Source organism: Turicibacter sp. KK003 (assembly GCF_037014675.1).
GTDB classification, from domain to species: domain Bacteria; phylum Bacillota_I; class Bacilli_A; order MOL361; family Turicibacteraceae; genus Turicibacter; species Turicibacter faecis.
Genome location: NZ_CP142738.1, coordinates 2,068,701 through 2,184,043, shown reverse-complemented (window position 1 = coordinate 2,184,043; position 115,343 = coordinate 2,068,701). Strand labels below are relative to the sequence as shown.

General features: G+C 36.3%; 103 protein-coding genes and 1 tRNA gene (2 of these 104 cut by a window edge). 82 read left to right on the top strand and 22 right to left on the bottom strand.

Translation table 11 applies throughout. The annotated features are described in order from the left end of the window. The 12 genes from uvrA to gpmI form a co-directional block, all read left to right on the top strand. Window positions 1-1,526, top strand: the 3' portion of a protein-coding gene (gene uvrA, locus VXM77_RS10605) for an excinuclease ABC subunit UvrA (protein ID WP_262953678.1). The gene continues 1,315 nt to the left of window position 1, outside the view; the window shows 1,526 of its 2,841 coding nt (coding positions 1,316-2,841); its start codon lies off the left edge, out of view; the stop codon is at window positions 1,524-1,526. A 652-nt stretch (window positions 1,527-2,178) separates the two neighbouring features. Further along, complete coding sequence (locus VXM77_RS10600) at window positions 2,179-3,195, top strand: 3D domain-containing protein (RefSeq protein ID WP_237658955.1); 1,017 nt, start codon at window positions 2,179-2,181, stop codon at window positions 3,193-3,195. An 802-nt stretch (window positions 3,196-3,997) separates the two neighbouring features. Continuing rightward, window positions 3,998-4,936, top strand: coding sequence for an HPr(Ser) kinase/phosphatase (hprK, locus tag VXM77_RS10595; RefSeq protein WP_161832325.1), 939 nt, complete (start codon window positions 3,998-4,000; stop codon window positions 4,934-4,936). Between the two features lie 55 nt (window positions 4,937-4,991). Beyond that, the gene (gene lgt / locus VXM77_RS10590) at window positions 4,992-5,843 is read left to right on the top strand and encodes a prolipoprotein diacylglyceryl transferase (RefSeq protein WP_161832326.1); all 852 of its coding nucleotides are present in this window, start codon (window positions 4,992-4,994) and stop codon (window positions 5,841-5,843) included. 50 nt (window positions 5,844-5,893) lie between these two features. After that, a complete protein-coding gene (gene ppaX, locus VXM77_RS10585; protein WP_161832327.1) occupies window positions 5,894-6,541 on the top strand; it encodes a pyrophosphatase PpaX in 648 nt (215 codons plus the stop codon). Between the two features lies 1 nt (window position 6,542). Then, complete coding sequence (gene trxB / locus VXM77_RS10580; protein WP_161832328.1) at window positions 6,543-7,472, top strand: thioredoxin-disulfide reductase; 930 nt, start codon at window positions 6,543-6,545, stop codon at window positions 7,470-7,472. 113 nt (window positions 7,473-7,585) lie between these two features. Beyond that, window positions 7,586-8,916, top strand: a protein-coding gene (locus tag VXM77_RS10575) for an IS3 family transposase (RefSeq protein ID WP_262951243.1) whose coding sequence is annotated in 2 segments (ribosomal slippage) — window positions 7,586-7,967 and window positions 7,967-8,916 — 1,332 coding nt in all. Because the reading frame shifts where the segments join, the coding sequence is not laid out codon by codon here. A 198-nt stretch (window positions 8,917-9,114) separates the two neighbouring features. Further along, a complete protein-coding gene (locus VXM77_RS10570) occupies window positions 9,115-9,591 on the top strand; it encodes an NUDIX domain-containing protein (protein WP_338506321.1) in 477 nt (158 codons plus the stop codon). Window positions 9,592-9,618: 27 nt separating this feature from the next. Further along, on the top strand, window positions 9,619-10,488 hold the full coding sequence (rapZ, locus tag VXM77_RS10565) for an RNase adapter RapZ (RefSeq protein WP_161832330.1): 870 nt from the start codon (window positions 9,619-9,621) through the stop codon (window positions 10,486-10,488). Between the two features lie 11 nt (window positions 10,489-10,499). Continuing rightward, the gene (locus tag VXM77_RS10560) at window positions 10,500-11,480 is read left to right on the top strand and encodes a YvcK family protein (RefSeq protein ID WP_161832331.1); all 981 of its coding nucleotides are present in this window, start codon (window positions 10,500-10,502) and stop codon (window positions 11,478-11,480) included. Window positions 11,481-11,484: 4 nt separating this feature from the next. Beyond that, window positions 11,485-12,444, top strand: a complete 960-nt coding sequence (whiA, locus tag VXM77_RS10555; RefSeq protein WP_161832332.1) for a DNA-binding protein WhiA — start codon at window positions 11,485-11,487, stop codon at window positions 12,442-12,444. 248 nt (window positions 12,445-12,692) lie between these two features. Then, entirely contained in the window at window positions 12,693-14,234 is a 1,542-nt protein-coding gene (gpmI, locus tag VXM77_RS10550) for a 2,3-bisphosphoglycerate-independent phosphoglycerate mutase (RefSeq protein WP_161832333.1), read from the top strand. Window positions 14,235-14,274: 40 nt separating this feature from the next. Here gpmI and VXM77_RS10545 read toward each other — a convergent pair whose 3' ends face one another. Further along, window positions 14,275-15,054, bottom strand: a complete 780-nt coding sequence (locus VXM77_RS10545; protein WP_161832334.1) for a M15 family metallopeptidase — start codon at window positions 15,052-15,054, stop codon at window positions 14,275-14,277. 162 nt (window positions 15,055-15,216) lie between these two features. Here VXM77_RS10545 and VXM77_RS10540 point away from each other — a divergent pair. From VXM77_RS10540 to VXM77_RS10485, 12 genes are all read left to right on the top strand, one after another. Beyond that, window positions 15,217-15,290 (top strand) — tRNA-Thr (locus VXM77_RS10540). A 630-nt stretch (window positions 15,291-15,920) separates the two neighbouring features. Continuing rightward, a complete protein-coding gene (gene eno, locus VXM77_RS10535; RefSeq protein ID WP_161832335.1) occupies window positions 15,921-17,210 on the top strand; it encodes a phosphopyruvate hydratase in 1,290 nt (429 codons plus the stop codon). A gap of 254 nt (window positions 17,211-17,464) precedes the next feature. Then, window positions 17,465-18,568, top strand: a complete 1,104-nt coding sequence (locus VXM77_RS10530; protein ID WP_161831804.1) for an AI-2E family transporter — start codon at window positions 17,465-17,467, stop codon at window positions 18,566-18,568. A 111-nt stretch (window positions 18,569-18,679) separates the two neighbouring features. Beyond that, window positions 18,680-19,651, top strand: coding sequence for a sodium:proton exchanger (locus VXM77_RS10525; protein WP_262953488.1), 972 nt, complete (start codon window positions 18,680-18,682; stop codon window positions 19,649-19,651). Window positions 19,652-19,703: 52 nt separating this feature from the next. Further along, window positions 19,704-19,934, top strand: a complete 231-nt coding sequence (gene secG, locus VXM77_RS10520; RefSeq protein ID WP_161831806.1) for a preprotein translocase subunit SecG — start codon at window positions 19,704-19,706, stop codon at window positions 19,932-19,934. A 317-nt stretch (window positions 19,935-20,251) separates the two neighbouring features. Continuing rightward, window positions 20,252-22,582, top strand: a complete 2,331-nt coding sequence (gene rnr / locus VXM77_RS10515) for a ribonuclease R (RefSeq protein ID WP_161831807.1) — start codon at window positions 20,252-20,254, stop codon at window positions 22,580-22,582. Window positions 22,583-22,615: 33 nt separating this feature from the next. Next, a complete protein-coding gene (locus VXM77_RS10510; RefSeq protein WP_338506317.1) occupies window positions 22,616-24,112 on the top strand; it encodes a CapA family protein in 1,497 nt (498 codons plus the stop codon). A 23-nt stretch (window positions 24,113-24,135) separates the two neighbouring features. Further along, window positions 24,136-24,603, top strand: coding sequence for an SsrA-binding protein SmpB (smpB, locus tag VXM77_RS10505; RefSeq protein ID WP_161831809.1), 468 nt, complete (start codon window positions 24,136-24,138; stop codon window positions 24,601-24,603). Between the two features lie 386 nt (window positions 24,604-24,989). Further along, window positions 24,990-25,391 (top strand): hypothetical protein, encoded by a 402-nt coding sequence (locus tag VXM77_RS10500; protein WP_338506316.1) that lies wholly within the window; start codon window positions 24,990-24,992, stop codon window positions 25,389-25,391. A gap of 434 nt (window positions 25,392-25,825) precedes the next feature. Then, complete coding sequence (locus tag VXM77_RS10495; RefSeq protein ID WP_338506314.1) at window positions 25,826-26,350, top strand: DUF4358 domain-containing protein; 525 nt, start codon at window positions 25,826-25,828, stop codon at window positions 26,348-26,350. A gap of 61 nt (window positions 26,351-26,411) precedes the next feature. Beyond that, complete coding sequence (locus tag VXM77_RS10490) at window positions 26,412-27,824, top strand: MBOAT family O-acyltransferase (RefSeq protein WP_338506312.1); 1,413 nt, start codon at window positions 26,412-26,414, stop codon at window positions 27,822-27,824. Between the two features lie 14 nt (window positions 27,825-27,838). After that, window positions 27,839-28,960 carry a DHHW family protein gene (locus tag VXM77_RS10485; protein WP_338506310.1) on the top strand — a complete coding sequence of 374 codons (1,122 nt, stop codon included), beginning with the start codon at window positions 27,839-27,841 and terminating at the stop codon, window positions 28,958-28,960. A 152-nt stretch (window positions 28,961-29,112) separates the two neighbouring features. Here VXM77_RS10485 and VXM77_RS10480 read toward each other — a convergent pair whose 3' ends face one another. The 3 genes from VXM77_RS10480 to VXM77_RS10470 all read right to left on the bottom strand — a co-directional run bounded on the left by VXM77_RS10480 (window position 29,113) and on the right by VXM77_RS10470 (window position 31,816). Continuing rightward, window positions 29,113-29,934, bottom strand: coding sequence for an ABC transporter permease (locus tag VXM77_RS10480; RefSeq protein ID WP_202618736.1), 822 nt, complete (start codon window positions 29,932-29,934; stop codon window positions 29,113-29,115). Further along, on the bottom strand, window positions 29,915-30,673 hold the full coding sequence (locus VXM77_RS10475) for an ABC transporter ATP-binding protein (RefSeq protein WP_161831815.1): 759 nt from the start codon (window positions 30,671-30,673) through the stop codon (window positions 29,915-29,917). The genes VXM77_RS10480 and VXM77_RS10475 overlap by 20 nt, the downstream gene beginning before the upstream one ends. A gap of 117 nt (window positions 30,674-30,790) precedes the next feature. Then, the gene (locus VXM77_RS10470; protein ID WP_161831816.1) at window positions 30,791-31,816 is read right to left on the bottom strand and encodes an ABC transporter substrate-binding protein; all 1,026 of its coding nucleotides are present in this window, start codon (window positions 31,814-31,816) and stop codon (window positions 30,791-30,793) included. Between the two features lie 322 nt (window positions 31,817-32,138). Here VXM77_RS10470 and VXM77_RS10465 point away from each other — a divergent pair, with 322 nt between their 5' ends. The 10 genes from VXM77_RS10465 (at window position 32,139) to VXM77_RS10420 (ending at window position 40,787) form a co-directional block, all read left to right on the top strand. Next, on the top strand, window positions 32,139-33,179 hold the full coding sequence (locus tag VXM77_RS10465) for an ABC transporter ATP-binding protein (protein WP_161831817.1): 1,041 nt from the start codon (window positions 32,139-32,141) through the stop codon (window positions 33,177-33,179). Between the two features lie 9 nt (window positions 33,180-33,188). Continuing rightward, the gene (locus tag VXM77_RS10460; RefSeq protein WP_161831818.1) at window positions 33,189-34,106 is read left to right on the top strand and encodes a sugar ABC transporter permease; all 918 of its coding nucleotides are present in this window, start codon (window positions 33,189-33,191) and stop codon (window positions 34,104-34,106) included. 18 nt (window positions 34,107-34,124) lie between these two features. Beyond that, complete coding sequence (locus tag VXM77_RS10455; protein ID WP_262950718.1) at window positions 34,125-34,967, top strand: carbohydrate ABC transporter permease; 843 nt, start codon at window positions 34,125-34,127, stop codon at window positions 34,965-34,967. Between the two features lie 95 nt (window positions 34,968-35,062). Beyond that, window positions 35,063-36,379, top strand: a complete 1,317-nt coding sequence (locus VXM77_RS10450; RefSeq protein WP_161831820.1) for an ABC transporter substrate-binding protein — start codon at window positions 35,063-35,065, stop codon at window positions 36,377-36,379. A gap of 62 nt (window positions 36,380-36,441) precedes the next feature. Beyond that, window positions 36,442-37,383, top strand: a complete 942-nt coding sequence (locus VXM77_RS10445) for a bifunctional oligoribonuclease/PAP phosphatase NrnA (RefSeq protein ID WP_338506303.1) — start codon at window positions 36,442-36,444, stop codon at window positions 37,381-37,383. 11 nt (window positions 37,384-37,394) lie between these two features. After that, entirely contained in the window at window positions 37,395-38,111 is a 717-nt protein-coding gene (surE, locus tag VXM77_RS10440; RefSeq protein ID WP_161831822.1) for a 5'/3'-nucleotidase SurE, read from the top strand. A gap of 435 nt (window positions 38,112-38,546) precedes the next feature. Then, complete coding sequence (locus VXM77_RS10435; protein WP_338506301.1) at window positions 38,547-39,065, top strand: helix-turn-helix transcriptional regulator; 519 nt, start codon at window positions 38,547-38,549, stop codon at window positions 39,063-39,065. Between the two features lie 383 nt (window positions 39,066-39,448). Continuing rightward, a complete protein-coding gene (locus tag VXM77_RS10430) occupies window positions 39,449-39,844 on the top strand; it encodes a rhodanese-like domain-containing protein (RefSeq protein ID WP_161831824.1) in 396 nt (131 codons plus the stop codon). A 136-nt stretch (window positions 39,845-39,980) separates the two neighbouring features. After that, entirely contained in the window at window positions 39,981-40,232 is a 252-nt protein-coding gene (locus tag VXM77_RS10425; RefSeq protein ID WP_161831825.1) for a hypothetical protein, read from the top strand. 66 nt (window positions 40,233-40,298) lie between these two features. Then, the gene (locus tag VXM77_RS10420) at window positions 40,299-40,787 is read left to right on the top strand and encodes a hypothetical protein (protein WP_338506298.1); all 489 of its coding nucleotides are present in this window, start codon (window positions 40,299-40,301) and stop codon (window positions 40,785-40,787) included. Between the two features lie 114 nt (window positions 40,788-40,901). Here VXM77_RS10420 and VXM77_RS10415 read toward each other — a convergent pair whose 3' ends face one another. Further along, window positions 40,902-41,549 carry a hemolysin III family protein gene (locus VXM77_RS10415; RefSeq protein WP_338506296.1) on the bottom strand — a complete coding sequence of 216 codons (648 nt, stop codon included), beginning with the start codon at window positions 41,547-41,549 and terminating at the stop codon, window positions 40,902-40,904. A 304-nt stretch (window positions 41,550-41,853) separates the two neighbouring features. On the opposite strand from VXM77_RS10415, the gene VXM77_RS10410 reads away from it, so the two are divergent. Next, the gene (locus VXM77_RS10410) at window positions 41,854-43,251 is read left to right on the top strand and encodes a flotillin family protein (protein WP_161831828.1); all 1,398 of its coding nucleotides are present in this window, start codon (window positions 41,854-41,856) and stop codon (window positions 43,249-43,251) included. Window positions 43,252-43,421: 170 nt separating this feature from the next. Continuing rightward, a complete protein-coding gene (locus VXM77_RS10405; RefSeq protein ID WP_237658915.1) occupies window positions 43,422-44,231 on the top strand; it encodes a M15 family metallopeptidase in 810 nt (269 codons plus the stop codon). Between the two features lie 91 nt (window positions 44,232-44,322). On the opposite strand, the gene VXM77_RS10400 is transcribed toward VXM77_RS10405, so the two are convergent. The 4 genes from VXM77_RS10400 to VXM77_RS10385 form a co-directional block, all read right to left on the bottom strand. Further along, window positions 44,323-44,883, bottom strand: coding sequence for a lipofamily protein (locus VXM77_RS10400; protein ID WP_161831829.1), 561 nt, complete (start codon window positions 44,881-44,883; stop codon window positions 44,323-44,325). Window positions 44,884-45,209: 326 nt separating this feature from the next. Further along, on the bottom strand, window positions 45,210-46,073 hold the full coding sequence (gene fba, locus VXM77_RS10395; RefSeq protein ID WP_161831830.1) for a class II fructose-1,6-bisphosphate aldolase: 864 nt from the start codon (window positions 46,071-46,073) through the stop codon (window positions 45,210-45,212). 202 nt (window positions 46,074-46,275) lie between these two features. Beyond that, window positions 46,276-47,463: an AI-2E family transporter gene (locus VXM77_RS10390; protein WP_161831831.1), complete on the bottom strand. Its 1,188-nt coding sequence runs from the start codon at window positions 47,461-47,463 to the stop codon at window positions 46,276-46,278. Between the two features lie 717 nt (window positions 47,464-48,180). Next, on the bottom strand, window positions 48,181-49,509 hold the full coding sequence (locus tag VXM77_RS10385) for an MATE family efflux transporter (RefSeq protein ID WP_161831832.1): 1,329 nt from the start codon (window positions 49,507-49,509) through the stop codon (window positions 48,181-48,183). A gap of 213 nt (window positions 49,510-49,722) precedes the next feature. On the opposite strand from VXM77_RS10385, the gene VXM77_RS10380 reads away from it, so the two are divergent. From VXM77_RS10380 to VXM77_RS10365, 4 genes are all read left to right on the top strand, one after another. After that, a complete protein-coding gene (locus VXM77_RS10380) occupies window positions 49,723-51,870 on the top strand; it encodes a heavy metal translocating P-type ATPase (protein ID WP_161831833.1) in 2,148 nt (715 codons plus the stop codon). Window positions 51,871-52,116: 246 nt separating this feature from the next. After that, window positions 52,117-52,815, top strand: coding sequence for a response regulator transcription factor (locus tag VXM77_RS10375; RefSeq protein WP_161831834.1), 699 nt, complete (start codon window positions 52,117-52,119; stop codon window positions 52,813-52,815). Next, window positions 52,790-55,159, top strand: coding sequence for a sensor histidine kinase (locus VXM77_RS10370; RefSeq protein WP_161831835.1), 2,370 nt, complete (start codon window positions 52,790-52,792; stop codon window positions 55,157-55,159). Before VXM77_RS10375 ends, VXM77_RS10370 begins: the two co-directional genes overlap by 26 nt. A 335-nt stretch (window positions 55,160-55,494) precedes the next feature. Beyond that, on the top strand, window positions 55,495-56,856 hold the full coding sequence (locus tag VXM77_RS10365; protein ID WP_161831836.1) for an MATE family efflux transporter: 1,362 nt from the start codon (window positions 55,495-55,497) through the stop codon (window positions 56,854-56,856). A 152-nt stretch (window positions 56,857-57,008) separates the two neighbouring features. Here the strand turns inward: VXM77_RS10365 and VXM77_RS10360 are convergent, their stop codons facing one another. The 3 genes from VXM77_RS10360 to VXM77_RS10350 form a co-directional block, all read right to left on the bottom strand. Further along, window positions 57,009-57,443 carry a VanZ family protein gene (locus tag VXM77_RS10360; RefSeq protein WP_161831837.1) on the bottom strand — a complete coding sequence of 145 codons (435 nt, stop codon included), beginning with the start codon at window positions 57,441-57,443 and terminating at the stop codon, window positions 57,009-57,011. Window positions 57,444-57,494: 51 nt separating this feature from the next. Continuing rightward, the gene (locus VXM77_RS10355; protein ID WP_161831838.1) at window positions 57,495-57,902 is read right to left on the bottom strand and encodes a hypothetical protein; all 408 of its coding nucleotides are present in this window, start codon (window positions 57,900-57,902) and stop codon (window positions 57,495-57,497) included. A gap of 645 nt (window positions 57,903-58,547) precedes the next feature. After that, window positions 58,548-59,777 (bottom strand): IS110 family transposase, encoded by a 1,230-nt coding sequence (locus VXM77_RS10350; protein WP_161832790.1) that lies wholly within the window; start codon window positions 59,775-59,777, stop codon window positions 58,548-58,550. Window positions 59,778-60,204: 427 nt separating this feature from the next. On the opposite strand from VXM77_RS10350, the gene VXM77_RS10345 reads away from it, so the two are divergent. The 7 genes from VXM77_RS10345 (at window position 60,205) to VXM77_RS10315 (ending at window position 68,198) form a co-directional block, all read left to right on the top strand. Then, a complete protein-coding gene (locus VXM77_RS10345) occupies window positions 60,205-60,999 on the top strand; it encodes a hypothetical protein (RefSeq protein ID WP_161831839.1) in 795 nt (264 codons plus the stop codon). A gap of 77 nt (window positions 61,000-61,076) precedes the next feature. After that, the gene (locus VXM77_RS10340; protein WP_338506290.1) at window positions 61,077-62,333 is read left to right on the top strand and encodes an MATE family efflux transporter; all 1,257 of its coding nucleotides are present in this window, start codon (window positions 61,077-61,079) and stop codon (window positions 62,331-62,333) included. After that, window positions 62,330-63,118, top strand: a complete 789-nt coding sequence (locus VXM77_RS10335) for a ZIP family metal transporter (RefSeq protein ID WP_161831841.1) — start codon at window positions 62,330-62,332, stop codon at window positions 63,116-63,118. The genes VXM77_RS10340 and VXM77_RS10335 overlap by 4 nt, the downstream gene beginning before the upstream one ends. 111 nt (window positions 63,119-63,229) lie before the next feature. Further along, the gene (locus tag VXM77_RS10330) at window positions 63,230-63,496 is read left to right on the top strand and encodes a metal-sensing transcriptional repressor (RefSeq protein ID WP_161831842.1); all 267 of its coding nucleotides are present in this window, start codon (window positions 63,230-63,232) and stop codon (window positions 63,494-63,496) included. Between the two features lie 48 nt (window positions 63,497-63,544). Continuing rightward, window positions 63,545-65,980 carry a heavy metal translocating P-type ATPase gene (locus VXM77_RS10325; RefSeq protein ID WP_161831843.1) on the top strand — a complete coding sequence of 812 codons (2,436 nt, stop codon included), beginning with the start codon at window positions 63,545-63,547 and terminating at the stop codon, window positions 65,978-65,980. A 395-nt stretch (window positions 65,981-66,375) separates the two neighbouring features. Continuing rightward, window positions 66,376-66,576 (top strand): heavy-metal-associated domain-containing protein, encoded by a 201-nt coding sequence (locus VXM77_RS10320; RefSeq protein ID WP_338506287.1) that lies wholly within the window; start codon window positions 66,376-66,378, stop codon window positions 66,574-66,576. A gap of 455 nt (window positions 66,577-67,031) precedes the next feature. Continuing rightward, a complete protein-coding gene (locus tag VXM77_RS10315) occupies window positions 67,032-68,198 on the top strand; it encodes a hypothetical protein (RefSeq protein ID WP_338506286.1) in 1,167 nt (388 codons plus the stop codon). 66 nt (window positions 68,199-68,264) lie between these two features. Here the strand turns inward: VXM77_RS10315 and VXM77_RS10310 are convergent, their stop codons facing one another. Next, window positions 68,265-68,705 (bottom strand): threonine/serine exporter family protein, encoded by a 441-nt coding sequence (locus VXM77_RS10310; RefSeq protein WP_161831846.1) that lies wholly within the window; start codon window positions 68,703-68,705, stop codon window positions 68,265-68,267. 11 nt (window positions 68,706-68,716) lie between these two features. Further along, window positions 68,717-69,472: a threonine/serine exporter family protein gene (locus VXM77_RS10305; protein ID WP_338506284.1), complete on the bottom strand. Its 756-nt coding sequence runs from the start codon at window positions 69,470-69,472 to the stop codon at window positions 68,717-68,719. A gap of 391 nt (window positions 69,473-69,863) precedes the next feature. Here VXM77_RS10305 and VXM77_RS10300 point away from each other — a divergent pair, with 391 nt between their 5' ends. The 3 genes from VXM77_RS10300 (at window position 69,864) to VXM77_RS10290 (ending at window position 71,607) form a co-directional block, all read left to right on the top strand. Further along, window positions 69,864-70,064, top strand: a complete 201-nt coding sequence (locus tag VXM77_RS10300; RefSeq protein ID WP_161831848.1) for a cold-shock protein — start codon at window positions 69,864-69,866, stop codon at window positions 70,062-70,064. 252 nt (window positions 70,065-70,316) lie between these two features. Further along, window positions 70,317-70,784, top strand: a complete 468-nt coding sequence (locus tag VXM77_RS10295; RefSeq protein WP_317452438.1) for a nucleoside deaminase — start codon at window positions 70,317-70,319, stop codon at window positions 70,782-70,784. Between the two features lie 22 nt (window positions 70,785-70,806). Next, a complete protein-coding gene (locus VXM77_RS10290) occupies window positions 70,807-71,607 on the top strand; it encodes a sugar phosphate isomerase/epimerase (RefSeq protein ID WP_262953482.1) in 801 nt (266 codons plus the stop codon). Window positions 71,608-71,629: 22 nt separating this feature from the next. On the opposite strand, the gene VXM77_RS10285 is transcribed toward VXM77_RS10290, so the two are convergent. Beyond that, window positions 71,630-71,890, bottom strand: a complete 261-nt coding sequence (locus tag VXM77_RS10285; RefSeq protein WP_161831851.1) for a hypothetical protein — start codon at window positions 71,888-71,890, stop codon at window positions 71,630-71,632. Between the two features lie 209 nt (window positions 71,891-72,099). Here VXM77_RS10285 and VXM77_RS10280 point away from each other — a divergent pair, with 209 nt between their 5' ends. The 3 genes from VXM77_RS10280 (at window position 72,100) to VXM77_RS10270 (ending at window position 76,159) form a co-directional block, all read left to right on the top strand. Beyond that, window positions 72,100-72,477: a VOC family protein gene (locus VXM77_RS10280; RefSeq protein WP_161831852.1), complete on the top strand. Its 378-nt coding sequence runs from the start codon at window positions 72,100-72,102 to the stop codon at window positions 72,475-72,477. A gap of 337 nt (window positions 72,478-72,814) precedes the next feature. After that, complete coding sequence (locus VXM77_RS10275) at window positions 72,815-73,402, top strand: hypothetical protein (protein ID WP_161831853.1); 588 nt, start codon at window positions 72,815-72,817, stop codon at window positions 73,400-73,402. 525 nt (window positions 73,403-73,927) lie between these two features. Beyond that, complete coding sequence (locus tag VXM77_RS10270) at window positions 73,928-76,159, top strand: alpha-galactosidase (protein WP_161831898.1); 2,232 nt, start codon at window positions 73,928-73,930, stop codon at window positions 76,157-76,159. 50 nt (window positions 76,160-76,209) lie between these two features. Here the strand turns inward: VXM77_RS10270 and VXM77_RS10265 are convergent, their stop codons facing one another. Then, window positions 76,210-77,091, bottom strand: coding sequence for an AraC family transcriptional regulator (locus VXM77_RS10265; protein WP_161831899.1), 882 nt, complete (start codon window positions 77,089-77,091; stop codon window positions 76,210-76,212). A 150-nt stretch (window positions 77,092-77,241) separates the two neighbouring features. On the opposite strand from VXM77_RS10265, the gene VXM77_RS10260 reads away from it, so the two are divergent. From VXM77_RS10260 to VXM77_RS10240, 5 genes are all read left to right on the top strand, one after another. Beyond that, window positions 77,242-78,567, top strand: a complete 1,326-nt coding sequence (locus VXM77_RS10260) for an FAD-binding oxidoreductase (RefSeq protein WP_338506280.1) — start codon at window positions 77,242-77,244, stop codon at window positions 78,565-78,567. A 90-nt stretch (window positions 78,568-78,657) separates the two neighbouring features. Then, window positions 78,658-80,010 carry an MATE family efflux transporter gene (locus VXM77_RS10255; protein WP_237658920.1) on the top strand — a complete coding sequence of 451 codons (1,353 nt, stop codon included), beginning with the start codon at window positions 78,658-78,660 and terminating at the stop codon, window positions 80,008-80,010. Between the two features lie 236 nt (window positions 80,011-80,246). Beyond that, on the top strand, window positions 80,247-80,627 hold the full coding sequence (locus VXM77_RS10250) for a desulfoferrodoxin family protein (RefSeq protein WP_161831901.1): 381 nt from the start codon (window positions 80,247-80,249) through the stop codon (window positions 80,625-80,627). A gap of 777 nt (window positions 80,628-81,404) precedes the next feature. Next, window positions 81,405-81,875 (top strand): hypothetical protein, encoded by a 471-nt coding sequence (locus VXM77_RS10245; RefSeq protein ID WP_161831902.1) that lies wholly within the window; start codon window positions 81,405-81,407, stop codon window positions 81,873-81,875. A gap of 462 nt (window positions 81,876-82,337) precedes the next feature. After that, entirely contained in the window at window positions 82,338-83,135 is a 798-nt protein-coding gene (locus VXM77_RS10240) for an AAC(3) family N-acetyltransferase (RefSeq protein ID WP_338506277.1), read from the top strand. A gap of 16 nt (window positions 83,136-83,151) precedes the next feature. Here VXM77_RS10240 and VXM77_RS10235 read toward each other — a convergent pair whose 3' ends face one another. Next, window positions 83,152-83,715: a 5-formyltetrahydrofolate cyclo-ligase gene (locus VXM77_RS10235; RefSeq protein WP_262951090.1), complete on the bottom strand. Its 564-nt coding sequence runs from the start codon at window positions 83,713-83,715 to the stop codon at window positions 83,152-83,154. 71 nt (window positions 83,716-83,786) lie between these two features. Between VXM77_RS10235 and VXM77_RS10230 the strand changes: the two genes are divergently transcribed. Next, window positions 83,787-84,593 carry a DUF4037 domain-containing protein gene (locus VXM77_RS10230; protein ID WP_338506275.1) on the top strand — a complete coding sequence of 269 codons (807 nt, stop codon included), beginning with the start codon at window positions 83,787-83,789 and terminating at the stop codon, window positions 84,591-84,593. A gap of 479 nt (window positions 84,594-85,072) precedes the next feature. Next, window positions 85,073-85,720 (top strand): hypothetical protein, encoded by a 648-nt coding sequence (locus tag VXM77_RS10225; protein WP_262951093.1) that lies wholly within the window; start codon window positions 85,073-85,075, stop codon window positions 85,718-85,720. A gap of 51 nt (window positions 85,721-85,771) precedes the next feature. On the opposite strand, the gene VXM77_RS10220 is transcribed toward VXM77_RS10225, so the two are convergent. Continuing rightward, entirely contained in the window at window positions 85,772-86,602 is an 831-nt protein-coding gene (locus VXM77_RS10220) for an AraC family transcriptional regulator (RefSeq protein WP_262951094.1), read from the bottom strand. A gap of 487 nt (window positions 86,603-87,089) precedes the next feature. Here VXM77_RS10220 and VXM77_RS10215 point away from each other — a divergent pair, with 487 nt between their 5' ends. The 6 genes from VXM77_RS10215 to VXM77_RS10190 all read left to right on the top strand — a co-directional run bounded on the left by VXM77_RS10215 (window position 87,090) and on the right by VXM77_RS10190 (window position 95,547). Then, entirely contained in the window at window positions 87,090-87,683 is a 594-nt protein-coding gene (locus tag VXM77_RS10215; RefSeq protein ID WP_338506273.1) for a hypothetical protein, read from the top strand. A gap of 1,004 nt (window positions 87,684-88,687) precedes the next feature. After that, the gene (locus tag VXM77_RS10210) at window positions 88,688-89,392 is read left to right on the top strand and encodes an ABC transporter ATP-binding protein (protein WP_161831909.1); all 705 of its coding nucleotides are present in this window, start codon (window positions 88,688-88,690) and stop codon (window positions 89,390-89,392) included. A gap of 2 nt (window positions 89,393-89,394) precedes the next feature. Further along, window positions 89,395-92,637: an ABC transporter permease gene (locus tag VXM77_RS10205; protein WP_202618747.1), complete on the top strand. Its 3,243-nt coding sequence runs from the start codon at window positions 89,395-89,397 to the stop codon at window positions 92,635-92,637. A 738-nt stretch (window positions 92,638-93,375) separates the two neighbouring features. Continuing rightward, entirely contained in the window at window positions 93,376-94,053 is a 678-nt protein-coding gene (locus VXM77_RS10200; RefSeq protein WP_262951097.1) for a hypothetical protein, read from the top strand. Between the two features lie 145 nt (window positions 94,054-94,198). Next, the gene (locus VXM77_RS10195; RefSeq protein ID WP_262953834.1) at window positions 94,199-94,834 is read left to right on the top strand and encodes a pentapeptide repeat-containing protein; all 636 of its coding nucleotides are present in this window, start codon (window positions 94,199-94,201) and stop codon (window positions 94,832-94,834) included. Window positions 94,835-94,845: 11 nt separating this feature from the next. Then, window positions 94,846-95,547: a DNA alkylation repair protein gene (locus VXM77_RS10190; RefSeq protein ID WP_338506270.1), complete on the top strand. Its 702-nt coding sequence runs from the start codon at window positions 94,846-94,848 to the stop codon at window positions 95,545-95,547. 19 nt (window positions 95,548-95,566) lie between these two features. On the opposite strand, the gene rluF is transcribed toward VXM77_RS10190, so the two are convergent. Then, window positions 95,567-96,274: a 23S rRNA pseudouridine(2604) synthase RluF gene (gene rluF / locus VXM77_RS10185; RefSeq protein WP_161831914.1), complete on the bottom strand. Its 708-nt coding sequence runs from the start codon at window positions 96,272-96,274 to the stop codon at window positions 95,567-95,569. 150 nt (window positions 96,275-96,424) lie between these two features. On the opposite strand from rluF, the gene VXM77_RS10180 reads away from it, so the two are divergent. From VXM77_RS10180 to VXM77_RS10165, 4 genes are all read left to right on the top strand, one after another. Further along, on the top strand, window positions 96,425-96,688 hold the full coding sequence (locus VXM77_RS10180) for a hypothetical protein (protein WP_262951098.1): 264 nt from the start codon (window positions 96,425-96,427) through the stop codon (window positions 96,686-96,688). 82 nt (window positions 96,689-96,770) lie between these two features. Then, a complete protein-coding gene (locus tag VXM77_RS10175) occupies window positions 96,771-97,283 on the top strand; it encodes a DUF1456 family protein (protein WP_262951099.1) in 513 nt (170 codons plus the stop codon). A gap of 121 nt (window positions 97,284-97,404) precedes the next feature. Beyond that, window positions 97,405-98,004, top strand: coding sequence for an ATP-binding protein (locus VXM77_RS10170; protein WP_161831917.1), 600 nt, complete (start codon window positions 97,405-97,407; stop codon window positions 98,002-98,004). A 119-nt stretch (window positions 98,005-98,123) separates the two neighbouring features. Beyond that, a complete protein-coding gene (locus VXM77_RS10165; protein ID WP_338506267.1) occupies window positions 98,124-99,770 on the top strand; it encodes an ABC transporter ATP-binding protein in 1,647 nt (548 codons plus the stop codon). A gap of 317 nt (window positions 99,771-100,087) precedes the next feature. On the opposite strand, the gene VXM77_RS10160 is transcribed toward VXM77_RS10165, so the two are convergent. Next, on the bottom strand, window positions 100,088-100,261 hold the full coding sequence (locus VXM77_RS10160; RefSeq protein ID WP_161831920.1) for a hypothetical protein: 174 nt from the start codon (window positions 100,259-100,261) through the stop codon (window positions 100,088-100,090). Window positions 100,262-100,570: 309 nt separating this feature from the next. On the opposite strand from VXM77_RS10160, the gene lysA reads away from it, so the two are divergent. The 8 genes from lysA to dapF all read left to right on the top strand — a co-directional run bounded on the left by lysA (window position 100,571) and on the right by dapF (window position 108,883). Continuing rightward, window positions 100,571-101,866 (top strand): diaminopimelate decarboxylase, encoded by a 1,296-nt coding sequence (gene lysA / locus VXM77_RS10155; RefSeq protein ID WP_262950928.1) that lies wholly within the window; start codon window positions 100,571-100,573, stop codon window positions 101,864-101,866. A gap of 12 nt (window positions 101,867-101,878) precedes the next feature. Beyond that, a complete protein-coding gene (locus tag VXM77_RS10150) occupies window positions 101,879-103,075 on the top strand; it encodes an aspartate kinase (protein ID WP_338506265.1) in 1,197 nt (398 codons plus the stop codon). 13 nt (window positions 103,076-103,088) lie between these two features. Next, a complete protein-coding gene (locus VXM77_RS10145; protein WP_338506264.1) occupies window positions 103,089-104,219 on the top strand; it encodes a M20 family metallopeptidase in 1,131 nt (376 codons plus the stop codon). 12 nt (window positions 104,220-104,231) lie between these two features. Continuing rightward, on the top strand, window positions 104,232-105,212 hold the full coding sequence (locus VXM77_RS10140) for an aspartate-semialdehyde dehydrogenase (protein ID WP_161831924.1): 981 nt from the start codon (window positions 104,232-104,234) through the stop codon (window positions 105,210-105,212). Window positions 105,213-105,225: 13 nt separating this feature from the next. Further along, on the top strand, window positions 105,226-106,101 hold the full coding sequence (dapA, locus tag VXM77_RS10135) for a 4-hydroxy-tetrahydrodipicolinate synthase (protein WP_262950933.1): 876 nt from the start codon (window positions 105,226-105,228) through the stop codon (window positions 106,099-106,101). Between the two features lie 13 nt (window positions 106,102-106,114). Further along, entirely contained in the window at window positions 106,115-106,876 is a 762-nt protein-coding gene (gene dapB, locus VXM77_RS10130; RefSeq protein ID WP_262950935.1) for a 4-hydroxy-tetrahydrodipicolinate reductase, read from the top strand. Between the two features lie 22 nt (window positions 106,877-106,898). Beyond that, on the top strand, window positions 106,899-107,603 hold the full coding sequence (gene dapD, locus VXM77_RS10125) for a 2,3,4,5-tetrahydropyridine-2,6-dicarboxylate N-acetyltransferase (RefSeq protein WP_338507439.1): 705 nt from the start codon (window positions 106,899-106,901) through the stop codon (window positions 107,601-107,603). Window positions 107,604-108,031: 428 nt separating this feature from the next. Further along, the gene (gene dapF / locus VXM77_RS10120) at window positions 108,032-108,883 is read left to right on the top strand and encodes a diaminopimelate epimerase (RefSeq protein WP_338506261.1); all 852 of its coding nucleotides are present in this window, start codon (window positions 108,032-108,034) and stop codon (window positions 108,881-108,883) included. A gap of 290 nt (window positions 108,884-109,173) precedes the next feature. On the opposite strand, the gene VXM77_RS10115 is transcribed toward dapF, so the two are convergent. Continuing rightward, window positions 109,174-110,343 (bottom strand): nucleoside transporter C-terminal domain-containing protein, encoded by a 1,170-nt coding sequence (locus tag VXM77_RS10115; RefSeq protein ID WP_161831929.1) that lies wholly within the window; start codon window positions 110,341-110,343, stop codon window positions 109,174-109,176. A 457-nt stretch (window positions 110,344-110,800) separates the two neighbouring features. On the opposite strand from VXM77_RS10115, the gene VXM77_RS10110 reads away from it, so the two are divergent. Next, window positions 110,801-111,571 carry a sulfite exporter TauE/SafE family protein gene (locus VXM77_RS10110; protein WP_161831930.1) on the top strand — a complete coding sequence of 257 codons (771 nt, stop codon included), beginning with the start codon at window positions 110,801-110,803 and terminating at the stop codon, window positions 111,569-111,571. A gap of 28 nt (window positions 111,572-111,599) precedes the next feature. Here VXM77_RS10110 and VXM77_RS10105 read toward each other — a convergent pair whose 3' ends face one another. Beyond that, the gene (locus tag VXM77_RS10105; RefSeq protein WP_262950940.1) at window positions 111,600-112,319 is read right to left on the bottom strand and encodes a GerMN domain-containing protein; all 720 of its coding nucleotides are present in this window, start codon (window positions 112,317-112,319) and stop codon (window positions 111,600-111,602) included. 377 nt (window positions 112,320-112,696) lie between these two features. Between VXM77_RS10105 and VXM77_RS10100 the strand changes: the two genes are divergently transcribed. The 3 genes from VXM77_RS10100 to VXM77_RS10090 form a co-directional block, all read left to right on the top strand. Continuing rightward, complete coding sequence (locus VXM77_RS10100; protein WP_161831932.1) at window positions 112,697-113,641, top strand: L-lactate dehydrogenase; 945 nt, start codon at window positions 112,697-112,699, stop codon at window positions 113,639-113,641. 96 nt (window positions 113,642-113,737) lie between these two features. Beyond that, complete coding sequence (locus tag VXM77_RS10095; protein WP_161831933.1) at window positions 113,738-114,556, top strand: Cof-type HAD-IIB family hydrolase; 819 nt, start codon at window positions 113,738-113,740, stop codon at window positions 114,554-114,556. A gap of 578 nt (window positions 114,557-115,134) precedes the next feature. After that, window positions 115,135-115,343 carry the 5' portion of a YciI family protein gene (locus VXM77_RS10090; protein WP_338506256.1) on the top strand. Its footprint extends 88 nt past the window's final position, so 209 of the gene's 297 nt are visible here — the first part of the coding sequence; the start codon lies at window positions 115,135-115,137; its stop codon lies beyond the right edge, outside the window.

Genomic DNA, 115,343 nt, shown 5'->3' with positions numbered 1-115,343 from the left:
TTATTCAGGAGTTAAGGTTAAGTGAAAAGGATTTAAAGATTGCCCATTTAATTTTAAAAGAGATTAAGGAGCGTTTGCTCTTCTTAGTTAATGTTGGTTTAGATTATTTAACTTTAAATCGTTCCGCGGGTTCCCTGTCAGGAGGAGAAGCTCAAAGGATTCGATTAGCTACTCAAATTGGGTCACGCCTATCAGGAGTTTTGTATGTGTTAGATGAACCTTCTATTGGTCTTCACCAGCGGGATAATGATCGATTAATTGATACCCTAAAGTCCATGCGGGATTTAGGAAATACGTTAATTGTTGTTGAGCATGATGAAGATACGATGATGGCGTGTGACTATTTAATCGATATCGGTCCCGGTGCAGGAATACACGGTGGGGAAATCGTAGCTCAGGGAACACCAGAAGAAGTTATGCAAAATGATCATTCAATTACAGGTCAGTATTTGAGCGGTAAAAAGCAAATCTATTTACCAAAGGAACGTCGAAAAGGAAATGGACAATTTATAGAGATAAAGGGTGCAAAGGAAAACAATCTTAAAAATATTAACCTAAAAATTCCGATGGGAATTTTAAATGTGGTGACGGGCGTATCAGGGTCAGGAAAATCAACGCTTATTAATGATATATTATATCGTTCCATTGCCTCTAAGCTTTATCGGATTAAGGATAAGCCGGGTGAACATAAGGAGTTAAAGGGCATGGAGTATATTGATAAAATCATTGATATTGATCAATCACCGATTGGTCGAACGCCACGTTCAAATCCTGCCACTTATACGGGAGTTTTTGATGATATTAGAGATCTTTTTGCGTCAACTAATGAGGCAAAGGTTCGAGGATATCAAAAAGGCCGTTTTTCGTTTAATGTGAAAGGCGGAAGATGCGAATCTTGTCATGGCGATGGCGTATTAAAAATTGAAATGCATTTTCTACCAGATGTTTATGTGCCTTGTGAAGTTTGCCATGGAAAACGTTACAATCGTGAGACACTTGTGGTTACCTATAGAGGAAAAAATATATCAGATGTATTAGATATGACAGTCGAGGATGCTTATATATTTTTTGAACATCATCCGAAAATAGCACGAAAATTAAAAACACTTTCTGATGTAGGATTAGGTTATTTAAAATTAGGACAGCCTGCATCGACCCTATCTGGGGGAGAAGCACAACGTGTGAAATTAGCATCCGAATTACATCGTCGTATTACGGATAAAACGGTTTATATTTTGGATGAACCGACCACGGGGTTACATATCGAGGATGTGAAAAGACTGTTAAAAGTTTTAAATCGCATGATTGACGAAGGTGCAACGATTGTTGTGATTGAGCACAATTTAGATGTTATCAAAATGGCTGATTATATTATTGATTTAGGTCCAGAAGGCGGAACAAGGGGCGGAACTATTGTGGCTAAAGGAACCCCGGAAGAGGTGGCTAAGGTACCAGAATCATATACGGGTAAATACTTAAATAAAATTTTAGTACGTGATCGGGAAAGACAAAAAAATCTTAGTTAATTAACGAGACTAGGATTAGTCTTACGGTGTATTTGGTGTTTTAGTAACATTGGATAAGATAAATTTTTAAATTTATATATAGATATGGATTGTTGTTCCCATCTAATTTTTTATGCTAGATAGGCAATCCTACTTACTTGAAGTAACCACACTAGGCAGTTCGATTTGAATTGTAGAAGAAAGTTATGTTTTTGAGGATACAAAGGAGAGAAGACGTAAAAATGTCCTCTCTCTTTTTTTAGTCGATGATATTAGCAGCATAAGAGGGATAAATGTGAATGGTTTTTAAATGAGGGATTAGGTGTATTAATAAAAAATATTTTTAAAAATTAATGTATTCTGTATAGTGTATTAAAAAAGGACCAATAATAGAGTAAACAGATTAATATTTAAATTTTTTCTTCTTTAGACAAAAAGTCTTAGTAAAATAAGGAAAAATATCGAAAACCGAACATTTTGTGTCTTTTTCGGGTCTAATTATGTTCTTTTTGTGTAAAAAGTGTATTAAACAAAGGGTTAATCGGTTTAGAAGGTTGACCTTTTTTTTGTACGCGTGCTATGATAGGCACGTCGTAAGCTCACTCTAGAAAGATTACTTGCTTGTTTATCGGACGTAAAGAAGGAGGTGAACTGTTGCTAAAATGGGCTATCGATGAAAGTCGTTAGGATTTGTTTTAGGCAACAGGCGCATGAGATGAAACGAGATCTAATTGCATTTATTATGTCATTATGCGTAATTGTAGTTGGAATCTACGCTGTCATGCAATCCAACTTGAAGGAAGTAAACATCAATGATAACGGAGAGCTGAATACATTCACCACATATCAACAGACGGTGGATGCCTTGTTAAAAGAGCAAGGAATAAGAGTTGGAAATTTTGATGATATGAATGTAAGTTTTGATGAAGAAATTTACGATGGAATGGACATTGAGATTAATCGTGCCCAGTCAGTCGTTATTAATGATGGTGGAATCAAAACTTTAGTCATGACAACAGAATCAACAGTAGATGATGTATTAAAACAACGTAGTATTGAACTTAGTTCAACAGATGAAATTTCAGTCGATAAATCTTCTTTGGTTGAGGGAGATATGGAAATTGAAATTACACGTGTAGAAAAAGCATATGAATCCGTATTTGAAGAAATTAATTTAGATACAGAGTATGTTTACACGGAGGACATTCCACAAGGGGAACAAGAAGTATGGAATGAAGGTTCGCCAAAAGTAGTCGAACGCGTCATCGAAAAGGTTTATAAGAATGGAGAACAGATCGAACAAACTGAAGTAAAGACGAATGTGGTTGACGAAGGTCAAACCAAAACGATTGCAATTGGAACGGGTCCAATTACATCTTTCGTTGCTAATATGACTGCCTATGATATTCATTGTGCAGGATGTGGAACACGAGTGGCGTGTAAACCATACACAGATATTAGCTCAACCATTTACTATAATGATAGTACATATGGTTCAGTTCGGATTGTTGCCGCTGGAAAAGATTATCCATGTGGAACAATCGTAGACATTGACGGAATCGGTAAAGCGATTGTTTTAGATCGCGGTGGTGCTGTTACCGGAAATGATTTAGATTTATTGGTCAATACAAATCCATGGGATTTTGGCCGCAAATACAAACAAACTAAAGTCCTCAGATTGGGCTGGTAATCTTTCGTTTACGAAACGTAATCGTCATCAAAATTTTATATGCTTGTAGAGGGATGGACAGTTAGTGAAAGTTCTTACGACAATCAATAATTTAGGTCATTAGCTGAAGTCATATAAAAGGCGAGAAACGTCGTTGCGTAAATAGTATGAAAAGGGTCTTCTGATTTTAACGTCGATCGGTTAAAGTCAGGAGACCTTTTTTTGTTATTAAGAGACATCTGTAAAAAAGTAATCTAATTTACAACAATTACTAAAAGTTTATGATAGAATAGAATTAGATTATTGGCGCGAACTATATTAAATTGATCTGGATTAAAGAAAGATCCTTCTTTGTTTTATAAAGATGATTTAAAGGTTAAAGTAGGTCAATATTTAAAAATAAGCATTCCTAAGTTAAATTCAAGAGGAAGATAATTTCTAGATAGCGTGTTCAGAATAATTAGTCAGATTCATTTATTTATGAGTAGAGGGAGCATATTCTTAATAGCAATCATTCAGTAGAGGTATAATTAATACGAAGGTTTGTTGAAGATGATTTTATTTTTACTTTAATATAAAGTATTTTCATTGCAGAGTGAATTTGTCATTATTCCAACTTCTAGATTATTTACTAGAATGGTGAATGAATTGTTGGAGTCGGTTACAGACTATTGAAGGGAAATCGTGTTTGGGGGAATTTTTTAGTCTAATTCATGTACATTCTATCTTATTGAAAGAATTTAATCCCTATTTATTAAAGGAAGCTTTGGAAACAATCCGTGAGGCTGGTTAGTTTATATTATAATTTGGTGGTGAATAGTTGATGAACGTAGTAACAGTTGAAGATTTAGTAGCGGAATTAGAGCTAGAGATCGTGACAGGGAAGGATAAATTGAATCGTCCGATTACAGAGCAGATGTTGTCACGTCCTGGAATGGAATTAACAGGTGTTGTTGAGTACTTTAGAGATAGTGCGAAGCGTCGTGTACAAATTATTGGGACTAAGGAATGGTTATACTTAGAGTCGCTCGATAGCGAGGTTCGACGTGAAAGAGCCCGTGTTTTATTCACTGAGGAAACGCCTGTCATTGTGTTTTCAAAAAATTTCAATATTCCACAAGAGATGATTGAACTTTCTGAGGAAACAGGGGTTCCACTTTTAAGAAGTGCAAAAGAAACGACCGTTTTATTTACATCTATTTCTAACTATTTAGAGGAGGCATTATCTCCTATCGAGTCAGTTCATGGAGTATTAGTGGACGTCAATGGAATCGGTGTTTTAATTACAGGTAAAAGTAGTATTGGGAAAAGTGAGACTGCGTTAGAGTTAATCCATCGTGGACATCAGTTAATTGCAGATGATCGTGTTGATATTTTTGAAAAAGAACCAGGTTTAGTAGTAGGGCGTGCTCCAGAATTGTTACAACAGTTTATCGAGGTACGTGGAATCGGAATTATCAATGTCGTTGAGATGTTTGGGGCGCGTGCTTACCGTCATAAGAAACGTGTAACTTTAATGATTGAACTAGAAGATTGGAATAATGAAAAAATATATAATCGCATTGGTTTGTCAGATGAGACGACTCGCTTATTCAATACGGACATTCCAAAAATCACGATTCCAGTTCGTCCGGGACGTTCGATTGCTTCATTAATTGAAGTTGCTGCTATGAATCATCGGTTAAAGGTAATGGGGTATAATGCGGCAGAAGCATTTACTAATCAATTAAATCAGTTTATTCAGTCAAAGAGTAATCATTAAAAAGTGAGGATGAGTTATCCTCACTTTTCAAATCAGATAGAATGGAGGAAGGGTATTGGATCATTCAACAATTGAACCGCTTAATAGAGTATTTTTGCAACTTGGCCCACTTACGATTTATTGGTATGCTGTTTTTATCATGTCAGGGGTTGGCTTAGGCCTCTTTTTAGCAGTGCGTGAAGGGAAGAGAATGGGAATTGGATCAGAGTTTTTTTATGATCTCGTTACTTATGGATTACCTATCTCAATTGTGTGTGCTAGACTTTACTATGTTTTATTTAGTCTTGATTATTATTTAGCTAATCCAGGCGATATTATTAAAATTTGGCAAGGTGGATTAGCGATTCATGGTGGAGTAATTGGAGCAGTCATTTTTGGCTATATGTTTTGTAAAAAGAGAAAGGTTAATTTTTGGCTAGTCGCTGATATCGCAGGGGCAAGCTTTCTTATTGCGCAGGCACTTGGGCGTTTCGGTAATTTTATGAACCAAGAGGCGCACGGTGGAGCAGTTCCCGGATCAACGTTAGATGCTCAACGGGAGTTTTTAAAATCTTTATTTATTCCTGATTTTATTGTGAATAATATGTATATAAATGGGGTATATTATCATCCAACATTTTTATATGAATCTTTATGGAATATAATAGGTTTTTTAATTATTATTTTTATTCTCCGTAAACTATCTCGTGTACTTGTTGGAGAGATTGCGGCTTTTTACGCTATCTGGTATTCGGTTGGACGTTATTTTATTGAAGGAATGAGAACAGATAGTCTAATGTTAACAGATTCCATCAGGGTAGCACAGTTTATTTCATTAATGATTATCCTTGTTGTTTTTTCTATCGTGATTGGACGTCGCATGATGAAGAAGGAATTAATTTCATATAGGAGCTTTTATAAATCATAAGTCTTGGAATCGATGAGATTTCAATCTATTTAGGAGGTGTGATAGAAGGGATGTTAAAGGCTGTTTTATTTGATTTGGATGGAACGTTAGTTAATACAAATCACCTGATCTTTAATTCTTTTAGACAGGCATTTTCGGAATTAATGAGTCATCGTGTATTAAGTGATGAGGAAATTATGGACTGTATCGGTCCGACTCTTCATCAAACGGGTGAGAAGTATTTTCAAGATAATGCGGAGCAATTTGTTCATTGCTATCGTAAATATTATCAACAAGATCATGATGAGATGATTGAGGCATTTCCGGGAATTGTCGGGATGTTGCAGATGCTTCAAGAAATGGGATTAAAATTAGTCATTGTGACTTCAAAAAAACGTGACATGGCGATTAAGGGATTATCTTATTTGAATTTGCTCTCATTTTTCGATTTAATTGTGTCATCTGACGACGTAACAAATCCTAAGCCACATCAGGAACCAATTCAACGCGTGTTAGATTACTATCATTTTTCGGTTGATGAATGTTTAATGGTTGGGGATAATTCGCATGATATTGAATGTGCTCATGCTGCAGGTGTGAGGAGTGTTGCGGTAGGATGGGCAATGCGAGGTTCGGATTATTTGAAAACGTATCATCCGACTTATATAATTAATGAGGCAAAGGAATTAGTTGATATTGTTAAAAAGGAAGGGATATAGAATGGAAAAGATTTATGATTTAGCTATTATTGGCGCGGGGCCAGCAGGGATGACTGCTGCAATTTACGCGGCACGTGCAAGTTTATCAGTTGTAATGATTGAGCGAGGTGCACCGGGTGGGCAAATGGTGAATACATTTGAGATTGAGAACTATACCGGTTTTGAAAAAATTTCGGGTCCTGAGTTATCGATGAAGATGTTTGAACACGCTCAAGCGGCTGGGGCTGAATATGCATATGGCAATGTAGAGAATATTAGTTTAGGTGATGATGACATTAAGATTATTGATTGTGGGGATCATCATATTAAAGCACAGACAGTTATTGTGGCAACGGGAACTAAACACCGATTATTGAATGTGCCAGGAGAAAGTGAGTTATCTGGCCGCGGTATTTCTTGGTGTGCGGTTTGTGATGGTGCTTTCTTCCGTGGGAAAAAAGTAGCCGTTATTGGTGGGGGTGATTCCGCAATTGAGGAAGCTATTTATTTGGCGGGACTTGTTGAAAAGGTTGTTGTTATTCATCGCCGTGATGAGCTACGTGCACAAAAGATTTTACAAGAAAGAGCTTTCGCAGATGACAAAATTGAGTTCGTATGGGATTCCGTTGTAGAAGAGTTTGTAAATAAAGATGGAAAGTTAGGCGGAGTTAAGGTTAAGAACGTAAAAACAGATGAAGTATCTAGTATTGAAGCAGACGGTGCCTTCATCTATATTGGTCTAGACCCAATCACTGATATGATTAAAGAGTTAGAAGTGACAGATGAGGCTGGATATATTGTAGTGGACCATTCAATGATGACACCGGTTCCGGGAGTTTTTGCAGCGGGAGATGTTATTAGTAAAGAACTTCGTCAAGTTGTTACTGCTGTAAATGACGGTGCCATTGCAGCGCAGTCGGCATTTAAATATATTGAAACGAAATTAAGATAACTAATACTAATAAAAAAGTAAAATGTACCCTAGAGAGTAGACAAATAAAAAAAGTCTACCTTCTAGGGCCTTTTTGTTATAATATTAACTATTAGATTTTAGGAGGATTTTAAATGAGCAAGAAGTTATTTACACCACAAGAGATTGAACAACTCAAACAAAACGAATATGTTAAGTCAGTATCTGAAAAAGGGATTACTTATACGAAAGAATTTAAGGAGAACTTTATTATGATGAGCGAGAAAGGAAAGTTTCCGCGAGAGATATTCGAATACTATGGATTTAATGTTACGGTGCTTGGCATGCAGCGTGTGAATTCTGCAGCTAAACGTTGGAAACAAGCCTTTAAAACCCAGGGCCCATTAGGATTGGATGATAGTCGTACTAAGAATTCTGGAAGGTCCCTAAAACGAGAGTTAACGCTAGAAGAACAATTATTACGCACGCAGGCTGAATTAGAAGTTTTAAAGATTGAGAACGAATTATTAAAAAAGTTGAGACTCATGAGAAAAATGCTCGAATAGTCTCTAAAGAAGTAAAGTTTCAAATGATTCATCAAGTAGTGAATCAGACATCAACTAAATTTAAATCTTTAATTTCTCATTTATGCGATAGTCTTGGTGTTTCAAGATCAGGTTATTATCGTTATTTTTCGTTATGTGCTGAAGAAGCTCGTTTAAAGCGATTAAAGGAGGAACAACATCGTTTAGAAGTTATTCAAAAGGCCATTTGTTTTAAGGGACGAAAAAACAAGGGAATTCGCCAAGTAGCGATGGTTCTTAAAGGGGAATTCAACATTATCTTTAACCTAAAATCTATTCATCGAATCATGAAAAAGTATGGACTATTGAGTCAAGTTCGTCGAAGCAATCCCTATCGTAAACTCGCTAAAGCGACACAAGCACATCGTGTCTGTCCAAATCTTGTTAATCGTCAATTTAGGCCATTAGAACCTTATAAAGTTCTATTAACCGATATCACTTATTTAAAATATGGAAAGGGTCAGACTGCCTATCTCTCGACCATCTTAGATAGTGCAACAAATGAAGTTTTAGCTTTTCAATTAAGTGAGCATTTAAAGATAGATTTTGTTCTCCAAACACTGAACCAACTTCAAGAAAATCCGACTGTCCAATTAACGAAGGAAACGATTATTCACTCCGATCAGGGCGTGCATTATACGAGTCCGCAATTTTCGAATCAATTAAAGGAATTAGGAATTCAACAATCAATGTCTAGGAAGGGGAATTGTTGGGATAACGCTCCACAAGAATCATTTTTTGGGCATCTAAAAGATGAAGCAGATATAACCAATCAACTGACATTTGATGATTTACTCATTGAAATTGAAGAATATATAGATTATCATAACAACTTTAGATATCAATGGAATTTAAAAAAGCTGACTCCTGTAGGATACAGAAATCAGCTTCAAGTTGCTTAGGTTTTTTTCTTTGTCCTTGACAAAGGGTACAGATTAAAATGGGATTGTAGGTAATCGAAAATAGTTATTCTTTTTTTTAGATTAAAAGTAGGATACCGACATATAATATAGAGTTGTTAGAATCAACGTTGTCAATATCATTTTTCCTATTTCGCTCGGATGTGTGATATAATAGCGATAGTGGAAGAGGGTGGAATAATGCGTGTCGTAAACAGTTTATTGCTAAAAGATGACAAAATATTGTTGTTATTTAAACAAAGTCGTCAAAAATGGTTTTTACCAGGTGGGAAAGCCGAATTTAGCGAAAATGTTATTCAAACGGGAATAAGGGAATTTTTTGAGGAGTCTGGCCTTCAATTACAGCACGTTAGCCTTGGTGCCGTGACGACGGTTGTAGTCGAAGAGGCTAAAGGACAAAAGGAATGGATGTTATACACAATTAAAGGGACCGATGCCGATGGCTCATTACAGGAGGTTAATCGCGAAGGCATTTTAAAGTGGCATGATGTAAGTGAGTTAGATCATTTACCGATGTTTGAAGGTGATCGTTTTATCATTAAGCATTTAATTCATCACGATGAACCCATCGTATCGACACAGTTTTATACTTCGACTTATGAACTAATTAAGGTTATATCAAGTTACGATGTTGAGGATAAAGAAGTTTTAAGTTAACGAATGAAAATGAAGGGGTGTGCTTAGATGAAGAAAATTAATTTATTAATTGTAACCGGAATGAGTGGTGCCGGGAAGAGTGTCGTTTTAAATAGTCTCGAAGACGTTGGTTATCATTGTATTGATAATTTTCCACCGAAACTGTTACCTAAATTAACAGATTTAATTATGGGGACCAGTGAACATGTAGTTAATTTAGCGGTGGTTATTGATTTACGTTCATTGGATTTTGATTCTATCGATGAGATGTTATACTTTTTACAAGATAGTCACTATGTGAATGTTCATGTTCTATACTTAGATGCGAATGATGAGACGTTAGTGAAGCGATATAAGGAAACACGTCGAACACATCCGTTATCAAGAGATACCAACTTATTAGATGGAATTCATAAGGAACGTAAATTACTAAAACCTATTTTTGATATTTCTGATTTTAAAATTGATACGACGGGTTTACCAGCAAAAGAATTAAAGAAACAAATCATTACGAAGTATGGGAATATCGATAAGGATTATTTTAGCGTAACATTTATGTCGTTTGGATTTAAACATGGGACACCGATTGACACAGATATTATGTTCGATGTTCGATTTTTACCTAATCCATTTTATATTGAGGAGATGCGTCCACAAACCGGGCTTGATGAAAGTGTTTATGAGTATGTCATGGGGTTTGAGGAGACCACAACATTTTTATCGAAATTGACTGATTTATTGCAATTTTTAATTCCAAAATATAAAGCGGAAGGAAAATCTCAAGTTATTATAGGAATTGGGTGCACGGGTGGACAACACCGATCAGTGGCAATTGCGGAGTATTTATCTCACGCATTTGAACATGACTATGCGACGAATGCCACACATCGGGATATTCATCGTGCGTATAAAAAGTAGGGGGAAGCATTATGGCAGAATATGATTTAAAAGTAGCGGTTATTGGGGGGGGAACGGGCCTTTCAACGATATTAAGGGGACTAAAACGATATCCTATTGATTTAACTGCTATTGTAACAGTAGCCGACGATGGGGGGAGTTCGGGAAGTTTGAGAACGGATTTCGATGTTCCCCCTCCGGGGGATATTAGAAATGTACTCGTAGCTTTATCAGAGGTAGAGCCTCTTGTGCAGGAGTTATTTCAATATCGATTTACTGGTCAAACCGATTTGGCGGGACATCCTACCGGAAATTTATTAATCGCAGCGATGACCAATATTACTGGAGATTTTGCATCTGCTATTCAAAAGTTGAGCGAAGTATTAAAAGTTCGAGGATGCGTATTACCAGTATGTAACACTCCGTTATGCTTGTGTGCGGAGTATGATGATGGTACAATCATTCAAGGCGAATCACTTATCCCGACTGTTGATAAAAAAATTAAACGGGTTTATTATACTAAAAAGGATGCAAGGGCACTTGAAGAGGCTGTTGAAGCTATTATGGAGGCCGATTTAGTTCTACTTGGTCCAGGAAGTTTATATACAAGTATTATTCCTAATTTATTATTTAGTGAGATTTCTGATGCTTTGGTTAAAACATCTGCTGAATGTGTCTATTGTTGCAATATTATGACTCAACCCGGTGAAACAAATGGATATACGGCTTCTGATCATGTGCGTGCGCTTCATGAACATGCAGGTGCAAGCTTTGTTGATAAGATTATTGTGAACGATGAGGAACTTGATACTGAGACATATGAGCGTTATTATGATCAAAAATCGGATATTGTTATAATCGATGAATGTAATCTTCAAGAAATGAATATTGAGATTATTAAAAGTCGTTTAGTTTCATATAACAGTGTAGGGGAGGTACGCCATAACGCTAAAAAAGTAGCGGCAACTATCTTTTCGCTACTATTAGATATCGAGGAAAAAAGGGAGGGGTGATACCATGTCATTCGCTTCTGAAACAAAAAAAGAATTAGTTCAAATACAATCAGATGATTGTTGTGCAAAGTCTGAATTATCGGCATTGATTCGGATGAACGGTGTGATTTCGTTATCGAGTAAAGGTTTAGTTTTGGACTTTGCGACCGAAAATGCTGCGATTGCCAGGAGAACTTTACAATTAATTAAGCAATTGTTTGATACAGAGGTAGATTTACTATCTCGAAAAAAAATGCAACTTAAGAAAAATAATGTTTATATTATTCGTATTAAGAAAAATGCCCGCGAAATTGCGACGGAGTTAGGGATTATGTCAGATACCGGCTTTGTTTTAGGAATTGCTAAACATTTAATAGAATATGATTGCTGTAAAAGAGCTTATTTACGTGGAGCTTTTTTAGCAGGTGGATCAGTAAATAATCCGGAGACCTCCTCTTATCATTTTGAAATTTGTACGCTTGATGAAGAGCATGCAGAGGATTTAAAGGATCTGCTTAATGTTTTTGACTTAAATGCTCGTGTTCTTCAAAGAAAGAAGGGTTATATTACTTATATTAAAGAGGCCGAGAAAATTAGCGATTTTTTAAGAGCGATTGAAGCATATAATGCCGTACTAAACTTTGAGGATGTTCGTATTTTTAGGGATATTAGAAATTCAGAGAATCGTTTGAATAATTGCGAGATTGCTAATGAAACGAAGACAATTGCTGCTGCAAAGCGCCAAATTGATAATATTGAACTAATAGACTTTGTTTACGGAATTAATTCATTGCCGGAACGTTTGCAATATGTTGCTAGACTCAGACTAGAATTTCCTGAGGAGAATTTAACGTATTTAAGTGAAGTTGCAACGCAACGCGGGATGAAATTGACAAAATCAGGAATTAATCATCGAATGAGAAAGTTAACAGAAATGGCCGAAGAAATTCGTGAAAATCAGCAAAAACGAGCTGAACAAAATTAAACCAAAGTGAGATGATTCTTATTAGTTGTTTCCAATTAGAAACAAAAAGTTAAACCTTATTCATGTACAATGTGTATGAATAAGGTTTTTTTAGAATATAAGAAAAGCTTGGATAAAAAATATTTAATTAGAGATAATAAAAAATGTTTTTGTCTGAAAAAAATTACAACCGCTTACAAATTGATATCCGTATACTTGTGAATTAAAGTTTAGTATACTATTATTATAAGAACGAAGGAGGAAATACTATGACTAAAAAACCTGTAGCATTAATTATTTTAGATGGTTTTGGTTTACGTGATGAAACTGCTGGAAATGCAGTTCAAGCAGCTAAAATGCCAAACTTAGATCGTTTATTCCATAAATATCCTCATAATACGTTAGAGGCATCTGGATTAGGAGTTGGATTACCTGATGGACAAATGGGGAACTCAGAGGTAGGACACTTAAACTTAGGTGCAGGACGTATCGTTTATCAATCATTAACTCGTATTAACTTAGCTGTGAAAAATGGAGACTTAAAAAATGATCCTGTTATTGAAAAAGGATGTGCACACGCATTAGAAAATAACAAAAAAGTGCATGTTATGGGATTATTATCACCAGGTGGAATTCACTCACATAATGAGCATATTTACGCGTTAGTAGAAGCAGCTAAAGCTCAAGGTGCAAAAGAAGTGTATGTACATATTTTCTTAGATGGACGCGATACTGCTCCTAAATCAGCATTAGAGTATGTAGAAGCATTAGAAAATAAATTAACAGAAATCGGAATTGGAAAAATTGCGACTGTATCAGGGCGTTATTATGCAATGGACCGCGATAAAAACTATGACCGTACTCAATTAACATATGATGCAATGACTCAAGGAACAGGTGAAAAATTCGAATCAGCGAAAGCTGGGGTTGAAGCTTCATATAAAAACGATATCTTAGATGAATTCGTTGTTCCATTTGTAGTTGATGCAAACGGATTAATTCAAGATGGAGATACAGTAATTTTCGCTAACTTCCGTCCTGACCGTGCACAACAAATTGCAATTGCATTATCTAACCCTGAAAATGTAGCAAGCTTTGCTAAAGAAGGTAAAGAAGCATTAGATCCTTCAAAAGGACCTAAAGATGTTTACTTCATCTCAATGATGTCTTACGGGGATGCTGTAAAAGGACCAGTTGTTTTTGGATTACAGGATTTAGCTAATACTTACGGAGAAGTTATCTCAGCAAACGGATTAAAACAATTACGTATCGCTGAAACTGAAAAATATGCTCACGTTACATTCTTCTTTGACGGTGGGGTAGACAAAGAAATCGAAGGAGCAACACGTGTATTAATTAACTCACCAAAAGTTGCAACATATGATTTAAAACCTGAAATGTCAGCATACGAAGTTGCAGATGCTTGTGTGGCTGAAATTAATAAGGATATTCACGATACAATTATCTTAAACTTTGCTAACCCAGATATGGTAGGACATACAGGGGTATTTGATGCAACAGTTAAAGCTTTAGAAGCAGTTGATGAGTGTTTAGGTAAAGTAGTTGATGCGATTATCGCTAAAGGTGGAGTCGCTATTATTACAGCTGACCACGGAAATGCTGAAAAATTAGTGGACGAAAATGGTGGAGCATATACAGCTCATACATCAAATCCAGTTCCAGTCATCGTAACAAAAGAAGGAATTGAGTTACGTGATGGTGGAAACTTAGGAGACTTAGCACCAACAATGTTACAATTATTAAATGTTAAACAACCTGAAGAAATGACAGGAAAATCAATTATTAAATAATAATTTTTATGAAAAGGGCATCGCTTCTCGCGATGCTCTTTTAAGATATATTTTTTTCGAAATGTTGATAATCTTTTGGTTGGTTCCAATCACCACCCCAACTCCAACCATATTTTTTGAAAATTTCACATACTTCACTTTCCGCAGTAATCATACCAGGAATCTCCTGTCCCCGGTCCGTATAGTCTTCGCCGTTTGCGGGTAACACTTTATTTGCGTACACATAAGGATTTATTTTAGGATTAATGTCAATCGCTAATCCGTAGGCGTGATTTGAAGGAGTAGATCCATTTGTAATCATCCTGAAATTAAAGGCGCTTGTATTATTATCTTCCATGGATAATTCATCAGAGTTATCGTAATGATGGATGGCCTTCATTTTTTCAATTGGAAAAGAAATTGTATAAAGTTCTTTAAAGATTTGTAGTACCTCTTCGGCAATCGCCTGATTTACAATGAGTTCTCCTTGGTGTATCTCACCATCAAAACCAACATGAAGAATTTCTAGGTACCGTAGGTCATCATATTCAATGTATTGTGGATCGATTGGGATTAAGGAAGCGAGAGAGTCTCCGTATTTTTCTTGTAGAGTTTGAATGGTAAAAAAGTCATCTACCGTGAACTCGGGAACTGATGATGTTTCAGAAACTTGATCATTTTCGGTGATCGTTGAACTAGGTGGGGAAACTTCCCTTACTAAAGGATTTTCTTCAGGTGAAGAAAAAGGATCGGATTCTTCTGAAACAAACGATAAGGTAATAGGGAGGTATAGACTAAGAGGAATTCCAATCATTAGGAGTGAGATGATAATTTTTTTCATTTAAGACGTCTCCTTTTCAAAAATGGGTTGATAGGTTTATTATTGAGTAAGGTTATTATAAATGAGATCGTTGAAGAAATTTAGTTTTTTATGAAATACTCCTAAATGATGGGATAGGGGATTGAAATTTTAGAAATATATGTTAGAATAATAGTGTGAATGGCCAGGTTAGTTTAGTGGTAAAACAACGCAATGGTAATGCGTAGCCGCGAGTTCGATTCTCGCACCCGGCACCAGTTTATGAAAAGATTGATTCAGCTTGATGAAGCTGATTTTTTTTTTTTTTTTTTTTTTTTTTTTTTTTTTTTTTTTTTTTTTTTTTTTTTTTTTTTTTTTTTTTTTTTTTTTTTTTTTTTTTTGCTTTTTTCGCCAATTTTTTATATCTTCACTTAAAATAAAAATCTCGAGGTTTGTAGAATTTATCGATTGTTTCATCCACAATGGGTATTAAATAAGGGGATGGGAAGAGGGAGCGGTAGGTTGATGATTAAGTTTTCATTTTTGAAAGGCTTTTATCGTCATTAAAATGGATTTCTTCACTTTAGGAGAAGATTTAGATTTTTTCTACATTACCGCATCATTTGTTTATATCGAGGGATTAATTGGTTAAAGATGACACTTTTATTTTTAATAAAGGATATCTAATAGCGATATAATAAAGTGTATAAATGGAGGATATTTAGAAATAATAAGTAATTATCTGATTTGGAAAAGGGGAATTAAGGAGTTTGTCGTTTTTTTTAGTATTATGGTAGGAATAAATAAAAATATAAAAAATAGCGTTTTCAATTTAAAAATATCTTTAATATGCAAAAAAATGTATTATAATAAGAAGTGTGAAAAAATTAGAAAAAGGAGTGTCTTAAATGCCTTATATTGCTGATGTATATGCTCGCGAAGTATTAGATTCTCGCGGAAATCCTACTGTTGAAGTAGAAGTAACAACTGAAAGTGGATCATTCGGACGTGCTTTAGTACCATCTGGAGCTTCTACTGGAATTTATGAAGCAGTTGAATTACGTGATGGAGATAAATCACGTTACTTAGGAAAAGGTGTTTTAAACGCTGTTAAAAACGTTAACGAGGTTATCGCTCCTGCTTTAGTTGGTATGGACGTTACTGACCAATGTGGAATTGACCGTTTAATGATCGAATTAGACGGAACTAAAAACAAAGGAAAATTAGGAGCTAACGCAATCTTAGGTGTATCTATGGCTGTTGCTCATGCTGCTGCTGACTTTGTTGGATTACCATTATACCGTTACTTAGGTGGATTCAACTCTAAAGAATTACCAACTCCAATGATGAACATCATCAATGGTGGAGAACATGCAGACAACAACATCGACTTCCAAGAGTTCATGATTATGCCTGTTGGAGCTCCAACATTTAAAGAAGCTATCCGTATGGGAGCTGAAGTATTCCATGCATTAAAATCAGTATTACACGGTATGGGATTAAACACTGCAGTTGGTGATGAAGGTGGATTCGCTCCAAACTTAGAATCAAACGAAGCTGCTATCAAAGTTATCTTAGAAGCTATCGAAAAAGCTGGATATGTTCCAGGTAAAGACGTAATGATCGCTATGGACGTTGCTTCATCTGAGTTCTACAAAGATGGAAAATACGTTTTAGCTGGAGAAGGTGGAAAAGTATTCACTTCTGAAGAATTATGCGATTTCTACGCTGAATTATGCTCTAAATATCCAATCATCTCAATCGAAGACGGTTTAGACCAAGACGACTGGGCTGGATGGGATTATTTAACTAAAAAAATCGGAGATAAAGTGCAATTAGTTGGAGACGATTTCTTCGTAACTAACACTGAGCGTTTAGCTGAAGGTATCGAGAAAAACGTTGCAAACTCTATCTTAATCAAAGTTAACCAAATCGGTACATTAACTGAAACTTTCGAAGCTATCGAAATGGCTAAGAAAGCTGGATACACTGCAGTTGTATCTCACCGTTCAGGAGAAACTGAAGATGCTACAATCGCTGACATCGCAGTTGCTACAAATGCTGGACAAATCAAAACAGGTTCAATGTCTCGTACTGACCGTATTGCAAAATACAACCAATTATTACGTATCGAAGACGAATTAGGTGAACAAGCTGTTTACAACGGAGTTAAATCATTCTATAACTTAAAAAAATAATTTAATTATTTTAGTTTAGATTAACTTTATGCCCCCTCTCTTTCTCCGACAAAGAGAGGGGGTTTTTAGTTTATCATCTGAATGATAGGCTAACGCTTATTGCAGGGGATAGGTCTACAAGTAGGTGTTAAAGGATATACTGTAATTGGATTAAGGGTGAGGACACTCTAAAAAGGATAAAGTGGATTATTTATGCCGAAATTAGCGCGTGTAGATCATTCTTCTAGCTACATATTTATAAAGGGGGATTGTCAGTGAAGTTTTTCAAGGGATCAATCAATTACGCTTGTTTGAATGGGGTTCTTATTTTAATCGGTATTTTGGTATTGATCCATATCATTAAATTAGTTTTTCCGATTTTAACTCCAGCTCTTGCTATCATGAATTTTATTTTGTCACCATTTTTGATTGCAATTTGTCTTGCTTATTTATTAAATCCAGTCGTTGAATTGTTTTGCCGATTTAAAATTAAGCGAAGTTATTCCGTCTGGTTAACATTCTTAACGATTATAGGAACTGTTTTTTATGCTATTTTTAGCCTTATTCCCTATTTTGTTGTAAATATCCAGCAGGTGATGGGAAGAATTCCTGCCCTATTAGAAAGACTTCAATTTTTAGTTGATAAGTGGCAATTAAGCGATATCGATTTTTATCATTATGATTTTACAAAGTTGTTTTCTCAAAACTCTGAGGTGATTAAAATTTTCTCATCGTTTCTATCACGTTTAGGACCGTGGCTATCTTCATTTAGTAGTAGTTTTACCTTGGTGTTAGGAATGGTTTTTTTGGTACCGGTAGCGTTGTACTATATTTTGAGCCATTTTCATGAAATAAGGGGAGGAATTCGCCAGGCATTACTTATACATCATCAGGACCGACTATTCAAAATGCTTAAAGAATGTGAGTCTGTCGTGACCGCATATGTTTCGGGAACATTATTGGTTTCTGTTGTTCTGTCTATTATAGCCTCTATCTATTTTTCAATTATTGGATTAGATAATGCGATTGTTTTTGGGACTCTCATTGGATTTTTAAATATTATCCCCTATGTGGGACAGGTTATTGGGACGATACCTGCTGCGATTTTTGGTTTGATGGTTTCGCCGTTAACCCCGATTTATGTTATTTTAGGAGTTGCAGCCTTGAATGTGATTGAGGGAAATTTAGTTAAACCGTTTGTTTTTTCTAAATCGATTGATTTTCATCCGATTATTGTATTTACGTTGATTATGATTGGTGGACAGTTTTTTGGGGTTATTGGAATGATATTAATTATTCCAATCGCAGGTATTTTGAAAATTATCGGAAGATATATGTGGGAATTAATGAAAGAGAAAAAAGAAAAAGTTCGCGCTTAGCGAACTTTTTTTGTCTGTTGTTGCAAGGAAATGCTCTTACTGCATATTTTAGTTTATTATAACATACGGTTAGATGTATGAGTTTGGTTATGGTCGTAGGAGGAGCTTTTGATGGGGATGCTATTAACTCAGTACTTTATATTATCAATCATTGTTGTTGTATCATCCATACGTATTTCTTCTTGTGTAGATGAGTTTACAAAACGGACTAAAATTGGTGGAGCCTTTATTGCAGGTATCGTATTAGCAGGGGTGACTTCCCTTCCGGAATTAATTACAAGTCTTTCTTCTACCATTGTGTTAAATAATGCTGATTTAGCAATGGGTGATATTTTAGGGAGCAACGCTTTTAATATTTTTATTTTAGCGGTAGGAAATTTAATATTTATTAAATCGCGTCTATTTAATTGGACAAAGCAGTTGAATGTAAAGACAAATGTGCTGAGTACGTTCGTTTATTTTTTTATTTTCTTGAACTTATATGGGTTTTTAACCGGACGAATAGGTCATATTGGAATTACATCATTTTTTATTTTAATTTTATATTATATCAATATTCGCCTAGTTGCTGATGGCGAGGAGCAGGAATTGTTAAATCCAAAGGTTACGTGCCGGCTCAGGGTTCTCGTCTATCAATTTATTTTATCTGCTATTGTAATTGTTGTTTCAAGTTTACTTATTTCTGTTGTTACAGACAAGATTGCTCGAATAAGTGGAATTGGGTCTTCCTTTATTGGGGCCATGTTTTTAGGGGTAGCAACTTCTCTACCGGAGATGGCAAGTTTGGTAAGTCTTGTGCGCCTAAAAAATTATGATTTAGCGGTAGGAAATATTGTAGGAAGTAACCTATTTAATTTCGTTATTATAGCATTGGCGGATATTTGTTATGTATCAGGGAGTATTTTTGAATTTTTAGATACATCGAATCGATTGTTAGTTATTGTCGGTTTATTAGAGTCTATTTTGTTAACTTATATGTTATTAAGAAAAGAAGTGAAAAATTTATTGTTATATGTTTTACCCTCTTTAATGATTATTTTTATTTATTTTTATTATCTAAGACTCTCCTTAAATAATGGTTGAAATTGTATACTGGATATGATAAAGTTTTGTTATAGTATAAGGAGGGTTTAGGATGTTTCAATATGGCGTAGTAGATATTCTATTTATGATTGTTTCTGTAATCCTAATTATTTTGGTAGCCTTACAAAGTTCTAAACAGGGGTTAAGTGATTCTCTTTCAGGTGGTAATAGCGAGTTATTTAAAAATCAAAAGGAACGCGGAGCAGAGGTATACGTTGTTCGAGCAACATATATTTGTTCAATTGCCTTTTTAGTTTTAGGATTAATGGTTTTTATGAAATAATTGTGGGCTCATATTCAAAATGAATATGAGTTTTTTTATTGAATGAAGTAGGATATGAATAGGATTTAAAAGTTAAGGATGCGGTTAAACTCTTTTTCGTAAGGTAGAGCTTGAGGGGAATAGAGGTAATGGATGAGCCCTTTTTATAAAAATTGGGTAAATTTTTTAGAGTAGGGAATAATAGTGATATAAAATAGACCTATTTGTATAAACTAGTGATAGGATAGGTTTGGTTAGTTTATCTATTCGTAGTAAAAAATGGTTAAATGTTTATGGAGTTATGATAGAATATAAGTTATGAGTTGGAGGTGTGCTATTTGCGCAATACAGTATTAGAGTTATTAGGATCGAGTCACTATGAGGCAATGACGATTGATGAATTAGTGGATTATTTACAGATTGATGATTCAAAGTCTTTTAAGGAATTTGTTAAATTGATGGTATCTCTTGAAGATGAAGGGATCGTGGTGCGTTCAAAAAATGATCGATATGATTTGGCGCGTGAGTTAGGTTATTATAAAGGAATTATTTCTATTCACCCCAAAGGATTTGGGTTTGTTGAAATTGAAGATATGGATGACGTTTATGTTCGAAGTGAGGATTTAAACGGGGCGTTACACAAGGATACGGTACTCGTAAAAATTTTACCAAGTTCAAAAGGTGATAGTTTAGAAGGTGAAATTACTCAGGTTCTTGAACGAGGAATGACGGATTTTATTGGGACGTATTATGAAATCAAACAGGTTGGCTATGTTAAACCGGACAATTCACGCTATCAGGCTGTTGTGGCAATTCCTAAAAATAAAACGAAGGGTGCTGTTAAAGACCATAAGGTGCGTGTTCGTATTATAGACTATTTAGAGAATAATGTGGTGAAAGCAGAAGTCACTGAAATTTTAGGACATAAAAATGATCCGGGAATTGATATTTTATCGGTTGTGTATAAGTATGATATTGTTCCCGAATTTAGTAAAGAGGCATTAGAACAGGCGGAGCAAATTCCGAGTGAACCTGATTATGATAGTTATAAAGGACGCCGTGATTTACGAGGGGAAACGATCGTTACAATCGATGGGGATGACGCGAAGGATTTAGATGATGCTGTCCATGTTCGTATGCTTGAAAATGGGAATTATTTATTAGGAGTCTCAATTGCCGATGTTTCTTACTATGTGACTGAGGGATCACCTCTTGATCGAGAAGCCTTCTTTAGAGGAACGAGTGTCTACTTGGTTGACCGTGTGATTCCTATGATTCCACATCGTTTATCAAATGGAATTTGTTCATTAAATCCACAGGTTGATCGTTTAACAATCACGTGTGAGATGGAAATTTCTCCAAAAGGTGAAGTCGTTAACCACGAAATTTTCCCTTCTATTATAAAGACAACTGAACGGATGACTTATAATCACGTTAATCGCATTTTAATTGATGAAGATCCACAATTATGCGAGCGCTACAAGGAGTTAGTTCCGACTTTTAAAATGATGTATGAACTTTCTCAAATTTTACGTCAACGTCGTCATGATCGAGGATCAATCGATTTCGATTTAGAAGAGTCAAAAATTATTGTGGATGAATATGGATTCCCAGTTGACGTGGTTCTTCGTGAACGAGAAATCGCGGAACGAATTATCGAAGATTTTATGCTAGCGGCAAATGAGACAGTGGCAGAACATTTTCACTGGATGGATGTTCCGTTTATTTATCGTGTGCATGAACATCCAAAACCAGAAAAGTTAGAACGTTTCTATAAATTAGCACGTGCATTAGGTTATGAGATTAAGGGAACGAAGGAACATGTTCATCCAAAAGCTTTACAGATGATTACAGAAGCGGTACATGGTAAACCAGAACATGCAGCCATTAATACGATGATGCTTCGTTCGTTACAAAAGGCACGGTACAGTGAGGAGAGTCTGGGCCATTTCGGATTGGCGGCCGAGTTTTACACACATTTCACTTCCCCAATTCGACGTTATCCGGACTTAGTTGTTCATCGATTAATTCGACGTTATTTATTTGACCAAGATTTATCGAAAGAAACCCTTGCTTATTATTCAGCGGTCATGCCTGAAATTGGTGAACAGACATCTAAGCGTGAACGGGATGCAATTGATGCAGAGCGCGAAGTAGAGGATATGAAAAAGGCGGAATACATGACTCAATTTATTGATGAAGAGTTTGAAGGGATTATTTCTTCAGTAACTAAGTGGGGAATGTATGTGGAGTTGCCAAATACCGTAGAGGGTCTTGTTCATGTGAATGATTTAACAGATGATTACTATGAGTTTGATGAGGATAATTTGGCTCTAATTGGGCGTCGAACTAAAACGGTGTACAAAATAGGGGATAAAGTTAAAGTTATCGTTTTAGCAGCTAGTAAAGAAGAACGTACGATTGACTTCCAGTTAGTAGGAATGAGTAAAAGCCGTCAAAAACGCGGATTTAAACGAATTGATACACGGGAAGTGTCACGTAAAGGGCGCTCAAAGGATCGTTCACGTGATAGAAAAGGAGGTAACCGTGATTATCGTCCTGTTCGTTCGCGTAAAACGAATAAATCAACGGATACTAACTTTAAAAATCCAAAACCAAAACGTAAAAAAACGAATGCTACTTCAAATGGCAAGTTGAAAAAGAAGTAATAGGTTATCGATTGAAAGGGAGCAAGGAAAGTCATGATGAAGAAATTGAAATCAATTAATTGGCGTAATGTTATCTTATTTTTATTCGTCATGGTTGGTTTATTAGTATTAGCCCAATCGTTCGTCTTACCAGACATGGTTGGTTGGGATGTTGAACGTGTGAAACACTATGAATCGGGTAATGATATAACGATTGATTACCGCTCTGTTTATTCGGATACAGTTGCCTATGGGACTGTTACCGAACAAGAAAAGTGCGGTAAAGAACAAAAATGCGATGTCATTTTAACCTTTTCTAAAGGAAAAGATGTGTCGAGTCAGTCTGAGGAAGAGGTTAAAGCATATATAGATGAGTTAATCGCTAGTCAATTGATTGATTCTAAACAAGTTGTATATAATGAACCAGAATACTCAAATGAGGTAAATCAGGGGTATCCTATTAGTTATGATGCCGAACCTTATGAAGAAAAAATTAGAATTACCTTTTCTAAGGGACCTGAGATTCATGTTTATGAGGCAAGCATGGTAGGTATTGGTGATATTTTGTTACATGACACGGTTTATAATGATTTCCGTGTAGAAGGAGAGGCATTTGACTTTGCGCCACTTTTTGAACATGTCAAACCTTATATTGATCCAGCTGATTTTGCCTTTGTTAATCAAGAAACAAACATTGGTGGGGTTGAGATTGGTCTATCGAGTTATCCTAATTTTAATAGCCCTTATGAAATTGCAAGGGATTTAATTAATATTGGATTTAATATGTTTTCACGTGCAAATAACCATACGTTAGATAAAGGTGAAGACGGAGTTTTAGCAGCTCAAAAACACTGGGAAACCTTTGAAGGAATTATTACGTCTGGATCGACGGATTCTGCAGAAAAAAGAGAACAGATTCCTGTTATTGAACAAAATGGAATTAAAGTTGCTTTATTATCTTATTCCTATGGGTTTAATGGACATCGTCTACCAGAGGATAAACCATACTTGGCCAATGAATTTGATTATGAAATTGCACGTTCTGATATAGAAAAAGCGAAAAGTGTGGCCGATGCTATTGTCGTATCGATGCACTGGGGAGTTGAATATTCAAATATTCCGAGTGAGATGCAAAAAGAACAGGCTCAATGGTTAGCCGATCAAGGCGTTCATATTATTTTAGGGACTCATCCTCATGTTTTACAACCTGTGGATTTATTAACAGGGCAACACGGAAACAAGACATTGGTTGCTTATTCGCTTGGAAATTTTGTTTCTGGACAAAAAGGTTTAGATCGCTTAGTCGGTGCTATTTTAAAATTTAATATTAAAAAGACGACAATTGGAAATGTAACGACGATTGAGATTGAACACCCTCAGTTAATGCCAACTTATAATTATGCAAAACAAGCTGGACAAGAATACGATGTTATTCCATTGATTGATTCCGATCAGGCAGAGTACTTTGAGACAGTAAGGGCGTTAATGGAGACTTATTCATCAACAGTTGAAGTAGTAGAGTATATTACTTATGATAAGGTAGAGCAATAAAGTTTTTATAAGGTGGTGTAATAATGCCAAAAGGCGTGGGATCAACAATAGCACAGAATAAAAAAGCGGGGCATGATTATTTTATTGAAGATACGTTTGAAGCGGGACTTGTACTACAAGGGACAGAAATTAAATCTATCCGTGCTGGAAAGGTTAATTTACGGGATTCATTTGTTAGGATCGATCGTAATGAGGCATTTGTTCACAACATGCATATTTCGCATTATGAGCAAGGTAATCGTTTTAATCATGATCCGTTACGTACCCGAAAGTTATTGTTACATAAAAAGGAAATTGATCGTTTAATTGGCGTTCAAAAAATGGGAGGATACTCATTAATTCCTTTAAAGTTATATATCAAGGATGGCTACGCTAAATTATTGTTTGGAGTTGCTAAAGGTAAGAAAAATTATGATAAACGTCAAGACCTTAAAGCAAAGGATGCTAATCGTCAAATCGAAAAGGCCTTACGTGATCGACAAAAGTATTAAAATTAAAAAAGTCAGTATTTCATTTTTAAAAAGAAATACTGACTTTTTTTATAGATTAGTAGCGGCATTTGAATTTTATAGTTATCATAAATAGTAGACCAATTATTTAACTATATTTTCCCTTGAAAGGTTGCTAGATTGATCGATTAAACAGAAAATCATATATTTGAAAAGAGGCTTAGTTCCCTGATGGACGGGAGAGTAGGAGAGAAACTTTAAGGATACGAAAGTTATAGCGGATGATAGCGATGTATTACAGAAGGAGAGGTTATATGGTGGATAGTTATTAATTATAAGTAAGATACATATTTATAAATGAAGGGGCATATAATGTTTGAGGTAGTGCCTATAGGAGTAGGCATCGTCAGAGAATAAGGGGGGATAATATGTTAAAAACTGAAACACTTAACATCATCGAGTTTAATAATGGTCAGTTTAAGAAACCAGTTTTGATTAGATATACTATTGTCATTCATTCGAATGAGCCGAAACCTTATGATGAAGATGCCTTAAATTTAATTAGTTTTCTTAAGAGTTTACCAGAACAATTTGAAGCGGTTGAATTGGTCTATCAAGTTGCAGACGCAAAGGTAACAAATTTAGTCCGTCAAAAGATTGTGGTGAAGGTTGATGAAAACATCTACTCAACTTATGTTTTAGATGATGATTTAGACTTATTTTTTAATTTGTTAAGGTTATTTAAAAACTATGAGTATGATGTTGAAGGGGAGGAGCAAAGTGTTAATCCAATAAGATTGGCTGTTGCCCTCAAAAATTATCAAATTTAATGATCCCCAAAAAAGGTCCTGTTCCATTTGAGAAGGATCTTTTTTTATCTGCTCCTTTTATAGATTAAGTGATCAAGGTAATCGTTTTATTGAAATAATCGTACTTATTCGGAGGATAAATCAAATGATAGACGAGGCTAGTGCGAGAAATTTATTAGCAAAGAAAGAAGTCCCTACGGGTTCCATTTATAAAATCAAGGTGTTTGTTTATAAGGTTTTTACGTAAACCCAATAAGGGACTTTAATAGATACTGATGGACGTTTAAGGAATATCCACAAGCGATAAAGGATGATTCTTGATTGAGAAATAAAAAAAGAGTGGAAATAATGTTATTATTTATTTAAATAATGGAACACTATTAATGAATAAATCGTCTAATTAAACGAATAGAAATTTGTTAATCAAATCGAATCACTTCATGGAGGAATCAAAGATGAAAAACTTAAAGTTAATGTTAGGGGCCTTATTAATGATTGTATTAACTGTCGGATGTAGTAAGGACAAACAAGAAACACCTTCTTCGGGTGAAGTATCGCCTAAGGAAGTTATTAATCAAATCCAAGCTGAACTTGCAAAAGCATACGATGTAAGTTTAGAAGATGGGGTTTTACCAGGATATGCGTTAATTGATATGACAAATCAAGATGAAATGGCGATGTATGAAGGAATTTTTAATCCAGAAGATATTAAGTCAGGATATATTTTACAAAACTTAATGAATGTTAGATCAGAATTAATTATGGTTGCTGAAGGAAAAGATGCGAAAGCGACAGAAAGTATTAAATCATCTTATGAAAAAGTTTTATCAAATCAAGAAGCTACATGGTCAACTTATTTACCTGATCAATATGAATTGGTAAAAAACAATAAAATAAAAACAAAAGGAAATTATATTTTATATGTAACAAGTGAAGAGTCTGAAAAAATTATTAAACTTTTTGAAAAGGCTGTTAAATAAAATAAAGAGTTAGATTGGGGATAACCCAATCTTCTTTTTATATGAAAGGAGATGATAATGAATGGTTTTTAGTAGTTTAGTTTTTCTATTTGTTTTTTTACCCCTTACGCTACTCCTCTACTTCAGTGTGCCTCGAAGGTTAAGAAATACTATTTTATTAATCGTGAGTCTTATTTTTTATGCCTGGGGAGAGCCAATTTATATTATTTTAATGCTTTTCTCTACGGTGACAGACTTTGTACACGGCCTATTAGTAGAGAGGTACAGGAATCAACCTAAAAAAGCTAAGCTTGTGGTGTTGTCTTCGATTACTATTAATTTAGGGTTATTAGTCTTTTTTAAATATTCTACGTTCCTATTAACTAATATTAACTTATTATTTCACACCAATTTTTATATTCCCCAAATGTCCTTACCGATAGGAATTTCCTTTTATACCTTTCAAACGATGTCCTATACGATTGATGTGTTCAGACAGGAAGCTAAGGCAAAGAAAAATATGATTGATTTAGGAGCTTATGTCACCATGTTTCCACAGCTTATCGCGGGACCAATCGTTCGATATCAAACGATTGCAAATCAGTTAGATCATCGAGTAGAGAGTGAAGATCTCTTTGCCAAAGGAATTTGGCGTTTTACCATTGGGTTAGGTAAAAAAGTGTTATTGGCTAATAATATAGGATTACTATGGAATCAAATACAATTAACAGAGATGAGTGATTTATCAATTTTAATGGCATGGCTTGGATTAGTGGCCTTTGGATTTCAAATTTACTTTGATTTCAGTGGATATTCTGATATGGCTATTGGTCTTGGCTACTTATTTGGATTCGAATTATTAGAAAACTTTAATTATCCCTACATCTCACAAAGTATTACCGAGTTTTGGCGACGATGGCATATTTCGTTAGGATCATGGTTTAGAGACTATGTGTATATTCCATTAGGCGGAAATCGTAAGGGTAAAAAAAGAATGTATTTGAATTTGTTTATTGTTTGGATGTTAACGGGATTGTGGCATGGGGCAAGTTGGAATTTTGTGTTATGGGGCTTATACTTTGGAATCTTAATCATCATAGAAAAGGCCTTTTTGCTCTTTTGGTTATCACGTGCTCCTCGCTGGATGCGGCATGTCTATACAATTATTTTATTACTGATTGGATGGGGACTTTTTGCGTTTGAGGACTTTCATCAATTAATCAATTATCTTACGGTGCTTTTTGGATTAAGGAACGCGACATGGGTTAACCAGGAAACACTCTATTATTTAAGCCAAAATATCATTCTTTTCGTTCTCTTAACGATCGCTTCTACTCCTATGATTCGTCTAATTGGGCAAAAACTATTTAATAGCCCATATGGTTCAGTAATTAAAGCATTCATCGTTCCTATGATTTGTTTATTGATTTTAATTGCCTCAACGGCCTATTTAGTCGACTCATCTTATAATCCATTTTTATATTTTAGGTTTTAAGGAAGGATAGCTATATGAACAAATTAACGAACCGATTAATCATTTTTACTTTTTTAATCTTTATTTTTGGATTTTCCCTCCTTAATTTATTGACGCCAGATCGCGAAAAGTCAGAATCAGAGAATCGATTGCTTCAGCAATTTCCGCACTTTTCTTTAGATCGTCTATTGTCAGGGGATTATACAAGGGATTTTGATAAATACATGACGGATCAATTTGTTTTAAAAGACCACTGGGTTGGTTTAAAATCGGATTTTGAACAATTCGTCCACAAAAGTGAGAATAATGGTGTGTACTTTGGAAAGGATGGTTATTTATTAGAAAAGTTTTCTGATAAAGGAGAGTATTTTGATATTAATTTACAGGCCATTAATTCTTTTCACAACAAAATGGAGCAACTAAATACAACGGTGATGCTTGTTCCAACAGCAGTTAAGATTTATGAGGATAAACTCCCTCTTTTTGCCCCAACATATGATCAGGAAAAAATGTTGTCCCAGGCGCAGGATGAATTGAAGGTTCACCTGGTCGATGTCATGCCTATTTTAATGGAGCATAAAGAAGAAGCTATTTATTATAGGACGGATCATCATTGGACCACGCTAGGTGCCTTTTATGCGTATCAACAATTGTTGAAAGAATGGGGAATTAATCCTTATTTGGATTATCATGTAGAGACTGTTACGCACAATTTTTATGGGACGCACTATTTTAAAGCAAATGATCATCGCTTAAAACCGGATGAGATTCATGTGTACTATCCGAATCACCCCGTTGACTTTTCACTAACTTTTCCGGGAACAGGGGAGTCATTAGATGGATTATATAATTATGATTATTTAGATCAGCGAGACAAATATTCTCTGTTTATCAACGGGAATCAAGCTTTGACGGTGATTAAGAGTAATGTTGAAAATGGTCAAAAATTAGTGATGTTTAAGGACTCTTATGCCCATAATTTTGTCCCATTTCTCGCCATGCATTTTGAGGAAATACATTTAATCGATTTACGCTATTTTAATTTAAATCCGTATGATTATATAAGAGAACATGAATTTACTCAGGCATTATTTTTATATAATTTATCGAGCTTTGGAACAGATTCTACGATTAAAAAGTTAAAGGCCTATCATTAAAAAAGGAAGAAGGAACAATTTGTGTTCCTTCTTCCTTTTATCAAATAAATTCGGATATAGAAAAATCTATTGAGTAAGATTAAGACTCGTTTTCTTTCCTTCATGACTATAAACGAGGAGAGGTTCATGAGAGGGTAGTCGTCAACGGGCACTTATTTTTTTGTACTTTGTTTTTTTCTTAAATAGGTTTCAAGAAGGTTGACCCCTTGATACATAATAAGGGTAAGGATGGATAGAACGAAGACGCCCATCATGACAACATTTAATTTGAAAACTTGTCCCCCGTAAACGATAAGATATCCAATTCCCGCTTTAGAGGCGATGAATTCTCCGACGATGACACCGACCCAGGTCATACCGATATTAATTTTTAAAAGATTAATCATATTAATTCCGTTAGCGGGTAAAATGAGTTTGGTGAGAATTTGCCATTTATTTGCCCCGAAACTTTGCATGAGCTTGATTTTATCGGGATCCACCGTTACGAAATAATTATAAGCAGACATAATCGTGACGGTAATTGAGGTAATCACAGCAATGACAATAATTCCTTTCATGCTAGCGCCGACCCAAACAATTAAAATAGGGGCAAGTGCTGTTTTAGGAAGCGCATTTAGGACAACGAGGAAAGGGTCAAAGATTTTAGCGAGTTTATCTGACCACCATAAACAAATCGCAATAAATAACCCCCCAATTGTTCCGATGACTAAACCAATTAAGGTTTCAAAGAGGGAAATTCCAATATGTCTAAATATTTCTCCCGTTTCAATATATTTAATTAATAAGAACCAAATGGCAGAAGGTTTACTCACAAAGAAGTCATCAATCCATCCAATCGTGGCTGCAACTTCCCAAAGAATTAAGAAAATGAGACACGATAAAAGTTGAATCCATAAAATATGCCGGGCCTCTTTTTTGATATTTTTTAAATAGCTAAGGTAACCAGCTGAGCCTTTACTGTCTTTTTTCATCATTTTGCAACTCCTTCCAGAATAAATCGAAGTAATGTTGGAATTCGGGAGCCGTTCGTGCATTGAATGGCGTTTTTTCACCATCTAATGTTAAGTGAATTTGGTGAACACTCTGAATAGTTGTTGGACGGTGACTCAAAACAGCAACAGTATCAGCGAGTGAAATAGCTTCTGAAATGTCGTGGGTAACAAGAATAGCAGTTTTATTTTCTTTCTTAATGATTTTATAGATATCGTCTGTAACGGTTAGTCTCGTTTGAAAATCAAGCCCTGAGAAAGATTCATCTAACAATAGGATATCAGGATTGAGGGCAAGCGTTCGAATTAGAGCGGCACGTTGTTTCATTCCCCCTGAAAGTTCCCGTGGAAAATTATTTCTGAATTCCCATAAATCATAAATTTGTAATAGCCTTTGTATTTCTACTTTCGTTTTATCATCTAGCTTATGTTGAATTTCCAGACCAAGTGTAATATTTTTCATAATGGTTCGCCACTCAAAAAGTTGATCTTTTTGAAACATATAGCCAATTTTTTTTCCGTGGGTATCGATAGATCCTGCAGTAGGTTCTAAAAGTCCGGCAATTATATTTAAGATAGTTGATTTTCCGCATCCTGAAGGCCCGAGTAACACTAAAATTTCGCCTTCCTTTACAGAAAAGTTGATATCTTTGAGAATTTGACGTTCTTCATCTAAGGAGTAGAAATCTTTGTAGATATGATTCACATCGAGTATGTTTGACATATAATGACACCTCCATTTTGCGCATATGTCATACTATATCATATTAAAAATAAAGCGGTTTGTACCTAAAAAAGGATTTAACTCCGAATCATCGAGGTTAAATCCTTTTTTATGACGTTATTTTATAGATTCAACTGCATGTTCAGCATAACTTGTATCCACGATAACATCGTAAGGTGCACGTTGATCAAGTTGTCCAGCTTCCTCCATGACTGTCATGAGGTTATTTAGACTTTCCTCTTTTAAAATAGGGGTTTCTGCCCATGCATCAATTGATTTATATCGATTAACAACAGTGACTAAATCGTCATACTCCATTTCGCTAAAGAATCCATGGATTGAGGTTGCGATTTCTTCACTACTGTGTGAAGCGACCCATTGTTGCGCTTTGTAGATGGCATTTGTAAAGGCCTGGATTTGATCACCATTTTCGTTCATATAAGAAGCTGTCGTACTGTAGCAAGTGTAAGGGATGTTATCCACTTGTTCCCCAATAGAAGCTACAATATAACCTTTCCCTTCATTTTCCATAGAAGTTGCTAAAGGTTCAAATAAGGTTACATAATCCGCATCTAGTCCAGTAAATGCGCCTGCCATTGCATCAAAGGCAATATCTGTTCGGACATTGACTTCTGCATTTTTATCATCAGGGCGTGCATCTAAACCTTTTGATTTAAGGACATATTCAAGCGTCATTTCAGGAACGCCACCTTTACGTCCACCAATGATTTCAGATCCTTTTAGACTATCGAATGTAAAATTAGGATTAGGATTTTTAGATACTAAGAAACTTCCATCGCGTTGTGTTAATTGAGCAAAGTTGATTGGAATATCCTTTCCACCTTCGTTATAAACATAGATGGTTGCTTCAGGTCCCATAAACCCAACCTGAACTTCACCAGAAATGAGGGCTGCCATTGCTTTGTCAGCTCCACCAGCATTTGTTAATTCTACCTCTAAGCCTTCTTCCTCGAAAAATCCTTCGCTCATGGCTACATAACTAGGGGCATAAAAGACAGAGTGAGTTACTTCTGCTACCTTAATTTTTGTTAATGAACTTGTATCCTTTTGACAACCGGCTAAGAGACCTGTAAATACAAATAATAATATAAAGAACGATAGAAAACATTTGAAATTTTTCATAATATCCTCCTTATTACCGACACATTATTTCTCGGTCTAAGATAGTTTATTAAGGAGTGGGCGAAAGTGTGATTAATCGTAAAGAATTAATAAAAAAATATTTGTTTATTATAATAATTTTATTATTGGGCATAATTGTAAGAGAGTGAAAAAACAATCTGCATAGTTCGACAGTTATTGAAGGATATCTCTATTTTTTTAGGGAATTTTGTTGACTTAAACTACCATTATTCTTTAGAATACTAAATGAATGCAAAAAAATTATAAAAGTATCCCTATAAGTTGAGTCGTAAACGGATGCATATTTTTGGAGGTTAGTTCAATGGAAGTAAGATTAGAGGGCATTACAAAGAGCTTTGGCGATTTTACCGCAGTTAACAACTTGAATGTCACAATTGACGATGGAACATTAGCAGGACTTTTAGGCCCATCGGGTTGTGGGAAATCGACAACACTGTACATGATTGCAGGATTAGAAAAACCAACAAGTGGACGTATTTATTTTGGTGATGAAGATGTAACGGATTTACCACCAGAAAAACGTGGAATTGGACTGGTATTCCAAAACTACGCATTATATCCACATATGACAGTCCGTCAAAACATTATGTTTCCTTTAGAAAATGCTAAAGTTCCTAAAGCGGAAGCATTAAAGACTGCCCAAGAAATGGCTGATTTAGTTCAAATTGGTCACCTTATGGATAGAAAGCCGGGAGAATTATCAGGAGGACAGCAACAACGTGTGGCAATTGCTCGTGCTATTGCTAAAAAACCACGCGTATTGTTATTAGACGAACCATTATCAAATCTTGATGCTCGCTTACGTTTAGAGACGCGAGAAGAAATTCGCCGTATCCAACAAGAAACGGGTATTACTACTATTTTCGTAACTCATGATCAAGAAGAAGCTATGAGTATTACGGATACAATCGTTTTAATGAAGGACGGGGTATTACAACAAAAAGAGGCGCCTCAAGAGATGTACCGTAAACCAGCTAATCAGTTCGTCGCTTCATTTATGGGAACGCCACCGATGGGATTTTTAACAGGTAAAGTTGAAAATCATAAAATTATGATTGGTTCATCTGTTTTAAGTGAAATGGAGGCTGCAGATGGTGAAGTAATCATTGGGGTGCGCCCAGAATCATGGCGTTTATCAGAGCATGAAGGAATGGATGCGACGGTAACGATGGTAGAGGTTATTGGACGTGATACTTTAATGACAGTTGAAGTTGAAGGACAAAAAATTCGTTGCTTAATTGATTCAGATTATGAAGTGAAAGTTTCAGATAAAGTTAAACTGGCTGTAAAACCACAAGCCATTCATTTATTTGATAAAACTTCAGGTCATCGTTTAGGGTAGGTGTATAAAATGAAAAATAAAACCAATCTCTCAAATGCGACTAAAACTACGATTAAACAAAACTTTTTAGGTTATTTATATTTATTACCAACCCTCATCATCACACTGATCTTTGTTGTGTATCCATTAGTAATGTCATTTCGTATGGGATTTTACGAAAGATATAATTACTATACTGACGAAGGAAGTGGATTTGGATTATCAACATTTCAGTTTGTTTTAACAGACGCTAATTTTCAAAAAGCGTTAATGAATACTTTTTTAATTGTTGTTATCGCAGTACCTGTTTCGATGATTATTGCGTTGGCCATTGCTTTACTTTTAAATTCAGGAATTAAGGCGAGTAAGTTTTTTCAAGCAATTTATTTCTTACCTTATGTAACGTCTGTTATTGCAATCGGAATCGTTTGGAGTTGGTTATTCCATAGTGATTTTGGATACATTAATCAATTTTTAGGGTTATTCGGAGTACAGCCGATTCAATGGTTAAACGATCCGAAGATGGCCATTTGGGCCCTTATTATCTTTAATATTTGGAGTGGATTAGCATTTAAAATTGTTATCTTCTTATCAGGATTGCAAAATATCGATCCCCAATATTATAAAGCGGCGCAGATAGATGGAACACCTAAATGGAAGGTTTTCACACGTATTACGTTGCCACTTTTATCACCGACTGTGTTTTTCTTAACAATTACGTCTGTTATCGGAAGTTTTAAAGTCTATAATGAGGTATTCGCCTTATTTGGTGGTAAACCTGGCCCAGCTAATAGCTGTATGACTGTCGTATATTACATTTATGATATGTTTTATGGATCTTCTCAAGTACATAAAGCAGCAGCGGCATCAATTATCTTATTTGTAATTATCTTGATTATTACAGGTATTCAAATGTTGTTAAGTAAAAAATTAGTTCACTATAAATAAAAATAGGGAGTGTACAGAGTGGAAAGTAATACAAAAAAAATTACGTCAGTTTGGGCCAAAGTACTCATTTATGCAGCGCTCATTTTAGGGGCATTGGTGATGCTTTTCCCATTTATTTTCATGCTTTTAACATCATTAAAAACATATGGTGAGTCAATCTCTGTGCCACCTAAAATTTTTCCAGCGGTGGCACAATTCGAAAATTATAAAACGGCAATGGAAATGGCTCCTTTCGATATTTATTTTAAAAATACGTTAATTTCTTCAGTTGGAAATACTATTTTAACGTTATTTGTAACGATTTTCGCGGCTTTTTCATTTACACGCTATAAATTTTTCGGAAGTAATACTATTTTTACGCTTTTATTAGCGACGATGATGGTTCCAGGTGAAATGTTAATTATTCAAAATTATCAAACGGTTTCAACGTTGGGTTGGATTGATACATTTCAAGGGTTAATTATTCCTTATATTGCAAATGTTTTTTATATTTTCTTATTAAGACAATATTTCATGCAAATACCGGAACAATTATATAAGGCAGCAAAAATTGATGGATGTAGTGATTGGAAATACTTATGGAAAATCATGATTCCTAATACGATTAGTGCGATCGTAACGATTGCTATCTTAAATTTCATTGCAAGTTGGAATGCCTTCTTATGGCCATTATTAATTACAAATAATGATAAAATGCGTGTTTTAACGATTGGGTTAACACATTTTACAAATGAATCGGGTTCACAAGTTCATTTGCAAATGGCAGCAGCAACAATTATTATTATTCCAGTTGCAATCATTTACTTATTCTTACAAAAATATATTATTAGCGGAGTGACTCGTGGAGGATTAAAAGGGTAGTCTCCCCTAATAACATCAATGGTGAGTATAAAAGGAAGATTCCTTTATACATATAAATATATCATTCAATGTAAATTGAATAGGAGGTCTAAACCGTGAAGAAATTAATGTTATCATTATCTCTTGTTGCTGGTTTAACATCCCTTGTCGCATGTTCCTCAAAGGATAACAAACAACCAGAAAAAGAACAATCAGAAATTGTTACAACTATTGAAAATCCTGTAACCATTGAATTTTGGCATGCTATGGCAGGAACAAATCAGGAAGCTGTAGAAAAATTAGTTGCAGATTTTAATGCTACCGTTGGAGCAGAAAAGAAAATTACAGTTAAACCTGTTTACCAAGGTCAATATACCGATTTAAAAACAAAAACAACAGCTGCTTTAAAATCTGGATCGGTTCCAGCTATCGCGCAAGCTTATCCAGACTGGGTAGCTGAATATTTACAATCAGGTTCTGTTGTGGATTTAGATCCGTATATTAATGATGGAAAAGTGGGAATCAAAGATTTCGATGACATTATTAAATCTTACCGTGAAGAAAATAGCCAATATGAAGGTGGAAAATTCTATTCACTTCCATTTAATAAATCAACAGAAGTTTTATATTACAATAAAAAATTCTTTGATGAAAATGGTTTAAAAGTTCCTACAACTTGGGATGAAGTAGAAGAAGTTTCTGCTAAAATTCATGAGTTAACGGGAAAAACAGCATTTGGTATTGACGCACCTGCAAACTATTTCATCACGATGGTTCAACAATACGGTGGTAAATATACAAATTCTAAAGGAGATATTTTATTCGCCGAAGATGGAGCAAAAGCAGCTAAAGAAGCATTAGAGTTATTAAAACGTAATGCAGACGCTGGATATTGGCGCTTACCAGGGGAAGATAAATATTTATCAGGACCTTTTATGAGTGAATTACTTTATATGTATACGGGTTCAACAGCTGGATACTCTCACATTGCAACAGCTGACTTTGAAGTAGGAATTGCTCCAATGCCTCAAGTTTCTGATGAAACAGGAGCGGTTATTCAACAAGGAACAAACGTTGTTGTATTTGATCAAAACAAATCAAAAGAAGAAGTTTATGCTGCTTATGAGTTTGCTAAATATTTATCATCATATGAAGGAAACTTATTATTTGCAACTGAAACATCATATCTTCCAATCCGTGAGTCAGTTGTTGCATCTGATGCTTACCAAAATTATGTTGTAGAATCAAATGATCAAACAAAAATTGTAGGGCCTGAACAAGCAAAATATTTCTTCTATGACCCATCATTCTATAAAGATGCATACTCTTCATACAACGTACGTATGGCAGTTGAAAAAGCAGTAGAATCAGTTGTGTTAAATGGAGTTTCTCCAGAACAGGCAATTGAAGAAGCAGTTAATTCTTTAAAATAATAGTAGTTTAGAATAGGGGTAGGCAACTATCCCTATTTTTTATATCGTAGGAGATGATTATTATGGATATTACCCAGCAAATTGTTAATAAGATAGAAGAGTTTGAAACCATTATTATTCACCGACATGTGATTCCGGATGGAGATGCATATGGTTCATCGTTTGGACTATCCGAAATTATTAAAACAACTTTTCCAAATAAAAAAGTATACGTTGTAGGGGAAGAACTTGACTACTTACGCTACATTGGGGTTACTGATAAGATTGAGGATGAAACTTACCAGGGGGCTCTAGTTATTGTTACAGATACACCGAATGCGGCACGAATCTCTGATGAACGTTGGAAATTAGGGGCTTATAAAATAAAAATTGATCATCATCCATTTACAGATGAATTTGCGGATATTGAATGGATTGATACTTCTTATACTTCAACATGTGAAATGATTACACATTTATTAATACAATGTCATTTGAAAATTAATGCGAATGGGGCCCGCTGTTTATACAATGGAATCGTATCGGATAGTGGACGATTTTTATTCAGGGGGGTTTCACCTCAGACATTAAAATATGCATCAGAGCTATTGAAGTATAATTTTGATATGGTAGAGCTGTATGCCCAAATGTATACGCAGTCTAAAGAAATGGTACGATTTAAAGGGTATACTCTTTTAAATTTTGAGGAGACTGAACACGGAGTTGCTTATGTTAAGTTAACTGATCAATTATTAAAACAGTTAAAGGTTTCAGAGAATTCGGCTTCATCTCAAGTTAACACATTAGCGAACATTGAAGGAATAAAAATATGGGCCTTTTTTGTTGAGGATAAAGACTCAGGAGTTATTAGAGTTAACCTTCGATCAAGCGGTGCTGCTGTTAATGAGGTTGCTAAAAAATATGGCGGTGGTGGCCATATTCAAGCGGCAGGTGCTCGGGTAGAAGCATGGGCGACTGTTAATGAAATTATTGAAGATTTAAATGCCCTGGCGGCGCAAAATTAGGAGGGGATAAGATGAAGATTTTAATTACAAATGATGACGGAATTTCTGCCCCTGGGATTGGCAAACTTGCTAAGTTAGCTTCCCATTATGGTGAGGTGTATGTTGTTGCTCCCCATCATAACAACAGTGCTGTCGGTCATGGAATTACGATGAGGCGTTCCTTAAAATCTTATTCAACCTTGATGGAGGGCACTCAGTTAGCGGTAAGTATCGATGGGACTCCAGCTGATTGTGTAAAATATGCAACGGCACATTTAAAAATAATTCCTGATTTAGTCCTATCAGGGATAAATGATGAAAGGAACGTTGGGACAGATGTATTGTACTCGGGTACAGTATCTGGTGCAATTGAGGCCAATCTCTGTGGGTATCCAGCTATGGCTATTTCGACAACAGATTCTAACTTTGACGTTGTAGTTACCTATTTGCCTGAAATTTTAAATAAATTACTGGAGCGTCCGTTACGATCAGATACTACAATAAATATTAATTTTCCTTCGTTGGCCCATCCTAAAGGAGTTAAAATTACAACCGTTGGGATAAGTCGTTATGAGGAGGTTTATGTCGAGGATTCGGAGGGACATCGTTTGTCTGGTCCTTTGTTAGATATTGATCAGTCAGAAGAGACTGATGTGAAGTCTATTATGAAGGGATACATAACGATTTCTCCACTTAAATTTAAACTAGACGATGATGAACAAATCAATGAGTTAAAAAATATTTTTTAATACGCATAATATCCAATTCCTGAGAAATTATTTCCCAGGAATTTTTTTATAGGCATGGGTTTAACTCTTTTTTATCTAATAGAAATTAGTATGATGTATACCAGTTGCCTTGTTTTCTCATTAATAACTCCTCTAAAAACGGAAATTAATGAGGTTTTATTGAAGAATGATGTCTTTTATTGCATCTTTCCATAGGATGAGAAAAAAATTTAGTTGAAAATATGAGATTTTAGAAGAAAAAAGGGATTAACGTCAAGGAATAATAACGATTATTTTCTCGTAAATTGGAAATAATGAGGGTCATGTGAGAAAAATAATAGGGTGTCAGATGTTTAGAGACGGGGGGATTTATCATGTTAATTTAGGTTGCTTGTGGCAACGACTATCTCCTTATACAATGGGTTTAGTGATGGAGTAAAAAGGAGGTTAACAAATATGTTAAATGAAAATATTAAGTTAATGAGACAGTCAAGGGGATTATCTCAAGAGGAACTAGCTCGTGAGTTAAAAGTAGTACGTCAAACAGTTTCAAAATGGGAACGGGGATTATCAGTTCCTGATTCCGAAATGTTGATTTCTATATCAGCAATTTTAGAAACAAACGTAAGTGTTTTATTAGGTGAAACGGTTAGGGTATCCAAGATTGAAATGAATGAAGACCTACTAGCTATTTCAAAAAAACTAGAGGATATAAATTTGCAACTCGTGCAAATTAAAGTCTCAAGAAGAAAAAAAATTCGATGGTTATTGATCTCCCTCGTTATTATTATTTTGATTATTTTTATTGTGCTATTCTTATTAAAGAGTCCTTACCTTGGTTGGGACTATAGTCATCCAGAAACGGTCGTGGTCGGTGTCCTCTTCCATATCTTCGAATGGTTATTTATTAGATTATCGCCACTTATTTTCATTGGAGCAATTATGGGGATTTTCCTTAAAAAGAAAAACGCATAAGATTATGATGTCATTTGAAAAAGGATGATAAAGCAGAAAAAGTGGAATAGTGGCAATTTGTTTAAGAAAAGGCATTCATTTATTAATGAAATTCTCGCCTTTTTCTTTTTTAGGTGAATTTAAAAAGTTCAATTTAAATTAAGTTTAAATATGTTTTTAATAACTACTCTTTTCAAGTCAATCGTAGGGAGCAATAAAGGGGAATATTTCATTTTAAAATAATAGATTCCCTTTTTATTTGTATTAGATAGTCTCTTGCCTCATAAGAGAGATGGAGTATCATATTAAAGGCAATAAATATATGAAATTTCATAGTCACAAGAGAATATTTTTATCTTCCCTTTTCATACTAATAGTAATGATTAGAAATGGGTGTGACATTAATGACATTTTCCAAAATTAATAGACTAACTCTTTTACTTTTTTTCTTTTTATTTTCTTTTACGCCAGTAGAATACAGGGATATATCTGCAAATGCCCATCAGAATCAAGGCATTCTCTATTTATCTAAGGCGGAAGCTGAAAAAATGGCAAATGATACACGAAACAATCTATTAGTAGATGTTCGAAATCACGCGGAATATCTTCAGTTCCATTTGGATCATGCAATTAATATTCCGATGTCTGAATTAAATGAACATTTGAATGAGTTAGAGCCGTATAAGGAGAAAAACATTATTATTTATTGCCAAAAGGGAACACGTAGCAAATATGTAGCTCAACAATTAAATTCTTTAGGCTATAAGCATTTATATGTGATTATGAATGGCGTTAATTGATCAAATAGAATCATCCAAATTTTTGGATGATTTTTTTTATTTTATACGCTAATTTTAGGATAAAATACTAACAAAAATTCGACTTTTTAATATAGTATATTGTAAAGCTCAAGGGAAACCGAAAGGAGGAGATAACATGGAAGGATGGCAGTCCTATGCTATAACCAATGAAATAAAAGGAGCCAATACCTTTAAATCTTCTCATCAATTTGAGCCAAACCCCAATTCTACTCATTCAATGGATAGTTTTGGGTACTTAAGAGGTGACACCCCAGTCATTGTAACAAGAATCGGAAATCATTATTATCATCATCACTATGTGTATGTTCCCATTATGCAGAATAATATCGAGTATTATTCAAATGAGATAAATACTCCAATGCGGTAACTAAACAGATGTGGGAGGTAGTAATGAACGACAAAATACAGTTAACATTAAAGGAGATAAGAAACTATGAAAAGAAACGATTATACACGTATGCAAGAAGGAACAGAATGGTATACTGAAGGTATGGAAGAAAATTACTTCGACTTTAATCAAGAATATGAAGCAGAGGAATATGAAGCCGAAGAATGTGAATTTGAAGAGTTCAAAGGATGCGGTTGTCAACAACGTAAACCAGAAAAACCTATGAGAGGATGCGGATGCCAACAACGTAAACCTCAAATGGGATGCGGATGCGGATGTGGATGCGGACGTGAACGTGAACGTCGTTGTAAAGTGATCGTTGAACCAACCGTATATTGTAGAACAGATAAAGAAGTTCATCATTGTGTAAAACATATTATTCCAGTTGTATGCAAAGAAGTAGAACATCATCATTATCATCATAACTATATTACTAAAACAGAAGTTGTGAAAGAATATGATCGTCGTGACCATGGACGTCGCCCTCAAGACGTGTGTAAAAAAGCAGGATGCAACGATAAATTCGACTGCTAATTATATAAAAGACCTCTTAGCAAAAAAAGACTGAGTCAATTACTCAGTCTTTTTTGTTATATCTAAAAAGGCGTGTGGGAAGTAAACGTTGTTTAAGCGTCTTTTAGATACTGGTTATAGAACGTATAAGTAAATACAAAGGAAGTGATAAAGGCTTCCCATCATGATAAAGAGGTGAAATATTTCATGAAATCCCCAGTGTTTAAAGGATAAAGATTTTGGTTTTAGGGCGTAAATCACACCCCCAACAGTATAAAGCAACCCACCAAAGATTAAAAGAAATAATCCATTTGTACCTAAAGATAATAATAAAGGTTTAAAAACAAAAATAGCTAACCATCCCATCACAATATAGATTGTTGTAGAGATAACTCGAGGGCATTTAAACCAGGCTAATTTAAAGACGACGCCGAGTACGGCGAAGAGGCTAACGATACTAAATAAGATCCACCCTAATTTGTTATCTAGTGCAATTAGGCAAAAGGGAGTATAGGAACCTGCAATTAATATAAAGATCATACTGTGGTCGAGTCGTTGTAAAAAGTTAAGAACGTGATCAGATGAAATTACCATATGGTAAGTTGCAGAGGTAGCATACAGTAAAATCATACTTATTCCAAATATAATAACTGCTGTTAATTCAATCGAGGTCTTACCAGAAACGCATACCTTTGTAATCATAGCGATTAGTGCTAGTAAAGATAGGATAGCTCCTATAAGGTGAGTTAAACTATTAATGGGTTCGCGTATATAATTTCTCATTCTTGTTCCTCCTAACTATATAATCTAGTTTTTAATACTAGATAACGTGATAATAAAATTATATGTCTAATAGGTATCATTGTCAACTAACAATGTTGAAAGATGTTAAATCGTCCTAAAGGGACAGAATAAATATTATTTTGTTATAAAACCGATATTTTCATACTCTTTAATTTTTAAAATAGGTGATGCCTTCAACTATTTTATCTTATAAGTGAGGGGGTTAATAAGTAAACCTTAGTGTTCTATCTGGGGGAATATTGTCATATATTTATGATAAGGTTGGAATTGAGGAGGAGTGAAGATGATACCTATCATTATTTTTGTTGGGGTGTGTATTCTGTTGTTAATTGTATGGAAAAAGGCACCACAGGATAAGGCGATTGTGGTGACGGGGTTAAAGCGTCGTGTTATTAGCGGAAGCGGGGGAATCGTGATTCCTTTTTTAGAACAAACGTCGCGAATTTCTTTAGAAAATATTAAGGTTGAAGTAAAGACACATGAATCACTTGATAGTAACGGTGTACCACTTGATACGGATGGGGTAGCTATTATTAAGGTTAATTCGGATCCCCGAAGTGTTTTGTTAGCAGTTGAACAGTTTAATACAGGACGTGAGAAGGAAACGATTAATGTTATTAAAGAAACGGTTCAAGATGTACTAGAAGGAAAGCTTCGGGAAATTGTCTCTAAAATGACAATTGAGGAAATTTATAAGGACCGCGAGATGTTCGCCAATGAGGTGGAAAATGTTGCAAAGGCGGATCTAGATAAGATGGGGCTTGAGATTAAAACATTTACGATTCGTGATATTGATGATACAAAGGGGTATTTAACAGCACTAGGAGCTAAACAAATTGCAGAAGTTAAGAAGAATGCTGCAATTGCGGAGGCTGAGGCTGAACGGGATAAAATGCAGAAAACTTCAGAGGCAAAGCGCCTTGGAACCGAAGCGCAGTTAAAAGCAGAAACGGAAATAGCTTTAGCTAAGAAAGAAAAAGAATTACGTATACAGGCTTATAAGGAAGAGGAGCAGAAGGCGCAGGCAAAAGCGGATTACGCGTACGAGGTTGAGCAGAATGTGGTGAAAAAGAGCGTGATTGAAGCTTTGAAAAATACTCAATTATTTGAGGAGCAACGCCAAACAGAGATTGCTGTTCAGCAGGCGATTAAACAGGAGAAAGAACTAGAGGCAACAGTTAGAAAGGTTGCAGAAGCCCAAAAGTATAAAGAAGAACAGGAAGCCGATGCAAAACGATATTCTATTATTAAAAGTGCGGAAGCTGAGGCAGAATCAATTCGCATTAAAGGTCAGGCGGAAGCGGAAGCAACGAAATTGAAGGGAGAAGCAACTGCACTAGCTATGAAGGCAGAGGCAGAAGCACTTCGTGAGAAAGCGGAGGCCTATAAACAATATAAAGAGGCGGCTATGGTCCAAATGATTGTCGATAAGTTGCCGGAAATTGCAAAAAATATAGCTGAACCTTTATCAAAAACAGAAAAAATGGTTATTATCGATAATGGTGATGGACGTGGTGCAGCAAAGGTTACCCAAAATATTACGAAAATGATGACAGAGGTTCCTGAAGTGGTCGAGGCATTAACTGGGGTTAACTTAGTGCAATTGATTTCTAATTTTCATCCAGTAAATAGCGATGATGATCATCAAGTGAATAATGAAGAGGTTTCTAACGGAGGATAATAATAATCTTGAAAATAGAATAGAAAATTCGTCTTTTTTATGAGTTTAATGACGAAAAAAAATACAATAATTGTCTAATTCTTTCGATAATTTAAACTAATTAGATTAATTTGTGATATACTAAAAGAAGATAAACAAATAGATGGGATAGGTAAGAAACGATGAAATGGATGGAGCTAGTACGTAAAAGAATTGAATTAAAATTTATTTTAGGATTAGTATTGATGGTCAGCGTTTTGAGTGTAAGTAATTATTTAACTATTTCTGGTGAAAGTGATGCGAAGTTATTAGAAGACTCTTCAAAGGTATCGCAGGTACGGGAAGATCAGGCAAAGGATGGAGAAAATCAATCTCTTGAAGAAGAAACGCAAGATAAACCTGGATTTTATGAAAACATTGTTACGGTTGCTGATGGGGATGCAACACTTGTTTTAGTGAATAAAAATTATGCGTTGGATTCTAATTATGAGCCATATGACCTCGTATTACCTAATGTATTAACGGTTGGGGGAAACCGTAATCAATCAATCTATTTGCGTGAAGAGGCAGCTTTTTACCTTGAGCAATTATTTACGACTGCTCGTGAAGAGGCTGGTTTAATTCTCTTAGCACGTAGCGGTTATCGATCATATGATACTCAGGTTGCACTTTATCAACGTTATGTTTCAGAGAGTGGCCAAGAGGCAGCTGATAAATTTAGCGCAAGGGCTGGACATAGTGAACATCAGACGGGGTTAGCTATTGATGTGACGTCTGATAGTGTGGATGGTGACTTATCAATCTTATTTGGTGAAACGAACGAAGGAATATGGTTGAAAGAGAATGCCCATCGCTTTGGATTCATTATCCGTTATTTAGAAGGGCGCGAATCTGAAACAGGATATCAGTATGAACCCTGGCATTTACGTTATGTAGGAACTGAAGCAGCAACGGAAATTTATGAAAATAATTGGATATTAGAGCAATATTTAAACCAATAAAAAAACTACCCAATAATGGGTAGTTTTTTTGATTTAAAACAATATAGGAGTAGAAAAAACTACTGTTTTGACTTCATTTCTTAAAGAACGGTTATTGAATTTCCATTTTACCTGTTACTTTTGACGAGTCATCTAATTGGAAACTATCTTGTGCCGCTTTATCTTTAAAGTATACATTTCCATCGATAGTTGCATCAATTAGTTTAAAGTTATTACATTCAACATAGACGTCACCTTTAAATGTTCCACCTTTAATTGCTGATCCATCTTCTTTAAAGGTAGCACGGGGAGCTGTTAATGTATAAGAAGCGGTTTTAACCTTGTTTTCATCTTGATTATATAATGTGATTAAGCGAGGAGTAACAACGTCACCTTTTTTAAGACCACCTTGGAAAACTAAATCGTGATCAGCTGTTACATCATTTTGAAGGATTACAATCCAACTTGTTTCGCGTGCAACCTCTAATGATTTATCATCTGTTACGAGCGAAGGATTGGTAATTGTATCAACAGTATTATTTTTAGAATCGTCATTCTTTTTGTCTTCTACCGTTGAAGTTTGATATGGTGTTTCGCCTTGTTTAGTGTTGCTACATGCACTTATAAGAGTAATTACTGTGATGATGGCAAGAGCCGTTAAACTTTTTTTCATAGATATGACCTTCCTATCCTAATTAAAATTATTTTTATTAACTTAATCGCTTTTGATTGGATAAGTTAACACATCTATTTTCTTTATCACATGAACGGATAAAAAAAATGAATGGAATATCACCCATTAATTGGATGAAGCGAATAAACACAAAGATATTTTATCCTTTTTTTATCTAAATATACAAAAGTTAAAAAAATATTGGTATTTTAGGAAGCCATTCTATTAAATTTTAATAAGATGCAGTTTATAGGGGGGAGAGTAAAAAGAATTAATAAAAAAAAACCGCCTACAAAAGGTAGACGGTTTGGATGGAAGAAGGAAAATTAAGCTTTGTTAATTGATCCGAATAATTCCATTTTTTCTTTAACAGTTGCTTTGATAGCTTCGAATCCTGGGTTTAATAATTTACGAGGGTCGAATCCTTTACCTTCTAAATCTTTTCCAGCTTCGATGTATTTACGAGTAGCTTCTTGGAATGCTAATTGGCATTCAGTGTTAACGTTGATTTTAGCAACACCTAAAGAGATTGCTTTTTTGATCATTTCTTCAGGGATTCCTGTTCCACCGTGTAATACTAATGGAGTGTTTCCAGTTGAAGCGTTGATTGCTTCTAAAGCATCGAATGCTAATCCAGCCCAGTTTTCAGGGTATTTACCATGGATATTTCCGATACCAGCAGCTAACATAGTAACTCCTAAGTCAGCGATTTGTTTACATTCAGCTGGGTCAGCAACTTCACCTTTACCAACTACACCGTCTTCTTCTCCACCGATTGATCCAACTTCAGCTTCTAAAGATAATCCTTTTTCAGAAGTTAATTTAACCATTTCAGTTGTTTTAGCGATGTTTTCTTCGATTGCATAGTGAGAACCATCGAACATGATTGAAGAGAATCCAGCTGCCATAGCATCTAATGCACCTTGGTAGCTTCCGTGGTCTAAGTGTAAAGCTACAGGAACAGTGATGTTTAATTCTTTCATCATTCCATTTACCATACCCACGATTGTTTCATAACCGCACATATATTTTGCAGCACCTTCAGAAACACCTAAGATAACTGGTGAGTTATTTTCTTGAGCAGTTAATAAAATGGCTTTTGTCCACTCTAAGTTGTTGATGTTGAATTGCCCAACAGCGTATTTACCTTCATAGGCTTTTTGTAACATATCTTTAGCAGAAACTAGCATGTTGTTACCTCCATTGTATTATTAAAATTATTGGACTTAGAATTTCACAAATCTTGCTTATTCTTATCTTCCTCATCCATAATTATAACGGAATCTATAAGAAAAATAAATAAAAATGTTAATATTCCCATCTGTTAAACTGAATAAAACTAAAGACATTAGGCCTGTTTCATAACAATCTCAAAAAAGAAAGGGCTATCATTTAGAGGTGAAGATTTGTTGAAGAAGCGGGTGTTTCTTTTTTTATTTTGTGAAGTCGTCGTGAGAGATAGACTTTGATAAGTGCAAGAACAGGAACCGATAAAATCATACCGATTGTTCCAAAATAATTACCACCAATTAAAATAGCCATAAAAATCCAAACAGGTGCTAATCCTGTACTATCTCCTAAGATTTTAGGTTGAATAAAATTTCCGTCAATTTGTTGGTAAATAATTAAAAGTGCAGCGCCTAATAGACCTAATTTTATATCAGTAAAAAGTCCTAAAATAATGGCTAAGGTGGCACCAATCATTGGTCCAATATAAGGAATCACGTTCATGACTCCTGCGATAAAACCGATGAGTAGGGCAAAGGGATGACCGATAATGAAAAGGAGGATGGTTGATGCAATTCCAACAAGTAAGGCATCAAGCAGTTGACCTAAAACAAATCCCCCAAAAATTTGATGAACATCATGAATAAAATGTTTCAGCTTTAATTTAAAAGTTGGTTTTAAAGTGATGGTTGACACTTTATCGAGGACATCAAAAATGATTTCTTTATCTTTTAAAAAATAAAAAGTTAGAATTAACGTTGCGAATAAGTTGAGGCAGAAGGTAGCAACATTAGTGACCATCCCTGTTCCCGAAGCAAACATTTTTTTAAGAAATCCACTTAACATTCCTGTGATATACAACGTCACCTGATGAATCTGATCATCCGTAATATGTAGGGATTTAAAATATGCTGCTAGTTTAGAAAGACTTTCCGTTAAAATCATTTGCACATGCGGAATATCGGCCCCAATGGTTAATAGATTTTGAACAAGTGGTGGAACAACAGCCTGAATTAATAGGAAGAGGCTTCCCAGTAAGGAGAGAATCAAAAGAAGGAGACAGATGAGACGCACCTTTTTAGCATCAGGCTCTTTTTTAAAGACGGCTTTCCAACCTTTGATCCACCATTTTTCTAAAAACAGCAACGGTCGATAGAGAATATAAGAGATTATAAAGGCGTAGATAATAGGTGAAAGGGCATTAAATAGGTGGGCCAACATGATTCTTAACGTAAGAAAAATGTCCCCTGCATGGCGAGATATTTGATAAACACAGACTAAGATGACGCCAATAATTAAGGTAATCAGACCGATACTGAGATATTTTTTATTTATTTTTAATTTCTCAAACATATCCTCACGTGACTGCTACTTCAAACATAGCTAAAAAGTGATTGTTATTAACTTTGGGACTGGTTAAATTGAAATGAAAGTTTATAATCTTTGTTGAATTTGAATTTTTTTATGTCATTCATATAGACAAGTTAGCTTTATTTATGTTGTTTCACACTTTTTAGTTTTTAGGCTGTCTAGTAGCAGTTCCTCCTCTCTTTTTTTAAAGTGTATCTTTCTTAATTATTTTCTTTGTTCCCATTTCTGGTTCGTTTCCAATTTTCTGATGGTGCTTCTCTGAAGTTATGATTAGGACGCGTAAAGGTTTTAAGGAGTTTCTGTTAAGTTGGTAAGGGATGTTGTGTGTGTGCGCTTGAAATATTTTCGCTTCTGCTTCCCTTATTCGTGTCACAGGTAGTTCTTGTTTAATTAACGATTTACTCCTGTCCAATCGTTCGTAGGATGAGGGGTAGAAAAAAAGGGACCAGTAAAGAAAAGGCATCTTAATATCAAAGTGGATGCCGCTTCAATCAAATTGAAATCAGGTAAAAAATTGAATTTTTATTCCATGATGATTTTTCCCTTTAATGTTAGAATGCACGAATTCAATGATTTTAATCTTAAAAATTTGGCTAAAAATTAAGGAAATGGAAAATATCTTGAGCTCTTTTTATGCTAGTTATTTTAGGAGGTAGTGGATAAAAAAACCGCTAGTTTTATAACTAGCGGCCATATGTTTTAGTAATGTTTAAATTCTCGTTTTACTAAATAAAAAGCGAGGAGAGAAATGATTAAATCAGTGATGGGTTGCGCAATCCACACCCCAGTTAAACCAAAGAAAGTTGGTAGGAAAATGATGAGGGGGACGAGTAAAATAAGTTGGCGTAAAACGACTAACCCAATAGAAATTCTTGATTGTCCAATGGCTTGAAATAGGTTAGGCGCAGTTGTTGCAAGAGCACATAGTGGAAGCGTAAATAAATAATATTTGAGTCCACTTACTGTTTGTGTGAGTAGCATCTCGTCAGAATTAAAGAATCGAACAAGGTGCTCAGGAATCAGTTGGATGAGAATATACCCAACCATAAAAATCACTGTTGAAGCAAGTGTTCCTAAGATGAAGGTTGACTTAACTCGATCAAATCGTCGTTGTCCATAGTTATACCCAATAATAGGCACGCATCCTTGATTAATTCCGATGGCGGGCATTAACGCTAAATTGGTAATTGTTGTAATGGTTGTGAAGGCCCCAATAGATAGGGGAGTTCCGTAGTGTGCTAAAGAGCGGTTAAATAATATTTGCACGAGGGCGGTCATAATTTGAACAAGGGATGTTGAAAGACCAAAAATTAAAATAGGGATGATATAGGTACGACGAGGTTTGAATAAAGAAGGTTTTAATTTTAGGTTAGATGCCCCACGTGTATAGTAATAAAAGACGTAGGCAAATACAAAAAGATAAGAAATGACCGTTGCAATTGCAGCACCTGCAATTCCTAAATCAAAGGTGAAAATGAAAATAGGATCCAAAATCACGTTAATTAAACAACTGGCAATCAAAATAAGGGCGGCTCGTTTAGGATTTCCTTCTGAACGAATGCTTGCCATGAGAGAAAATCCGATAATATAAAAAGGAATCCCAAGAATCATAATATCTAAATATTGAGTGGCCAGTGGAAGTGTCGTTTTGGTAGCCCCGAATAAGGTGAGAAGCGGGGCTTTAAAGGTTGTGAAGATAAAAATGAGAAGAAGACTGATGAGAAGGCCAAGAACCGGAACTTGATTTAGAAAATTTTGCGCTTCAGCTTCCTTTTTTTCCCCAAGTTTTAAGGAAAGATTAGCGATGACCCCGTATGTAATCAAGAGCTCACTTGCTAAAATGAGCGTTATAAAGGGTAGTACTGTTCCTAAGCTAGTTAAGGCGATATTCCCAATTTCAGGGATGTGGCCGATGAAAATTCTATCAACGGTATTATATAAGGAAACGGTCATCATACTAATAATAGCTGGAATACAATATTTAAGTAGTAAGCGATGAATAGGTTCAGATTTAAGTGGTGAACTCATGTATAAAATCCCCCTTGCTTTAAAATAATATATTTTCTTATCTTATCAAAAAATGTCAGATGATGCGACTGTTTTTTTAAAAAAACAATTTTTATAACAATAAAAATTAACTTTTATTGGAAAGGTAAGTTGACAAAGTGGGGTCGAGGGCATATATTAGGAGTATGAACATATGAATAATTATTCATATGAGTGGATAGGAGGAGGATGGTTATGGAGACTAATCGAGTGTTTAAGCTAGTATTAATGGGATTAAATTGTGCGAACTGTGCGAATAAAATTGAAACTCGTATTAATCATTTAGAAGGTGTAGAAGAGGCAACACTTAATTTTTCTACCAACCAATTAACGGTTTTAATAAAAGATACAGTAAATAAGGATGAGATCGTTGGTGGTATTAAACAAATTGTTAAACAATTAGAACCAGATGTTGTCGTTAAAGAAAGCGAAACCGCTATTGGTCCTCATAATATGTGTCATCATGGAGAATGTGGGGGAGATCATGATGAAAAAGTCAAAACGAGAAGTTTCTTTGTAGAGAATATAGCTTTATTACTTGGGGTATTTATCTTTATTATTGCGAGTTTGTTTGCTATTGAGGAACCAGTAAAGATTGCCCTTTATGTTGTCAGTTATTTATTAATTGGAGGGGAAGTTTTACAAACTGCGCTCCGAAATATTTTTCGGGGTGAAATCTTTGATGAGAATTTTTTAATGATGGTTGCGACAGTGGGAGCGTTTGCCATTGGAGAATACCCAGAAGCGATTGCAGTGATGCTATTTTATGAAATCGGTGAATTATTTCAAGGATATGCTGTCAATCGTTCGCGTAAATCAATTAGTAGCTTATTAGATATTCGTGCCGATCATGCTAATTTAGTGACCAAATCAGGAGTTAAAGAGGTTGTACCGGAGGCCGTTTTAATTGGTGAATGGATTGTGGTGAAACCAGGGGAACGAATTCCGCTTGATGGAGAAGTGATTGAAGGTGAGTGTTACTTAGACACGTCTGCCTTAACAGGGGAATCCGTTCCGAGGTTAGTGCGCGTAGGAGACGAAGTTTTAGCAGGTTGCATTAATACGAATGCTTTGATTACGGTTCGTGTGACAAAAGTAGCCGGGGAATCAACCGTAGCCCGTATTCTTGAATTGGTGGAAAATGCTTCATCTAAAAAGGCGGAGACTGAAAAATTTATTACTAAATTTGCCCGTATTTATACACCGGTTGTTGTCGGATTAGCTGTTTTACTTGCGGTTGTTCCAACGATGATGGGGGCCGACCTCTCAACGTGGCTTTATCGTGCGCTAAGCTTTTTAGTTGTTTCATGTCCTTGTGCGTTAGTTGTTTCGATTCCACTCGGTTTCTTCGCTGGACTCGGCGGGGCATCGAAACAAGGGGTTCTAATTAAAGGCGGAAATTATCTAGAGGCATTAAATCATGTCGAAACGGTTGTTTTTGATAAAACGGGAACATTAACAGCAGGGGTGTTTAAGGTCACTCAAATGAATCCTATGGGCATGGATGAAACACAATTTTTAGAGTTCGCCGCTTACGCGGAGAGTCAGTCAACACATCCAATCGCAACGTCTATTGTTGAAGCTTATCGTCAGGTGATTGATTCAACACGAATAACAGCGTATGAAGAGATAGCGGGGCATGGAATTAAGGCAACAGTAGATGGAAAACAAGTTCTCATTGGAAATAAAAAACTCATGACTCAAGCACATCTTGAAAGTGAAGAGGTTGAAACAATAGGTACCGTTATTCACTTGGCAGTGAATGGAGTTTACGCTGGATATATGGTGATTTCTGATGAAATTAAGGAAAATGCGAAAATGGCGGTGACTAAATTAAAACAACAAGGGATAAAACGTATCGTGATGTTAACAGGAGATCATGTAGGTGTTGCAAATAAAGTCGCGGAAGAACTTTTAGTGGACGAGGTTTATGCCGAGTTATTGCCTGATCAAAAGGTGGAACACGTGGAGGCCATTTTAGGGCATAAATCAAAAGATAAACACGTTGTCTTTGTTGGCGATGGAATGAATGATGCACCGGTTCTTGCGCGTGCTGATATCGGGGTAGCGATGGGAGGTATTGGTTCGGATGCCGCGATTGAAGCCGCAGATGTCGTGTTAATGGAAGATGATCCGTTGGCGCTTTGCAAAGCGATTGAACAGGCAAAACAAACACGCGCGATTTTATATCAAAATATTATTTTTGCTTTAGGGATTAAAGTGCTCGTCATGATACTTGTGGCTTGTGGCTTAGCAACGATGTGGGCCGCGGTGTTTGCAGATGTAGGTGTGACTTTATTAGCAGTCATTAATAGTACACGGGCGTTAAAATTACGCAAATAAGTGGATGACCTTATGGTCATCCTTTTTTATGTTTGTGGGTGAGGGCAGAAGTCTAGTAACAGAAAAGTTTTTATTTTCTTTAGAATTTCTTTAGTTTTATCCCTACTTTTTCTTAAAAATTACTTGTTATACTAGGGTTAACAGTTGGAGAGACAGAAAGGGGATGGTTTCTTGAAGTGGTGGGGAGATCAATCTTTTAAAATGGTATAATGAAAGAATCATGTTTGTGTTAGGAAGAGGGATAGGATGAAAAAGTCACATATTTTAATTGTTGAAGATGAGCGCGAGATTGCAGTGGCGATTGAGGCGTATTTATTGAATCAAGGCTATTTGGTGAGCATCGCCGCAAACGGGGTTGAGGCACTTGAAGTGGTTTCCTCACAACCCATTGATTTAGCGATTGTCGATGTCATGATGCCGAAGATGGACGGCATTACTTTTACGATGAAATTAAGAGAAACGCATCATTTTCCAGTGATTATGTTATCGGCTAAATCGGAGGAAGTTGATCAAATTATGGGACTCAATATGGGGGCGGATGACTATGTAACCAAACCGTTTCGTCCGCTTGAATTACTCGCCCGTGTCAATTCACAACTAAGAAGATACCAGCGTTTTTCGGCCATTAATCCCGAAAATCAACAAAATGTGTTAACGATTGGGGGACTTGAGTTAAATATGGAGACGAAAGAGTTCACTGTCGATGGGAGTTTGGTAAAATTAACTCCTATCGAATATAAAATTCTGAATTTGTTAATGAGGCATCCTGGTCGTGTCTTTCCGGCTGAGGAGATTTATGAACGGATTTGGAATGAAACGGCAGTAAGTACGGATACCATTATGGTTCATATCCGTAATATTCGAGAGAAAATTGAGATTAATCCAAAAAAACCAAAATATTTAAAGGTGGTGTGGGGCGTTGGCTACAAAATTGAAAAACAATAAATGGTTTTGTTTAATTGTATCCTTCTTTGTGATCTTAGGACTTTCGTTGGGAATGATGGCAACCTATCCAAAGATTGCAACCTATGTTAAGAAAAATCAAGAAGGATATTACGATCAATATGATATGTATAGTCAAATCACGATAAAAAATTATTTAACTTATATTGAAGCTTTAGATGAAAGACACAATGATTTCATTGGTCTAGCTAAAGATCTCTATGATGATAAGGGAAATTCAAGAAATTTAGGCGCATGGTGTGAAACTCTATTTGAGTATTATACCGAGACAGATGATATTGGGTACGAGGAGTATATCGATGAAGAGTATTCAGAGGGAGGAAATGAATATTCTGTTCCAACAGTTGCCGTAGATTATCGGCGTATCTTAAAAACAATTAATCCCCAGTTAGCGCGGGAGTTGGCAGACGTTCCGTTTGAACAACTCACTGAAGAACAATTAGTACAAGTCATCGAGTGTTTATTATCTGAGATGATTTCAGAAGAAATACGATCTCTTCGGGGGGAATATCATCTATCTGAATTGGATTCAATCGTCCGGGAGACTAAGTCAGAGTCGGAGGCGGATGAGGCCACTGAAAATCCCTCTTTTTCGACTGAGGAGTTGGAAAAAGACAAGAACCTAGCTCTCTTATTAAATGAATTAAGTGAAAATGACTTAAAGGAGCTTCAAAAAGAATATCAATATTTTATTCGTTTAGATTATGATGCGGCTGGGAGATTATCCATTCCTTATTTTTATGGAGAAAGCGGGAAGTCATCGCAACAATTTGCCTACGAGAGTTTAAAGGAAACTTCTAATCCTTATTTTATGTCTTCTGAGCTAGCCCCCATTAAAAATATGACGTTTATTTATGGAATCCCTAAGGGGAGTACAGCCGGGTTTGATTATGGGAGTGGTTATTATGCAACTTCTACGATTAGTATATTTTATGAATCAATAGTTGTCCTTTTGCTTACTGGGGTTACGATACTCATTCCGCTTGCCGGTCTGAATCAATTTAAACTCATAAAGGGATGGTTTAAATGGCCACTTGAGATAGTGAGTATTATTTCTACTGGCTTAATTGGCGTTTATCTATTGATGATTGAGCTGATCCATTCTGTGATTTCTAACCCACCCTTCTTACTTGAGTTATCTGAGAAGTTTTCGGTGAACTTAACATTTATTCAAAATCTAAGCTTATGGTTTATGCTTCTTTTAGTTACATTTATGACTCTCCTGTATTTTAAACAGTTGATTGTTCAAGGAGGGAGACGAACAATGCGTCAAAATTGTTGGTGTTATCGCCTAGGACGATTCATTTATCGTCAAGGGAAACGGTTGACAGAAGTTGATTTAAAAGAAGAAAATACGAAAAAGTTAGCCTTGTTTATTTTTATCCAAGCAATTTTAGTTTCCTTATGTTGTTTTGGTTGGTTTTTCGGGGTTTTTGGCGTGATTATCTATAGTGTCGGATTGTACATCTTTTTACGTAAACACCTTCTAACTCTTCAACAAAACTATGCCACTCTATCTCAGGTGACAGAGGCATTAGCAGATGGGAATTTAGAGGTTGAAATGAATCAGGATCTTGGCATTTTCAATGCCTTCAAAGAAGAAATTATGGCCATTCAAGATGGATTTAAAAAGGCGGTAAACGAAGAGGTTCGGAGTCAGAAGATGAGGAGCGATTTAATTGCGAATGTGTCGCATGACTTGAAAACGCCGTTAACGTCGATTATTACGTACACAGATTTATTGAAAGATGAGACGTTGTCTAAAGAGAAGCGGGAGCAATACTTACAAACGCTTGATCAAAAGGCGCAACGCCTAAAAGTATTGATTGAAGATTTATTTGAAATGAGTAAGGCAAGTAGTGGGAATATTACGATGAATCTTCAAGAGGTAGAAGTGACCTCGTTAATGAAACAAACGTTACTCGAACTTGAGGATAAAATTCAGGATGCGAATTTAATGATTCGGCGCCAGTTTCCAGCCCATAAAGTGATATTAAAATTAGATAGTGAACGAACATTCCGCGTGTTTGACAATTTAATTTTAAATATGACGAAGTATGCGATGCCAGGAACTCGGGCGTACATTGAGATTTTAGATCAATCAGAAGTCGTTCAAATTGTATTTAAAAATATGTCAGCAGATGAACTTTGTGTAAGTGCACAGGAGTTAACGGAGCGTTTTGTTCGTGGGGATCAATCCCGTCATACGGAAGGTTCAGGATTAGGACTAGCGATTTCAAAAAGTTTTGTGGAGCTTCAAGGCGGAAGTTTAGATATCCAAATCGATGGAGACTTATTTAAAGTTATAATTACTTTTACTAAATAAATCAGAAAAAGGAGTCATGCATGAATAGGCGTGACTCCTTTTCATATAGAGTTAGGAAACCACAGATTAGAAATAGGTAAGAGGGGGGGAAGAATTGTTTTTAATGACAAGAGACTTGTATTATTTTCAAGTTCATTTATCATTCTACTTTTCTCCAAAAAGTTCATCTAAAGTTTCAGAAAGAGTTCATTTACCAAAGTGCTGTTGTCATTTATACTTATATATGAATAAAGTATTTGGCGATTGCTAAATACTTTATTTTATGAAATACTTAACGTGCGATTAAGTGATTTAACAAGATAGAGTGTGAGAGGGTTAAGGAGGAGATAAAATCAATGGTTTTGGAAAATGATTTAGGAAGAGATGATATTAAGAAACTGGTGTTTAGGTTGGCCATTCCATCTATGTTGGCCCAGTTTATTAATGTTTTATACGGCGTAATCGATCGCATTTATGTTGGAAATATTGCCGAGATTGGCGATTTAGCGCTCGCCGGAATTGGAATATGCGCCCCGATTACAGCTCTCGTTTTAGCTTTTGCGTCGTGGATTGGAGTTGGTGGGGCCCCATTATTAAGTATTTATTTGGGAGAGGATAAAAAGGATGAGGCACGCCGTGTATTAGCCAACTCGTTTATGATGCTTTGTGTGATTTCTTGTGTGTTAACTATTCTTTTATTGCTGTTTAAGAAGCCTTTATTACTCGGGTTTGGAGCAAGTGAGGTGATTTATCCACTAGCAGATGAATATTTTTCGGTCTATATTCTAGGGACCATTTTTGCTCTACTTGCTCTTGGGATGAATCAATTTATTTTAAGTCAGGGATTCGCGAAGGTGGCCATGAAGTCGGTTTTAATTGGAGCTATTTTAAACATTGTTCTGGATCCTATTTTTATTTTTACGCTTGATATGAAAATTCAAGGGGCCGCCCTGGCGACCGTTATTTCCCAAGTTGTTTCATGTGCGTATACGTTGAGGTTTTTATTTGGGAAGCAGACATTAATCCCGATTACCTTTGGTGGCTATTCTTGCTCAATCATGAAAAAGATTTTAAAAATTGGAGTTATTCCATTCATTATTGTTGCTTTGGATAGCGTGATGCTCATTGCCTTAAATATGGTTTTTAAAAGTTATGGTGGAGAAAAGATGGGAGATCTTCTCATTACAGCGACTGCCATTTTACAAAGTTTTATGCTCATGATTACGATGCCTCTTAGTGGGATTACGATGGGAACACAAGCCATTTTAGGTTATAATTATGGAGCTCGAAATTCAAAACGGGTACTGTCAGCTCAAAAGTATATCTTTATTTTAAGTTTAATTTTCATCCTGATTATGTTAGTGATTGCTCAAACGATTCCCCATTTATTTGTTAGAATTTTTACTGATAATGTAGAAACGATTCAGTTAACGAGTTGGGCAATTAAGATTTATACGCTCGCCTTAATTGGAGTGGCTATTCAATACGTGGTGGTGGATGGATTTACGGGAATGGGTGTCATTAATGTCGCTATTTTACTATCGATGGGACGAAAATCATTTTTCTTTATTTTCGTCTGCCTCATTCCGCTAGTATCAGATGTGACTCACGTTTATTATGCGGCACCACTTTCTGATACGATTGGTGCGACGATTACGTCGATTTGTTATTGTTTATTAATTAAGCGTATTTTAAGAAAGCGAGAGCTCGCTGTTTAGTGAAGTGTTACAACGATAAAAGAGCCGGTAGATTTTCATTAGTTAAATGAAAGCCTACTGGCTCTTTTATAGATTAGTCGAGATTTTTTTAGGTTAATATTTCATCACCCGAATGAGTCAATGAGACTTTTTCGTGACGATTAAGGGTTTGTTTATCGTTTGATGAGTTTATATCCCATATAGCCGATGAGACAACCTAGAAAATTTAAGAAAATATCATCGACATCAAAGATTCCTAAGTAAGTGAGGCGTTGGGTTAGTTCAATCCCTAAAATACTAAGCAGGGCGATAACAGTAAAGCTTAAAAATGAAGATCGACTTGGATAAGCTAAAGGGAATAAAATACCAAACGGAATAAAAAGGATGACATTTAATATGAGGTGGGCTTTGGAGTAGTGGATGTCTTGAATGAAGGTTTTAAATGGGATGAGATTTACTAAGGAGGAAGAGCCCATTTCAACTGAATTTTTATTAATCATCATGCGATTCAATACTTCATTCACGTCGCCAAAAAATTTAAAAACGATGAAGTTCATTAACATTAAGAAATATATCCAAAATAAGAGTTGAATCCATTTTTTAGTCATGGTTCTATACCTCCTTTAAGTGGGATTACTACTTTTATTTTACCTAGAAATTTACTTTATATCACCTTTTATTGAGTAGACGTTTCCATTTGTAGGAACTGTAAATAAAACGTAATATTTTTCATTTGCACTTAAACCATAAAATGTTGTACTTCCTTTTCCCCCAGAAACTGTAATAGTTTTATTACCAACACTCTTGTTGTTTTTATTATAAAGATATATAGTTGTTTGATTTTGTGTTCCTGATGGTTGAGGAGAGATGACAGAGAAACTAGTGATGGAAACTGTAATAGATGACTTTCCAGTAAACCAACTATCAGTGTATACCTTTGCTCCAATTCTGTCAATTTTAAAGGCATAGGCTCCCTTTGATAGATTATGTACTGGGGCGTTAGTCCCTGGTCTAGTGCTTCCCTTTGTTGAATTTTCATTTAAATTATGTGTTATTTCAGTATTCATTATACGTAATCTCCTTTTGTTTATTTTTAGGTAGATTTTCTCATAAGATTAATAATAAATTGAATTATGAGAAGCTCCGATAGTCATTATATGTATGAGTGTTTGGAGTGTGCTAGCTGTTTTTTGAAAATTGTTTTTTAATTTTATAATCGTTGATTTATACGCTAGGTTTAAGAGAGGTCGTCTTTTAATATATGTTTTGGGGTGGATGCAAAGGAATGAATATGATTAATGGAGCCATCTTAATGTCGCTGGAACGATGTTTATTTTTTTATTATTCCCTTCCTAATCCCCATGTTATCTAATGAAATCAATATTTATTATGTAACACTAATGTCGGATATCATTGGTGGAAAGATTGGTGGAAAGACTATATCTATTTGTGAAGTGCCTTTTAAGAAAGTGGGAAATAGCCATTAATGAATGGAGAGACTTTTGAAAGGTAGGAGGTTAATAATCTCTGACCTTTTGTCATATATTGATTAAGAAAGACTTGTGGTATTAAGTCAAATAGTTAATTGATAAAAATAGTTAAAGATTTTAAAAATTTAGGCGCACTGAACTAGACCCTCGGCTAATCTCTAAAAAAATTAGCCTAGCGCCAGAACAGAAAGGATTCAAAAGCAACAGATGTTAGCCTTTGAGTTATACGCTCCTTTCTGGCGTGTAGAGTTGGCGGTTACGTAGTAGCGTATCCACCAAACGCACAAATTTTCTAGCGGTAAGGACGAGGGCTCGTTTGTGTTTAAATTTCGGAACTTCATCATATTTCTTTTGATAATAGAGACGGTAACTCTCTTCATGACGTCTTATAGAGTTGGCAGCTTCAACCATATAATATCGAAGATATTGATTACCTGTTCGTGTCATAGGTGTGCGTTCCGATTCAAAGTTTCCAGATTGATTCTTCTTCCAATAAAGTCCGCAATACTTGGCTAATTGGGCTTCATTTTCAAAACGTTCAATTTGACCGATTTCAGCGACAATACCGGCGGCATACACGATACCGATTCCTGGAATACTTTTTAAGCATTGGACCTCTGAAACAACTTCAAATAAGGCGACAATACTTTTTTCTAAATCTTTAATTTGTTTTTTCAATGTTTGAATTAATCTCGCATAAGTCGCTAAAACCATATCCACTGATTCTTGGACGACTTGGGCTAAACGATAAGAGTCGCGAATCGCTTTCTTAATCATTTTAGCTATCTTTTGCGGGTCACTAAAGCGACCGCGCCCCTTTTCTTGTAAGAGAAGGGCTAAATCTTCTAACTCCATTTGGGCAATTTCATCAAGTGAAAGCGAGTCAGAGAGAAGATCAAGCATGGTGGCACCAAAAACAGAAGTATCAAGTTCCTTAGAGAGCGTATTACATTTATAGTAAAGGTTCTCAAGAAAGTGTTGTTTACATTCGGTTAATTGGTGAACGAGTTGGTATCTCGAACGAGTCAACCGTTGAAGAGCGATGTAACGCTCCTCTTTTAAAACCGTCTTATTAAAGCGTTCAATGCGTAAGAAATCCGCAATACGAAAGGCATCAATGCGGTCGGTTTTATCCTCTTCAAAAAGGCCTTTGTATCGATGGATAGACTTCGGATTTTGAACGACAACTTCCACGCATCCAAGGGAATTTAAGTCAGTGTCCTCAGATAAAAATGTGGCAGGATGAAAACTGTAAATAGAGGTGGACTCCATTCCAATCACAATCTTTTCATAGTTAAAAGAGTGGTGAAACGTTAGAACAGATTCCTTGATAGATGAGGCACCGTTTAGATTATTAGGAAGTGTGACTTCCTTCAGAGTGGTGTCTGAACTATCTAGAAAACAAACATCAAGCTTTTCAGAACTCACATCAATACCGACAAACAATTTCATGGAAAGGACCTCCTTTCTTTGAGATAAATTTGGAATAAACTCGGATGCGGACGGATATCCCTAGGGCCCAAAACATGGCGACAACCTCGTGTATAAGTATTCTAAAGAATCGCCCCATGAGTGCTGCCCTCAGCCTACTAAGAAGAGGAATATGGGACGAATCGATACAGCTTGTGCGTATGTCGAACAGTTTTGGTCTGGGTCACAGTCTTTAAAAGTAGTCAAACTACAGGGGGAGAAAGTATATTCCTGATGGATCCAATTCCATTACCTATATGGTGGGATGTCCGATAAAATCTCAGACAAAAAGAGGGTAACCAATTAACTGAAATGACGGAAAGAAGAATTAAGCCATCATTTAGTTTTCAAAGAACAATTAACGCCCATAAAGAAGGGCATAAACTTATTATACGAGGGGGGGGATTTGATGAGGAAGTTTTTAGGTGAGGAGTTTTATACCCTATATCGTGCAAGTTTAGAGATGTTGTTAAAAATTATTCCTGTTATTTGGGGAGCGCTCGCTTTTTTGAGTGGGATGATTCAAATGGAATGGGCTGAAGAAATAATTATTTTTCAGGTCGTTGGTTTAATGATGAGGTCATTAATCATTGGAGCGATTCAAGGATGGTTGGGGACCTTTATTTTTGTGACGCTTGTGTTTGTGTTGATGAAAGTCCTTAATGTACCAACCGATATCATTAATGGACAGATTATTAAAAATCTGACAGCACCTCGTCCACGGGGAAAGGGGCATTTTTCTCGCACGGATTGTTTGTTTAATATGATTGGGACGTGTGTTTTAATTTTCGTTTTTTGTTTTTTCCCACAGATTATCGCTAGTTATCATGTCGTGGATGGGGAATTAAAGATTTTAGAGCCACTTTTAAATTTAACGGTCTTTGAAAAGTATCAACCGTTCTTTTTGATGGTTTATGTCTTAGGATTTATTTACTATGGGTGCCGTTTTATAGTTGGACGGATGACGGGAAAACTTTTTCTTTTTTGTGTGATTTATAAAGGATTATCGTGCCTCCTTTTTTGTACGATGATTTTAAGTCCTTCCATCTTTAATGAGTCTTTTTTTACAACCCTTTTTTCATTTCAATCGGTGAATTGGCTAGTGGAGGATCATGTCGTGAGCCAGATATTGGTTGGAATTTCAGTCATTGGTTTTGGGATTGATATATTTGAAGGAATAATGGAGTTTTATCGACAACGCTAACGGTTAGGGGGAATGGAGATGAAGATGCTGTCTGAATTAACCCTTCTTTTCTAAGATTTTGAAAAGAAGGGGATAATGTGTTTAAGAAAAATGAGTTAGATCAATTAGCACTTCCGCTAATGTTGAGTAATGTTTTAGGATTAGTCATCGGTTTGTGTGATCAGGCGATTATGGGGCATTTGTCGATGGAGTGTTTTGCGGCAGTCGCTATTGTTTCAGGGTTTATCAATAGTGTAACGGGGATTTTAGGGATGACGGCCACTCGATTTAATATTTTAGGTTCAAAAGAGACGACATCGGTTAAGGTGATCGATGATATGTGGGCACAAGTTGTTCTAAGTATTGGCATCGGTCTTTTGTCAATACTCGGGATAGTAGGATGCGGGCCATTTATTTTTCAATACATTTACCAATTGAAGGGTGCCGTTCTGTCTGAATCATTAAATTATGCGATGATTTTTAGTAACTCCATCGGATTAAACTTATTACTTTTTACGTGTTCAAGTTATTTGAAAATTGTGAATCAAACAACGTACATTTTAATAGGAAATACGATAGTGGCCATAACAAACGTTTTATTGGACCTTGTGTTTGTTTACGGGTGTTCACTTGGAATGATTGGAAATGCTATCGGGTCGATTTTAGCACTTATCTTCAATTTAATTATTTATGGGTGTCTTTTTCAAAGAAAAGGTCTATTGACATTTAGGAAAGTGAACTGGGAGAGGATAGGCGTCATTTTATGGGGTTCGATTCCGATGATGATTCAAGAATTTTTGGAAAGTACGGTGTTTGTTCTTGTAATCGGCGCACTTATTTCACGGATTGGTTTGCAGGAAATGGCGGTCTATCAAGTAATTAATCAGTTACAAACGATTGCCTGGATGCCGATGTATGCTTATGCCCAGGCGTCGTTAACGTTGGTTCATAAAAGTCCATCGTGTTATCGTTTAGCAACAATTCGTTCGGTGGGAATGTATTTGATTATTTCAGTTATGATGGTAGTAGGTTGGAATCCTGTCATTCACTTTCTAACGAATCAGGAGGAATTGATCTTAGCAACGGAAACCTACTTTATAGGCGCTTTAAGTCTTGGTGTTTTTTATAATGGTGTCACGGTATACCAGCAGACGTTACAGTCTTTAGGAAAACAAAGATGGATTTTATGGATCAGTCTTCTCTCTTATGCAATCGGAGGGTGGTTGATTAGTCTAGGATTACAAGGATGGGACTCGCTATGGGTGGTTTATTTAGGCTTAGCGGGAATTTACGCATTATTAGCAGTGATGATGAGCGTTAAATTGAAAGTTTTGATGAGGGGGGGACTAGAATGAGTCCAGTTTTATTAGCTTTTTTAGGAACGATGATGACGTTTTTAGCGACCACAATCGGTGCTGCTTTTGTTTTTTTCTTTAAGAATGGAATTAATGCGTTTTATCAGCGCATTTGTCTTGGTTTTGCGGCGGGAGTGATGATTGCGGCTTCGGTTTGGTCACTTTTAATTCCGGCGATTGAAATGGCGGCTGAGCAAGGAGGGATTGGATGGATTCCTGCGGCTGGAGGTTTTGTCTTAGGGGGCGCATTCTTATATTTATTGGATCAGGTACTTCCCCATTTGCATATGATGAGTGGGTTAGAGGAAGGACCGAAGACAAATTTTAAAAAATCTACTCTTTTGTTTTTAGCGATTACTTTACATAATATTCCCGAGGGACTTGCAGTGGGTCTTTCCTTTGCGTTAGCTGCAAGGGAGGGAAGTTCACTTAGTTTAAGTGCCGCGTTAATTTTAGCGATAGGGATCGGTCTTCAAAACTTACCGGAGGGAGCAGCAGTGTCACTTCCGTTAAGGGAGCAAGGGGTTAGTACGAAAAAGGCATTTGCATTTGGTTCATTATCGGGGATTGTTGAACCGATAGCGGGTGTACTTGGGGCTGCGCTTGTCGGTTCGATTATTGGGATTATGCCCTGGTTTTTAGCATTTGCTGCGGGGGCAATGATTTATGTCGTTGTCGAAGAGTTGATTCCAGAGGCCCAATTAGGGGATCATTCCCATTCCGGTACCGCCGGTGTGATGATTGGATTTTTGGTTATGATGATTTTAGATGTTGCACTCGGTTAGTCTCGTACAAAGAAGAGGTGTGAGTTATAAATGAATCGGTGATTGACAAAACTAAATAGGGTGATATAATAAGTTTACCCCCCACCCAGGGGGGGGAGGAGGTAGTAAGAGATGAATGAAGAAAAAAAGAAAGCAATCCAGGTGTTAAAAACAGCACGTGGTCAAATAGATGGGATTATTAAAATGATTGAAGAGGATCGTTATTGTATGGATGTGACAAATCAGATATTCGCTTCTCAGGCGCTCTTAAAACGAGCAAATATTTTAATATTGAAACAACATTTAGATTACTGTGTGACTCAGGCCTGTCTTAACGGAGGCAGTGAGGAAAAAATTAATGAAATTATCTCTGTGTTGGAGCGTGCTATCAGTAAATAAACGGGTAGAAATCCATTAAAGGAAGAGAATGAAAGAGGAGGCTACTAGATGACGAAGAAAATATCGATGAAAATTGAAGGGATGAGTTGTTCATCGTGTGCGAATCGATTAGAGAAGGCCATTAATAAGCTAGAGGGGATTGAGCAAGGAAATGTTAATTTTGCGACGGAGATGTTAACAGTGGTTTATGATGAGGCGAAAACATCACCCATGGCAGTAGAGTTAGCGGTTGAAAAAGCGGGATTCAAAGTGAGAAAAGATATAAAAGATTATTCCTTTAAGGTTAAAGGAATGAGCTGCTCATCATGTGCGAACCGCCTTGAACGTCTTGTTCAAAAGTTAGAGGGGGTCGAGGCGGCAAGCGTGAATTTTGCAACTGAAAAGTTGACGGTAAAGCTAAATGCCGATGTGATTGGATATAATCAGCTTAAGGAGGCGACCCAGTCGGCCGGATTTGAGTTATTAACGGATGAGGAGATCAAGCAGCAGCCAACGAAGGAAGTGAGCGAGGCCCACCGATTGTTTAAGCGATTTATGATTTCTCTCATTTTTTCGGTGCCTCTTTTAATTATTTCAATGGGCCATATGGTGGGATTACCCCTTCCGCACATGATTGATCCAATGAGGAACCCTCTAAATTTTGGATTGATTCAACTTGTGTTGACGTTACCTGTTGTCTTCACAGGGTATAAGTTTTATCAGGTCGGCATTAAAAATTTAGTTCAATTAAGTCCCAATATGGATTCGTTAGTCGCGATTGGGACATTGACCGCCTTTTTATATAGTTTATTTGGTATTTATCAAATTTCGCAGGGGGATGCACATTATGCGATGCATCTTTACTTTGAATCGGCAGCCGTTATTTTAACTTTAATTACGCTCGGAAAATATTTAGAGGCAGTCTCGAAAGGAAAAACATCTCAGGCAATTAAAGCGTTAATGGGGCTCGCTCCAAAAACGGCTACTGTTGAAAGAAAGGGTGTGGAGTTAGAAGTTCCGATTGAGGAGGTCATGGTCGGAGATCTTGTCCTTGTGAAACCTGGTGAAAAGTTGCCTGTTGATGGAGAGGTCGTAGAAGGAATGACGGCCATTGATGAGTCGATGTTAACGGGTGAAAGTATTCCGGTGGAAAAAACCGTAGGAAGTCAAGTCATTGGGGCCAGTTTAAATAAAACAGGCTTTATTAAATATAAAGCGACACGAGTGGGGCGCGACACGGCATTATCTCAAATTGTGAAGTTAGTCGAGGATGCCCAAGGATCTAAAGCTCCGATTGCTAAAATGGCGGATATTATTTCTGCTTATTTTGTTCCTATCGTCATGGGATTGGCTGTGATTTCCTCACTTTTATGGAAAGTGTCAGGCGAAAGTGATGTATTTGCCTTGTCTATTTTTATTTCCGTTTTAGTGATTGCCTGTCCGTGTGCGCTTGGATTGGCAACACCGACGGCTATTATGGTCGGAACAGGAAAAGGTGCGGAGTATGGGGTCCTCATTAAAGGGGGAGAAGCCCTAGAAATGACGCACCGTTTACAGACGATCGTTTTTGATAAAACAGGAACGATTACAGAAGGGAAGCCGAAGGTGACCGACGTTTTAGCGTTGTCCCTATCCGAAGAGCAATTATTAAGTTATGCAGCGAGTGCCGAGAAGGCGTCCGAACATCCGTTAGGAGAAGCGATTGTTCGCGAGGCACAGGATCGGGGCTATGCTTTATGCGAGTTAGAGTCATTTCACGCGATGATTGGTCGTGGAATCGAAGGTGTGATTTTAGGTCAGAAGTTGCTTATTGGTAATCTAAAGCTTATGGTTGAACATCAGATCGATGTCTCTTCTTTACAAGAAAAAACGGATGAATTAGCCTATGAAGGAAAGACTCCGATGTATATGGCGATCGATGGAGAGTTAGCTGGTGTGATTGCCGTAGCGGATACCGTAAAAGAGAGCAGTAAAAAAGCAATCGAGACGTTACATCAGATGGGAATCCAGGTGGCAATGATTACTGGGGATAATCAAAAAACGGCGGATGCGATTGCGCGTCAGGTTGGAATTGATCTCGTGTTGGCGGAAGTGTTGCCAGCTGATAAGGCGAATGAGGTTAAAAAGTTACAACAATCGGGACGTAAGGTCGGAATGGTTGGAGATGGGATTAATGATGCGCCCGCTCTTGCTCAGGCCGATATTGGGATTGCGATTGGAAGCGGGACCGATGTTGCAATTGAGTCGGCTGATATTGTCTTAATGAAGAGTGATTTAATGGATGTTTCAACCGCTATTCGACTAAGCAAGGCAACGATTTTGAATATTAAGGAAAACTTATTTTGGGCTTTCGCCTATAATGTGCTAGGTATTCCTGTAGCAATGGGAGTTTTACATTTATTTGGCGGACCGTTATTAAATCCAATGATTGCGGCAGCAGCGATGAGTTTAAGTTCAGTTTCTGTTTTACTTAACGCGCTCCGTTTACGTAAATTTAAGGCTTAGGGAATGAAAAAGGTGAGCAGATAGTTGCTCACCTTTTTTGTTTGGGAAAAGGCTTGATCAACAAAAGGATGGACGTGTCCATGTTTGAAAGAGTTTAACTTTTATTTCGGTTAAGCACACAGATGCAACGGGCTTATGGGATGCCACCTTTTTTATCTATAGAAAAACAAGGTGTGATCACCGGTTAGTCACAAAAAGAACACAATTTTGTAGGTAAATATTGGTAATCTTTTGTGTGCGATGACGTATAATGTACTAGATGAGATAAAAAAGAAAGTAAAAAATGAAGCTATTTGCCGTATCAATTTATGAAGTAGTTATCGTAGTAAAAAGGTCAAGGACCTCATAAATCTTACACTTGAGCGTGTAAAGAAATAGAATGGAGGAATGGTAACGTGAGAAGAAAACTTCGATTACATGGAATGAGCTGTAAAAATTGTGTGACACATGTGAATAGAACATTACAATCCCTCGAAACAACAAATTTACAGGTTTGTGTAGGGGCGCAATCAATGTTAGTGAACACCGGCGGAACAAGTGCCTTAATTCAACAGGCCATCGATGGTGCGGGTCACACCATACTCGGAATTGATTAATAAAAATTTCTCACACAAAAAAATTAATTAAATGAAAGACTGTCAAAACATTAAAGGGAATGTTAATTCCATGACAGAATGATGACATTTATTTATACAAGTATTTAAAAGGGTAGTTTCTCTAGTACAGAGGCTACTCTTTTTTTGTTGAAAAAAAGTAAGGGAGTGAGGAAATATTTAAAAAACTTGAAATAATCCGAAAAAAAAAGTATAATTATGTAAAAACAGTATGAAATTAGGGATTAGAGGCATGTTTAATGCGTTTATTCATGATAAAGGTAACCGATATTTTTTAGTAGGTCAGTGTTCTCATGAACTAATTGGAATTTCATTCAAGGTATTTTAGGATGACGTGTCGTATTTATAGGGATGATTTTCAATTAAATGATCATTAGAAAATAAAAAGTTGAAAATAAAGAAGTTTTAGTTTGTGGAAGGTAAAGGGGAATAAAAAAATGAAACGAAATATTTTACGTTTTAGTTTATTAATTGGCGCTATTTTCATTAGCTGTTGTTTAGTTAAATGGATAGTAGGAGGAAGACCTAAGGATTTTTCTAGTATACAAATTATACCTAATGATTATTACACACGTTCTTATCTTGTTTATGGGAATTCATCGGGTGAAGTCATTGATAAGGTGAAGTTACCAAAAGGAAAAGGAGTCGGATATTCGTCACTTCGCCAGACGGGGAATACTGTTTATTTTGATGCTTACCCGGAGATTTCAACGATTTTAACTTATAATACTCAAACCCAGACCTTAGATGAATTAATGACATTAGATCGGAAATATGAAAGTATTAATCCTTATTCTGAACAATTAGCCGTGATCATTAATGGTGGTTTTTCGGGTGATGGGGAGTCTTATCGTTCAGGGATTTGCTATTTAGACGAATCATGGGAATGTCTAGATTTAGAAAGTAATCTTCATATTTGGACGGGAACTACATTTAAGGATAAGATATATGTTTATGCAGATGCTGCCTATCCCCAGTTTGATGAAAATGACAATATTATAAGGGAAGAAAAAATATTGATTTATGATAAAGAATTCAATCAAGTAGCTTCAATTGATGTGAATGAGGAATTAAATTTAGGACGAGACGTGATTTATTTTTATCCTTATCAAGATTCATTATTTTTGTTAGGAGAAGGACTAGAGACTGGACAGTTTACGATCCTGGAGGTGGATGAACAGGTACAGGTAAAGTCACGACTGAGTTTTGCAGAAACGAATAATGAGGCGAGAAATCTTTGTACGCCGTTATCCTTTTTCGAAGAAGATAAGGGAAACCTTATATTAGAATTGGCGTGTGATAAGGCTAAAGGATCAGAGGGTTACGATCCTGCAACGGTACAAGAAGATAACTTATTATTGAAGCTGGACTTTAATCATTTGGATTCAACTTCCCCCGCTATCAAAGAAATCGGAGAACACCGATCGGTTGGAGTAAACTTTGAAACAGATCAGCTGTTAACCCTAAATCGAGTCGGTAAATCTTCGGTTCATTCCGTTCATGTCTATAATTTAGATTTTGAATTTCAAGAGGTAAGAGAAATTGAAAAATTTGATCATCGGCTACCAACACTTATCGATTTTGCTGAAAGAAAAGATAACTGAATGATAGAGTCATTTCTGAAATTTTTCGAAACAAAAAAGGGTCACCACATCGGTTGTGGGACCCTTTTATTGGTTGCGATCAATATGAATATGGTTAGTAAGACGGAAAAGCGAAGAAACAAGTAAAATTCCAAAAGCGAGTGAACCAGCAATCGCAATCGTGTGAATAAATGTTTCTAAAAAGGCGTCGATATCCCCGGTTAGGGCGTGTTCCATCGTGTAATAAATTCCGCTACCGGGCACAAGTGGGATTAAGGCAGCGATGAGATATACAGTAATCGGAACCTTATGGATGCGTGCCATAATCTCTGAATAAAGTGCAATAATAACGGTGGCAATAAAGTATTGAATAAGGTCTGTTCCTAAAAAAGAAGACCAAACAAATGCAAGCCATCCAAGCGAGCCACCGAGTGAGGCATAAAGTACCATTTTTCCGCGAATATTAAAAATGATGCAAAATCCGGCGGTTGCAATAAAGGCATAGAGACAAGGTAATATAATATCCAAGAAAATCCCTCCTAAAAAGATGATGAGATGGAAAAGGCAATCCCTGTTCCAACAGCAATTGACGTTGCGGTTAATAAAGCCTCAGTCATTTTTGTTTGACCCGCAATAAAATCACCTGCAATAATATCTCGAACAGAGTTTGTAATAGCTACCCCAGGAACGAGATTCATGACAAGTCCAATAATCATTTTATCGACATGGAGAGCTAAATGAAAGTGGCAGATGAGGTTTGAAAGGAGCCCACATAAAAAACTGCATAAAATCGTTGTAAAAAAGGGATTCGTTCTTAACTTTGTCAGATGATAGGCCGTTATTTTTAAGAGAGGACCAATCCAAAAGGGCCAAAAAGCATCAACAAATGCCCCTCCAAAAAAGAGGGTGAACATTGAAGAAGTAATGGCATAGGCCATTAATTGAGCGTAAAAACCGTAGATAGGCCGTTTAGAAATCTCATCTAATTGGGCGTCCACAATATTTAAATCAGGGGTATTTTGACAAATTTGTCGACATAAATGATTTAATCGCTCGACCTTATCTAAATTCGTTGTTCGGTCGTGAATCCGCTTAGTTTTAGTTAAATTAATATGTTGGGTGGTCATTAAGGTGACGATGATAGTATTTGGAATTGCGTAAACATCCACCTCGCGTGCACCATAAGCTAACACCATTCGACGAATGGACTCTTCAACGCGATAAATCTCTGCTCCATTTTCAAGAAGCATAGTTCCGAGTCGCATACTGACATTTAATAATTGATCAAAATTCATGAGAAATACCACCGTCTTTCATAAATAATATGTTTGCAGATAGGAGAACATTTTGTTGATTATCAGTCACCTTTGGAATCGAAATAAGGGGAATGATCGTTCTGAATCTATAAGAATTTGTCTTTATTATATAAGAAAGAAAGGGGCCTGTTAACCCTAATTTTTTATTTTGATAGAATGCACAAAAACAAAGAAAAAAAATAAAAATTTTTTCTTAAAGGAATGTATATTTTAGTTTACATATTTTTGGTATGTATGTTATAATAAATATAACTTAATAGTCTTTTCTAATTTAAATTTGAACCACTGGGGTAGTATTTAACTCGAACATTGATTGAAATTATTTGAAATACGGCATTAAGAAATAAAAAATCTTAGGAGGTACTTGATTATGACAACAGGTACAGTAAAATGGTTTAACTCAGAAAAAGGTTTCGGATTCATCACTGTTGAAGGTGGAAACGATGTATTCGCTCACTTCTCAGCAATCCAAGGAGAAGGATTCAAAACTTTAGAAGAAGGTCAACAAGTTTCTTTCGAAATCGTTGAAGGAGATCGTGGACCTCAAGCAGCTAACATCGTTAAATTATAATTTTTAACTTCATTAGCTTAAAAGCTATAGATAGACATTCTATCTATAGCTTTTTTTAATTTTATAGTCTAAAAAAGAAATAGGTGTATATATTTAATAGTAGGAGTTAAACAAAGTTAGTTTAGGTAAAAAAATAAATTGTTACTGGCAGGACTGCTCGTTTAATAGGCCACTTTTTATTTAAATAGGTGGGGAAATGAAAGGTTTGTTATCGTTTGATGGGTCATAATTACTGAAAGCGAGGGATTAACCATGGATGAAGCCATGAGATTATGTATTAAAGAAGCAATAGAGGGAGTAAATAATGGGGATGGTGGACCTTTTGGGGCGGCTATTTTACAGGATGGAAAAATAATTGCATTAGAACATAATCAAGTGATTAAAACAAATGATCCAACGGCTCATGCTGAAATCAATGCGATACGTCGTGCTTCGCAAATCCTAAATCGTTTTGATTTAAGTGATTGCATCTTAGTGACGTCATCGGAACCTTGTCCGATGTGCCTAGCCGCGATTTTATGGGCAGGTATAAAAAAGGTGTATTACGGATGTAACGTGCGTGACGCCAAGGAAATTGGATTTGCCGATGAATTTATTTATGACTTCTTAAAGGATAAATCTAAAAACTCCCCCACTATTGCTCTAGAAGAGATGCTTCGTGAAGAGGCGTTAGAGGCTTTTAAAATTTGGTATCAGAAAAAAGATAAGATCCCTTATTAAGAGGATAAGGAGGAATTATTAGATGATAAATTTAAGTTACGGAATGCCCCAGTTAATGGATGTGGACGGAATGGAAGAGAATTTTCAACTCTGCAAGGAACTAGGGCTCGATTTTGTTGAATTAAATTGTAATTTACCGATGTGCCAACCTGAAACAATGAATGTTCAGTATCTTAATCGCCTAAAGCAACAGTATGGTGTTTCTTGTACGATTCATTTACCTGAGGATTTAGATTTGGGTCATTTTAATCGTCATGTTCGTGAGGCTCATTTAAAAGTGTTAGAGGAGGCGATTGGGGTAGCTGATCGACTTGGATGTAAAATTTTAAACATTCATATGAATTCGGGAATGGAGTTTAAAACGCCGGAAGGTGAGATAGCTCTTTATGAAAAATACGAGTCAAAATATTTAGATAATATTAGAGCGAGTTTAGAACTGGTTGATATTTGGTTAGGTGGAACGGGTGTACAGATTGCGATTGAGAATACGGGGGTATTAGACCGGCGATATATTCAAAAGGCAGTAAATGAGCTACTTAAGAGCGGAAGGTTTTGTTTGACCTTCGATGTAGGACATGATTATATTGCTTCTCATAAAGATCAAACGTTTATCTTAAACCATCGCGCTCTGATTAAACATCTTCATCTTCATGATGCAACGTTAGAGCGCGACCATCAACCATTGTACACTGGGGATGTAAAGATTGATGAGGGGTTAAAGTTGGCCTTGGAAAATAAGACGGGTGTTTTAATTGAAGTTAAAACAAAGTCAGCTCTTGAAACCTCAGTGGCAAAGTTAAAGGAAAAAGGGTATATTCGTTAAAAAACCTCCACGATGGAGGTTTTTATTTTGAAAATTCGGATTCAAAAAACTCAATTTTGGCTTGTAATATTCTTTCAAGTCCTGTGATAGCATGGGTAAGTTCAGATAAACAATTTTTAGACGTATAAAGTTCAGCGGGGGTTATCCCTTGTGAGTTAACGATATCAGTTAATCGCTTTGCTTCTGTATAAATCGTATCTACGAAAAAAGATTCCTGTAAAGCAATAGACGCAATTAAATTATTAATAGCTTGATTATGATTCGGTTGTTCGGGTGATAACATATTAAAATTCCTCCTTAGTCATCCTAAAAAATCAACGACACCTATACTTTATTTTATGCATCATCGGTTAAGATGTTATTAAAAGCTCATGTTATTTGTCTAAATAAGATAAAATTTTTTCCAGGTTAAATGTGATGTGTTTTATTGTTTAATTATTAGAAAATACGTTACAATAATAAGGATTATAAATGAGTTGGAGGAATGAATCTGTGGTTAATTATATTGCAAAGGTAACAATTTATGTAAATAACCAAGAAGAGGCGAAACAATTTTGGACAGAAAAAATGGGATTCATTTGTCATGAACAACCGATGGGACCTCACTTTAAATGGATGGAAGTTCGCCCAAAAGAAGCAGAAAAAACTTCTTTTGTTATTTATGAAAAGGAACTCATGCTAAAACAGAATCCAAAGGCAAATGTGTTACACCCTAATGTGATTTTAAGCACAACAGATATTGAGGGTGCTTATCAACAATTGCAAGCAAATGGGGTAAAGGTTGGCGAGTTACAAATCATGCCTTACGGAAAAATGTTTACATTCGAAGATCAAGATCACAATATCTATCTTCTTCGTGAAGATCAATAAAAGGGGTGATGGAGCGTTCCATTCCCCCCTTTTTTAATTTTGTATAATTTGGAATGACTTGACTTATAATAACTATAGGTCAGAGTGAGCTTTTACGACTTCAATATGTTTAGATAGATGTACGCTTACTTTGTAGCGCACCATTGTTTAATTATTTAGTGACGCTCATAAATTTAGAAATCTCTTTTTATCTATCGTATAAAAAATGAAAACAGAGATAGATGATTAGTCGATGGTGGAATTTTTAAACGGATGTTTAGGAATTATTTTAAAGGAAGGGTATGTTTAAAAAGAAGTTGTTCATTCTAATAATGTATACTTGAGGAGGTTGGTTGGTGTGGAAAAGAAGATTCGGTTAGCGAGTTCAATTATTGTTCCAACATTATTATTTGTACTATTTACAGTTTCTTACCAAAATTATCGTCCGCAGGAAAGTGTCAAAGAATTACTAGAGGATTATAAAAATTTACAATATAATACGGATGATGTCGCTGTTAAATTAACTACGAATTCAGCGGTTGAAACCGTCCTATTAAATAAGGTATTACCTAATATGAATTATAAAGTATTACAAAGTCAGATTGATGATGATAAAGCAATTGTGACGCTCGAGGTAAGTAATGTTAATTTAGATCATATGCTTCAACATTATGAATCAAATGTCGTAGAACAAACGATTAAACCGATTGAGGATGATGTTCTTGAGGCATCCGCTCATATTGATGATTTAGAGGTTAGTTTGCTTGTAAATCTTATTGATAACCCAGATATTCAAAAGGATTACATCACCCAACAAATTGAAGTAACCTTACACAAACAAGGAAGTGATTGGGTTCTTGAAGATAGCGATGAATTATTTAAGGCAGTGATTGGAAGTCAGTCAGACGTCATTTCGTTTGAGCATTTAGTAAGAGAAACAAATTGAAATTAAAAGAGACTATTTCGCTAAAGCAAAATAGTCTCTTCTTTAAGTTTTCTTAAATAGCATGAGTGGATGAGATAGGGGGCATGATTAAAGAAGTTTTTGTTCGAAAGGGAAAACAGAAGTTGATGCGTATTAACAAGGGTGGTTGGTGGCATTTTTTTGAAGGATGTGACAATAAAACATAATTTTAAAAAATAAAAGTCATATTATTTGTGTTTTAGAAAAACGTACGATATAATAAATTTGTCTTAAAAAAAGACAAAAAATATTGCAATAAATTTCTTGCCAAGCTTTTTAACAGAAATTTATCCCCTCAAATAATTATTAAAACCTTAAAAGACAGGTCCAGTTACTTCTCGTAACTGGATTTTTTATTTTGATCGGATAGATGCTGTTTCTTCGTTAAGGGAGATTAAATAACATACATTTAACCATATATCTATAACATCTAAACATAGAAAGAAAACGTTTTTAAGTTTATAATGAAAACATATTCAAAATCAATAAGAGCGAGGAGAGAAGAGAATGCCGATCTTATTTAACGATCAAACAAAAGAGTTTCACTTATATAATCAAGCAATTAGCTATATTATGACTGTTTTACCGAATGGGCAATTGGGGCAATTATACTATGGAAAGAAAATTCGTCATAATGCATCGTTTTCTCATTTGCTAGAACAACGTCCGCGTCCGTTATCAGCGTGTACATTTGAAGGAAATATGAGTTTTTCATTAGAACATATTCGTCAAGAATATCCATGCTATGGAACGGGGGACTTCAAATATCCAGCTTATGAAATTTTACAACAAAATGGTAGTGATATTACCGAGTTCGAATACGTTTCACACCAAATTTATAAAGGAAAACCAACGTTAATTGATAAGATGCCGTCAACTTATGTTGAGTCAGATGAAGAAGCAACAACATTAGAAATTACATTAAAAGATGCGTTAATTCAAACAGAATTAGTTTTAACGTATACGATTTATGAAGAGCGTCCGGTTATTACACGTCATGCGACATTTAAACATTTAGGACAAGAGGAAGTAACCTTAACAAATGCCATGAGTATGGCAGTTGATTTTCCAGATTACAACTATGAAATGGTTGAATTAACGGGAGCATGGTCAAGAGAGCGCTATGTAAAAAATCGTAAATTAGAACATGGAATTCAGTCTGTGTATAGTATGCGTGGAGCTAGTAGCTCAAATTACAATCCATTTTTAGCATTAAAACGTCCGCAAACGACGGAAAATAGTGGAGAAGTGTATGGATTTAGTTTAGTATATAGTGGAAACTTCTTAGCACAGGCAGAGGTTCATACCTATGGTACGACACGTGTGATGATGGGATTACATCCAAATCGTTTTAATTGGGTATTAAAACAAGGTGACGTGTTCCAAACACCAGAAGTTGTTATGGTTTATAGCGAAGATGGATTAAATGGAATGAGTCAAACGTACCATGAATTATATCGTACACGCTTATGCCGTGGATATTGGAGAGATCGCGTACGCCCAATTTTAGTAAATAACTGGGAAGCAACGTATTTTGATTTTAATGAAGATAAAATTGTATCAATCGCTAAAGATGCTAAAGAATTAGGAATTGAATTATTTGTATTGGATGATGGATGGTTTGGTAACCGCGAAGATGATACTGTAGGTTTAGGAGATTGGTACGTTAAAAACTTCGATAAGTTGCCAAATGGAATCGCCGGACTTGCGAATCGTGTAACGGATCTTGGAATTAAGTTTGGGTTATGGTTTGAACCTGAAATGGTAAATAAAAACAGTGATTTGTACCGCGCACATCCTGACTGGATTTTAACAACACCAAATCGTGGGGCTTGTCATGGACGCCATCAATTTGTCTTAGACTTCTCACGTAAGGAAGTGGTTGATTACATTTATGAAGCAATGGCAAAAGTATTATCAGAAGCGCCTATCTCTTACGTAAAATGGGATATGAATCGAAATATTACAGAATGTTTCTCAGCAGTTGCATCAGCTAAAGATCAAGGAAAAGTATTCCATAAATATATTTTAGGGGTTTACGACTTATATGATCGTTTAACGACTGAATTCCCAGAAATTTTATTTGAATCATGTGCGAGTGGGGGATCACGTTTTGACCCAGGAATGTTATATTACGCACCACAAACATGGACAAGTGATGATACAGATGCTGTGGAACGTTTAAAAATCCAATATGGAACATCAATGGTTTATCCGATTAGTAGTATGGGTTCACATGTCTCAGCTATTCCTAATCATCAGTTATATCGTAATGCGCCGCTATCAACACGTGCCAATGTCGCGTATTTTGGAACATTTGGTTATGAGCTTGACTTAAATAAATTAACAGAGGCAGAAAAGAATGAAGTGAAGCAGCAAGTTGCCTTCTTTAAAGAATACCGTGAGACCATTTTTAATGGAACATTCTATCGCTTATTAAGCCCATTTGAGGGGAATGAAACATGCTGGATGATTGTTTCACAAGATCAAAAAACGGCACTTGTTGGATATTATCGTCCGTTAAATGAGGTCAATGTAGGATTCCGCCGCGTTAAATTACAGGGGTTAAATCCAGATTTAAAATATACGGTTTCAATTAATGAGACCACTAATTACGGGGATGAACTCATGAATGCTGGATTGATTACATCTGATGGTTCATGTGGAGAAAATAAAGCACCATACGATGGAACAAATGGTGATTATCAGTCACGTATTTATTTATTAAAAGCAGAATAATGCCACCACACATTTCGCACACGCCTACAAAAAAGGGAACGACTAATGATTTAATCGTTCCCTTTTTCATGTTGGTGGGGGTCGCTATCCCGTTTATAGTGGTTTTGAGTATTAGCCTTACGGTAATTTAAGGGACTTAACCCTGTTATTTTCTTAAAAGCTTTGGAAAAAGCCAGTGGATCATTGTAGCCACACGAGTTAGCGATGGTATGGACGGCAAGTTCCGAATTAATAAGAAGTTCCGATGCCTTTGTAATTCTAAATTTCATTAAAAATTGTTGCGGGGAAAGATGAAGTGTTTGTTGGAATAGGGTCGTTAAATAGGTACGACTTAATGAAACGTAATTGGCAATATCGGTCACTAAAATAGGGTTTTGATAGTTTTTTTGAATATACTCGACTGCCTTGCTAATATAAAGATTATCTGTTTCAACATCTTCCTCATAGGGAAGTTCTGCCGATTTCGCTAACGTCGCAAAGAATAAAAAGAGAATACCTTGCAACGAGAGTTCATGATAGTGTCCCCATGTATCGTGCTCAAGCATTTGCTCAAGGTACTGAGTCAGTTGTTCAGATTCTTGGCATCCAAATGTATAGTCTGTTTCTCCCATTCCTCCATACTTTAAATAAGTTTTTGCCTTACTCCCATTAAATCCAATCCATAAATACGTCCAAGGATCGGTTTCATCGGCTTGATAAAAGGTTAATTCTCCGGGGCGAATTAAAAAACCTTGCCTTGCTTCAATCGTATATTTTCGATCGTTTACATAATAATATCCTTTTCCTTTAATCACATAATGAATCAGGTAGTTTGGTCGTACGGCTGGGCCGAAACTATAACCAGACGGACAATTCTGGCGCCCACAATATAGGAGGTGGAAATCTTCAAATGTTGGATCCTTGAATTTTAAAAATGAATACTGTTGCGTCATACAAGCTCCTTACGGTTACTAAGATTTCTTTATTTAGATTATAACGCAAAACTTATTGAAACGATATCGTAGAATTTGTAGAAAAAAATAAAATTATGATATGATAGTGGAAATAATAAGATTGAATTCAAAGGTGAGAGGTACTTAAAAATGAACGCTCAATTAAATGGATTAATTGTAACCAAAGAAAGCCCTAATTATGAAACGTGTTGTTTATCTTGGAACCGTGCAATCGATAAACATCCATCTATGATTATTTATTGTCAGCAAACTGAAGATGTTGTTTTTGCTATTCATTATGTGAGAGAGAAACGACTCCCTTTTCGCGTGCGATCAGGAACTCATCATTATGCAGGATATTCAACGGGAGATGGAGTAGTGGTAATCGATGTAAGTCGAATGGATAAGATTGTATTAACTGATCAGTCAGTCACTGTTCAGGGGGGAGTTCGCAATCGGGAATTGTATGAAAAAGTTTGTCAGGCAGGATATGCGTTTGCTGGTGGGGGGTGTCCGACCGTCGGTGTTGCGGGGTATACATTAGGTGGTGGATGGGGATATTCTAGTCGATTGTTGGGGTTAGGGTGTGATTCGTTAATTGAAGCAGAAATTGTGATTGCTAGTGGAGAAGTACTCACAGTGAATCAAAAACAACATGCTGAATTGTTTTTTGCTCTTCGAGGAGGCGGTGGTGGAAACTTTGGAGTTGTTACCTCTTTAACCTATCGCCTCTCACAAAAAAGAGCAATAGCGACGCTTATCAATATTGATTATCCACACCAAGATTTTGAAAAAGTGGCCGAGGTGGCTTTAATATACCAAACACTTTTTCATGGATTGGACCGTCGAATGAATTTAAAAATGGCGATGTACCATAGTGATGGAAAAGGAAGAGGTGTTAAACTTACAGGTTTATTTTACGGGCAAAAAGAAGAAGCGGCGATGTTATTAAGTGAATTTTCATCTGCTCCTCTATTTGATTTGAGAGAGATGAGTGTATTAGAGGCTAATCGTGAAATTCAAGATAGTCACCCAGACTTTGAAATGTATTGTTCAGGTGGTCGATTTGTCATGCGCGATTATACAAGGGATGAGTTCATAAACATGTTGAATTTAATGGAGGAGCGGGCACAGGGATCTGTTTATACCGCACTAACACTGTATGGATTAGGGGGCGCCATTTCAGATATCTTAGGTTCTGCAACTGCCTTTTATTATCGAGATGCTAGATTTATTATTGGGTTTCAATCGGTGTTTGAAGATAGGAAATATAAAGAAGAGAATATTCTTTTTGTTCAGGAGCGTTTTTCTACACTTCGTACATACACTAAGGGATCATTTATTAACTTCCCAATAGAGCAAGGTGAGAACTATGAAAAAGAATATTATGGAGATAACTTAGCGCGACTTCAAAGGGTGAAAAGAACCTATGATTCCGATCATCTTTTTAATTTTGAGCAAAGTATTCGTGGATAGAGGATAAAATCTTTTTAATGTCTTTTAAACATTGACAGTTAAAGTAGCGATTGATAAAATGAGATAGATTTTTTTAGAAGAGAGTGATGAATGATGACAGATATGACGAAAGGAAGTCCGGCCAAATTAATTTTGGCTTTTACTATTCCTATTTTAATTGGTAATTTGTTTCAACAGTTCTATAGTATGGTCGATACAGCCATTGTTGGTCAATTTGTTGGCGTTGGGGCATTAGCAGCTGTTGGGGCAACGGGAGGCGTTATTTTTTTAGTTCAAGGTTTTGTAAATGGATTAACGCATGGGTTTTCAGTGATTGTTTCTCAACGCTATGGGGCCAATGACGAGCTTGGAATTAAAAAGGCAACGGCAACCTCAATTTACCTATCAGCGATTGCGACGGTTGTTTTAACAGTGATTTGTGTATTACTTGCTAAACCGGTTCTTCAATTAATGAATACACCCGTTGATATTTTAGAAGATGCAACTTCTTATGTGACGATTTTCTTTGGAGGATTAGTTTCAATTATTGTTTATAATTTATTGGCGTCTTTATTGCGTGCATTTGGGGATAGTAAAACGCCACTATATTTTTTAATTTTAGCTTCAATTACAAATATTATTTTAGATTTAGTGTTGATTATTAATTTTAAAATGGGTGTCGCGGGAGCGGCAATTGCGACGGTTGTTTCACAGGGGCTTTCGGGATTATTATGCTATTTCTATATGATTAAAAAGTTCGATATCTTGACCCTCAAGAAAGAACATTTTAAGTATGATCCGATGTTAGTTAAAGAGTTAATGTATGTGTCGTTACCAATGGCACTTCAATACGCGATCACAGCGATTGGAGTGATGATTTTACAAGTGGCAGTGAATAGTTTTGGTTCAACGACTGTAGCAGCTTTTACAGCAGCGACGAAAGTAGAACAGCTAGTGGTTCAACCGGGAATTGCAATTGGGATGACGATGGCAACCTATGCGGCCCAAAACCTAGGAGCACGACGTATTGATCGTGTACGTCAAGGGGTCCGACAAAGTACATGGATTACAATCCTAACAAATGCTTTATCAAGTGTTATTGTTATTTTTCTAGGGAGTTATATTGTTCAATTGTTTATTCCCGCAGAAAATGTCGAGGCTTTACCTATTTCCATGGAGTATTTAAAGATTACTGCTATTTTTTATCCCGTTTTAGGGCTCCTATTTTTATATCGCTTTGCGCTTCAAGGTCTTGGAAATACTGTTGTTCCCATGTTCGCAGGAGTTATGGAGTTAATTATGCGTACGATTGTTGCTTTTACTTTGCCAGGGCTACTCGGGTATCAAGGGGTTTGTTTAGCGAGTCCGTTAGCTTGGATTGGTGCAACTGTATGGTTAATTTGGTCATACTTTAGAATCATTCCAAAACTACAGTCTGAGCATCCGGTAGCAACGTTAGATTAAAATGAAAGAAATCCCTCATCCAGTTTAGGAGAATGGGATTTCTTTTTTTTTATAAAAAGGTTGAATCCTCATCGGATAGATAGATGAGGATTTGTCGGAAATGAAAGTAAATTGCTGGATATTGAGGTATAGTGATAAGAGGGGAAAAATAAAGTGCGTTATCGTTGATGTTGGAACTATTAATGGTTATAATATGAGTATATTTAGATATTCAAAATTGAATGGAGGACTCTAGGATGAAATTTTATATTTGCCCAGAAAAACAAACAGTAATCGAAGTTGTTGAAGGTCAACAAGCACCATTAACTTGTGATGGAAAACCAATGGAAGAATTAGTACCTAACTCAACAGAAGCTGCAATTGAAAAACATATGCCAGTTTTATCAATTGAAAATGGAGAATTAAAAGTATGTGTGGGTGAGGTAGAACACCCAAGTATCGAAAAACATTGGATTCCATTCGTAGCTGTTAAAGCTGGAGATTTAGTATTACGTCGTTCAATTAAAGCAACTGAAAAACCAGAAGCTGTATTCCCATTAGGAAACTTTAAAGGGGAAGTTGAAGTTTACGCTTGGTGTAACTTACACGGAATTTGGAAAGCAACAATCACTGCTTAATTTATAAAGATGAGAGAGTCGGTAATATCCGGCTCTTTTTTTTTGTTTGATGAGATAATCATTTGGAGAATTACCGCCTTTCGAATGAAAGCTCTCGATGAATTACGAATAAGGGGGGGATAGGGAGAGAGAAGGTTTGAATCATACAAAAATATTTAACACGTGAATTAACCCTTTTAGGGAAATTATCTTATTAAGGATTAGCCACTTTTTAGGCTGATTATTCTTTGGTAGGAACTTAAAAAATCAGCGGGATGTTTGAACGAATAATAAGTTGTTTATAATACAGCTATACTAAGATATGACTCGATAATAGAAAAGTGATTGGATAGTATACGAGTTCAAGCAATAGAAAAAAGGGTGATGACACACAAATAGGTGAGTTGCCAAGATGAAACGGATAAGAAGGGAGGAAGATGTTACTAGAACACGAATTGGATAAAAGTTAGCAATCTGTCGCGATAGACTTTCAACGGAGTCACTTCGTCTGTAGACGAAATGAACGAGTAGGATGTTTAATGTACGATTAGTTTTCAGTAACATTAATTTATGAAAATTGGATTAAATTGTAATCAGGCAAGTACAGAATTAAAAGAAAAAATTATTTCTTATTTTCAAGATGAAACGGATAAGAAGGGAGGAAGATGTTACTAGAACACGAATTGGATAAAAGTTAGCAATCTGTCGCGATAGACTTTCAACGGAGTCACTTCGTCTGTAGACGAAATGAACGAGTAGGATGTTTAATGTACGATTAGTTTTCAGTAACATTAATTTATGAAAATTGGATTAAATTGTAATCAGGCAAGTACAGAATTAAAAGAAAAAATTATTTCTTATTTTCAAGATGAAGGGCATGAGGTTATAGATTTAACGGATAATTCCGATCAAAATCCTTTGAATCAATCAAAGTGGACAGTTGAAAAGGAATGGACAGTCATCAAAGAGCCGAATTGCCAATCGTCTCGACCCCATGCAGCATTGATGGTCAATCGTTTACCTGCGACTTCTATTATTGGAGTAAAGGAGAACACGATGACATCCGTAAGATTAGGGGCCGATCTTCCACAGCTTGTTTCAATGGCCAACGAGGCATGGATAAAACCTGCCTTATATAGACAGATCAATTATAAAACGGTATGGGCGACCCTTAAAAGAGCAAATCATTGGAAACACTCAGTAAAAAAATGGAGAGAGAATCATCGTAAAAATTCAAAAGAAAGCTCCGAAAACGAAAAAATTCAATGAAAGGGAAGTATGGGGGGCATTCTTGAAAGTTGTCTAACTCCCCTTTCATTAATCATTCTCTAATCTAATGTTTAGGATAAGAATGTTTTTCTTTATAGAAAACTTAGGTTAAACACGCCCCTAATGATAAAAAATATAGATTTTACAAAAGTATATATAAAACGACATAGCTGTGCGAATAAGTGAACAATCTTTTCTTTTTTTGCAGAAATTTAGGATGAATCATTTTCTAAATTGGTAGGATAAAACTATAAATAGAAATAGGTGGTAAAATCTTATGTTTTCTAGATGGATGGGTATTTTTTCTTGTAAGCAGCTAGGCACTTTTCCTGTATAATGTGCTTAGATAAAATAAATATAGTAAGTTATAATGTGGGGTATTAGGGTAACTTATTATATCAGTTAGAGAAGAGAAATGAAGATGATAACGATTGGTTATCATGGATTGGAAGGGGAAGCATCATGGAATTAACAGGAGTAAAAAAGAGTACGACAACACCAATAACTAAAGCAGATGTGGTAAAGCAACTAAAAAAATTAAAACTTGCTGATTTAGATTTATTGGTGGTATATGCAAACTTGGAGGCATTTGATTATATTATTGGTGGGGCTCAGACCATTGTTGAGGCCATTTATGAAGTGACAGGGTATCTTACGACAATCGTTATGCCTGCTCATTCTATTCACCAATCATGTCCAACCTTTTTTGATGAAGCATTGCCAAAGAAGTGGAAGGAATTAATGGTGAAGCATACGCCTGCGTATAATGAAAGTCTGTCACCTATTTTATCAGGTGAAGTGGCAGAAGCATTTGCCCGTATGCCTCGGGTTTACCGAAGTGCTCATCCGGTAGCCTCATATTTAGCTTCAGGTCGTAAAGCGGCTTGGTTTATGTCAGGTCATCAATTAGGTTCGATGTTCGGTGAGCAATCTCCCGTACAAAAGTTGTATGCACAAGATGCAAAGGTATTGTGTTTAGGAATTGATTATAATCAATTAACAGCTCTCCATTTGGCTGAATACTATGCAGATTGTCGACCAAAGAAAATGCATGAGGCTATTGTGAATCGAGAGGGAGAAGCAAAGTTAGCTGAGTTTGAGGATTTAGCCTTTGATTCAACTGTTTTTAATGAAATCGGTGCGGCCTATGAGGCAGCAAACCATGAGGTGCCAGTTTTTGAAATTGGGAAAACAACGTGTAAATTAGTAGATTACCGCACATTAATTGATTTTGCTACGGATTATTTAAAGGCGAAATAAAAAGGAGTGAGACCGTTTATGTCTCACTCCTTTTTGTATAGATCTGGCATTCTGTAAAGATATATTGGGGACAAATATCGTGAGGTTCAGATGCGATTGAATCGACCATTTGACATTCATAAGCGAGTGCAATGGTAATAAGTTCAGGGAAATTTTTGAGGTAGCGATCGTAAAATCCTTTTCCATATCCAATACGATGACAACATCTATCAAATGCAACACCGGGCATAATCATTACTCCTTTTTTATCGGTAACACGCTCAGTTGTTGTCGGCTCTAAAATATTAAAGGTTCCACGTGCCACTTCTTCAAGGGAGTTAATTTTATAAAATTCCATGGAATGGTTAATAATTTTAGGAATGGCCACTGTCTTATTTAACCGAAGGGCTTCTTGTATAATGGGGATTGTTTTAACCTCATTTTGATAATTAAGATAGATAAAGAGGGTAGAGGCCTGTTGGAAGAGGGGGGATTGACAGACACGGCGAGAAATGAGGGTGCTGTGGTGGTTGATGATTGATTCGTCCAATTGACGTCGTTTATTAAGTATATCTTGTCGGATTTGTTGTTTAGGATTCATATAATCACCTCGTATAAAGAATATTCATGACCAAGTTTTGTTAGTCATATGGTTAAAGGGGAGGGGATAAAATGGAGTTAATCATAGAGAAGCTTGTATCCGAATACATGAAATTAGATGAGGTAGAAGCAATCACGCTTGCAGGGTCCCGAGCGTCAGGGAGAAATGATTCCCAATCTGATATTGATTTGGATTTGTTTGTGACCAGAGCCATTCCGATTGCGAAGAGGCGAGAAATTGCATCAAGGTTTTCAGATTGTATGGAGATTGGAAACGAGTTTTTTGGAAGTTCGGATGAATTTATAACCCGTGATTCGTTAATCGATATCGATATTTGTTTTTTTGATTTAGAGGAGATTCGTCAAAACTTAGCTAGTGTGATGGAAGATGTCCAGGCTCAAACGGGATATACTACGTGTTTTGTTTACAATGTTTTAAATGCCGAAGTACTTTATGATAGAAATCAAGAACTCAAACATTTAAGGAAAAAGTATCAGCACGTTTATCCAAGATCTCTCAAACAGGCGATTGTAGATAAAAATTATCCGATTTTAAGGAACGCCTTTTCTTCTTACTATCACCAAATTGAAAAGGCGATCTCACGTGGTGATTTAAATAGTATCAATCATCGGGTAACAGCCTTTTTAGCAAGTTATTACGATATTATCTTTGCGATAAATGGTGTTCTTCATCCAGGTGAGAAACGTCTCTTATCAATCACAGAGTCAATATGCGTAATTTATCCACCTCATACAACTCAATATGTTCAGACGATAATTAAAAGTATCGGCGTAGATGACCAATGCCTTTTACAGACATTAAACTTATTAGTTGACGAATTAGAGATTCTATTAAAGGGGAAAGGATTTATTTCATAACTTTTAAAAGCTCGGAACCACCTCTTAGAAAATTACCCTTTTAAGTGAAAATATGTAGGACGTCTTAAGTAGTTTTACTATGTTGAAATTGTGAGAAAAGAGTAACGTTTTCTGGTGCTCTCTTTTTATTTTAGTTGCTTTATGATAAGAATTATACAACTAGATTCTTTTAACTGTGACATCTGTTTTGTCCTATAAAGGTCCGGATAATTTTTAAAAACCTTTAATGCTTTTAGTTATATGATAGGCTGCCTTGAACGGTATTATGGCAGATATGACTTAAGAGGGCGATAATAAGAGGGGAACAACTTAATTTAAATGGATTGGCTGAAGGGATATAGGAGAGTGGCTAGGTATAACTCGTTGGATAATAGGAAAAAACAGACATCTAACCATATCAATCTGAGTTTTTGAAATGTACGTTTTTTTCTCTAACCCCTATAATGACAGTAGATCATTTTGAAGAAAGAGGGGTTGGCATGAAACGAGCAAAAGTAGATTATATAGAATATATCGGGGGGATTTTATTACTAACGTTAGGTGTGGCACTGAGTTCTAGGGCAGGACTTGGAACAGGATCATTAGATTCGATCAATTTTGCATTGGCTAAGCGAACAGGTTTAAATTTATCGGTTATTATTGTTGGGATGGCTGGAGTGGCTATTTTAATATCTGCATTGATTCGTCGACAGAAGCCTCGATTAAAACCATTAATAGCAGCCTTTTTAATGGCTGTTTTTACTGAAGGATGGGTTAGCGTTGTGGAGACAATTTCTATTCAGTCGTTTTTAATGCAACTTTTTGTGTTTTTTAGCGCCCTTATCTGTATTGCCTTTGGACTCGCTATTTACCTAAAACCGAAGCTACCGGCTAATCCGAATGATGATATTACAGTTTCTCTTCATGAAGTCTATCACCTTAGAATCGGAACAGCAAAGTTGGTCGTTGATTTAACCGCGATTGGGATTGCTTTACTATTAAACGGTCCAATTGGGGTGGGAACTCTTTTATTAACCTTTTTATTAGGCCCACTTGTGAATCAAATTAACGCTATCTTTTTTAACCCTCGTATATTACCGATGAACAGGGAGATGAAAATGTCTAATGTAAATGAAAGTCTGAATTAGACACTTAACATTCTTTTCTAAAAAGTTCCTTTCATAAAAAAACAAGACGAGTTAGACGTCTTGTTTTTTTATGAGACGGAATTCAGTAGGTGAGACACAGTGAATCTTTTTAAAAGACTTTGAAAACGCAAGTGGATCTTGGTATCCACAGGATCGGGCGATATCCGAGACGGATAAGTCGGTTTCAGTTAACAACTGTGCGGCCTTTGTCATTCGAAATTGGATCAGGAATTGTTGAACAGACATGCCAACATGCTTTTGAAATAAGGCAGTCAAATAGGTTCGATTGAGACAAAGATAGTGGGATACATCACTAACTTTAATAGAATTGGCATAGTTATTTTGAATAAAGGCAATGGCCTGGTTAATGTAATGGTTTTCGTTTTTAGCCTGTTTAGATAGATTGTTTGGAGCTGATTCCGCTAATTTTGCTAAACATAAGTAAAGTAATCCTTGGTATTTTAATTCATTTGCCTGTGTAAGACTGTTGTAGTTGAGCATTTCGGTGACATAATTTTGTAACTCTTCACAATGCTCGTAGTGTAAGACTAATTGTTGGTCGGAAAATCCCGCAGCCTCTAAATATTTTTTTGCCATTTCTCCATCAAACCCAATCCAAACATAAGTCCATGGTTGGACCGGGTCAGCCTGGTAAAAGGTAAGTTCGTCAGGACGAATGAGAAAACATTGATTTTTAGTGATCTCATAGCATTGATCTTTTGAGTAATAACGCCCCTTTCCATCCATTACAAAATGTAATAAATAGTTAGAGCGGATAGCTGGTCCAAACGAATGAGAAGACTCGCACTGGTGTATTCCACAAAAACATAGATATAAATCACGGAAATGTTTATAATTAACTTCAAGACTTAAATGTGACACAATGAAATGCTTCCTCCCCCGAAAAAGACTAGATTTATTCTTATTATAACACAAAATGAAAGCGTTTGAATATATCAAAAAGAATGCAAATAGGCGTTTATTTGAAAATAGGTGGGAACTAGGGTGGTAGGAATAAAAAGTGAGAAATGTTTGAAAGGTTGATGCAAAGGGAAACTTAATTATAAAAGATGAAAAGTTAACTTGTTAGATTTATTCTTATGAGAATGTTAATTAGCCCTATTAGTCTATGATGGAGAATTTAAATGAATTTGGTCAAAGAGATTAATCGTTAGATGACTTATAAAAAGATGGATATAACGATTATTTATATAGGTTGCACGTTGAACAAATTTTTTTGATTTAAAAGTTGTAAAATTTGCGCTGCCCCGTCGAAAAAAATATAAATTTGCGTATTTTAAAGAGGATTTGAGAATACTAATAGTGGTTTCCGTTTATGAAACCAATTTCGTTAGAGGAGGTAGTTCAAATGTCTAATTGTAATCGTACTCCCGATCAAGAAGAGTTTGCTGAGGAAGTGGCAACTGGGGCAAAACACGTCGCACATAAAGTGGCCCACGAAGTGAAAGATTTAGCGGCCGACGTAGAACACGGGGCTAAAAAAGTCATGCATGGCGTGGACGATGTAGCCGAAGATGTGGCCCATGGTGCAAGTAAAATGGCGCATAAAGCAGCTTATGGTGTTAAAGATATGGCTGAAGATGTCGCATGTGGAGCTAAAAAAGTCATGCACGGCGTTGAAGATGTAGCTGAAGATGTGGCCCATGGTGCAAGTAAAATGGCGCATAAAGCAGCCCATGGTGTTAAAGATGCGGCTGAAGACGTGGCTCATGGGGCTAAAAAAGTGGTGAATGGTGCTGAGGATGTTGCTGAAGATGTCGCTCATCATATCGCTAAAGGAGCCAAACATGTCGCTCATGCAACAGAACACGTTTTACATGAAGCGAAAGATGGTCTAGAAAACGTGGGCGAGAAAATTGAGCATGCCTCAAAAAAAGTGGTAAATAAAACAAAAGAATTCGTTGACGATATCGTCCATCCGAATGATCATTTAGAACAATAAAAAAACAGCCCATCTGGGCTGTTTTCATTTATAACTGATGTTTTATCTAACAGAAGTTAGTGTTGCAATCATTTCAATGAACGGCGGTGTGATGTAAAATAAGGCAGTTCCAATAACTAAACCTTTAACCGCGTCTTTTAACATTTGAATTTGTTTCATTTTTATATCCTCCTTTGGTGTTTAATAACCCCAAAGGTTTTACAGGCCTTCTTCCTATAAAACGCGTGGTGCGTTTAAACAAGAAAAATAAACAGAGCCTAGTGGCCGCGTTTTCCGTCTGTTATTCGGAAATTAGCCGTCATATTGGTTTCTGTGATAATCTATTGTTTATCATTTACGTTTGCAATCTGAGCTCTATTTATGAAAAAGCGCTCGTAATTAACTTATGTGGTAATTACTTTCTTTTTGTGAATGCTTCGTCATTATCATTTCCGACGATAATGTTAACAACACATCAAGAACAGTACATGGAAATTGTTCTTTCCCTAAACCTCGAAACATTCCTTGTCTTAACGCAAGGGGTTGCTTTAATAGCATAACATCCTTCTTGAAATAATGCAAGAGAAAAAATGAAAAAAATAGATGTAGGGATTAAATAAATTTAGATTTAAGTCTTGTATCTTTATAGGAACTCACGCATAATTAAAGATAATTATAAGTTAAAATAATGGTTCTACGATGGATCTAAATAAATGGTTTTATGTTGAATTTCGTCCGTTTTACTCGGTATCACGATAGGTTGGAAAGTGTGGATAATCAAAGGTGAAAGGCAGTTTATTTAGTTATAACTTATAATAACTGAATACATTCCCAAAGATTTGATTCCCTTTATAGTGGGTCTTTCCCTTATAGAAACCAAACAACTTATCTTCTTTTCCTAACGGTGAAATCTTGTTTATTTTATCGATAGGATAATGAAGAAACCGGGGAGAGATAGGGCGGATTCAAGGCATGTAGGTGACGGTCTAACTAGTGAATTGTAACTATAAAAGGAGTGACGGTGTGTGAAGGAGTATATCACGTTTAAAGAGGTAAAAAAGATCTATAAAATGGGTGAAGTGGAGATTGAGGCATTAAGTGGCGTCAATTTTTCGATTGATAAAGGTGAGTTCGTCGTCATCGCAGGTGCGAGTGGGGCCGGGAAAAGTACAGTTTTGAATATATTAGGGGGGATGGATACTGCAAGCAGTGGTGAAATCTTTGTTGGGGGGAAAGAAATTACCCATTACACCAATAAGCAATTAATTACGTATCGTCGCCACGATATAGGGTTTGTGTTTCAATTTTATAATCTTGTTCAAAACTTAACAGCCCTTGAAAATGTTGAACTAGCAACGCAGATTTGTGAAAATCCATTAGATATTCATGAAGTATTGGAGGCGGTCGGTCTTTCCCATCGTAAAAATAACTTTCCAGCTCAATTATCGGGTGGGGAACAACAACGAGTTGCGATTGCACGGGCGTTAGCCAAAAATCCGAAGCTACTCCTTTGTGATGAACCAACGGGAGCACTTGACTACAATACAGGGAAGGCTATTTTAAAGTTATTACAAGATACGTGTCGACAAATGGGAATGACGGTCGTCATGATTACTCATAATCTTGCGATTGCCCCGATGGGAGATAAAGTAATCCATGTTCGTAATGGTCGAGTTGCGAGTATTGAAATCAATGAGAACCCGATTCCTGTTGAAAGGATTGAGTGGTAACGATGGCGAAAAGTTTAACAAAAGACACATTTCGAGATATCAAAAAATCATTTGGACGCTTTTTTTCAATTTTAATGATTTGTGCGTTAGGGGTAGCCTTTTTTGTTGGAATCAAGTCGGCGCCTCTTTCAATGGAAAAGACTGTGGATCAATACTATGACGATTATCATATGATGGATTTACGTCTTGTTTCCACATTGGGCTTTACCGAAGATGATGTTGAGGCCCTTCGAAAGCTCGATGGAATTGAGGGAATTTTTCCGACTTATTCACAAGATGTTTTAACGACGTATCATAATCGTGAATTAGTCCTTAAGCTGCACGCATTGCCTAAAGATTTAAGTGATGAAAATAAAAATTATCTTAATCGCGTGAAAGTCATTGAAGGGCGCCTCCCACAAAAATCAGGTGAAGTTGTGATTGAGCAAGGTGCTTATATGGATCAAATTAAAATTGGTTCTAAGTTAACCCTTGAGTCTGGAACCGACACCCCGCTTAGTGATCAACTTCACACGGTAGAATACACAGTTGTTGGAATTGTACAAACGCCGTATTACCTATCATTTGATAAGGGAAGTTCAACTATCGGTAGTGGTCAGATTTCTAGCTTTGTGATGATTCCACAAGAAGATTTTAAGTCAGAAATATATACCGAAATCTTTTTAACCGCGGAAGGGGTCAGAGATTTAGATACCTTTAGTCAAAAATATCAAGAGGCGTTAAATCCCCTCGTTTCGTCGATAGAAGAGGTAGCTCACCAACGCACGCAAGTACGCTATGATGAAGTTGTGCAGGCTGCAACGGAGGAATTGAACAAAGGGAAGGAAGAGTATGACGCTCAACGGAAAAAGGTTGAAGGCGAGTTACAACAGGCTGCCGCCCAGTTAGAGGAGGCACAACAAACCATTACCTCGGGTAAAAATGAGTTGACACAACAAGAGTCTGCCTTTCAAACGACCATCAATCAGGCCAAACAACAGTTAAATCAGGCCGAAACAGAACTCACTGATCAACAAAAAGTATTTGATGAGAAATATCAACAATTTTACGCTATAAAAGCGTCATCCTGGGAGCAAATTGAATTAGCTAAACAAGAAATGAATCAAGCAACAACTAAGGTTAGTCAATTAGCTGAAGCCATTGATGGATTAAAGGAATTATTGAATGGACCGTTGTTATCTGAAGAAGAAAAGGTGGCAACAAAGGAAGAGTTAACAAAGCTTGAAGCTCAATATCAACAGGCGAATGAACAACTACAGACTGGAAGAGAAGAACTTGCTAAAAAGGAACAGGAACTTATTGACGGTGAACAACAATTAATTGAGGCAAAGCAAGGGTTAATACAAGCGAAAGAAGCGTTAAACCAGCAAAAAACTCAGTTAGATTTTCAAATAAAAACAGCTCAGGAGAAGTTTGACGAAGCTAGACGTCAGCTGCAACAAGGTGAAATAGAATATAATGAGGGAAAACAGCAATATGAGGAAGGTAAGAAAGAGGCAGAAGAAGAATTCAAAAAGGTCGAGGAGCAACTAGCAAAGGCTCAAGAACAAATTGATGAAATATCGCATCCTAAATGGTTGATTCTCGATCGAAATAAACATTATTCATTTGTTGATTATCAAGGGGCATCCGATAGTATTAACGCGATTTCACAAGTTTTCCCGGTTTTCTTCTTCATGGTAGCTGCCCTTGTTTGCCTAACAACCATGACACGGATGGTAGATGAGCAGCGAATGAATATCGGAACATTGAAAGCACTTGGGTATGGGAAATATCAAATTGCCTCTAAATTTTTGATTTATGCCGGACTTGCTAGTATGATTGGAAGTATACTAGGTGTGGCTGTAGGTAATCTCGTGTTTCCAAGTGTTGTTGTAAATGCGTATTCGATGATGTATATTTTACCTCAACCGATTATTGTATTTAGTTGGCCGCTCATTTTATTGGCGGTTGTTATTGCCGTTTCTGTGACGACCTTATCTGCTTATTTTGCACTTAGTGCAGAATTAGTCGAGACCCCTTCACTTTTAATGAGACCGAAGGCCCCAAAAGAAGGAAAACGAATTTTACTAGAACGAATTCCATTTATTTGGAATCGATTAAGCTTTATTGCCAAAGTGACTGTCCGTAATATTTTCCGTTATAAGAAACGATTTTTTATGACTGTATTTGGGATTGCGGGATGTACGGCATTACTCTTAACCGGATTTGGGTTAAAAGACTCCATTCGTACGATTGTGGATAAACAATTCAATACTTTATTTTTATATGATATGACGATTTCTTTTGATCGAATGGTAACAAATACGGATCGTCATATGTTTAAAGATGCGTTGTCTCATGAGGAAACATTCGGTGCTACTTTATTGACAACGACCGAAAATGGTAAAGTGATGGCAAATGATGAGCAGAAGGAACTGACGTTATTTATCCCAGATGATTTAGAGAGCTTAGGGGATGTGATTCATTTCCAAAATCGCTTGACTAACGAAGAACTTCAACTCACAGATCAGGGGGCGATCTTAACTGAAAAGGCAGCCAAACAGTTAAAGGTTAAGGTGGGTGACCAGGTGACGGTTGAGAATTCGAAGGGAGAGCAGGCCCAGGTTAGTATAGTAGGAATTACAGAAAACTACATTTCTCACTATATTTATTTATCAAAGTCATTGTATCAAAAGTTATTTGGACGAGAAGTAGAGCCTAATCAATTACTCGTTTCTTCTGATTTGTCTGATTCGAAGACGAAGTCTCAAGTTGCTAGTGAATTGATGGCACGTGATGAGATTAGTGGGGTGAGCTTTGTTTCGGCTTTAAAAGATAACTTTGATGACATGTTAACGAATTTAAACTATGTTATTATTTTATTAATTATTTCCGCGGGTGCTTTAGCATTTGTTGTGTTATATAACTTAACGAATGTAAATATTTCGGAGCGTATGCGTGAGATTGCAACGATTAAAGTACTTGGCTTTTACGATCAGGAAGTATCAGCCTATATTTATCGAGAAAATATTATTTTAACGTTAATTGGAACACTTGTTGGGCTTGGATTAGGAGTGTTATTACATTTATTTGTTATGACGACAGTTGAGGTAGACATGATGATGTTTGGTCGTCAAATTGCGGGAACTAGTTATTTATACGCAGCGGGATTAACCATTCTCTTTGCTGTAATTGTGAATTTTGCCATGTACTATAAGTTAAAAAACGTCGAAATGGTGGAATCATTAAAATCAGTGGACTAATTTGAAAATCCCTCTCTCTAAAAAAAGAGAGAGGGATTTTGTATAAAAGAAAGGGGATTCTTGTTTGTTGTATACCTTTGCGCACTCGAATTCTTGGATAGACTTCGCTATAATCAATGTATAGAGTTGATGAGAGATAAAGTCTTAGTTATTGGATTTAACTCTATAGGTGGGAAGTGTCTGTCGTGAGTTTATCATGCATATCATTTAATTATTGGGAGTTTTTTAATTGTTAAAGAACCTTTATGGGGGTAAAGGTTATCAGTCTATAGGGCCTCTATCGTGAAAAGATGGATAAAGAAGGTGTCTTTTATAAGGGGGAGCTAAAAGATAGGTGATGATAAAAGGTTTAATTGTTAGAGCGTTTTATCGTCGCTAGATTCGGTCTTTAGTTCATATGTATCCAGTCATTCGGGTTGTTTCTTAAGGTGTAAAATTCTGTTCGATTGGGAGATAGACGGTGAGTTGACTAGTTTGAAAATCGTTTAATTTATATTCAGATGGGCTATTATTGGGAAAGGGCCCATCTTTTTTTTGCTAAGAAAAGACCGATTGATTCATGACTCGGGAATAAAGCGGAGTATTTTGTAAAAATCATGGATCATTCGTTGAAATAAACGGCTTACCTGCTCCTTTTTTGTATTTAACGGGTTTTAGTTTTAGAAGATTTTTATTGCCTAATCATGTTTTTCTTTGATGGACATATAGTTTAAAGAGATGAGGGGAGGAATCAGGAGTATGCAACTTGATCAAGCAGTTCTTAGTATTCAATTTGGTGATATCGATGGAGATTATAATTGTGAAAAAGTCGTTCTTTTTGGAACACCGTATAGTCCGAATCAACCCTATATTCAGCAAGTCGAATTATTAATTCATTATATGGATGATCGAAAATTAAAGTTTCAATTAGATCTTATAGGGTACGATTTACAGTTGTTTCTCGGCGATTTTTTAAAGATGAATCAAAATCAAATTTTAATTACAGGGCGAACAGGCGGCGAGAATGATGCGGTGATTGTTCGTTTATACACGTTGGAGGATAACAGATTAAAACTTCTACTAGATGAAGAGGATCTAGCTAAAAAATTGACGTGTCAAGCTGGATATATTAATATGAATGGAATGATTGGAGTCACTTGCCCGGCGACAGGACAAACGTTTATGATTGATAGTCGTGGCCCAATGACACCTTATGCGGGTGTGAGAAAAGACTTAATTCAGCCAATGATTACTACATTATATACGCTATATCCGGTGAAACAACCGTATGAAAAATATTATAGCTTACAAATTCAACAGCGAATTATCGGGGCTCATCCTTCAGATGTGTTAGGAATGATTCAAACGGTCATTGAATTAACTCAGGAGGCACCCATTATTAAAAGTCAACGGTTAATTAATTTCTCTAAAATGTAGGAATAAGAGATAGGGAGTGGGTTAAAGGCCATCTACAGCGAACTAAGCATGAGTTTAGTTCGCTGTAGATGGCTTTTTTTAGGAAGACAGAGAAGAAGAAATCGTGATATGATAGTAGTAAATTTGAAATAGGGTGCGATAGAAAATGCAAAAAATAGAAAAACCGAAATTATCCCCATTGTTGAAACCTGAACAATGTTTTGAGTTACTTATTAGAGAAGACTCTTTTATTCAAGGAATGTTATTTGAAAATGTGACGATTTCATCTCAACTGATGGATCGCCTTTATATTAGCAAATGTCATTTTAAAAATGTTCACTTCGAACCGTGTCAATTTGACCGAATGGATCTAACGGATACCGTCTTTGAAAATTGCGAGCTCTCTCATCTAAAATTAATGGATGGAAGTATCCATCGCTGTGAATTTAAAAATTGTCGATTAACAGGGAGTGACTTATCGAATTGTAGTATTTGGCATACTACTTTTTTGGAGAATACGATGCAATATGCTAATTTTTCCTACAGTAAATTTAAATTTGTTAACTTTATAAATAATCAAATGAAAAACAACAGTTTTAATGAATGCCAGTATAAGAAGGTAAGCTATGAAGAATGCCAATTAGCAGAAAGTGAATTTATAAATACATCGTTAGCAACCCTCGACTTTTCAAGTTGTGATATTCAACAGATCATCGTTCCAGTTGAAAACTTAAGAGGATTGACCGTTTCAAGCGAGCAGGCGGTCGCACTAGCCAGCTTGCTAGGTCTTAAAATTGTTTAGGAGGGTGATTAATGAATATAAGGGCTGAACTTTTAAAGCTAGCAGAGCCTGATTATCAGGTCTTCGCCTCACGTTTATTACCGGGGACACCTCATATTCTAGGGGTGAGGCTACCCTACTTAAGGAAAATGGCACAAAGGATTGTGAAAGAGGGAGCTACTTCTTTTTTATCAGAGCGTGAGACGGTTTACTTTGAGGAAGTGATGTTAAGAGGGATGGTCATTGGTTACCTGAAGAATCTTCCTCTTGAGCGCCACCTTTACTACATCAAAGAATTTGTTCCATTGATTGATAACTGGTCAGTGTGCGATAGTTTTTGTTCAGGATTGAAGGTGGTGGGGTGTCATCCAGAGTATTTTTGGTCTGAAGTCACGGCGTATTTAAAATCGACGAATGAATTTGAAGTCCGTTTTGGCGTCGTGATGCTCTTGAATTATTATGTGAATAATCGTTATGTGGAGCAGGTGCTTGGGTTGCTTGAAGAAACGATGCATTCCGGCTATTATGTGCGGATGGCGATTGCCTGGGCGATTTCTGTTTGTTATGTGAATTATCCACAGCTAACGTTAAGGTATTTACAAAAGACAACACTTGATACCTTTACTTATAATAAGGCGCTCCAAAAAATTAGGGAATCTTTAAAAACTGATCCCGATACCCGGGCATTGATGAAGCAGATGAAACGAAATGAAAAAACAGCGCCCCCTTCTTAGTGGGAATCGCTGTTTTTTTTTACCACTCTTGTGGTGTATAGTTTAAATCTTTAAATAAACGATCTTTTTCTTTTTTTGTTAAGTCGCGCCATTGTCCAATTGGAAGATTTCCTAAATGGATATTCATAATACGGACACGTTGAAGACGGTAAACTTCATAGCCTAATGCTTCACACATCCGGCGAATTTGACGATTAAGACCTTGGGTTAAAATGATTTTAAATTCGTACTTAGAGAGTTGTTCTACATAACAAGGAAGTGTTTTTGTTCCAAGAATTCGGACTCCCTTTGACATTTTTTCGATAAATTCAGGGGTAATTGGTTTGTCAACTGAGACAATATATTCTTTTTCGTGATTATTCTCAGCTCGTAAAATTTCATTCACGATATCTCCATCGTTCGTTAATAAAATGAGCCCATCTGAATCTTTATCAAGTCGCCCGATATTAAAAATTCGAAGAGGGTGATTCACTAAATCGATAATATTTCCTTTGACGTTTTTTTCTGTTGTACACGTAATACCTACCGGTTTATTTAAGGCAATATAGACATTATTACGCGCTAAGCGAAGACGTTGACCATTGACCATAACCTCATCTCCAGGTTTCACTTGGTCACCAATTTTCGCTTTTCGTCCATTAATTTTAACGCGTCCCTCTTCAATTAACTTATCTGCTCCACGACGAGACGCTTTTCCTGATTCACTAATAAATTTATTTAAACGCATCATTTCACATCCTTTAGCGATATTTTTTAAGTATACTCTGAAATGTCGAACTTGTCGATAAAAAAATATTTTCGTTAAGTAGGATGGACAACTGATGAATAAAATATGAATTATGCTATAATAAAGTAAAACGTTGAGGAGGCATTTCAAGTGGATCAATATTATTTAGTGATGTTTTTACGAGAAGGAAGTTACATCGAATCAAACGTCGATTTGTTAGAATTAGATTCATCGACGATTTCAGAAGTGGTTGAGCGTTTAATTGACTACCATAATAGTGACGAATTAGAAGACGAACTTCGAAGCTGTGGCACAAACATTCGAGCAATTATTCGTGTTTATTTAAATCATGTCGGTGATTATGGTTATGAAGATTTCTATCATTTAGAGTTAGTGACACCGAAGTCGCTATAATAAACAAGGAGCGATCTTTTATGAGGTGGCTCCCTTTTTCGTGATATAATAAGAAAAAAGACGAACTATTGGAGGATTCAACATGAACAATAACGATATTTTAATACGAATTCGATATGCCTTAAATTTAAAAGATGGTCAAATGGTTAAAATTTTCAAGCTAGGTGGCGTTATACTCACAGAAGACGATGTTAAAAAGTTATTAACAAAGGTTAAAGAGGAATTTGGGTTTACAGATGCGAGTGATGAAGAAACGCTTGTGTGTACAAACAAAATGTTAGACGCTTTTTTAAATGGGTTAATTATTTTTAAACGTGGGCCACAGGAACAAAAAACAGAATCGACGTCTCAGCCCGTAACGATTAAGCGCAATAATGTTAACAATATTGTATTAAAAAAATTAAAAATTGCGTTATCGTTAACGGCGGAAGAAGTGATTTCAATCTTGAATTTAGCGGGTGTTTCGCTCTCAAAAGGAGAGTTAAGTGCTGTATTGCGTAAAGAGGGTCATAAAAATTATCGTGAGTGTGGGGATCGCTATTTACGTAACTTCTTAAAGGGGTTGGCGATTCAATACCGAACTGTTAATAAGTAGCCTAAATAGGTGTCGGTGTTTGAAAGAAAATGTCATTGAAAAAAATGTGATTTATTGATATAATTTAGACTCAAAGAAGAGTTCTGAGATAAAAAAATTCGATACATTGGAGACGTGAAAGATGACAGTAAGAATTGCAATCCTAGGTGGACCAAGATGTGGGAAAACAACGCTTATTCAACAGTTATATGTCGATATGAAAATTCGTGATATTAACGTAGGAGTAGCGACGGAATATAGTACCGATTATTTACGTGATAAAGGGATGATTGAATCGATTTCGGAACAATATGGAATTTACTTGGGACAATTACATTTAGAGAATGCTTTAAAAGGACATGAGTATGCCGTGACAGACTATGCAACATTTGTTCCTTATATTTATGGACGTTTAATGCTTGGGGATAAAAAACGTACGAAAAAAGAAATTGAAATTTTAAATGATTTATACAGTTTAGCGATTCGCGATTTACCAAACTATGACTATATTTTCTTTGTTCCTCGTGAATTTGGTTATAAAAAAGATGGGATTCGTTGGCAAGACGAAGAAGTCGCACAACAAGTCGATAATGCGATTTTAGGTTTCTTAAATGCCGAAAATGTGAAATATGAACTTATCACAGGATCGACTCGTGAACGTTCTCAAAGAATCTTAGATATTGTAGGAATCGATAAAGAAATTGTAGCTCCACAACCGGTTAAAGTGGAATTAGCTGAGTAAAATAAAACAAAAAAACACGACACAAGATGAAGGGTGTCGTGTTTTTTTATGAATAATGATTTGCATATAATGGTAAAAGCGGCAGACTAGAGATAATAGTTCAAAAGGGGGGAGATTGGATGAGGGAAGTTTATCAATTTTTTAAGGGGTATCATCAATCAAAAGGAAGGCTCATACTTTACATCACGGTTAGCCTTTTGGTTAAAGGGTTACTGTTACTGATTCCGTATTTAACGAAACAATTAATTGATGATATTCAGTACCAACAGTTAGGGGGATTTAAGTCAACGACGTTGTTGCTCATCGGAGCAATGATTTTATTTTCATGTGTATTATCGTTAAAGTATTATTTACAACAGTTAATTGAGATTCGGGTATTAAATCAAATGAAGCAGAATATGTTAGTCAAACTATTTAACGGTAAGAATGATCAGTTTATTTCCACGACAACAGGGGAAATTATTCAAAAAATTTTTAATGATACTGAGACGATTCGTCCATTAATCGTTAGTGCTTGGGTTGATGTTTTGATTGATGGGGGTTATGTCGTCGCGTTAATTTTCATCATGTTTAGGATGAATGTGATTTTGACCTTGCTTTTATTAGTGTTAATCCCCATTTTCCTTTTTCTTTATAAAATTTATGCGCCAAGAATCGAGAAGACAAGTCACGCATTGATTCAAGAAGACGAACAATTAAAAAGTATGGCAGAGGAACTCATGGCAGGGCGTCTGGATATTAAAGTAAATCGTGCGCAATCGTTTATGGAGCATCGGATTCATCATGGACTGAATCGGTATTTTAAACAATCACTTCAAAAAACAAAAAACGTGATGCAGTATGATTATTTTTGGGTGACGGGTGTGATGAATTTAGCGACGTTGTTGATTTATTGTTTCGGCGGGTATTTAGTATTTAATCAGCAACTTTCGATAGGGGCGTTAATTTCGTTTAATTTATATTTTTCTAAAGTGTGGAGTCCAATCGAAACATTTATGGAGTTGACAAAAGAAATGAAGGTGTGGAACGTCTCATTTGAGCGAGTTAAGAATTTTCTTTTACTCGAGGAGGAGCCGGACTCTTCTTCGACACAGCTTCCAGCGTATACAGACCTGGTGATTAATGACTTAACTTTTTCGTATGAACACCGGACTCTGTTTAATCACTTGAATTTGGTGTTAGCCAAAGGTGAAAAAGTCGGAATTAAAGGTGGAAATGGTGCTGGAAAATCAACGCTTGCTAGTTTCCTAATTAAATTGCGTGACGGATATGAAGGGAACCTACACTATAGCGGTGTGGATTATACGGCGCTTGATGCGCGAACGATTAGGGAACACGTCATCTATCTTCCTCCAAAATTATTTTTATTTAGGGGAACTGTTCTTGAAAATATTGCACTCACAACGGATCCTTCTTTAGAAAAGTTAGACGCGTTTTTCGCTCTAGAAGAAGTGCAATCACTTTTAAATGTGCTAAAAGATAATCAACGCGATTTAAATACAACGGTTCAGCCCGACACTCCGCTTCTTTCAAGCGGCGAACAAAAAATCATTCAACTCTTACGCGGGATGTATTTAGACGGGGAAATCTATATTTTAGATGAACCGCTAAATTATGTGGATGGGAAGTATAAGCGGTTAATCATCGAGTGTATTCGTACCTATTTAAAAGATAAAAGTGTTATTATTATTTCTCATGATGAAGAGATTTTTGCTTGCTGTGACCGAGTGTATCGTTTAGATAAGCAATTGATTTTAGAACCTTGATAAATAAGAGGCATGAAGATCCTGAGTGATTTTCATGCTTTTTTGTCATCTCCAACATGCGCGGGAACTAAAAAATAAAGTAAAATATAATGTATTTTTCATAAAAAGAGAGAGTTATTGTTTAAATTCGTGTTTATTTTTCAACAATAAAAGCATAAAATGGGGCACATTCAATTTTAATGCCGGAGTTAGGGTCAATCATTGGTGACCATGATGTTGTTATGAATGAGAGTCTATATGTCATTTAGTCATTTGAAAGGTTGCCATGAAAAAACGTGAATAAGCATAACTGGGGTTATGCTTATTCACGTCTTTGTTTATTTACCGATGCATTGACGACAACGATTATAATCGTCACGTTCGGGAAATCTAGTATCAACTCGCCCTCCAGGGCCTACTTCTAAATTGCAATTGGCGCAGTAAGGAATTTCTTCATAGGTTCCTTCCTCATAGAAGTGTGACAAAGGTTGCATCATTAATTCTTCAAACATTATAATTCCCCATTTCTTATACGATTAGGAATAGTTCTATCATACCCTAATTAAATGTAGAATAAAACGAGTAATGATTGGAAAAAATCGTAAGAAAACGGTTATTAAAACGTATCGAATCCGTATAAATTGGCTTAGACGTGAATATATTTTTTACTGTACGATAAGTGAGATGAATAATTCGGCCAGTCTCACAAGTGCTAATACCATTTTTATATGGGATGATGAATGAAGCTTCCTTAACTTTTAATCTGGGGAGCTTTTCTTTGTAAGTACGATTTTTTCGTTATCTAAAGAAAGGACGACGCAATGAAACTATTAGGAACGATGTCAGTAAAAAATGATGAATTACATATTGGAGGGGTGAGTTGTTTAGATCTCGCTAAAAGTTACCAGACTCCGTTATATGTATTTGATGAACAATTACTTCGTCAAAATTGTAGAGATTATGTGAATTATTTTAAAGTAAATGAACGTAAAAATCGAGTTGCTTATGCAGGAAAGGCTTTCTTACCACTTTACATGTGTCAATTAATTAAGGAAGAAGGTCTATATCTAGATGTGGTATCGGGTGGTGAACTGTACACGGCCCATAAGGCGGAATTTCCAATGGAGCGTGTTCTTTTTCACGGAAATAATAAAACGATTGATGAAATTCAGATGGGTCTTGATTTAGGGGTTGGTCGTTTTGTTGTTGATAATTATTATGAGCTTGATTTACTTGAGGCGTTTTGTAAGCAGCGTGGACGCAAGCAAGCCATTTATTTAAGGATAACGCCTGGGATTGAAGCCCATACCCATGATTACATTAAAACAGGACAAATTGATTCTAAGTTTGGGTTTACGTTAACCAATGGTGACTTGTATGAGTGTTTATCGGTTTTTTCACGCTATGAGCACCTAGAGCTTGTTGGATTGCACGCTCATATTGGATCGCAAATTTTTGATGTAGAACCTTTCCTAGATGAAGTAGACATTATGATGAACTTAGTGAAAGAACTTGACGAGAAGTATCAGATTAAGATTCGAGAGGTGGATCTCGGTGGGGGAGTAGGCGTATATTATACTGAAAATGATCACCCAAAAACAATCGAGCAGTTTTGTGAAGCTATTTTGAGTAAAGTTGATAGCTCTTGTCAGCGGCTAGGTATTGAGGTCCCAACCCTTGTTATTGAACCTGGACGTTCAATCGTGGCCAATGCGGGAAGCACACTTTATACGGTAGGATCAACAAAAGACATTAAGGATATTAGGACATATGTTAGCGTTGACGGCGGAATGACTGATAATATCCGGCCTTCTCTTTACCAGGCACGCTATGAGTGTGCGATTGTTAATAAAATGAGAAGTGGTGATCAAAAACAAGTAACGATTGCGGGAAAATGTTGTGAAAGTGGAGACATTTTAATTACAGATGTTGATATTTTAGGAATTGCTAGCGGAGATATTTTAATTATTGCTTCAACGGGGGCGTATGGTTATTCGATGTCTTCAAATTATAATAAAATTCCGAAGGCACCCGTTGTTTTTGTTCACGATGAAAAATGTCGATTAGTTTGCCGTAGACAAACATTAGAGGAATTATTAGCGTTAGAAGTTTTGTAGAGGGGGAGAATCATGAGGGGATTAGTGCATAAATATGGGGGAACCTCAGTGGCGACGCCAGAAAAAATAAAAAATGTAGCCAAACGAATTATCCGAGAAAAGGAGAAGGGTCTGGATATGGTCGTTGTTGTTTCTGCAATGGGAAAAACAACGGATCATTTAGTGGAACTGGCGGGTCAAATCAGTCAACACCCCGATGAAAGAGAGTTAGATTTATTACTTTCGACGGGTGAACAAGTTTCGATTGCTTTATTAACGATGGCGCTTCAGGAGGAAGGGTACGAGGCTATTTCTTTAACGGGATTTCAAGCGGGAATTAAAACAGCGGGCCCTCATACCAAAAATAAAATTATCGATATTGATATTGATAAAGTTAAGGATTATTTGGCAGAAGGAAAAATTGTCATTGTCGCGGGATTTCAAGGTATGAACGAATTAGGGGAAATAACAACACTTGGCCGTGGAGGATCAGATACAACGGCAGTTGCACTTGCCGCAAAATTATCTTTTCCTTGTCATATTTATACGGATGTTGAGGGGATTTATTCTGTCGATCCACGCTTGTATAAGCCCGCTAAGAAATTAGAAGTGATTAGTTATGAAGAAATGATGGAAATGGCGAGTCTTGGAGCAGGAGTCATGGAACCAAGGTCAATTTTAATCGGTCAAAAGTATAAAGTTCCTATTTATGTCGCTTCAAGCATGAACCAAGAGAAGGGAACGTATATTAAGGAGTATGATGGGACAATGGAAGAAAAAGTAGTAACAGGACTAAGTGTTTGTGATGATATTTTAATGGTAACGATTAGTCAGATTCCTGACGCAGCAGAAAACATGGCTTTAATTTTTGACAAGTTAGCCGCGCGTCATGTTAATGTGGACATGATTAGTCAGGCGGCCTCATTCGAGGGACTGCTGAGTGTATCCTTTACGGCCAAAGTTGAGGATAGAGGGGCGGTTCAAGCGGTGATGGACGAGTTAGATCCGCAGTATCATGTATGTATGGAGTCTGAAATTTCAAAGCTTTCAGTCGTCGGAATGGGAATGCGAAATCAAAGTGGAGTGAGTGGTCGCTTATTCCGAATTTTAAGTGATCATAAAATACCATTTAGACAAGTGACGACTTCGGAGATTAGTATTTCTTATGCGATTGATCGTTTAGATAAAGAACGAGCCGTGGCCATTTTATCACAGGAGTTGAACCTGTAAGGGGGGATGACAGATGGATTTAAATGAAATAATGAAGTCTCATCGGAGGTATTTGCATCAAATTCCTGAACTAGGCTTTTGTGAGTTTAAGACATCAGCCTATCTTAAAGAACAATTACTTCAATTAGGATACGAGGTATATCCTACGGCAAAGACAGGACTCCTCGCCTATCGCCGAGGAGAGAGTGAAACATGTATTGCTTTTCGGGCGGATATGGATGGTCTTAGTTTAACTGAAGAAACTCAGATGGAGCATCCTTCTATTCATGAGGGGCAAATGCACGGATGTGGTCATGATGGTCACATGTCCATTCTTTTAGGATTTGCGACATATTTATCGACCATCAATGAACTAAAAAAGAGCGTTCTACTAATTTTTCAACCCGCGGAAGAGGGCCCTGGAGGTGCCGAGGTCGTTGTTTCCGAAGGGGTGTTCACGAAGTATCACGTTCAATACATTTTTGGCTTACATCTGTATCCAGAAATTGAAGAAGGAAAGTTCGGTCTTAGAAAAGGTGTGATGACAGCTCAGACGGGTGAGGTTGATATTAAGGTGCAGGGCCGTGGAGGTCATGGGGCTTTACCACATTTATCAACGGATGCGTTAGTCATTGCTTCACAGTTATTAATGAGTTATCAGACGATTGTTAGTCGTAATTTAAACCCTATTTCTTGTGGTGTTTTAACGATTGGGACGATGCATGGTGGAGAACGGCGAAATATTATTGCAGAAGAAGTAGAGTTGACGGGAACGATTCGAGCATTTAGTGAAGAGGTTTATGAAACGATAAAGCGTCGAATGGTTGAGATTAATCAAGGTCTTGAGTCGATGTTTAAGGCCCAAATTACGACAACATTTAGAGATATGTACCCGTGTATCGTAAATGATGCTCATTTAGTGGAATTGATTAAGTCTTCTTCCCTCGCCTCATCGATGGTTGAAATGGACCCGATGATGATTGCGGAGGATTTCGCTTATTATCAGAAGGAAGTTCCGGGATTGTTTTTTATGCTAGGAACTCGAAATGAGGAACGGGGATTTACGTACCCTTTACATCATTCAAAATTTAATTTTAGTGATGAGGTTTTTATGCGGGGACTTAAACTTTATCAGGAAGTTGGAAATTTACTAAAAATTTATTAGGGAGTGTGTGAAATGAGTGGGGTTAATGTTGCGATTGTTGGGGCGACTGGATTAGTCGGGCAAACTTTTTTAAAGGTGTTGGAAGAAAGAAACTTTCCTATTCATCACCTGTACTGTTTTGCATCAAGCCGTTCGGCAGGAAAGGAAATCACATTTAAGGGTGAGACTTATGTTGTTGAAGAATTAACGGAGCAATCATTCGATTACCCTATTGACATTGCTTTATTTTCAGCGGGAGGAGAAGTGAGTAAAAAATTTGCACCTATCGCTGTATCTAAAGGGGTACGTGTCGTTGATAATTCAAGTGCATGGCGAATGGATCCAGAGGTTGCGTTAATTGTTCCAGAGGTGAATGGGGACACGTTAACACCAGACGATTATTTAATCGCTAATCCAAATTGTTCAACCATTCAGTCGGTTGTTCCATTACGTGTCTTACACGAGGCGTATCAAATTAAACGAATTGTTTATTCAACTTATCAGGCGGTGTCTGGATCAGGGATTAAAGGCTTAAGAGATTTAGAAGATGGAACACAAAAATTTTATCCACACCCAATTACAGGAAACTGTCTACCTCACATTGATATTTTCTTTGATAATGGATATACGAAAGAGGAAATTAAGATGATTGAGGAAACGAAAAAAATCCTAAACGACCAAGAAATTAAAATTACAGCGACAACGGCACGCGTGCCTGTAAAATACGGACACTGCGTTTCCATGAATTTAGAATTTGAAAAAGAGTTTGAGTTAGACGACGTTTATCGCTTATTAGAACAAGTGCCTAATCTTGTCGTACACGGCAAAGAAAATCACTTAGATTATCCCCTTCCAATTGATGTAGCGGGGCATGATGAAGTTCACGTTGGAAGAATTCGTCGTGACTTTAGTGTAGATTCTGGTTTAAATTTATGGGTCGTTGCCGATAACATAAGAAAAGGTGCTGCAACTAATGCGGTTCAAATTGCCGAATCTTTACTGACATTTATGTAGGAGGGATGTTCTAATGTTTAGAGGATCAGGTGTGGCACTCGTGACACCATTTAAAACGGATGGTAGTGTAGACTACGATCGGTTACAGGAGTTATTAGAGTGGCATATTCAAAATCAAACAGATGCCATTATTATTTGTGGAACGACGGGCGAGTCTGCAACGATGAGTGATGAAGAACGTCGTTCGGTTATTAAATTTACGGTGGATGTTGTTGCCAAGCGTGTGAAGGTCATTGCCGGAACAGGGAGTAATAATGCAGCGTATGCTCTTGAGTTAAGTCAATATTGTGAATCGATCGGTGTGGATGGATTACTCGTCGTGACCCCTTATTATAATAAGGCGACAGATCTTGGACTGAGACGTTATTATGAAATGATTGCGAATGCGGTAAATATACCGATTATTTTGTATAATGTTCCTGGTCGAACAGGAGTTAACTTAAAGCCATGTGTCGTTAAAGAATTAGCGTTAATTCCTAATATTATAGGAATTAAAGAAGCGAGTGGAGATATCGCACAGGTAGCCGAAATTGCTCGCTTATGTGGAAATGATTTTCTCATCTACAGTGGAAATGATGATATGATTGTTCCTATTCTTTCACTGGGTGGACAAGGAGTTATTTCGGTATTAGCGAATATCTTACCTCAACAAACGCATGATTTAGTTGAAGCATACTTAACGGGTGATGTTTTAAAATCACGCCAGTTACAGTTAGAGATGAATGGATTGGTTCATGCGCTCTTTATTGAGGTCAATCCAATTCCAGTTAAGACAGCTATGAATTTAATGGGAATGAATGTGGGTGGACTTCGTCTCCCACTAACAGAAATGACAGCAGAACATGTAGAAAAATTAAAAGAAGAAATGATGAAGCAACAATTATTGTAAGAGGTGAATGTAGATGTTAAAAGTTGGTTTAAGTGGTTGTAATGGAACGATGGGGCGTATTTTAAATGAGTTATTGCAAGAGGATCAACACACGACCGTTGTGTTTGGAATCGATTTAGATCCGACGCGATTTGAAAATGAATATCCTGTTTTTAAAACTCCGAAGGAAGTGACAGTGCCATGTGATGTGGTGATTGATTTTTCAAAACCAGAGAATATTGATGCATTGATTGATTATTGTCTATTAAACCGTGTACCGGCCGTCATTGCAACAACAGGTCTTACGGAGGAACAGGAGTCAAAGATTGTAGAGGCGTCTCATCAAATTCCAATTTTCCGTTCAGGGAATACGTCTTTAGGTGTTAATGTATTGCTTGATTTGGTAAAGACGGCAACACGCTTATTAAATGACCAATTTGATATTGAGGTTATTGAGAAACATCATAATAAAAAGGTGGATGCTCCGAGTGGAACGGCGTTTATGATTGCAAGTTCAATTAATGAGGAGCTTCATAATTCAATGGAATACCATTATGGTCGCCAAGGAAACCATACGAAACGAGAAGAAAAAGAGATTGGAATTCATTCGGTTCGTGGTGGAACCATTCCAGGAGAGCATACGGTTATTTTTGCAGGTCCAGATGAAATGATTGAGATTAAGCATACAGCATTATCGAAAAAGATTTTTGCACAGCAGGCGATTAGAGCAGCTGAGTTTGTGACACAACGTGAGCCTAAGTTATATAATATGCATGATGTGATGAATGCAAATTAGGGGAGGTTTTTGAATGAGTCAGGTGGGATTGTTAGATCCATATGAAATTGCACGTTATATTAAGGAAGCGAAAAAAAGTACGCCCGTTAAAGTGTATGTAAAAGGTGATTTAAAGGGTGTGGAGTTTCCCAATTGCCGCGTCTTTGGAGAAGGAGAATTTCTAGTTATTTTTGGTGAATATGAGGATGTTCAACCTGTTCTTATTCAAAATAAGGATCGTATCGCGTACTATGAAATGGAAAACGATCGTCGTAATTCGGCGGTTCCAATGCTCAACTTAAAAGAAGTTAAAGCGCGTATTGAACCGGGTGCTATTATTCGCGATAGGGTCAGTATTGGAGATAACGCCGTTATTATGATGGGAGCTGTTTTGAATATCGGGGCAGAGATTGGTGAAAATACGATGATTGATATGAATGCGGTTATTGGGGCACGCGGAACGATTGGAAAAAATGTTCATGTTGGAGCAGGTTCCGTGATTGCTGGTGTATTGGAACCACCTAGTAAAACTCCCGTTATTGTTGAAGATGGTGTAATGATTGGGGCCAATGCCGTTATTTTAGAAGGTGTTCGTGTAGGAGAAGGTGCGGTTGTTGCTGCAGGAGCTGTTGTGACAGAAGATGTGGCGCCTTATACGGTTGTAGCTGGAATGCCAGCGCGTGTTATTAAACAAAAAGACGAGCAAACGACGGCTAAAACTCAATTGGTAGAAGATTTACGTCAATAATTAAAAAAAGTAGTAAAGTAAAAATCTGGTATAGTACCTTCGGGGTAGACAAAAAAATAAAAGCGCGCCTATCTCATATGGTAGAATCGCTTTAAGGTCTACTAAGGAGGTACTTTTTCTTATACAATTCAAAAAGATTAATCGCCATTTTAACTATTCTAAGCTCTAAGGAGTTAAAACTTCGTGCCGTTAAACTTTATTTGAAGGGGGAGTCTTGTTCCCCTGTTTGTGAACCATTGAAATCTAAGATCCCAAACGAATTTTGTCTTCTTTTCACTATTTTACCCACTAAGGAACGGGGAGGAGTCATATTCTTCTGATCCTTAATTATTTAACTATTATTTTTCGTTATATTGTTGCAGGAAGGGGAATATGATAAAAAAAGAAGTTGTAAAGTACTCAGTTGAGAGTTGATGGGAGGGGATCCTTTGTTAAAATTTTGTAAGTATCAAGGAACGGGAAATGATTTTATTATTGTGAAACAGTCTGAGATAGATGGCGTTACGTATTCTTCGCTCGCTAAAAATGTGTGCGATCGACGATTCGGAATTGGCGCGGATGGGATGATAGTTGTTGCCCCCTCAACGGTTGCTGACATTCGAATGATTTTTTACAATGCTGATGGCAGTATAGCTACGATGTGTGGAAATGGAATTCGATGTTTTGCCAAATATGTGTATGATCATGGCCTGGTGGGGCAAACCTCTTTTTCGGTGGAGACATTGGCGGGCGTGCTGACGGTTGAACTCGTGTCTATGACGAATGAAGAAAGCAACGTTAGAGTCAATATGGGATGTCCATGTTATGTTCATCCGGCAGTTCCTAAGGTGACATCGGATGGAAAATTCATTAATCAAACCATTGAATTAGAGGGAGAACCTTACACGATAAGTAGCCTCTTTATTGGAACGATTCATACGGTTATGTTCGTTTCAGAAATTGATGAGAAGATGGCGACCCACTTAGGGGAGCTGATTGAAAATCATGCCATGTATCCACAAAAAACAAATGTGAACTTTTGTCGGGTGATTGATCCTCATCACATTGAGGTTTTAACATGGGAAAAAGGAGTGGGTCTTACGCTCGCCTGCGGAACTGGATCAGCAGCCTGTGCTGTGTTAAGCAGGCAACTGTACCAGTGTGATCAATCCATCACCGTTTCTATCAAAGGAGGAACTCTTCTGATGGAACAAGAGGAAGATGGGGTATATATGACAGGGCCGGCTCGTTTGATATGTACGGGGCAATATGTTTATGGGGAGTCGCCACAAGGGGAGTAAGACCTCGACAGCTTCTAAAAATAAGAAAAACCTTCTAGGGGATAGAAGGTTTTTATATATATGAAACTAGTAGGGGGAACTAGTATTGAGTAAGCTAGCCACGTATAGGGGCAAGGATTAAAATAATTTATCAAAATTCAGGGGCACGTTAGCTGAACTTTGAAGCTTCGGGGAACATTATTTTAATCGGATTTAATGACTAGCTTCAATAGTAATATATGAAAATCTAACGATTTGGGAACGGTGATCTTATACTTTATAAAAAAATGGACGAATTATCGTCCATTTTTTTATAAGAAGAGTCCGACAACGCCAGCTGTCATAATATTAACGAGGGTGGCGATTAAAAGGGCCTTCACACCAAGTCGGGCAACTACAGGAACTTTATTTGGGGCGATTGCAGAATAACCACCCACAAGGATTCCAATGGATCCAATCCCGGCAAACCCACACAGTGCAACAGTCATCATCGCCTTTACATTTTCCGATAACTCACTAAATTGGGGTAAGGCAAAGGCAACAGCTTCATTGGTCACTAATTTTGTTGCGAGAATTTGAGAGACGAGCGAAACTTCTTCTTGAGAGACTCCCATTAAATAGGCAATTGGTGTAAAGAGAACACCTAAAATTGATTCAATTGATAAGTTCGGGGCAAACAAGGCGATAAAATTATTAATCATTCCAACAAGAGATAAAAACACGATAAGAGCGACGGTAATCCCAATGACACTTTTAAATCCTGTCATCGCATAGTTCATCATTGTTTCTATAACATTTACCCCTTTATCATTTTCTACATGAATGACAACCTCACGATCATATTCAGTCGGCATGAAAATTTGCGTAAGAACGAATGTTGAAAGAACAGTCAGAGGCATAGAAATTAAAATCCATGTCATTGAAGCGCCATAAGAGGCGTAAAGTCCAACAACAGATACACTAATGGATGTCATTCCACCGACAAGTGTTGCAAAGATGACGTTATCTTTTGCCTGAGGAAGATAGGATTTAGTGACGAATAGAGATTCTGTTTGACCTAAAAACATATTGGCTATTCCGTTTGTTGCAACTAACGTATCGACTTTTAAAAAACGGGCTAAACATTTACTTACGATAGAAATAAAGCGTTGTAATAGATTAAGGTGAAATAAAATCCCCATTAATGCTGAAATGAAAACGATAGGTAATAAGGAGTTAAGAAAGAACACAAACTGATCACTGATTCCACCAAAGACAAAGTCAATTCCTATTTTTGATTGATCTAATATCCAGCTAACGCCTACTGAAAGCCATTCTACCCCAATCCAAATAGGGGTTTTAATAAGAAAGAAGGCAAGAATAAATTGGCCTAAAAACGCCAACCCTACAGATTTCCATTGAATTTTTTCCCGGTTATTTGATGCGAGATAAGTGACGAGAACAATGAGCGCGGTTCCCAAGAGGGCAAATATCTTTGTCATAATAAAAAAACCTCCATACTATTATTTTAATAATTATTTTCGCGTATTGCGATTCGCTCTTCAATTAAGATGGTAAAAGTTGAAGAATTTTGTTGTTTCCTTTTAAACTGATTCCATTTTATCAGAAAGAATCGGTCCATTCTAGAGTTATCGTGAGACATTAATCGTTCATCGTATAAAAAAACCTCCTATCAGGATTGTTGCTTTTCCTTGAGATGAATCAAATAGGAGAAAAAAACTCTCCAGACGGGAAGTTTTGTTGGGGAAGATTTCCCCTTAAAAACCGAAAAATAATGACAGTTTTTCGACTTTTATCCCTGTTTCATATGGAATAAAGCGAGGAAATGAGTCATAGAATGATATAAAATGTAGAAAAGATAAATGAAGGTGTGTGATGTGATAAGATGGCAATGGATGAGTAGTAAAAGGGTGAGTGAAAGAAGAGGAGGGAACCATTGTGATTTTAAAAATTGTTATCTGTTTAATAGCTGGCCTTTTTGCGGGAGTAGGTACTGGGTTATCAGGGCTTAGTGCCGCGTCTGTGATTTCCCCGATGTTAATTAGTTTTTTAGGTGTTTCTGCCTATGAAGCAGTAGGGATTGCTTTAGCTTCAGACGTTTTAGCCAGCGCCGTATCCGCCTATACGTATGCTAAAAATAAAAATATTGATATAAAAAATGGCTTAGTTATGTTAGGGAGCGTCCTTGTATTTACCCTAATCGGAAGCTATGTTTCCAAATTAGTACCTAATCAAATCATGGGGAATTTTTCAATTTATATGATGTTATTAGTTGGAATTAAATTTATCGTGAAGCCTGTCCTAACTCCAAAGGAAGTGGCGGATGAAAAAACGGTTCGAACGAAAATCATCCAATCTCTTTTATGCGGAGGACTTATCGGGTTTATTTGCGGATTTATTGGTGCAGGTGGCGGAATGATGTTATTATTAATTTTAACAAGTGTTTTGCGATATGAGTTAAAAACCGCCATTGGGACGAGCGTTTTTATTATGACCTTCACTGCATTAACTGGAGGTGTTTCTCATTTTATTATTGGCGGAATGCCAGATTTAGTTATCTTATTTTTATGTATTCTTTTTACTTTATTGGGGGCGCGGTTATCCGCACAATTTGCCAATCGGGCGTCAGAGGTTGTTTTAAGCCGAACACTAGGCGCCATTCTTTCGATTCTTGGCCTTGTGATGATTGGAATGTCGTTTTTTAGTTAAATGAAAAAAAGGATAAATCCCGAAGGATTTATCCTTTTTTCACATACTCGGTTGCATCGTCGACCGAAACTTTAAAATATCCACTAGACGTGGTGTCACTAGGATTTTTATAAGGTTCCTTGTTAACGAATAGAGCAACTTTTTCAACATTATAGTTATAACCATAAGTGTTGACGAGCGACTCAATAAATTTAGGTTCAATTTTTGAATCTAAATCTGTTGATAAATCGAAGCTATCATTGAAATAAACATTTAAAATTCCTTTTTCTTCATCAAGCTTAGCTGATGTAACAAAGGTTTCATCGTTTACCGCAACAAAATCTTCATTTTTTTGATTATTTTTCAGAGCATTTGTTAAGGCGTTAATATAAGCGCCATCGACAAGTTCGACTGTTTTATCGACGTAAAACATTTTTTCTTTTTCTACATCATAATAGTAGAGTCGACTCGTCTTCTTTTGTGTTTGTGTTTTCTGCTTGGAGCCTGAATCAGAATCTGAATCAGATGCATCCGAAGCATCGTGATTAGTATTAGTGTTAGAATCGGTATCCGTGGTTTGCTGTTTAGAACTAGAATCAGGTTGATCAGCTTTATCGGCTTGATCTTTTTGACCTTCATTCACTGAAGACTCGTTATTCACTACGTCTGTCTTGTTCTCTTTAGAGTCTTTTTCGTTTAATGTTTGGCAACCAAACAAACTAAAAACCATAAAGAAGCAAGTCATGATAGCTACGATAAGTTTCTTCATAAGCTCCCTCCTAAATATTCGATTCGATAGTATTATAACAAGCTAGGATGTAAAAAAAGGAAGAAATGTGGCAGAGAATTAAAATTTTAATAAAAAATTTAAATTTTTGCATATTTTTTTATAAAAATGCATATATAAAGGGAATTTAAAGTAAGATGAAGCTCCTAAATTTTAGAATGAGGCTAGCTGTTATTTTTACAAAGATGAATGGAAGATGTATAGACAGGGGGTAATTTTGGGGATAATTTGAAAGAATAGTTTATTGTTAAGCAGTATAACTATAGATAAATGCTATTACATTAATTAGATTTATTTATTTTACCTATAGTAAATAAAGAGGTAAACTATTTAATAGCAATCCAAGGAGGTAGTGGTGAATGAAAAAAGAAATTAGACGTGTTGTATTAGTAGGAACAGGGTTTGTTGGAATGAGCTTTGCTTACTCATTGATTAACCAAGGTGGAACAGAGGAACTTGTTTTAATTGATGTTAATAAAGATAAAGCTGAAGGAGAAGCAATGGATTTAAGTCACGGGATTCCTTTCGGGCCCGAAAAAATTAATATTTGGGCAGGAACTTATGAAGATTGTAAAACGGCAGATGTTGTTGTTATTACAGCGGGAGTCAATCAACAACCAGGTGAGACACGTTTAGCTTTAGTAGAGCGTAACGCAAAAATTATGCGAGATGTTGTCAAAAATGTTATGGCATCAGGTTTTAACGGAATCTTATTAGTTGCAAGTAACCCAGTTGATGTTTTAACCTATATTGCTTGGCAAGAATCAGGATTACCAAAACACCGTGTAATTGGAACAGGGACTACATTAGACACTGCACGTTTACGTCATGAAATCGGGAAATATTTAAAAGTTGACCCACGTAACGTTCATGGATATATTGTCGGAGAACATGGGGATACTGAAACCCCATTATGGTCACATACAACTGTTGGTGTTAAACCTATTTTAGATATTGTAAAAGATCATCCAGAATTTACGAAAGAAGACTTAGACAAAATTTACGTTAATGTTCGTGATGCGGCTTATCATATCATCGATCGTAAACGTGCGACTTATTACGGAATCGGTATGTGTACGACGCGTTTAGTTAAAGCCATTTTAAATGATGAAAACTGTGTCTTACCAGTCTCAGCATATTTAGAGGGACAATATGGATTACATGATATCTTTACTGGAGTTCCAGCCATTATTAATCGTGATGGAGTTCGTGAGGTATTTGATTTAAATATTACAGAAGACGAGTTAAAACAATTAACAAAATCTGTTTCCATTTTAAAAGAAACGTTAGATACTGTGCGATAAAAAATTGTACCGTCTCTTTACGTGTATGACATTAAAAAAAAGTTGGTTCATCTTAAATTTAAAAAGGTTTTATTTGCGCCCAAACGAGGAATGTATATGAATATCAAATTAATTTGTATTGATATGGACGGAACATTGTTAATGGATCAGCAACGAGTTGCCCAGGTAGATCAAGAGGCAATTAAGTATGCTAATGATAAGGGCGTCCATGTAGCTATTACAACAGGACGGGTCTATAATTGTGCCAAGCTGTATGCTGAAACGATAGGATTAAAAACACCGATTATCGCCTCAAACGGGGCCTTTATAGGGGGAACAAACGGTGAACAAATTTACTGTAACCCACTAAATTTGTCGGATATTAAGCAGTTTATGGAATTAACGCAAGAGGAGGGACTACTCTCTTATTTAACTGCTAATTTCGGAATCATTTCAACCCTAGAACTTCCGGATACTAATATTTATAAAGTATTAAATCAAACGTTACCTGATCAACAGAAAATTCGGTTAGAGGTGATTTCTACGCTGGATGAATTAGCCCCATTCGACGGGGAAGTGTTAAAAGGCGTTTGTGTTGGCCAAAACGCGGATCAGTTAAGTCGAATTAAGGCAAAGCTTAAAGAAAGTTGCCCCCATTTAGAGGTGGTATCTTCCTGGAACAATAACTTTGAGGTAATGAGAAAAGGAAGCTCGAAAGGGGAAGCCGTAAAACAGTTAGCAGAATATTTAAAAGTTTCACCAGATCAGGTAATGTGTATTGGAGATAGCGAGAATGATTTATCTATGTTAAAAGTGGCAGGTATTGCGGTTGCTATGGGAAATGCGACACCGGAAGTGAAAGAAGTAGCAGATTATATAACTGCTGATAATAAAAATGGCGGGGTATCTCAGGCTATTTACGAATACATTAAATAAAAAAGGAATAGACCGATTATTCCTATTCTAGATAAAAGTTGTAGATAGGCGTTTAATTTTGCCTTATTTCTAATTTTAAATGAAGTATTAAGTTTAGAAAGGGAAGGATTAGCTATAATAAAGAAGGTAGCAAATCTTTAGAAATAAAGGCTTACACTATCATGTCTTTTCTTCCGTTATAGCATAGGTAGAAAACTTATAGACAACGTTGTCTATAAGTTTTCTTTTTGCTAAAAATAAAAGGTGTTGATTAAAAAAAGGAAGAATATCCATAATAAGTTAAAAGAATTGTTAACCTTAAGAATTCTTTTTAAAGGCAGATTTTCTGTATAGACTCCTTCTATTATTATCATAAAAGACTTGCCACTCCCTTCAGGTATGGCAGGTCTTTTATTCTTTATCCCCTTAAACTTTAATAAAAAGCTAATAACGATTATTTTTAATTAAGCGTCATAACGGGACTGTAGGCCAGCGGGACAAATAATGATATAGTAGAGGGTTTAGTTGTATTTTCATAGACAACAGTGATGTGATTGAATTAGAATAATTGAAACGAATAGAAATAGAGGTGCTTATGAATGAAGTTTTTTATGGTAGAAGGGACACTCCAACATATAGAACAAATGAATGAAAAGGTAATGATGGAACATAAGAGTTATACGCAAAAGGAAATGGACGCGGGAAATATTTTAATGGCAGGTCTTAAGGAGGATATGAGTGGCGGATTGTTTATAATGAGGTCCGATTCCTTAGCTTATGTACAAACCTATTTAGAAAATGAACCTTT

What these genes read in the sequence shown, in the direction of transcription:
- VXM77_RS10095 (WP_161831933.1), top strand. Translation starts at nt 113,738, where the DNA reads ATGAATATCAAATTAATTTGTATTGATATGGACGGAACATTGTTAATG.
- VXM77_RS10230 (WP_338506275.1), top strand. Translation starts at nt 83,787, where the DNA reads ATGGAGTTAATCATAGAGAAGCTTGTATCCGAATACATGAAATTAGAT.
- VXM77_RS10485 (WP_338506310.1), top strand. Translation starts at nt 27,839, where the DNA reads ATGAACAAATTAACGAACCGATTAATCATTTTTACTTTTTTAATCTTT.
- VXM77_RS10365 (WP_161831836.1), top strand. Translation starts at nt 55,495, where the DNA reads ATGGTTTTGGAAAATGATTTAGGAAGAGATGATATTAAGAAACTGGTG.
- secG (WP_161831806.1), top strand. Translation starts at nt 19,704, where the DNA reads ATGTTTCAATATGGCGTAGTAGATATTCTATTTATGATTGTTTCTGTA.
- VXM77_RS10170 (WP_161831917.1), top strand. Translation starts at nt 97,405, where the DNA reads ATGACAGTAAGAATTGCAATCCTAGGTGGACCAAGATGTGGGAAAACA.
- VXM77_RS10600 (WP_237658955.1), top strand. Translation starts at nt 2,179, where the DNA reads ATGAAAGTCGTTAGGATTTGTTTTAGGCAACAGGCGCATGAGATGAAA.
- VXM77_RS10425 (WP_161831825.1), top strand. Translation starts at nt 39,981, where the DNA reads ATGGAAGGATGGCAGTCCTATGCTATAACCAATGAAATAAAAGGAGCC.
- VXM77_RS10560 (WP_161832331.1), top strand. Translation starts at nt 10,500, where the DNA reads ATGGCAGAATATGATTTAAAAGTAGCGGTTATTGGGGGGGGAACGGGC.
- rluF (WP_161831914.1), bottom strand. Translation starts at nt 96,274, where the DNA reads ATGCGTTTAAATAAATTTATTAGTGAATCAGGAAAAGCGTCTCGTCGT.
- VXM77_RS10445 (WP_338506303.1), top strand. Translation starts at nt 36,442, where the DNA reads ATGGATATTACCCAGCAAATTGTTAATAAGATAGAAGAGTTTGAAACC.
- surE (WP_161831822.1), top strand. Translation starts at nt 37,395, where the DNA reads ATGAAGATTTTAATTACAAATGATGACGGAATTTCTGCCCCTGGGATT.
- lysA (WP_262950928.1), top strand. Translation starts at nt 100,571, where the DNA reads ATGAAACTATTAGGAACGATGTCAGTAAAAAATGATGAATTACATATT.
- VXM77_RS10465 (WP_161831817.1), top strand. Translation starts at nt 32,139, where the DNA reads ATGGAAGTAAGATTAGAGGGCATTACAAAGAGCTTTGGCGATTTTACC.
- VXM77_RS10415 (WP_338506296.1), bottom strand. Translation starts at nt 41,549, where the DNA reads ATGAGAAATTATATACGCGAACCCATTAATAGTTTAACTCACCTTATA.
- VXM77_RS10525 (WP_262953488.1), top strand. Translation starts at nt 18,680, where the DNA reads ATGGGGATGCTATTAACTCAGTACTTTATATTATCAATCATTGTTGTT.
- VXM77_RS10475 (WP_161831815.1), bottom strand. Translation starts at nt 30,673, where the DNA reads ATGTCAAACATACTCGATGTGAATCATATCTACAAAGATTTCTACTCC.
- VXM77_RS10315 (WP_338506286.1), top strand. Translation starts at nt 67,032, where the DNA reads ATGAAACGAAATATTTTACGTTTTAGTTTATTAATTGGCGCTATTTTC.
- VXM77_RS10235 (WP_262951090.1), bottom strand. Translation starts at nt 83,715, where the DNA reads ATGAATCCTAAACAACAAATCCGACAAGATATACTTAATAAACGACGT.
- VXM77_RS10160 (WP_161831920.1), bottom strand. Translation starts at nt 100,261, where the DNA reads ATGTTTGAAGAATTAATGATGCAACCTTTGTCACACTTCTATGAGGAA.
- VXM77_RS10285 (WP_161831851.1), bottom strand. Translation starts at nt 71,890, where the DNA reads ATGTTATCACCCGAACAACCGAATCATAATCAAGCTATTAATAATTTA.
- VXM77_RS10385 (WP_161831832.1), bottom strand. Translation starts at nt 49,509, where the DNA reads ATGAGTTCACCACTTAAATCTGAACCTATTCATCGCTTACTACTTAAA.
- VXM77_RS10255 (WP_237658920.1), top strand. Translation starts at nt 78,658, where the DNA reads ATGATGACAGATATGACGAAAGGAAGTCCGGCCAAATTAATTTTGGCT.
- rapZ (WP_161832330.1), top strand. Translation starts at nt 9,619, where the DNA reads ATGAAGAAAATTAATTTATTAATTGTAACCGGAATGAGTGGTGCCGGG.
- VXM77_RS10145 (WP_338506264.1), top strand. Translation starts at nt 103,089, where the DNA reads ATGGATTTAAATGAAATAATGAAGTCTCATCGGAGGTATTTGCATCAA.
- VXM77_RS10380 (WP_161831833.1), top strand. Translation starts at nt 49,723, where the DNA reads ATGGAGACTAATCGAGTGTTTAAGCTAGTATTAATGGGATTAAATTGT.
- VXM77_RS10250 (WP_161831901.1), top strand. Translation starts at nt 80,247, where the DNA reads ATGAAATTTTATATTTGCCCAGAAAAACAAACAGTAATCGAAGTTGTT.
- whiA (WP_161832332.1), top strand. Translation starts at nt 11,485, where the DNA reads ATGTCATTCGCTTCTGAAACAAAAAAAGAATTAGTTCAAATACAATCA.
- VXM77_RS10490 (WP_338506312.1), top strand. Translation starts at nt 26,412, where the DNA reads ATGGTTTTTAGTAGTTTAGTTTTTCTATTTGTTTTTTTACCCCTTACG.
- VXM77_RS10345 (WP_161831839.1), top strand. Translation starts at nt 60,205, where the DNA reads ATGAGGAAGTTTTTAGGTGAGGAGTTTTATACCCTATATCGTGCAAGT.
- VXM77_RS10430 (WP_161831824.1), top strand. Translation starts at nt 39,449, where the DNA reads ATGACATTTTCCAAAATTAATAGACTAACTCTTTTACTTTTTTTCTTT.
- VXM77_RS10240 (WP_338506277.1), top strand. Translation starts at nt 82,338, where the DNA reads ATGGAATTAACAGGAGTAAAAAAGAGTACGACAACACCAATAACTAAA.
- VXM77_RS10405 (WP_237658915.1), top strand. Translation starts at nt 43,422, where the DNA reads ATGGAGCTAGTACGTAAAAGAATTGAATTAAAATTTATTTTAGGATTA.
- VXM77_RS10355 (WP_161831838.1), bottom strand. Translation starts at nt 57,902, where the DNA reads ATGAATACTGAAATAACACATAATTTAAATGAAAATTCAACAAAGGGA.
- VXM77_RS10325 (WP_161831843.1), top strand. Translation starts at nt 63,545, where the DNA reads ATGACGAAGAAAATATCGATGAAAATTGAAGGGATGAGTTGTTCATCG.
- VXM77_RS10100 (WP_161831932.1), top strand. Translation starts at nt 112,697, where the DNA reads ATGAAAAAAGAAATTAGACGTGTTGTATTAGTAGGAACAGGGTTTGTT.
- VXM77_RS10190 (WP_338506270.1), top strand. Translation starts at nt 94,846, where the DNA reads ATGAATATAAGGGCTGAACTTTTAAAGCTAGCAGAGCCTGATTATCAG.
- VXM77_RS10410 (WP_161831828.1), top strand. Translation starts at nt 41,854, where the DNA reads ATGATACCTATCATTATTTTTGTTGGGGTGTGTATTCTGTTGTTAATT.
- VXM77_RS10195 (WP_262953834.1), top strand. Translation starts at nt 94,199, where the DNA reads ATGCAAAAAATAGAAAAACCGAAATTATCCCCATTGTTGAAACCTGAA.
- VXM77_RS10105 (WP_262950940.1), bottom strand. Translation starts at nt 112,319, where the DNA reads ATGAAGAAACTTATCGTAGCTATCATGACTTGCTTCTTTATGGTTTTT.
- VXM77_RS10150 (WP_338506265.1), top strand. Translation starts at nt 101,879, where the DNA reads ATGAGGGGATTAGTGCATAAATATGGGGGAACCTCAGTGGCGACGCCA.
- VXM77_RS10300 (WP_161831848.1), top strand. Translation starts at nt 69,864, where the DNA reads ATGACAACAGGTACAGTAAAATGGTTTAACTCAGAAAAAGGTTTCGGA.
- VXM77_RS10290 (WP_262953482.1), top strand. Translation starts at nt 70,807, where the DNA reads ATGATAAATTTAAGTTACGGAATGCCCCAGTTAATGGATGTGGACGGA.
- VXM77_RS10270 (WP_161831898.1), top strand. Translation starts at nt 73,928, where the DNA reads ATGCCGATCTTATTTAACGATCAAACAAAAGAGTTTCACTTATATAAT.
- VXM77_RS10165 (WP_338506267.1), top strand. Translation starts at nt 98,124, where the DNA reads ATGAGGGAAGTTTATCAATTTTTTAAGGGGTATCATCAATCAAAAGGA.
- hprK (WP_161832325.1), top strand. Translation starts at nt 3,998, where the DNA reads ATGAACGTAGTAACAGTTGAAGATTTAGTAGCGGAATTAGAGCTAGAG.
- VXM77_RS10420 (WP_338506298.1), top strand. Translation starts at nt 40,299, where the DNA reads ATGAAAAGAAACGATTATACACGTATGCAAGAAGGAACAGAATGGTAT.
- VXM77_RS10260 (WP_338506280.1), top strand. Translation starts at nt 77,242, where the DNA reads ATGAACGCTCAATTAAATGGATTAATTGTAACCAAAGAAAGCCCTAAT.
- VXM77_RS10175 (WP_262951099.1), top strand. Translation starts at nt 96,771, where the DNA reads ATGAACAATAACGATATTTTAATACGAATTCGATATGCCTTAAATTTA.
- VXM77_RS10480 (WP_202618736.1), bottom strand. Translation starts at nt 29,934, where the DNA reads ATGATGAAAAAAGACAGTAAAGGCTCAGCTGGTTACCTTAGCTATTTA.
- trxB (WP_161832328.1), top strand. Translation starts at nt 6,543, where the DNA reads ATGGAAAAGATTTATGATTTAGCTATTATTGGCGCGGGGCCAGCAGGG.
- VXM77_RS10360 (WP_161831837.1), bottom strand. Translation starts at nt 57,443, where the DNA reads ATGACTAAAAAATGGATTCAACTCTTATTTTGGATATATTTCTTAATG.
- VXM77_RS10140 (WP_161831924.1), top strand. Translation starts at nt 104,232, where the DNA reads ATGAGTGGGGTTAATGTTGCGATTGTTGGGGCGACTGGATTAGTCGGG.
- VXM77_RS10390 (WP_161831831.1), bottom strand. Translation starts at nt 47,463, where the DNA reads ATGTTTGAGAAATTAAAAATAAATAAAAAATATCTCAGTATCGGTCTG.
- VXM77_RS10205 (WP_202618747.1), top strand. Translation starts at nt 89,395, where the DNA reads ATGGCGAAAAGTTTAACAAAAGACACATTTCGAGATATCAAAAAATCA.
- VXM77_RS10305 (WP_338506284.1), bottom strand. Translation starts at nt 69,472, where the DNA reads ATGAATTTTGATCAATTATTAAATGTCAGTATGCGACTCGGAACTATG.
- VXM77_RS10435 (WP_338506301.1), top strand. Translation starts at nt 38,547, where the DNA reads ATGTTAAATGAAAATATTAAGTTAATGAGACAGTCAAGGGGATTATCT.
- smpB (WP_161831809.1), top strand. Translation starts at nt 24,136, where the DNA reads ATGCCAAAAGGCGTGGGATCAACAATAGCACAGAATAAAAAAGCGGGG.
- VXM77_RS10200 (WP_262951097.1), top strand. Translation starts at nt 93,376, where the DNA reads ATGCAACTTGATCAAGCAGTTCTTAGTATTCAATTTGGTGATATCGAT.
- VXM77_RS10225 (WP_262951093.1), top strand. Translation starts at nt 85,073, where the DNA reads ATGAAACGAGCAAAAGTAGATTATATAGAATATATCGGGGGGATTTTA.
- VXM77_RS10245 (WP_161831902.1), top strand. Translation starts at nt 81,405, where the DNA reads ATGAAAATTGGATTAAATTGTAATCAGGCAAGTACAGAATTAAAAGAA.
- VXM77_RS10400 (WP_161831829.1), bottom strand. Translation starts at nt 44,883, where the DNA reads ATGAAAAAAAGTTTAACGGCTCTTGCCATCATCACAGTAATTACTCTT.
- eno (WP_161832335.1), top strand. Translation starts at nt 15,921, where the DNA reads ATGCCTTATATTGCTGATGTATATGCTCGCGAAGTATTAGATTCTCGC.
- VXM77_RS10495 (WP_338506314.1), top strand. Translation starts at nt 25,826, where the DNA reads ATGAAAAACTTAAAGTTAATGTTAGGGGCCTTATTAATGATTGTATTA.
- VXM77_RS10570 (WP_338506321.1), top strand. Translation starts at nt 9,115, where the DNA reads ATGCGTGTCGTAAACAGTTTATTGCTAAAAGATGACAAAATATTGTTG.
- dapA (WP_262950933.1), top strand. Translation starts at nt 105,226, where the DNA reads ATGTTTAGAGGATCAGGTGTGGCACTCGTGACACCATTTAAAACGGAT.
- VXM77_RS10330 (WP_161831842.1), top strand. Translation starts at nt 63,230, where the DNA reads ATGAATGAAGAAAAAAAGAAAGCAATCCAGGTGTTAAAAACAGCACGT.
- VXM77_RS10460 (WP_161831818.1), top strand. Translation starts at nt 33,189, where the DNA reads ATGAAAAATAAAACCAATCTCTCAAATGCGACTAAAACTACGATTAAA.
- VXM77_RS10375 (WP_161831834.1), top strand. Translation starts at nt 52,117, where the DNA reads ATGAAAAAGTCACATATTTTAATTGTTGAAGATGAGCGCGAGATTGCA.
- VXM77_RS10215 (WP_338506273.1), top strand. Translation starts at nt 87,090, where the DNA reads ATGTCTAATTGTAATCGTACTCCCGATCAAGAAGAGTTTGCTGAGGAA.
- gpmI (WP_161832333.1), top strand. Translation starts at nt 12,693, where the DNA reads ATGACTAAAAAACCTGTAGCATTAATTATTTTAGATGGTTTTGGTTTA.
- VXM77_RS10295 (WP_317452438.1), top strand. Translation starts at nt 70,317, where the DNA reads ATGGATGAAGCCATGAGATTATGTATTAAAGAAGCAATAGAGGGAGTA.
- fba (WP_161831830.1), bottom strand. Translation starts at nt 46,073, where the DNA reads ATGCTAGTTTCTGCTAAAGATATGTTACAAAAAGCCTATGAAGGTAAA.
- VXM77_RS10500 (WP_338506316.1), top strand. Translation starts at nt 24,990, where the DNA reads ATGTTAAAAACTGAAACACTTAACATCATCGAGTTTAATAATGGTCAG.
- ppaX (WP_161832327.1), top strand. Translation starts at nt 5,894, where the DNA reads ATGTTAAAGGCTGTTTTATTTGATTTGGATGGAACGTTAGTTAATACA.
- VXM77_RS10470 (WP_161831816.1), bottom strand. Translation starts at nt 31,816, where the DNA reads ATGAAAAATTTCAAATGTTTTCTATCGTTCTTTATATTATTATTTGTA.
- dapB (WP_262950935.1), top strand. Translation starts at nt 106,115, where the DNA reads ATGTTAAAAGTTGGTTTAAGTGGTTGTAATGGAACGATGGGGCGTATT.
- VXM77_RS10115 (WP_161831929.1), bottom strand. Translation starts at nt 110,343, where the DNA reads ATGACAAAGATATTTGCCCTCTTGGGAACCGCGCTCATTGTTCTCGTC.
- VXM77_RS10510 (WP_338506317.1), top strand. Translation starts at nt 22,616, where the DNA reads ATGATGAAGAAATTGAAATCAATTAATTGGCGTAATGTTATCTTATTT.
- VXM77_RS10350 (WP_161832790.1), bottom strand. Translation starts at nt 59,777, where the DNA reads ATGAAATTGTTTGTCGGTATTGATGTGAGTTCTGAAAAGCTTGATGTT.
- VXM77_RS10545 (WP_161832334.1), bottom strand. Translation starts at nt 15,054, where the DNA reads ATGAAAAAAATTATCATCTCACTCCTAATGATTGGAATTCCTCTTAGT.
- VXM77_RS10335 (WP_161831841.1), top strand. Translation starts at nt 62,330, where the DNA reads ATGAGTCCAGTTTTATTAGCTTTTTTAGGAACGATGATGACGTTTTTA.
- VXM77_RS10265 (WP_161831899.1), bottom strand. Translation starts at nt 77,091, where the DNA reads ATGACGCAACAGTATTCATTTTTAAAATTCAAGGATCCAACATTTGAA.